Source organism: Pedobacter sp. SG908 (genome assembly GCF_011759615.1).
In the GTDB taxonomy this organism is placed as follows: domain Bacteria; phylum Bacteroidota; class Bacteroidia; order Sphingobacteriales; family Sphingobacteriaceae; genus Pedobacter; species Pedobacter riviphilus.
Genome location: NZ_JAAOYY010000001.1, coordinates 1,831,513 through 1,946,855 on the forward strand (window position 1 = coordinate 1,831,513; position 115,343 = coordinate 1,946,855).

At 37.0% G+C, this 115,343-nt stretch carries 107 protein-coding genes and 1 tRNA gene (1 of these 108 running past the window's edge); 67 read left to right on the top strand and 41 right to left on the bottom strand.

Annotated features, from left to right (window positions below):
- Window positions 1-889, top strand: the 3' portion of a protein-coding gene (gene bioA / locus FHT21_RS07445) for an adenosylmethionine--8-amino-7-oxononanoate transaminase (RefSeq protein WP_243853897.1). It extends 416 nt beyond the left edge of the window; the window shows 889 of its 1,305 coding nt (coding positions 417-1,305); its start codon lies beyond the left edge, outside the window; its stop codon occupies window positions 887-889.
- 177 nt (window positions 890-1,066) lie between these two features.
- Here the strand turns inward: bioA and FHT21_RS07450 are convergent, their stop codons facing one another.
- The 9 genes from FHT21_RS07450 to FHT21_RS07490 form a co-directional block, all read right to left on the bottom strand.
- Complete coding sequence (locus tag FHT21_RS07450) at window positions 1,067-1,498, bottom strand: SRPBCC domain-containing protein (protein ID WP_167294075.1); 432 nt, start codon at window positions 1,496-1,498, stop codon at window positions 1,067-1,069.
- Window positions 1,499-1,500: 2 nt separating this feature from the next.
- On the bottom strand, window positions 1,501-1,818 hold the full coding sequence (locus tag FHT21_RS07455) for a metalloregulator ArsR/SmtB family transcription factor (protein WP_167294076.1): 318 nt from the start codon (window positions 1,816-1,818) through the stop codon (window positions 1,501-1,503).
- Window positions 1,819-1,934: 116 nt separating this feature from the next.
- Window positions 1,935-2,273, bottom strand: a complete 339-nt coding sequence (locus FHT21_RS07460) for an MmcQ/YjbR family DNA-binding protein (protein WP_167294077.1) — start codon at window positions 2,271-2,273, stop codon at window positions 1,935-1,937.
- Window positions 2,274-2,289: 16 nt separating this feature from the next.
- Window positions 2,290-3,663: an exonuclease domain-containing protein gene (locus FHT21_RS07465; RefSeq protein WP_167294078.1), complete on the bottom strand. Its 1,374-nt coding sequence runs from the start codon at window positions 3,661-3,663 to the stop codon at window positions 2,290-2,292.
- 127 nt (window positions 3,664-3,790) lie between these two features.
- Window positions 3,791-4,417, bottom strand: coding sequence for an autotransporter outer membrane beta-barrel domain-containing protein (locus tag FHT21_RS07470; RefSeq protein WP_167294079.1), 627 nt, complete (start codon window positions 4,415-4,417; stop codon window positions 3,791-3,793).
- A 10-nt stretch (window positions 4,418-4,427) separates the two neighbouring features.
- The gene (locus FHT21_RS07475) at window positions 4,428-4,781 is read right to left on the bottom strand and encodes a response regulator (protein WP_317169959.1); all 354 of its coding nucleotides are present in this window, start codon (window positions 4,779-4,781) and stop codon (window positions 4,428-4,430) included.
- 127 nt (window positions 4,782-4,908) lie between these two features.
- Window positions 4,909-5,667, bottom strand: a complete 759-nt coding sequence (locus FHT21_RS07480; RefSeq protein ID WP_167294081.1) for a response regulator — start codon at window positions 5,665-5,667, stop codon at window positions 4,909-4,911.
- 161 nt (window positions 5,668-5,828) lie between these two features.
- Complete coding sequence (locus FHT21_RS07485; protein ID WP_167294082.1) at window positions 5,829-6,737, bottom strand: sensor histidine kinase; 909 nt, start codon at window positions 6,735-6,737, stop codon at window positions 5,829-5,831.
- A gap of 266 nt (window positions 6,738-7,003) precedes the next feature.
- On the bottom strand, window positions 7,004-7,744 hold the full coding sequence (locus tag FHT21_RS07490; protein ID WP_167294083.1) for a LytTR family DNA-binding domain-containing protein: 741 nt from the start codon (window positions 7,742-7,744) through the stop codon (window positions 7,004-7,006).
- 313 nt (window positions 7,745-8,057) lie between these two features.
- On the opposite strand from FHT21_RS07490, the gene FHT21_RS07495 reads away from it, so the two are divergent.
- The 4 genes from FHT21_RS07495 (at window position 8,058) to idi (ending at window position 10,791) form a co-directional block, all read left to right on the top strand.
- Complete coding sequence (locus tag FHT21_RS07495) at window positions 8,058-8,333, top strand: hypothetical protein (protein ID WP_167294084.1); 276 nt, start codon at window positions 8,058-8,060, stop codon at window positions 8,331-8,333.
- A 189-nt stretch (window positions 8,334-8,522) separates the two neighbouring features.
- The gene (locus FHT21_RS07500; protein ID WP_167294085.1) at window positions 8,523-9,428 is read left to right on the top strand and encodes a MerR family transcriptional regulator; all 906 of its coding nucleotides are present in this window, start codon (window positions 8,523-8,525) and stop codon (window positions 9,426-9,428) included.
- The gene (locus tag FHT21_RS07505; RefSeq protein ID WP_167294086.1) at window positions 9,412-10,248 is read left to right on the top strand and encodes a squalene/phytoene synthase family protein; all 837 of its coding nucleotides are present in this window, start codon (window positions 9,412-9,414) and stop codon (window positions 10,246-10,248) included. The genes FHT21_RS07500 and FHT21_RS07505 overlap by 17 nt, the downstream gene beginning before the upstream one ends.
- Window positions 10,249-10,791, top strand: coding sequence for an isopentenyl-diphosphate Delta-isomerase (gene idi, locus FHT21_RS07510; protein WP_167294087.1), 543 nt, complete (start codon window positions 10,249-10,251; stop codon window positions 10,789-10,791).
- A gap of 283 nt (window positions 10,792-11,074) precedes the next feature.
- On the opposite strand, the gene FHT21_RS07515 is transcribed toward idi, so the two are convergent.
- Together FHT21_RS07515 and FHT21_RS07520 are read right to left on the bottom strand one after the other, a co-directional pair.
- Complete coding sequence (locus FHT21_RS07515; protein WP_167294088.1) at window positions 11,075-11,278, bottom strand: KTSC domain-containing protein; 204 nt, start codon at window positions 11,276-11,278, stop codon at window positions 11,075-11,077.
- 50 nt (window positions 11,279-11,328) lie between these two features.
- Window positions 11,329-11,709: a hypothetical protein gene (locus tag FHT21_RS07520; protein WP_167294089.1), complete on the bottom strand. Its 381-nt coding sequence runs from the start codon at window positions 11,707-11,709 to the stop codon at window positions 11,329-11,331.
- A gap of 112 nt (window positions 11,710-11,821) precedes the next feature.
- Here FHT21_RS07520 and FHT21_RS07525 point away from each other — a divergent pair, with 112 nt between their 5' ends.
- The 4 genes from FHT21_RS07525 (at window position 11,822) to FHT21_RS07540 (ending at window position 15,446) form a co-directional block, all read left to right on the top strand.
- Complete coding sequence (locus FHT21_RS07525; RefSeq protein WP_167294090.1) at window positions 11,822-12,010, top strand: hypothetical protein; 189 nt, start codon at window positions 11,822-11,824, stop codon at window positions 12,008-12,010.
- Window positions 12,011-12,271: 261 nt separating this feature from the next.
- Window positions 12,272-13,084 (top strand): HipA family kinase, encoded by an 813-nt coding sequence (locus tag FHT21_RS07530; protein WP_243853899.1) that lies wholly within the window; start codon window positions 12,272-12,274, stop codon window positions 13,082-13,084.
- Window positions 13,062-13,445 (top strand): DUF3037 domain-containing protein, encoded by a 384-nt coding sequence (locus tag FHT21_RS07535; protein ID WP_167294091.1) that lies wholly within the window; start codon window positions 13,062-13,064, stop codon window positions 13,443-13,445. The genes FHT21_RS07530 and FHT21_RS07535 overlap by 23 nt, the downstream gene beginning before the upstream one ends.
- Window positions 13,446-13,532: 87 nt before the next feature.
- Window positions 13,533-15,446 (top strand): AAA domain-containing protein, encoded by a 1,914-nt coding sequence (locus tag FHT21_RS07540; protein WP_167294092.1) that lies wholly within the window; start codon window positions 13,533-13,535, stop codon window positions 15,444-15,446.
- Window positions 15,447-15,499: 53 nt separating this feature from the next.
- On the opposite strand, the gene FHT21_RS07545 is transcribed toward FHT21_RS07540, so the two are convergent.
- Entirely contained in the window at window positions 15,500-17,353 is a 1,854-nt protein-coding gene (locus tag FHT21_RS07545) for a DNA topoisomerase 3 (RefSeq protein ID WP_167294093.1), read from the bottom strand.
- A 203-nt stretch (window positions 17,354-17,556) separates the two neighbouring features.
- Here FHT21_RS07545 and FHT21_RS07550 point away from each other — a divergent pair, with 203 nt between their 5' ends.
- Entirely contained in the window at window positions 17,557-18,000 is a 444-nt protein-coding gene (locus FHT21_RS07550; RefSeq protein ID WP_167294094.1) for a hypothetical protein, read from the top strand.
- Here the strand turns inward: FHT21_RS07550 and FHT21_RS07555 are convergent.
- A complete protein-coding gene (locus tag FHT21_RS07555; protein ID WP_167294095.1) occupies window positions 17,997-18,782 on the bottom strand; it encodes a murein L,D-transpeptidase catalytic domain family protein in 786 nt (261 codons plus the stop codon). The genes FHT21_RS07550 and FHT21_RS07555 overlap by 4 nt on opposite strands.
- 292 nt (window positions 18,783-19,074) lie before the next feature.
- Here FHT21_RS07555 and FHT21_RS25035 point away from each other — a divergent pair, with 292 nt between their 5' ends.
- Entirely contained in the window at window positions 19,075-19,197 is a 123-nt protein-coding gene (locus FHT21_RS25035) for a hypothetical protein (RefSeq protein WP_255524603.1), read from the top strand.
- On the opposite strand, the gene FHT21_RS07560 is transcribed toward FHT21_RS25035, so the two are convergent.
- Together FHT21_RS07560 and FHT21_RS07565 are read right to left on the bottom strand one after the other, a co-directional pair.
- Entirely contained in the window at window positions 19,181-21,088 is a 1,908-nt protein-coding gene (locus tag FHT21_RS07560) for a DUF3857 domain-containing transglutaminase family protein (protein WP_167294096.1), read from the bottom strand. The two genes, FHT21_RS25035 and FHT21_RS07560, sit on opposite strands and share 17 nt — an antisense overlap.
- Window positions 21,089-23,062 carry a DUF3857 domain-containing protein gene (locus FHT21_RS07565; RefSeq protein ID WP_167294097.1) on the bottom strand — a complete coding sequence of 658 codons (1,974 nt, stop codon included), beginning with the start codon at window positions 23,060-23,062 and terminating at the stop codon, window positions 21,089-21,091.
- Between the two features lie 183 nt (window positions 23,063-23,245).
- On the opposite strand from FHT21_RS07565, the gene FHT21_RS07570 reads away from it, so the two are divergent.
- Complete coding sequence (locus FHT21_RS07570) at window positions 23,246-24,202, top strand: exonuclease domain-containing protein (protein WP_167294098.1); 957 nt, start codon at window positions 23,246-23,248, stop codon at window positions 24,200-24,202.
- 158 nt (window positions 24,203-24,360) lie between these two features.
- Window positions 24,361-26,220 carry a M1 family metallopeptidase gene (locus tag FHT21_RS07575; RefSeq protein WP_167294099.1) on the top strand — a complete coding sequence of 620 codons (1,860 nt, stop codon included), beginning with the start codon at window positions 24,361-24,363 and terminating at the stop codon, window positions 26,218-26,220.
- 162 nt (window positions 26,221-26,382) lie between these two features.
- Here the strand turns inward: FHT21_RS07575 and queG are convergent, their stop codons facing one another.
- Window positions 26,383-27,318, bottom strand: a complete 936-nt coding sequence (gene queG / locus FHT21_RS07580) for a tRNA epoxyqueuosine(34) reductase QueG (protein WP_167295514.1) — start codon at window positions 27,316-27,318, stop codon at window positions 26,383-26,385.
- 126 nt (window positions 27,319-27,444) lie between these two features.
- Between queG and FHT21_RS07585 the strand changes: the two genes are divergently transcribed.
- Window positions 27,445-27,651: a hypothetical protein gene (locus FHT21_RS07585; protein ID WP_167294100.1), complete on the top strand. Its 207-nt coding sequence runs from the start codon at window positions 27,445-27,447 to the stop codon at window positions 27,649-27,651.
- Window positions 27,652-27,713: 62 nt separating this feature from the next.
- Here FHT21_RS07585 and FHT21_RS07590 read toward each other — a convergent pair whose 3' ends face one another.
- From FHT21_RS07590 to pdxH, 4 genes are all read right to left on the bottom strand, one after another.
- Window positions 27,714-29,222: a bifunctional GNAT family N-acetyltransferase/carbon-nitrogen hydrolase family protein gene (locus FHT21_RS07590; protein WP_167294101.1), complete on the bottom strand. Its 1,509-nt coding sequence runs from the start codon at window positions 29,220-29,222 to the stop codon at window positions 27,714-27,716.
- 207 nt (window positions 29,223-29,429) lie between these two features.
- Window positions 29,430-30,452 carry a Holliday junction branch migration DNA helicase RuvB gene (gene ruvB, locus FHT21_RS07595; protein WP_167294102.1) on the bottom strand — a complete coding sequence of 341 codons (1,023 nt, stop codon included), beginning with the start codon at window positions 30,450-30,452 and terminating at the stop codon, window positions 29,430-29,432.
- A 31-nt stretch (window positions 30,453-30,483) separates the two neighbouring features.
- Entirely contained in the window at window positions 30,484-31,377 is an 894-nt protein-coding gene (locus tag FHT21_RS07600; protein ID WP_167294103.1) for a 3-hydroxybutyryl-CoA dehydrogenase, read from the bottom strand.
- 101 nt (window positions 31,378-31,478) lie between these two features.
- Window positions 31,479-32,129, bottom strand: coding sequence for a pyridoxamine 5'-phosphate oxidase (gene pdxH / locus FHT21_RS07605; protein WP_167294104.1), 651 nt, complete (start codon window positions 32,127-32,129; stop codon window positions 31,479-31,481).
- Window positions 32,130-32,175: 46 nt separating this feature from the next.
- Here pdxH and FHT21_RS07610 point away from each other — a divergent pair, with 46 nt between their 5' ends.
- From FHT21_RS07610 to FHT21_RS07620, 3 genes are all read left to right on the top strand, one after another.
- On the top strand, window positions 32,176-32,739 hold the full coding sequence (locus tag FHT21_RS07610) for a YqgE/AlgH family protein (protein ID WP_167294105.1): 564 nt from the start codon (window positions 32,176-32,178) through the stop codon (window positions 32,737-32,739).
- Window positions 32,740-32,869: 130 nt separating this feature from the next.
- The gene (locus tag FHT21_RS07615) at window positions 32,870-33,514 is read left to right on the top strand and encodes a DUF2975 domain-containing protein (protein WP_167294106.1); all 645 of its coding nucleotides are present in this window, start codon (window positions 32,870-32,872) and stop codon (window positions 33,512-33,514) included.
- A gap of 9 nt (window positions 33,515-33,523) precedes the next feature.
- Window positions 33,524-33,724 (top strand): helix-turn-helix transcriptional regulator, encoded by a 201-nt coding sequence (locus FHT21_RS07620; RefSeq protein WP_167294107.1) that lies wholly within the window; start codon window positions 33,524-33,526, stop codon window positions 33,722-33,724.
- Between the two features lie 76 nt (window positions 33,725-33,800).
- Here the strand turns inward: FHT21_RS07620 and purE are convergent, their stop codons facing one another.
- Both purE and FHT21_RS07630 read right to left on the bottom strand, forming a co-directional pair.
- Complete coding sequence (gene purE, locus FHT21_RS07625) at window positions 33,801-34,301, bottom strand: 5-(carboxyamino)imidazole ribonucleotide mutase (protein WP_167294108.1); 501 nt, start codon at window positions 34,299-34,301, stop codon at window positions 33,801-33,803.
- Window positions 34,302-34,369: 68 nt separating this feature from the next.
- Window positions 34,370-35,509: a 5-(carboxyamino)imidazole ribonucleotide synthase gene (locus FHT21_RS07630; RefSeq protein ID WP_167294109.1), complete on the bottom strand. Its 1,140-nt coding sequence runs from the start codon at window positions 35,507-35,509 to the stop codon at window positions 34,370-34,372.
- A 54-nt stretch (window positions 35,510-35,563) separates the two neighbouring features.
- Here FHT21_RS07630 and FHT21_RS07635 point away from each other — a divergent pair, with 54 nt between their 5' ends.
- Window positions 35,564-36,754, top strand: coding sequence for an NAD(P)/FAD-dependent oxidoreductase (locus tag FHT21_RS07635; RefSeq protein ID WP_167294110.1), 1,191 nt, complete (start codon window positions 35,564-35,566; stop codon window positions 36,752-36,754).
- 242 nt (window positions 36,755-36,996) lie between these two features.
- Here FHT21_RS07635 and FHT21_RS07640 read toward each other — a convergent pair whose 3' ends face one another.
- Window positions 36,997-37,713: a hypothetical protein gene (locus FHT21_RS07640; RefSeq protein WP_167294111.1), complete on the bottom strand. Its 717-nt coding sequence runs from the start codon at window positions 37,711-37,713 to the stop codon at window positions 36,997-36,999.
- Window positions 37,714-37,913: 200 nt separating this feature from the next.
- Here FHT21_RS07640 and FHT21_RS07645 point away from each other — a divergent pair, with 200 nt between their 5' ends.
- Window positions 37,914-40,115, top strand: coding sequence for a radical SAM protein (locus tag FHT21_RS07645; protein WP_167294112.1), 2,202 nt, complete (start codon window positions 37,914-37,916; stop codon window positions 40,113-40,115).
- Window positions 40,116-40,363: 248 nt separating this feature from the next.
- On the opposite strand, the gene FHT21_RS07650 is transcribed toward FHT21_RS07645, so the two are convergent.
- Together FHT21_RS07650 and FHT21_RS07655 are read right to left on the bottom strand one after the other, a co-directional pair.
- A complete protein-coding gene (locus FHT21_RS07650; RefSeq protein WP_167294113.1) occupies window positions 40,364-40,627 on the bottom strand; it encodes a hypothetical protein in 264 nt (87 codons plus the stop codon).
- A 64-nt stretch (window positions 40,628-40,691) separates the two neighbouring features.
- Window positions 40,692-43,919, bottom strand: a complete 3,228-nt coding sequence (locus FHT21_RS07655) for an amidohydrolase family protein (RefSeq protein ID WP_167294114.1) — start codon at window positions 43,917-43,919, stop codon at window positions 40,692-40,694.
- 72 nt (window positions 43,920-43,991) lie between these two features.
- On the opposite strand from FHT21_RS07655, the gene FHT21_RS07660 reads away from it, so the two are divergent.
- From FHT21_RS07660 to rplT, 10 genes are all read left to right on the top strand, one after another.
- Window positions 43,992-45,884 carry an ATP-dependent DNA helicase RecQ gene (locus tag FHT21_RS07660; protein ID WP_167294115.1) on the top strand — a complete coding sequence of 631 codons (1,893 nt, stop codon included), beginning with the start codon at window positions 43,992-43,994 and terminating at the stop codon, window positions 45,882-45,884.
- A gap of 47 nt (window positions 45,885-45,931) precedes the next feature.
- The gene (locus FHT21_RS07665; protein ID WP_167294116.1) at window positions 45,932-46,459 is read left to right on the top strand and encodes a hypothetical protein; all 528 of its coding nucleotides are present in this window, start codon (window positions 45,932-45,934) and stop codon (window positions 46,457-46,459) included.
- Window positions 46,459-47,766 carry an MFS transporter gene (locus FHT21_RS07670; RefSeq protein WP_167294117.1) on the top strand — a complete coding sequence of 436 codons (1,308 nt, stop codon included), beginning with the start codon at window positions 46,459-46,461 and terminating at the stop codon, window positions 47,764-47,766. Before FHT21_RS07665 ends, FHT21_RS07670 begins: the two co-directional genes overlap by 1 nt.
- A gap of 22 nt (window positions 47,767-47,788) precedes the next feature.
- Window positions 47,789-48,526 (top strand): (Fe-S)-binding protein, encoded by a 738-nt coding sequence (locus tag FHT21_RS07675; protein WP_167295515.1) that lies wholly within the window; start codon window positions 47,789-47,791, stop codon window positions 48,524-48,526.
- Between the two features lie 358 nt (window positions 48,527-48,884).
- Window positions 48,885-49,781 carry a hypothetical protein gene (locus tag FHT21_RS07680; protein WP_167294118.1) on the top strand — a complete coding sequence of 299 codons (897 nt, stop codon included), beginning with the start codon at window positions 48,885-48,887 and terminating at the stop codon, window positions 49,779-49,781.
- 143 nt (window positions 49,782-49,924) lie between these two features.
- A complete protein-coding gene (locus FHT21_RS07685) occupies window positions 49,925-51,007 on the top strand; it encodes an acyltransferase (RefSeq protein WP_167294119.1) in 1,083 nt (360 codons plus the stop codon).
- 238 nt (window positions 51,008-51,245) lie between these two features.
- Window positions 51,246-53,171 (top strand): threonine--tRNA ligase, encoded by a 1,926-nt coding sequence (thrS, locus tag FHT21_RS07690; protein ID WP_167294120.1) that lies wholly within the window; start codon window positions 51,246-51,248, stop codon window positions 53,169-53,171.
- A gap of 16 nt (window positions 53,172-53,187) precedes the next feature.
- Window positions 53,188-53,757: a translation initiation factor IF-3 gene (gene infC / locus FHT21_RS07695; RefSeq protein WP_051691975.1), complete on the top strand. Its 570-nt coding sequence runs from the start codon at window positions 53,188-53,190 to the stop codon at window positions 53,755-53,757.
- 29 nt (window positions 53,758-53,786) lie between these two features.
- Window positions 53,787-53,987, top strand: a complete 201-nt coding sequence (gene rpmI, locus FHT21_RS07700) for a 50S ribosomal protein L35 (RefSeq protein ID WP_010600880.1) — start codon at window positions 53,787-53,789, stop codon at window positions 53,985-53,987.
- A 73-nt stretch (window positions 53,988-54,060) separates the two neighbouring features.
- Window positions 54,061-54,405, top strand: coding sequence for a 50S ribosomal protein L20 (gene rplT / locus FHT21_RS07705; protein ID WP_025144714.1), 345 nt, complete (start codon window positions 54,061-54,063; stop codon window positions 54,403-54,405).
- Window positions 54,406-54,476: 71 nt separating this feature from the next.
- On the opposite strand, the gene FHT21_RS07710 is transcribed toward rplT, so the two are convergent.
- From FHT21_RS07710 to FHT21_RS07725, 4 genes are all read right to left on the bottom strand, one after another.
- The gene (locus FHT21_RS07710) at window positions 54,477-54,806 is read right to left on the bottom strand and encodes a YegP family protein (RefSeq protein ID WP_167294121.1); all 330 of its coding nucleotides are present in this window, start codon (window positions 54,804-54,806) and stop codon (window positions 54,477-54,479) included.
- A 238-nt stretch (window positions 54,807-55,044) separates the two neighbouring features.
- Window positions 55,045-56,658, bottom strand: coding sequence for a discoidin domain-containing protein (locus FHT21_RS07715; RefSeq protein ID WP_167294122.1), 1,614 nt, complete (start codon window positions 56,656-56,658; stop codon window positions 55,045-55,047).
- A gap of 611 nt (window positions 56,659-57,269) precedes the next feature.
- Window positions 57,270-58,721: a DUF294 nucleotidyltransferase-like domain-containing protein gene (locus FHT21_RS07720; protein WP_167294123.1), complete on the bottom strand. Its 1,452-nt coding sequence runs from the start codon at window positions 58,719-58,721 to the stop codon at window positions 57,270-57,272.
- On the bottom strand, window positions 58,711-59,388 hold the full coding sequence (locus tag FHT21_RS07725) for a 3'-5' exonuclease (protein WP_167294124.1): 678 nt from the start codon (window positions 59,386-59,388) through the stop codon (window positions 58,711-58,713). The genes FHT21_RS07720 and FHT21_RS07725 overlap by 11 nt, the downstream gene beginning before the upstream one ends.
- 170 nt (window positions 59,389-59,558) lie before the next feature.
- Here FHT21_RS07725 and FHT21_RS07730 point away from each other — a divergent pair, with 170 nt between their 5' ends.
- Together FHT21_RS07730 and FHT21_RS07735 are read left to right on the top strand one after the other, a co-directional pair.
- Entirely contained in the window at window positions 59,559-60,929 is a 1,371-nt protein-coding gene (locus FHT21_RS07730; RefSeq protein WP_167294125.1) for a pitrilysin family protein, read from the top strand.
- A gap of 11 nt (window positions 60,930-60,940) precedes the next feature.
- On the top strand, window positions 60,941-62,224 hold the full coding sequence (locus FHT21_RS07735) for a pitrilysin family protein (RefSeq protein WP_167294126.1): 1,284 nt from the start codon (window positions 60,941-60,943) through the stop codon (window positions 62,222-62,224).
- A gap of 113 nt (window positions 62,225-62,337) precedes the next feature.
- Here FHT21_RS07735 and FHT21_RS07740 read toward each other — a convergent pair whose 3' ends face one another.
- Genes FHT21_RS07740 through FHT21_RS07750 form a run of 3 tightly spaced genes read right to left on the bottom strand, consistent with a single transcriptional unit; the run spans window position 62,338 to window position 66,212 of the window.
- Window positions 62,338-63,078, bottom strand: coding sequence for an MIP/aquaporin family protein (locus tag FHT21_RS07740; protein ID WP_167294127.1), 741 nt, complete (start codon window positions 63,076-63,078; stop codon window positions 62,338-62,340).
- Window positions 63,079-63,113: 35 nt separating this feature from the next.
- On the bottom strand, window positions 63,114-64,604 hold the full coding sequence (gene glpK / locus FHT21_RS07745; RefSeq protein WP_167294128.1) for a glycerol kinase GlpK: 1,491 nt from the start codon (window positions 64,602-64,604) through the stop codon (window positions 63,114-63,116).
- Between the two features lie 21 nt (window positions 64,605-64,625).
- Complete coding sequence (locus FHT21_RS07750; protein ID WP_167294129.1) at window positions 64,626-66,212, bottom strand: glycerol-3-phosphate dehydrogenase/oxidase; 1,587 nt, start codon at window positions 66,210-66,212, stop codon at window positions 64,626-64,628.
- 159 nt (window positions 66,213-66,371) lie between these two features.
- Between FHT21_RS07750 and FHT21_RS07755 the strand changes: the two genes are divergently transcribed.
- Both FHT21_RS07755 and FHT21_RS07760 read left to right on the top strand, forming a co-directional pair.
- Window positions 66,372-67,136, top strand: coding sequence for a DeoR/GlpR family DNA-binding transcription regulator (locus tag FHT21_RS07755; RefSeq protein WP_057934180.1), 765 nt, complete (start codon window positions 66,372-66,374; stop codon window positions 67,134-67,136).
- A gap of 44 nt (window positions 67,137-67,180) precedes the next feature.
- Window positions 67,181-67,570 (top strand): response regulator transcription factor, encoded by a 390-nt coding sequence (locus FHT21_RS07760; RefSeq protein WP_167294130.1) that lies wholly within the window; start codon window positions 67,181-67,183, stop codon window positions 67,568-67,570.
- Window positions 67,571-67,636: 66 nt separating this feature from the next.
- On the opposite strand, the gene FHT21_RS07765 is transcribed toward FHT21_RS07760, so the two are convergent.
- Window positions 67,637-68,314: a hypothetical protein gene (locus FHT21_RS07765; RefSeq protein WP_167294131.1), complete on the bottom strand. Its 678-nt coding sequence runs from the start codon at window positions 68,312-68,314 to the stop codon at window positions 67,637-67,639.
- A gap of 718 nt (window positions 68,315-69,032) precedes the next feature.
- Between FHT21_RS07765 and FHT21_RS07770 the strand changes: the two genes are divergently transcribed.
- The 27 genes from FHT21_RS07770 to FHT21_RS07900 all read left to right on the top strand — a co-directional run bounded on the left by FHT21_RS07770 (window position 69,033) and on the right by FHT21_RS07900 (window position 99,094).
- Window positions 69,033-69,791, top strand: a complete 759-nt coding sequence (locus tag FHT21_RS07770) for a polysaccharide biosynthesis/export family protein (RefSeq protein WP_167294132.1) — start codon at window positions 69,033-69,035, stop codon at window positions 69,789-69,791.
- Between the two features lie 21 nt (window positions 69,792-69,812).
- Window positions 69,813-72,104, top strand: a complete 2,292-nt coding sequence (locus FHT21_RS07775; RefSeq protein ID WP_167294133.1) for a polysaccharide biosynthesis tyrosine autokinase — start codon at window positions 69,813-69,815, stop codon at window positions 72,102-72,104.
- Between the two features lie 346 nt (window positions 72,105-72,450).
- Complete coding sequence (locus tag FHT21_RS07780) at window positions 72,451-72,999, top strand: UpxY family transcription antiterminator (RefSeq protein ID WP_167294134.1); 549 nt, start codon at window positions 72,451-72,453, stop codon at window positions 72,997-72,999.
- The gene (locus FHT21_RS07785) at window positions 72,992-74,290 is read left to right on the top strand and encodes a nucleotide sugar dehydrogenase (RefSeq protein WP_167294135.1); all 1,299 of its coding nucleotides are present in this window, start codon (window positions 72,992-72,994) and stop codon (window positions 74,288-74,290) included. The genes FHT21_RS07780 and FHT21_RS07785 overlap by 8 nt, the downstream gene beginning before the upstream one ends.
- A gap of 4 nt (window positions 74,291-74,294) precedes the next feature.
- Window positions 74,295-75,737 carry a lipopolysaccharide biosynthesis protein gene (locus tag FHT21_RS07790; protein WP_167294136.1) on the top strand — a complete coding sequence of 481 codons (1,443 nt, stop codon included), beginning with the start codon at window positions 74,295-74,297 and terminating at the stop codon, window positions 75,735-75,737.
- Complete coding sequence (locus tag FHT21_RS07795) at window positions 75,734-76,891, top strand: DegT/DnrJ/EryC1/StrS family aminotransferase (protein WP_167294137.1); 1,158 nt, start codon at window positions 75,734-75,736, stop codon at window positions 76,889-76,891. Before FHT21_RS07790 ends, FHT21_RS07795 begins: the two co-directional genes overlap by 4 nt.
- Window positions 76,892-76,905: 14 nt before the next feature.
- Window positions 76,906-77,775 carry a glycosyltransferase gene (locus FHT21_RS07800; RefSeq protein ID WP_167294138.1) on the top strand — a complete coding sequence of 290 codons (870 nt, stop codon included), beginning with the start codon at window positions 76,906-76,908 and terminating at the stop codon, window positions 77,773-77,775.
- A 6-nt stretch (window positions 77,776-77,781) separates the two neighbouring features.
- On the top strand, window positions 77,782-78,876 hold the full coding sequence (locus tag FHT21_RS07805; protein WP_167294139.1) for a glycosyltransferase family 4 protein: 1,095 nt from the start codon (window positions 77,782-77,784) through the stop codon (window positions 78,874-78,876).
- Window positions 78,873-80,090, top strand: a complete 1,218-nt coding sequence (locus FHT21_RS07810) for an O-antigen ligase family protein (RefSeq protein WP_167294140.1) — start codon at window positions 78,873-78,875, stop codon at window positions 80,088-80,090. Before FHT21_RS07805 ends, FHT21_RS07810 begins: the two co-directional genes overlap by 4 nt.
- A 57-nt stretch (window positions 80,091-80,147) precedes the next feature.
- Window positions 80,148-81,422: a DegT/DnrJ/EryC1/StrS family aminotransferase gene (locus tag FHT21_RS07815; protein ID WP_167294141.1), complete on the top strand. Its 1,275-nt coding sequence runs from the start codon at window positions 80,148-80,150 to the stop codon at window positions 81,420-81,422.
- Entirely contained in the window at window positions 81,419-82,021 is a 603-nt protein-coding gene (locus FHT21_RS07820) for a sugar transferase (RefSeq protein ID WP_167294142.1), read from the top strand. The genes FHT21_RS07815 and FHT21_RS07820 overlap by 4 nt, the downstream gene beginning before the upstream one ends.
- A 6-nt stretch (window positions 82,022-82,027) precedes the next feature.
- Window positions 82,028-83,128: a glycosyltransferase gene (locus FHT21_RS07825; RefSeq protein WP_167294143.1), complete on the top strand. Its 1,101-nt coding sequence runs from the start codon at window positions 82,028-82,030 to the stop codon at window positions 83,126-83,128.
- A gap of 20 nt (window positions 83,129-83,148) precedes the next feature.
- Window positions 83,149-84,990, top strand: coding sequence for an asparagine synthase (glutamine-hydrolyzing) (gene asnB, locus FHT21_RS07830; protein ID WP_167294144.1), 1,842 nt, complete (start codon window positions 83,149-83,151; stop codon window positions 84,988-84,990).
- A 6-nt stretch (window positions 84,991-84,996) separates the two neighbouring features.
- Window positions 84,997-85,890, top strand: coding sequence for a glycoside hydrolase family 43 protein (locus tag FHT21_RS07835; protein WP_167294145.1), 894 nt, complete (start codon window positions 84,997-84,999; stop codon window positions 85,888-85,890).
- The gene (locus FHT21_RS07840) at window positions 85,868-86,989 is read left to right on the top strand and encodes a glycosyltransferase (RefSeq protein WP_167294146.1); all 1,122 of its coding nucleotides are present in this window, start codon (window positions 85,868-85,870) and stop codon (window positions 86,987-86,989) included. Before FHT21_RS07835 ends, FHT21_RS07840 begins: the two co-directional genes overlap by 23 nt.
- Before the next feature lie 119 nt (window positions 86,990-87,108).
- Window positions 87,109-88,200, top strand: a complete 1,092-nt coding sequence (locus FHT21_RS07845) for an NAD-dependent epimerase (protein ID WP_167294147.1) — start codon at window positions 87,109-87,111, stop codon at window positions 88,198-88,200.
- Between the two features lie 221 nt (window positions 88,201-88,421).
- Window positions 88,422-89,813, top strand: a complete 1,392-nt coding sequence (locus tag FHT21_RS07850; RefSeq protein ID WP_167294148.1) for a pectate lyase — start codon at window positions 88,422-88,424, stop codon at window positions 89,811-89,813.
- A 77-nt stretch (window positions 89,814-89,890) separates the two neighbouring features.
- Window positions 89,891-91,045 (top strand): glycosyltransferase family 4 protein, encoded by a 1,155-nt coding sequence (locus tag FHT21_RS07855; protein ID WP_223833654.1) that lies wholly within the window; start codon window positions 89,891-89,893, stop codon window positions 91,043-91,045.
- A 52-nt stretch (window positions 91,046-91,097) separates the two neighbouring features.
- The gene (locus tag FHT21_RS07860) at window positions 91,098-91,901 is read left to right on the top strand and encodes a phytanoyl-CoA dioxygenase family protein (RefSeq protein WP_167294149.1); all 804 of its coding nucleotides are present in this window, start codon (window positions 91,098-91,100) and stop codon (window positions 91,899-91,901) included.
- 11 nt (window positions 91,902-91,912) lie between these two features.
- On the top strand, window positions 91,913-92,884 hold the full coding sequence (locus tag FHT21_RS07865) for a hypothetical protein (RefSeq protein ID WP_167294150.1): 972 nt from the start codon (window positions 91,913-91,915) through the stop codon (window positions 92,882-92,884).
- On the top strand, window positions 92,881-93,375 hold the full coding sequence (locus FHT21_RS07870) for a GNAT family N-acetyltransferase (RefSeq protein ID WP_167294151.1): 495 nt from the start codon (window positions 92,881-92,883) through the stop codon (window positions 93,373-93,375). The genes FHT21_RS07865 and FHT21_RS07870 overlap by 4 nt, the downstream gene beginning before the upstream one ends.
- A gap of 35 nt (window positions 93,376-93,410) precedes the next feature.
- Entirely contained in the window at window positions 93,411-94,448 is a 1,038-nt protein-coding gene (locus tag FHT21_RS07875; RefSeq protein ID WP_167294152.1) for a GNAT family N-acetyltransferase, read from the top strand.
- 24 nt (window positions 94,449-94,472) lie between these two features.
- Window positions 94,473-95,537, top strand: coding sequence for a GNAT family N-acetyltransferase (locus FHT21_RS07880; protein ID WP_243853901.1), 1,065 nt, complete (start codon window positions 94,473-94,475; stop codon window positions 95,535-95,537).
- A 31-nt stretch (window positions 95,538-95,568) separates the two neighbouring features.
- The gene (locus tag FHT21_RS07885) at window positions 95,569-97,497 is read left to right on the top strand and encodes a nucleoside-diphosphate sugar epimerase/dehydratase (RefSeq protein WP_167294153.1); all 1,929 of its coding nucleotides are present in this window, start codon (window positions 95,569-95,571) and stop codon (window positions 97,495-97,497) included.
- A gap of 133 nt (window positions 97,498-97,630) precedes the next feature.
- Window positions 97,631-98,047 (top strand): helix-turn-helix domain-containing protein, encoded by a 417-nt coding sequence (locus FHT21_RS07890; protein ID WP_167294154.1) that lies wholly within the window; start codon window positions 97,631-97,633, stop codon window positions 98,045-98,047.
- A 148-nt stretch (window positions 98,048-98,195) separates the two neighbouring features.
- Window positions 98,196-98,753 (top strand): hypothetical protein, encoded by a 558-nt coding sequence (locus FHT21_RS07895; protein ID WP_167294155.1) that lies wholly within the window; start codon window positions 98,196-98,198, stop codon window positions 98,751-98,753.
- A 41-nt stretch (window positions 98,754-98,794) separates the two neighbouring features.
- A complete protein-coding gene (locus tag FHT21_RS07900; protein WP_167294156.1) occupies window positions 98,795-99,094 on the top strand; it encodes a hypothetical protein in 300 nt (99 codons plus the stop codon).
- Between the two features lie 132 nt (window positions 99,095-99,226).
- On the opposite strand, the gene FHT21_RS07905 is transcribed toward FHT21_RS07900, so the two are convergent.
- Window positions 99,227-100,240, bottom strand: a complete 1,014-nt coding sequence (locus FHT21_RS07905) for a zinc-binding alcohol dehydrogenase family protein (protein ID WP_167294157.1) — start codon at window positions 100,238-100,240, stop codon at window positions 99,227-99,229.
- A 119-nt stretch (window positions 100,241-100,359) separates the two neighbouring features.
- The gene (locus FHT21_RS07910; protein ID WP_167294158.1) at window positions 100,360-102,744 is read right to left on the bottom strand and encodes an outer membrane beta-barrel protein; all 2,385 of its coding nucleotides are present in this window, start codon (window positions 102,742-102,744) and stop codon (window positions 100,360-100,362) included.
- A 109-nt stretch (window positions 102,745-102,853) separates the two neighbouring features.
- On the opposite strand from FHT21_RS07910, the gene FHT21_RS07915 reads away from it, so the two are divergent.
- From FHT21_RS07915 to FHT21_RS07930, 4 genes are all read left to right on the top strand, one after another.
- Complete coding sequence (locus FHT21_RS07915; protein WP_167294159.1) at window positions 102,854-104,308, top strand: HAMP domain-containing sensor histidine kinase; 1,455 nt, start codon at window positions 102,854-102,856, stop codon at window positions 104,306-104,308.
- Complete coding sequence (locus FHT21_RS07920; protein ID WP_167294160.1) at window positions 104,295-104,987, top strand: response regulator transcription factor; 693 nt, start codon at window positions 104,295-104,297, stop codon at window positions 104,985-104,987. Before FHT21_RS07915 ends, FHT21_RS07920 begins: the two co-directional genes overlap by 14 nt.
- 282 nt (window positions 104,988-105,269) lie before the next feature.
- The gene (locus FHT21_RS07925) at window positions 105,270-106,172 is read left to right on the top strand and encodes a pentapeptide repeat-containing protein (RefSeq protein WP_208398888.1); all 903 of its coding nucleotides are present in this window, start codon (window positions 105,270-105,272) and stop codon (window positions 106,170-106,172) included.
- A gap of 214 nt (window positions 106,173-106,386) precedes the next feature.
- A complete protein-coding gene (locus tag FHT21_RS07930; RefSeq protein ID WP_167295518.1) occupies window positions 106,387-107,256 on the top strand; it encodes an AadS family aminoglycoside 6-adenylyltransferase in 870 nt (289 codons plus the stop codon).
- A gap of 71 nt (window positions 107,257-107,327) precedes the next feature.
- On the opposite strand, the gene FHT21_RS07935 is transcribed toward FHT21_RS07930, so the two are convergent.
- Entirely contained in the window at window positions 107,328-108,047 is a 720-nt protein-coding gene (locus FHT21_RS07935; RefSeq protein ID WP_347878495.1) for a tRNA(His) guanylyltransferase Thg1 family protein, read from the bottom strand.
- 917 nt (window positions 108,048-108,964) lie between these two features.
- Here FHT21_RS07935 and FHT21_RS07945 point away from each other — a divergent pair.
- On the top strand, window positions 108,965-109,987 hold the full coding sequence (locus FHT21_RS07945) for a SprT-like domain-containing protein (RefSeq protein ID WP_167294162.1): 1,023 nt from the start codon (window positions 108,965-108,967) through the stop codon (window positions 109,985-109,987).
- 2 nt (window positions 109,988-109,989) lie between these two features.
- Window positions 109,990-110,469, top strand: a complete 480-nt coding sequence (locus FHT21_RS07950; protein ID WP_167294163.1) for a hypothetical protein — start codon at window positions 109,990-109,992, stop codon at window positions 110,467-110,469.
- Window positions 110,470-110,626: 157 nt separating this feature from the next.
- Here FHT21_RS07950 and FHT21_RS07955 read toward each other — a convergent pair.
- The 5 genes from FHT21_RS07955 to FHT21_RS07975 form a co-directional block, all read right to left on the bottom strand.
- Window positions 110,627-110,714, bottom strand: a tRNA-Ser gene (locus FHT21_RS07955).
- A gap of 95 nt (window positions 110,715-110,809) precedes the next feature.
- Complete coding sequence (locus FHT21_RS07960) at window positions 110,810-111,799, bottom strand: YihY/virulence factor BrkB family protein (RefSeq protein WP_167294164.1); 990 nt, start codon at window positions 111,797-111,799, stop codon at window positions 110,810-110,812.
- A gap of 12 nt (window positions 111,800-111,811) precedes the next feature.
- Entirely contained in the window at window positions 111,812-112,216 is a 405-nt protein-coding gene (locus tag FHT21_RS07965) for a thioesterase family protein (RefSeq protein WP_167294165.1), read from the bottom strand.
- A complete protein-coding gene (gene mltG / locus FHT21_RS07970) occupies window positions 112,216-113,271 on the bottom strand; it encodes an endolytic transglycosylase MltG (protein ID WP_167294166.1) in 1,056 nt (351 codons plus the stop codon). The genes FHT21_RS07965 and mltG overlap by 1 nt, the downstream gene beginning before the upstream one ends.
- An 18-nt stretch (window positions 113,272-113,289) precedes the next feature.
- Window positions 113,290-114,060: a PASTA domain-containing protein gene (locus tag FHT21_RS07975; protein WP_167294167.1), complete on the bottom strand. Its 771-nt coding sequence runs from the start codon at window positions 114,058-114,060 to the stop codon at window positions 113,290-113,292.
- Between the two features lie 200 nt (window positions 114,061-114,260).
- Here FHT21_RS07975 and FHT21_RS07980 point away from each other — a divergent pair, with 200 nt between their 5' ends.
- Window positions 114,261-115,247 (top strand): D-alanine--D-alanine ligase, encoded by a 987-nt coding sequence (locus FHT21_RS07980; RefSeq protein ID WP_167294168.1) that lies wholly within the window; start codon window positions 114,261-114,263, stop codon window positions 115,245-115,247.
- Window positions 115,248-115,343: the final 96 nt, after the last annotated feature.

Sequence of the window (115,343 nt, forward strand, 5' to 3'; positions counted from 1 at the left end):
GGATAATAGAGGTGCAGCAAAAACGAAGATATTAGCCTTTAAAAACGCTTATCATGGCGATACTTTTGGCGCTATGTCTGTTAGTGGTCGTAGTATTTTTACTGATGCTTTTAATAGTTTACTGTTTGATGTCGAGTTTATCGATCTGCCTGATGAAGGGAATATCTCAAATCTTACAGCTCATATCTTAAATCTTAAGGATACCGCTTGTTTCATTTTCGAACCACTCATTTTAGGATCTGGTGGGATGCTCATGTATGAAGCTAAATATTTGGATCAACTTTTATCAGCTTGCAAAGAAGCAGGAATATTAACTATTGCGGATGAGGTAATGACAGGTTTTGGTAGAACAGGAACTTACTTTGCCTGCGAGAAACTAACTAATAAGCCCGATATTATTTGTTTAAGTAAAGGTTTAACAGGCGGAACAATGCCACTAGGGGTAACCACCTGTACCAATGAGATTTTTGAAGCTTTTTTAAGTGATGATAAATTAAAAACGCTTTACCATGGGCACTCTTTTACCGCGAACCCGATTGCTTGCGTGGCTTCTTTAGCAAGCTTAGATATTTTGTTAAAAAGCGAAACGCTTCAAAATATCAAGCGGGTAGAAGCCAAACATGCTGTTTTTCTGGAAGAGATTAAGGCACATCCTAAGGTTAAAGCCATTAGGCAAACGGGAACAATTATCGCAGTGGAGTGGGAGACCGGGAATGAAACCTCTTATTTAAGTAATCTCCGTAATTTATTGTATGCCTACTTTTTAGAAAAGGGAATTATATTAAGACCATTGGGCAATATTATCTATCTACTCCCACCATATATAATCAGCAATGAAGATCTGGATTATATTTATGCAGCGATAAAAATGGCTTTAGAAGAAGTATAGGCGCTTTTAGGTCGTAACGAGGCGCTACGACCAGTATTTGAATTTAAAAATCGGGCGTCATTTCGACTGAAAAATAGCGAAACGGAGAAATCTCTGAACTAACACTAAAAGATTTCTCCTCCTAAGAAGTTCCTTTGGAACTAGCAGTCGAAATAACGATTTATCTTAAACCGTAACTCAATTCTTTTCCAGATAATTCTTAAGCGCATCGTTAACAAAATAAGTCCAACCGCCGTTGAAACTTGTTTTGGCGAAGTCAGGTCCGTTTGATGCAAAGCTTTCTACGCCGCTATGTGTTAATTTCAACCTGGTTTGCTCACCTTGCTCAAATAACTCCCAGCTTACTACCGAATTGCCCGGATAGCCATCATATCGCCAGGTATAAGCGAGTTTTCTGCCTGCAACAATTTCTGTTACTTCGCAGAGATGTAAATATTGCGGCCCATCATCCGGTCCGCCAGAAAACTCAAATTTAAAACCTACCTCAGGTTTAAAGTCTTCTAATTGAAAATACCACTGTTTAATTTCATTATTATCGGTTAAAGCTTTCCAAACTTTTTCGATAGGGGCGTTATACACCCGTTCTACAATAACTGGTTCGTTTTCCATCTTTATTTTGATTTAGTATCTTTTGATAAATGTATTTCTAAAGCATCTAATTTACTTGTCCAAAAAGTACGGTATTGTTCTACCCATTTAGATACTTCTGCAAGTTTTTGAAATTGTATGTTACAGTAACGGTCACGGCCTTGTTGTGTAATTTCTACTAAACCGCATTCTGTTAAAAGTTTAATATGCTGTGAAATGGCAGGGCGGCTCATATCGAAATTTTCGGCTATGGCGTTTAGGTTTAAAGTGCGATGAGCAATCAGATTGATAATTTCTCTTCGGGTAGGATCGGCAATGGCCTGAAATACATCTCTTCTCATAAAATTAATTGCGTAAGTAATTGCTTACAAATATAAGTGTAAGTAATCACTTACGCAAAATTTTATTGCATTTTATATTAAGCTACTCGAGGTAAGTAACTGGGGGATAAATAAGATTAATCCCTGCTATATTTTGCTGCCAATTTTGACGGAGCCACGTTACAATAGGAAAGAGTAAGTGCATCGATAAGCATTTCATCAGCGAGATCTGTTATTTCAAAAATAGTCCAGCCCTGTTTACCCCAGGCTCCGGTAGCAGGCCATATTCTGCTTGGATCAAAATCGCAGAAAACAGACTGATCAATTGCTGATAATTTGAATGTTGCCTGTTTTTTCTCAAGATTTAGTGTGGCAAAGATCTTTTTATTTACCCGGAAAGAAGTTTTTTCGAAATGCGGCAATTCTACAGCTTCATCAAAAGACAGGCAATGTGCTATAAAAATTGATGAATCCATGGCGTGTAATTAATAATTACAATTTATACAATTTCTGCGGAAATTGTTCTGCATGGCTTAAAATAAGATTTAAGATGTAACTGTTTGATTGGTATGTAGACAAATCATTTTTAATTGATGCCAGACCATCAGCCAGATAATTCTTATCGGTAAAATAGCCCATCCCATAAAATTTTCCATTTTCAACAACCAAACAGCTAAATTCTTCTTCTTTTCTGCCTTCATCTACCAAAGCAAAACTTGGCTGTTGGTTTCGAACGTCACTTAATGCCGCATTTAGCTTTTTGTTATAAACGGCCACGGTTTCTATTCCGCTGCATGCACCAAAACATTGGCCATTTTCATGAGCATAACATTTGGTTGCTGTTTTTTGCAAATAACAGAGTTTTGCACAAAGCTGGTACTTATCAACCAGTTGATTTAAAAAATTATAACCTTCTAATAGGCTATTAAAACTTTGCAGGGCGTTATTGTTCTTTTTATGTTTATCTATCGCTAAACGCAAATAACCATTTTGATCTTCAAAAACATATAAATCATATTTATGCTCATAGCGTTTCATTGCCCGGTTATTTTCTGGCCAAAGACGTTTAATTTCATTTGCTTCTAAAATTAAGGCCATCAGTTCGGTACCGCAAATTACATGGTCTACATGATGAATAGTACGTAAAAAATCCTGCCGCTGCCGATTGGGTGTATTACCGGTAAAGTGACTGGTTATACGTTTTTTAAGGTCTTTTGCTTTTCCAACATATATAATTTTGCCCTTACTGTCCTTAAAATAGTATACGCCAGGTCGGTTGGGTAACCTTAAAATAGATGCTTTATCTAAGTGAGGAGGTAAAACCTGTTCTTTTGATGTTTTCTTCAGCATTTCTGCTATGATACCTCCCTGATCATATTCTAGCAATAAATTGAATAGGATACTTGTTGCATCTGCATCTCCGGCTGCCCGGTGTCGGTTTTGAATCGGGATCTGCAAGGCTGTACAAAGTTTTCCTAAACTATATGAAGATTTGCCAGGAATTAGTTTTCTGCTCAACCTTACCGTGCACAGCTTTTTGCATTGCAGATCATACCCTGCAGCGGCCAAATGATGCTTCAAAAAGGAATAATCGAAGTTTACATTGTGCGCCACAAAAACCTTATCGTTTAATAACTGATAAATCTGTAAAGCAACATCATCAAATGTCGGGGCATCCAACAACATGTTATCATCAATACCTGTAAGCGCCGTAATGTAAACGGGTATAGGCTGCTTTGGATTAATTAGGGTAGTGTAAGATTCAACTATTTTATTGCCATCATGGATGTTAATGGCAACCTCGGTAATACCATTTGCTGAGGCATGACCACCAGTGGTTTCGATATCTACAACTGCGTATAACATTAAATTAATTTGAAATACAAATCTATGCTAAAATAATTAGTATGAAAATAATTTTGATTATTTCTTTAGCATAAAAAAAGCGGTTATGTATTTAACGTAACCGCTCTGGTATTTTGTATGTAAATATTTAAAGTTTACTTAGTAGCTTGCTTAAATTAGGTTTGATGCCTATAGAAATCGGTACAGTGTTAAAAGCCCTGTTCTGGATTTTACTAAAGCCATACATGTAACTCGCCTCGACAAATAAATTGGCACCTCCAATATTATATTCAATACCGGCCCCACCTTCGGCAATCCCCAAACCATTTGATTTATTATTTTGGGTAACCTGCAGGGTTGTGGTATTAACGCTAGCCTGAGGCGTAAGAATAAAACCGCCACCAGCACCTGCAAAACCATAAAAAGCCCATTTGTTTACAATTTTACGGTACCCTAAAGCAACATTTAGCAAGTAGGTGGTTGCCCTGCCTTTTTGTAAAGTATAGGTGTAGCCTGCATCTGGCGTTATCTGGTTAAAAGTAAAAGCATGTAAACTTGCTTTAGGGTATAAGAACAAACCACCATCACCCAAACCTAAATTTAAACCTAATGATGTTGAAAATTTTGGTTTAAAATAATCCGAAGTTTCGCCCATTGGGAATGCAAAGCCAATTCCACTCATCGAATAGAGTTTATCTTGTCTGCTTTGTGCTTTTACTTTGATTGATACCATTGTAAATAGCAATAAAAGAGGTATTAATAATTTTAATTTCATATCTGATTTTTTAATTTTCGATTAAAGCATCTACTTTTTGCAGTAAATCTGCCATGTTAAAAGGTTTTTCTAAATAATCGTTGGGATGATATTTCTGCGATGTGATATAATTTTCATCATACCTGGCCGATGCCATAATAATGGGTATTTGTGCTGTTTCAGGATTTAACCTTAACTCTTTAAACACAGCGCGCCCATCCATTCCATTCAACATAATGTCTAGAATAATCAGATCTGGATTAAAATCTTTTATCGTTTTAAAAATATATCTTGGCGATAGTAGCGGATAAACTTTATAATGTTTAGTTTCTAATACATCCTGGAAAACTTCTAATACATCTGGATCATCATCCACAATCAACACTCTTTTCAAAACAGATAAATCAATTAATTTAATAATAAATAGACTATCCTAAATACAAAGTTTTAGATGTAATGTTTTGATTATAGATTAAAATGGATTGGAAAAGCAGATGTTGAGCGATAAAAGACTACATGGCAGTACCTGGGTGTGGTTTTTCCTGCAGCAAATTGTTTTTAATAAAATTTGCGAAAAGTTCTATATATGTACCTGAAACTGTAAAGGATGTTTCACCAGAAAGCAGTATTTTATTACCAAGCACGCTCTTGATGTGCTGTTTTGCTATAAAAACAGTAGGGTTAACCTGAATAAATGCAGAATGTTCTTTTAGCATTTTCAAGGTCTTGATAAAATTAGATTTCGGGCTTAAAAAAGCATTTTTTGTGGTTTTAAACTGAATATCTTCTCCCATTTCTTCAACCGCAATCAACTCATTCAGATCTATTCTTACCAGGTCGCTATTTTCTCCTTGTAACGGGATGTAAAAGAAATGATCGTCGAAAATGGAAAAAGGATGTTGTGTTTTTTTTCCAGTTGGGTAAAGGTTGTTTATCGCTTTTGCAAAATGTAAAATAGAGTAGGGCTTAAGCAAATAAGCATCCGCGTCAACCTTAAAGGCATCGATGGCATATCTTGGGTGTGCGGTAGTAAAAACCAGGTGTTTTGTTTTTTGCCGTAACAGGCTCGCCAGTTCAATCCCGGAAAGCGAAGGCATTTCGATATCCATAAAAATAATGTCGACAGGGTTAGATACCGATATTTCTGCTAGGGCTTGGAGCGGTTCAGTAAAAGTTTGGATAAGCTTTAAATCAGGCAGCTTGTCCATATACGCTATCAAGCTCTCTAGGGAATGAGGATCATCATCAATAACAATACAATTTATTGACATTTTTTATAGGTTTAGTTAATGCAAATTACAATTTCAACCAATAAAATGAAAAAAAAATACATTCGAAACGGATTTTTATGTATTCGGCAAGGAAATTCAGCTTTTTTTAGAGATTATTGTGTGATTTGAAGTTTTTGGCTAAAATTATTAAAATGGCTTTCTCATCTAATTTTAATAACTAGCGTTACTTTGAAGTACTGGTTTGAATCAGCAAAGTAATCAAATTTGGCATTTTTGCCATAGGTGTAGGCTAAACGCTTTTTTATGTTTTCCATACCAGAACTTAAACCTGAGTTATCTTTAACTGCTTTTATTAAGTTTGAAGTTTCTATTATAAGTTGATTATTTTCGATTCTCAAACTCACTTCGGCAGGATGTGATGGTGTAAGCAGTTCGCCATGCTTAAACATGTTTTCTACCAAAGTGGTTAATACTAAAGGAATGATTTTAGTGTTGCGTATTTCGTCATCGTACCAAAAACGGAGCTGTATATGGTGATCTTTACGGAGTTGGTGTAAGTTAATGAGGTTTTCTACCTGATTAATCTCCTCGTCAAGCAAAATAAATTCTTTATCCTTATTGCTATCAACCGAATAGCGCATCATCTCTGCAAGAGAATGAATGGCCTCTGCTGCAACTGGAGAAGAATCTTTGGCATTTTGGTAAATAAAATCCAGGGTATTAAATAACAAATGTGGCTGTATCTGGGCTTTTAGAAAAGCATTCTCTGATTTTGCGATTTGAATGATGTTATTTAAACGTTGCTTTTCTAAATCTTCGATTTTTTTTCGCTCTTCCAGGAAATTAAGCAGAAAATAATAACTGGTAGAGAAACTCATAAAATAGATAGCACGATAAATTGGACCAGCAAAAAACGATGCTGTAAACTCAATCTTAAACGGGCCACTATAGGATGTGTAGTTGATAACGATATAATCTAAAATTACAATTAATATCAGGTACGCAACCAGCTCCAGTAAGATAAATAATGGCAATCTCCACCATCGGCCACTTAGCGTTTTTAATGCAGACGGCAATATAACGTGGGCATGAAAATAAAAGGTTGCCACGTTGAAACTATAAAAAATAATGTAATTACTGATTGGTTGAAATTTCCCTATAAAAATACCAATGATAACAGCCTCGTAAAATATAAATATGGTCCAACATAAAATGTGGAGTCTTTTATCTGATATCCAGCTTAGAATTTTGTGAAATTTATTTTTCCTACTTATTAAGTTCATCGAGCAAGTTAATTTGGGAGCGGCTACATAGGGTTAATAAAGAAACTTTGGTAGTTTGCTTCTTTTGATAACTAAAATACTAAAAAATTAGTTTAAGATCGGTTTGTTTTAATTGTTTTCTCCTTAATATAGTCGTGTATACTTTCACGGTAACTATTTCCTACATTAATAGTTAGATTATTAATCATTTTTAAGGTATTGCCCTCTACCTTTTCAATATAATTCTTGGCTATGATAAATGAGCGATGTGCCTGGGCAAAATTCTGATAGTCTTTTAAAATGATTTTTATCTCTGATAGCGCAATGTATGATACAATCGTTTCGTTTAAGGTAAAAATGCGTACATAGTTTTGAAGACTTTCTACGGCTACAATGTCGGTGTACCTTACTTTAATTAAGTTGTTTTTTTCGCTTTTATTCCTGACAAAAAAATAATCATCATCTTGCTTAACTGTTAGGTTTGGTACACTAGGGCTATGTGGGAATAATCTATTTATGGTTTCAGCAAAACGGGCAAAAGTGTATGGTTTTAATAAATAAGCACTAGCATACATTTCAAAAGCCTCGTAAGCGTATTTAGAGTGGGAGGTGGTAAATATTAATTTATCTGTTTTATGTCTAATTGCTTTTGATAATTCTAAGCCCGATATCATAGGCATATCAACATCTATAAAAACAATATCAACATGATCTCCAGCTGTAATTTCGTTTAATGCCTGTAACGGATCTGTATAGGATTTTATTAAATGAATATTTGTGAGATTGTTGATGTATGATTTTATACCGTTGACGGCGTGAATCTCGTCATCAATTACGATACATGTTAATTTCATTAGACGTGTTTTAAGGTAATGCGAAATTATAGCATGCTTTTTATATATGGAAATTATTTTAGTCCTGTAACGATGTTTGGTTCGTTTTTGTAGTAAATATGATACGCATATGTTTTTTTTATGCAAGAAACATGACTGAGTAAAAATCTGGAATGTAGATTTTTATAAATAAACAAAACAAATTGATTTAATTGCTTGTATAACAATATATTGTATTTGGAAACGTAGTTATTAATAGATATATTTAAGTAGTTATTAATAGATATATTTAATAAGCATAATAATTATCATTAATTATCTAAAACAATACCCCATGAAAAATAGAATCCGCACCACCAACAGATTAAACGTGTCTATTACAAAAAAGGTTATTGAGCTGCAAGAACAAGGTTACGACTGTGATTTTCTTCTGTTGGCTAACGGAAGTTTGCAGTGCATGCAAACTAACTTAAATTATCCGGTGAGTACGGTAGCTATTAAAGAGAGAGAACATGGCTACGACTTCTTCAGTCATTCGTACAAACATGTGCATACCATAGAAACTGGGAATGGAGAACGGGGAGTATTACTTACTGAAAAGATATTTTAACTAACCAACTTCATGCTCTTCTAATTTAATCGTGTTCTACGGTTCAGGTTTACTGTATTTTAATAGGACCATTTATTTACATGGTCTAAATTAAACTATCAATATCGACGTTACATTTTGTTGATCTTGGCAAAAACCTTTCTTTCTTCTTTTTGTTTAGATTTTATTAGATATATTTAAACAAAAATAATGACTTACGCTATTTCAGATCTTGAACAGCTTTCTGGCATTCGTTCTCATACCATTAGGATCTGGGAGCAAAGGTACAATGCGCTGAGTCCGATGCGATCTCAAGGCAATACCCGTTTATATGATGATAAGCAGCTTAGAAGACTATTAAACATTGTAAGTTTAAATAAAAGTGGTTTAAAAATTTCTAAACTTTGCCGTCTCTCAGATGAGGCGATTGATAAACTTCTTGATCAACAGTTTTCTTACCCCGCTGATGATGAGCAGGCAGATTATTATGTTTCTCAACTGATTAGGCATGGTTTGGCTTTTGATGAGCGCTCTTTTAATCAGTTAATTGATCAGGGCATTGATCAGTTGGGGCTTTCTGACTGTTACCGGAAAATTATATATCCATTGCTGGTCCGTTTGGGATTAATGTGGCGAAAAGACGATATTTGTCCGGCTCACGAGCATTTTTTATCAAATATTATCCGTCAAAAAATATTTACGCATATCGATAGTCTTCCACCAACAAGGCATTCAGACAAAAGCTGGCTGCTTTTTTTACCGGAGGATGAGGATCATGATATTGGGCTGCTTTTTGCCAGTTATATGCTGAGGATGCATCATCATCAGGTTATTTTTTTAGGTAGCAAAGTTCCATTGGATTCAATTAAGCGCATATTTTCCACATTGAATGTAGGTCATGTTTTGCTTTTTATGATAAAATCGAGACTGGCGGCTGCAGCCCAAAAATACATCGATCAATTGTCTGAAATATGTTCATCCACTAAAATCCATCTTGCCGGAAATAGCCAGGTTATCGGTAAACTAAACAACATCGATCACATCAACTGGATTAAAACACTTGATGAATTTGAAAAAATAATACATTACCCTGTTTTACATGAAAGAAATTTTTGATCAACTATCTGCCGATTGTAGCCGGCTTACCACTAAGTTGTATAGTACCAGCTTTTCTTATGGTATTTATTTTCTTGGAAAAGAACTACGCCAACCTATACACGCTATTTACGGGTTTGTACGTTTAGCGGATGAAATTGTGGATAGCTTTCATCATTATAACAAGAAATTTTTATTAGAGAAATTTAAGGAGGATACTTTCGAAGCTATTAAGTTGGGCATTAGTTTAAACCCTATTTTAAATTCATTTCAGAAAGTTGTAAATAAATATCGGATAGATCAGGAACTGATTGTTCTTTTTCTTCGCAGCATGGAAATGGATCTTTCAATACAAAAATATACTTCCGAACTTTACAACGAATACATTTTAGGCTCTGCAGAAGTAGTAGGATTGATGTGCTTAAGAGTTTTTACCTATGGTAACGATGCAGATTACGAGCAATTGAAACCCTATGCCATGAAATTGGGCGCTGTATTTCAAAAGGTTAATTTTTTGAGAGATGTTAAGGCTGATCATCAAATACTTAGCCGAAACTATTTTCCGAATGTTAATTTGGCCTTATTCTGCGATCGTCAAAAAAAAGAAATAGAAGCAGAAATCGAGGCAGAATTTGATATTGCTTTAGCCGGTATTAAGCTATTGCCTACAGCTTCCAGAAATGGCGTATATTTGTCCTATATCTATTATAAAAAATTATTCACAAAGATAAAGCGCTTAAGTGCTGAAAAAATTATGACTGAACGGATAAGAATTTCGAACACCCATAAAATTGGTTTAATGTTTGATTCGATTATCCGCAATAAGTTAAATGTAATTTAAATGGAAGAGCAAGTTATTCTGGTTGATCAGGAGGATGTGCCGAAAGGGCAGATGGATAAAATGGAAGCACACGAAAAGGGTATATTACACCGTGCTTTTTCCGTTTTCATTTTTAATTCCAAGCGCGAATTGTTACTACAACAAAGAGCAATAAGCAAATATCATTCTGGGGGCTTATGGACAAATACCTGCTGCAGTCATCCTCGGATTGGAGAAAGTAATATCCACGCAGCTAAAAGGAGATTAATGGAAGAAATGGGGATGGAGTGCGAATTAAACTATCTCTTTAAATTTACCTATAAAGCAATATTTGAAGATGGCTTAACGGAACACGAGATAGACCATGTTTTTTTTGGTATGAGCGATAAATTACCTGTTATCAATCCTGATGAAGTAGAAACCTTTAAGTATATGGATTTGGAAACGTTGGCGCAGGATATTGCAGTTAATCCGGGTGCCTATACGCCGTGGTTAAGAATCTGTTTAGATAAGGTTGTTATGCATGCATCAACCGCTAGAACAAAAAACGGGCATACAGCCTAAGCCGTATACCCGTATCTAAATTAACGCTCTCGAGGACAAATATAGGACTTGTTTAGAAAATTCCTAAAAGTTTAACATTTCTTTTACTTTAAGATTATAGTTTGAACTTTGAGATTATGTTGGTCTTTAAAGTAAGATATTAGTATATAGGTATTTATATGTTTTTGGCAGAAATAAACACCAAGAATATTTTTTTTCTCAATCATATCGTTTTATGATATTTGTTACAGTTTTATGTTTATCAAGTTGTTTTTCGATGGCAAAAGTTGATGGAGCGAGCTTATTAGTCTTCCTCTAGTTTCTGGAATTCAAATTTATCTTTAATGTATCGGTTAAAGTATCTTCCTTTCGATCCGGAAGCCTTTAACATCTTATACATCTTTTCAGGAACATTTTTGTACAGGTAAATCATATTGGTTACGAAAATGATTTTCAATACTTTAGCTGCTACATCATAACTGAAATATTTAATTACCGATGATGGCATAATCTTCAAGTTTGTGTCTTAAAAAAAAACACCTGCTGCCTAAAATAGTTTTAATCATTTTTTAGTTCCGATTCTTCTCTGGCTACCTTAATCTTTTCTTTTTTAAGATCAATCCTGATGATATTGTACAAACTCATGTAAACATTAGCAATCCACACCACGGAAAAGAAAGAAATAATGTAACCACGCCAGTCTGGATAAATTAAAGTAAATTTGGTAATGAAAAGCAGCAGTGCGGTTACATAATGGCTGAAACAATATTCGCAGGTGAAAACATAGAAAAACTTACGCTTAACCAGCTTATTACAATTCTTCGAACGGTCAATACAGAATTCGCGCGCCTCTCTAAATATTTCCTCTTTTGTAACAGTCCATGCAATACAGGCTACTGGCAGTGCCATAATGAAGAGATAATAAATATGTACTTCCATTTTAATCAAATTCTGGTATAAGTACAACCTTAAAGCCTTGAAAATGTTTAAGTAAGCAATAAACATTTTGATTATATTTATGTTAGTTAAAGTATAGGTAATTATTTGTTTTATGGAAAGATCAGAAATCATATCTCTACTTGAGGTAATCAATCAACAGGTTAGTTCTTCGGTTTTAGGTGGGATGGAAGAAGAGTACGAAGAATTAGAAAGTATGGGCCTAATTAAAATTAACCGCGATTCGGTACAATGGTCATCATCTATGACTCCTGCCGGAAATGCTTATTTGGGGCACGATTAGTTGAGTTATCATTAGCAATAAAACACTATTGTTATTTGGAAAGCAGTTAGGGTAGTCCCGCCCGTTTCTGCCCGATGCATTTCACTATGGTCGGTACTATGTCAGTTTACTGTCCCATCGTACAATCCATTCTGTGTTTCCGTGGCAAGAAATGCTCCAACCAATTTGATTACATTTACCCTTAAGACTAAATTGGACCAATTTATTGTTGGAATTCTGCTAAATTTGCAGCAAGTTTGGAATTGTGCCTAAATAAAATAAATGGCCATTCTTGCCACAGATATGAACAATTTACAACTTAGAACGGTAAATGTAACCAGATATGTTACGCCTTTGCGCGAAGGTGGCTCTATGCCCGCCATTGCAGAGGCTGATGATAACTTTTTATATGTACTAAAATTTAGAGGAGCAGGACAGGGCACCCGGGCTTTAATTGCCGAGCTAATTGGTGGTGAAATAGCCCGATATTTAGGTTTACGTGTACCCGAGTTGGTTTTTGCCAATTTGGATGAAGCTTTTGGGAGAACAGAGCCCGATGAAGAAATTCAAGATCTGCTAAAAGCCAGCGTAGGTTTAAATTTGGCACTACATTATTTATCAGGGGCGATAACATTCGATCCAACAGTAACTACTGTAGATGCTAAACTTGCGTCGCAGATTGTATGGCTTGATTGTTTTTTAACCAATATGGACCGTACCTGCAGAAATACCAATATGTTACTGTGGCATAAAGAACTTTGGTTAATAGATCATGGTGCTGCATTATATTTTCATCATTCCTGGCAAAATTGGGAAGAGCAGGCTGTTAAGCCTTTCTTTTTGGTGAAAGACCATGTATTATTGCCATGGGCCTCTGAACTGGAAAGTGTAAATGAAGAATTCAGCAGATTACTCAGTCCCGAAAAGATAGCAGCGGTAATTAATTTAATTCCTGATGACTGGCTGGAAGGCGAAACAAACTTTGAAAGCAAAACGGAGCACCGCAATGCCTATACACATTTCCTTACTACCAGGTTAACTCATTCAACTATATTTTTAAAAGAAGCGCAGCATGCAAGGGAAATTCTTATTTGAGTACGCTGTGATTCGCGTAATGCCCAGGGTAGAACGTGAGGAATTTATTAATGTGGGCATAATTTTGTTTTGCGCCAAGCAAAAGTTTTTAAAAAGTGTTTTTGCACTGGATGAGAAAAGAATAAAGGCTTTTTCTACTGAAGTAGATTTAGCTGAGTTAAAAGAAAACTTATGCGCTTTTGAAAGAATAAGTACGGCCGCAAAAGGATCTGGTCCCATTGGTCAATACGATCAGGCTTCTCGGTTTAGGTGGCTTACAGCAACAAGAAGTACTGTAGTGCAATGCTCAAAAGTACACCCTGGTTTTTGTGATGATGCCGAAGAGACTATGTTGAGGTTGCACCAAGAGCTCGTTTTGTAGCGCTATTTGCAGGTGCATAGCGTTTGATTTACTTTAAACACTCCATCAATTTAACAATCAAGCAATACAACAATTAACCACCTAACCTTGCCAAAAGAATATTTTAAAAAACTTCAAGATCTGCTCGATACCGAGCGCAACGAAGATTTACAATCGTACTTAAAACTTACTGAAAATACTTCAGCTGCCGATAGGAGGGCATTGGGTTTAACCTGGTACCCGATTGCCATCAGGAATACTGAAATAGGCCGTGGCGATTATTTAACGATAGAGTTAGAAAGGACTACCCACCAGGATTTTTCTCATCAGTTCCGTTTTGGTTCTGCCGTGGTATTATTTTCCAATCACGATGCCAAAGAAGACCGCGTAGAAGGGATCATAAACCATCAAAGTGGTAGCAGGATGAAAATCAGCTTCCGTGTTGATGAATTGCCCGATTGGACAAGAGACGGTAAACTCGGCGTAGATTTACTTTTTGATAATAACAGCTATGATGAGATGCAGAATGCGCTTAAGCAGGCCTCATATTTAGCTGAAAATGAATCAGAAAATAAACTGATCCGTATTTTAACAAAAGGAGAAAAACCATCATTTCAAGGTGAAGAGAAATTTATCATTCCCAATACACTAAACGATTCACAGCAATTAGCGGTGAATAAAATTATAGCAGCTGATGATCTGGCTGTGGTTCATGGTCCTCCGGGCACCGGAAAAACAACAACGCTTGTGCACGCTATAAAATCGTTAGTTAAACACAGCGATCAAAAAATCCTGGTGGTGGCGCCGAGTAATACCGCTGTTGATTTACTTACGGAGAAGCTAGCTGCCGAAGGGCTAAAAGTAATCCGCGTGGGCAACCCAGCAAGGGTTTCTGAAAAGTTGCTTGCGGCAACTCTTGATCATCAAATGGCGGATCATCCGGAGATGAAAACAATTAAAGCTTTAAAAAAACAGGCCAGTGAATATAAAAATATGGCCCACAAATACAAGCGAAGTTTTGGTAAAGCAGAACGCGAGCAACGTAAGGCCTTGTTTGATGAAGCGCATAAAATTGGAAAGGAAGTAGAAAAAACGGAGCAGTATATTATGGATAATCTGTTTACCAAAGCACAGATTATTACCGCCACCTTAGTAGGAGCCAACCACTATACTGTTCGGAATTTAAAATATAATACCATTGTAATTGATGAGGCGGGCCAGGCTTTGGAACCAGCTTGCTGGATACCGATTTTAAAAGCACAGAAAGTAATATTGGCTGGCGATCATTTTCAACTTTCGCCAACCATAAAATCAAATGAAGCAGCAAGAAATGGGTTAAGTAATACTTTACTGGAGAAAACAGTAAATCTTCATCCAGAGTCGGTTGTGTTGTTAAAAGAGCAATACAGAATGAATAAAGATATTATGGGTTACTCATCTCGGGTATTTTATAAAAATGAGCTGCAGGCCCATGATTCTGTTGCTGATCATTTATTGTTTACTGGCGATCAACCGATTCAATTTATCGATACGGCAGGCTGTAGTTTCGACGAAAAATTAGACGGGACCAGTACAACCAATCCTGATGAAGCTGCATTTTTGGTCAAACATTTAACGCATTTGGTTGCTTGTTTGGCAGATCAGACCTTAACGGAAAACTTTCCTTCTATTGCTATTGTTTCGCCATATAAACAACAGGTTCAGATCTTAAATGCCCTAGTTCAGGAAAATGAAATTTTAACACCTTATCGCAATAAAATTGCAGTAAATACCATTGATAGCTTTCAAGGTCAGGAACGCGATGTGGTATATATTAGCCTCACCAGGAGTAATGGGGATGGAAGTATCGGGTTTTTATCAGATACGAGGAGAATGAATGTGGCCATGACGAGGGCAAGGAAAAAGCTGGTTGTTATTGGCGATAGCGCTACATTATCGAAATCTAATTTTTATGCTGAATTTATCCAGTATGCAGAACAATTGAATGCCTACCACAGCGCCTGGGAATTTATGGAGCTGTAACCACAAATGGTTACTTTTTATATCTGCTTCACATTATATGACGCAAGTTGATGCTAAACTTTTTCCAGTTTCTTTTCTTCTTCAAGCTTACCCGATATACTTGCCCCTGCAATTAATAGTTCGTGCGTAATGGTTTTGGTATATTCTGTAATTTCGGATTTAAAATCTTTTACTGATGAACCTGAACGGATTTCTTCCAATCTTTTCTCCCACTGTCCGGTAAGCTCAGCCTGCGCAATCTGTTTATCCTTAACCACTTCGTAAACAGCCAAACCTTTATTGGTAGGTACAAGATTCCGCTTTTCTCTTGTAATATATTCCCTGGTAATTAAGGTTTCGATAATGGATGCACGTGTTGCTGGTGTACCTAAACCGCTATCTTTCATGGCATAACGTAATTCTTCGTCTTCAATCTCTTTACCACAGGTTTCGAGTGCTTTTAATAGCGAAGCCTCGTTGTACATTGGCTTAGGTTTAGTTTGTTTTTCTAAAAGAGATTTTTCTGTTATAGGTAATTGTTCTCCAACCGCAACCTTTGGTAGAGCTGCGTTGTCTTCATCTTTTTTATCGTCTTCAGGGTCGTTAAAAACAGCACGCCAGCCTGCAGAGCGGATTACCGTTCCATTGGCCACAAAAGTAACTCCCGATTGAATGGTTATTTTGGTTAACTCCTTAATACATTCTTGGTGAAATGCCTCAATCATTCGCCCAACAACCATATCATACACGGCTTGTTTATCCGGACTTAATCCATAAGCCTGTTCGCCCGTAGGTAAAACCGCATGGTGATCGGTTACTTTTTTAGCGTTAACACTTCGCTTATTTAAAGTAATGGTTTGCAAAAACTGTGCTTGCTTTCCAAAATCAGCATGATCGGTAAATTTTGCAATCAAATCTGGAACGCCAGCAAAAATATCATCACCAATATAGCGCGATCCGGTACGGGGATAAGAAACCAATTTACTCTCGTATAGGTTCTGCAAGATGTTAAGTGTTTGATCGGCAGTATACCCTTTTTTCTTATTGGCTTCTTGCTGCAAACTGCTTAAGTCATGCAATAACGGAGGTGGTTCTTTTCTTGGTTTAGCTTCTACAGCTGTGATGTTCCCGCCCGTTGGAAAGCCAGAAGCCACGTCCTCAACAAGTGCAAATAACTTTTCTACCTCTTCTTTTTCTTTATAATTAGCGGTTGATATAGCTTTAAAAACCTGTTCATCTTTAGAAAGTAAGATACTGATCTGATAATAGGTTTGAGGAACGAAATTTTTAATCTCCAAAAAACGGGCGCAGATCATGGCCAGGGTAGGTGTTTGTACGCGACCTAACGAAAGAACTGTTCTGTTACCTGCCGAAATACTGAGAGCCTGTGTGGCGTTCATTCCCACCAGCCAATCTGATTCTGAGCGGCAATGGGCCGAATTGAACAAAGTATCGTAATCTGTTCCGGGTTTTAAGTTTCTGAATCCATCTTTTATAGCTTCATCTGTTTGTGAGGAGATCCAGAGGCGTTTAAATGGTTTTTTGCATTTCAGGTAATAATAAATGTACCTGAAAATTAATTCACCCTCACGCCCCGCATCCGTTGCCACAATAATTTCGCTCGCTTCATCAAAAAGTTTTTTTATGGTGTCTAATTGTTTGCGCACAGCCGGATCTTCTACAAAACCATCTTTTGTTTTAATCTTTCTAACGGCAAGTTTAAACTTTTGCGGAAGCATGGGTAAATGTTGCTTCCTCCAGCCAATAAAGCCATAATCCTGAGGTGGAGCCAATTGTAATAAATGCCCGAATGCCCAGGTAAAAGAATATCCTTTACCTTCAATGTATCCATCTTTTCTGGTGGTTGCTCCGAAAACTTTAGCAAGTTCACGACCAACAGAGGGCTTTTCTGCAATTACAATCTTCATGAATGGGCTTATCTTTTCAACCCCAAAGATGATTAAAATATTGGCAACCGATTAAAAAAATTACTCACAATGCTACTTAACATTCGTTTTGGCAAACAATTATCAGATAACTTTGTCCATCATTTGTATCTGGAATTTTTATATCGGATTGATTAACAATTCGGTAATCTCTCTATCTAATGGCTACACCTGATTTTTAATGAATGGATAAAATTTATGAACTGGAAGGCAATAAAATTAAAGTAGGACTCGAACCGCAATTAATCCGCGTATATAGTAATGCCCAACTTTGGGCTTATCTTGATGGAAAAGCTGAGGCAAGGTTTGAGCTGATGGTAAATACAATTAAAACCGATTATGAACAGCATTTTGGCAAAGAACTGGCTATTTCTAACGCTTCGCTTATGGTAGAAATTCTGGCACATGTGTACTGCGATTACCTGGGACTATCTTTCAATCGCATTGTACGGATAAAATGGATTCAGGCTTTGGTTAAAAAACTGCTTAAACGTGCCGAAGTCGTAGATTGTGGCGAAAAAGAGGTAGATAGTAACCGTTGGGTTTGGGATTTACTGGCCAGTAGCAAATCAATCTTTATCTGGATCTTACCTAAAAACCTAAATGCCAAAAATATTAAGCACCATTAATCCATTTGTGCTACCAAAATCTGTTCCTGATTTAATACGACACTTGCGGCGAGTGTTTCATTTAAAAAAGATGAACTGTATTGTTGCTCTGAATTATTGATAAATAGCACCGTCCGATCTGAAATGGTATTGATCACTTGATCTGCCAACTTAGCTGGAACGGCAGGGCATCCCTGGCTTCTGCCCAGTCTACCCAATTCATCTATACTTTTCTGACTTACATAACTTGCTCCATGAACCACAATTGATCTTTCTCTGGCATTGCTGTTAAAACCTTGGTCCATGCCATCTAATTTAAGCGAACGACCATGTTTACCATTATAAATTTCGCCGGTTAAATAGAAGCCCAAACTGCTCTTGTTTGAGTTTATATTATTCGAGAATGATGAAGGTTTATCGCCACCACTGTTTTGTCCATGTGCTACCCAAGTATTTAAGAGTAGCTTTTTATTGGCTATATCGATTATATACAGTCGTTTTTTAGTGCTTTCCTGATCGAAATCTGCAATTGTTAAAATAGGCTTAGCATGTAATAAACCAGAATATTTCATGTTATAAAATCCAGTTAATGCCTTTTCGAAAACCCGTTCATTTAATCCTGCAGAATCTAAATGAACTTCGTGATATATATTTAAGATGTATTGATTGTATAGACTGTCTGCTGCTATGTTTTTAATCGTATCTTGTTGTGTTTGGGGGCGATCTATCGCTTTCCAACTTGTTCCGACAATGCTCATACCCACTAAAAAAATCGTAGCAATGTCCAGGATGTATTTCTTCATTCAGTATGGTTTGATTTGATATTGAGTTATTTATACGGTTGTTTAGCCCAGATGTTGCCCAAATCGTATTATTGCCTTCGGATATGCAGTTGGTTTTACACTCCCGTGACTTAAAACAGAATAATATAGCCTTTGAGAATTAAAAGAGGCAACTTAATTATTTTGCAATAGGTTTATGAATGCAACAAGCCTCTTAAATATAATCAGCCATATTGATTTTAATTTTGCGATCACAAATTATCGATTTTTCTTTAAATCTATTTGCCTATTTTTGTCACAAAAATTAGATAAAATGCCAAACGACGAAAATGATTATTCTTTCTGGACCAAATATAAGAAATTTGCCTCAACAGAAATTTTGATGTACCTGATCATGATTATCGGCATTGGCCTCGGGATTATTTTTTTAAGCTAAGGGCTAATTTTAGATAATCTGCTGAGTTTACATCGTTTATAAATTTCGAAAATTCGGAGTATTGTTCTGCTGGGAACGTACCGTCATTTAAAACAAATTTTCGGTGATAGGTTAATTTGTTCCCTTCTAAACTTGCTTTACAAGTGTACTCACCAAATACACTTTTAAAAGTTTTATTTTGCCCGATAATTAATTCTGAATTTACATTATCTGGAAGGGTATAAATAATTGTATCTTCATCGGTATAACCACGGTTAATGTAAACTGGTAGTGTTCTGTTTTTTATTTCGGGGATTGATCGTTTTACGTTAAAAGCATTGAGCTGTAAAAACATCTTATTCCCGTTAACTGGTGCATAATTTCTGATGTTTACAGTTATATCTTCGATTAATTTAGGATTAATGTCTTTTTTTTGTGCGAAGGAAACCGCTTCAAAATTGATATTATCGATATTATATGTTTCTTTTAATAATTTATGCTGCTCGGTTATTGATTTACCAATCAAGAATTCCTGATTTTCATATTGTGAACCAGCATAAACGGTATTCATTTTTCCGGATACACTGCCGTCTAACTGAAGAGTTAAATTGGCCTTACGTATCTGCAGGTTCTCAGCAGTTGTTAGTTTTGGTGTATGCAATAGTTTTCCGCCATCGGCAGTGCAGGCCAGAACCAGTCTATCATCAGTAAAATCGCTTAAAAAACCAAATGGGATTTTTTGGCTGGTGCATTCTAACCAGGTTGTATCACCCTTTAATGGCATACACAGGATAATATGATTGCCTTGCACCATACTGGCGTATTTTGGATCCATACTTTTCTTTTCAGAACCAGCTGATACTACACAGTAATAAGAATCTATATTTGCTGCACTGAGCAGGCTTTGCATATAGTTTACCAAGGCTTTACAGTCGCCATAGCCCAATCGGTCTACTTCGCTTGCTGCAATGGGCTGAAAACCACCAATACCGATCTGGACGCTAATATACCGTGTTTTATCCTGTAGGTACTGATAGATTTTTCTGGCTTTCTCCTTATCTGTTTTTTCATTTTTTACAAGATCTTTAACCATTTCAATAGTGCTGGTTGGCAAGGCTTTACGTTCTGCTAACAAATCGTCGTATATCCATTTGCCCAATTCTTGCCAATTGGTATAATTACCTTTATGGTTGTAATAATAAAACTCCTGGGGAGCTATCTGGATGTTAGTGGCATAAGTTTGGTGTGCAGGGCTGTAAGGCTCAGTTCTAACCGCTAAAATATTGTCGACTTTCCATATGGTTTTTTTCTGCTTTTCATCAGTTAGTACTTCAGGAGCGCCCTTGTAATTCTGGCTTTTTATCCTCACCTGATCGGTAGGTTTACAAATAAAGGTATAAGTACTTTTTTCCACCGAGACATCATCTGCTGGTTTCGGGTTCCAATCGGGGATGATCAGGTTTTGTTTATTTCTGATTTCGTAATTATAAACCAAGGTGTAAGGATACTGGTTTACCGAGGGTAGATAATGTTTTACGCGGCTATCAACAAAAAGCGAAAATCCATCGGCAGCGCTCACATCGGCAAAATCATTTTGAGAGAATTTATTGATCAGTTTGCCTACACTATTGTAAACTTCTCCCTTTATGCTTTTAATTGAAATGTTTTTATCGTAGTAGATTACCAAACGAGCCTCATCTTCTCCATTCTGATTAAAAACTGTAATGGCCTTTTTTACATTGAGCATCACATTGTCAGGGGAGCGCATATCAATGGTTGTTTCCTCATTACGGATACATGCATTGGCCCGGTTGCGCAGGTTAGCTGAAATTAAATCGACATCATAGTTGGTTTGCGCAAAGGCAGAAACTGAAACTAAAAACCAGGAAACGACGGTGAATAAGCGTCTCATTTAATTCGCCTTTTTTAATAAAAACTCTGTCTTTTGGTTCTGGATGATCTTACTATAGAATTCCTTTAAATAAAGATATTCTTCTGGCGGATAAATAGCATTATTAAATTGTAAAATCTGACTCATTGAAATGGTATTTTCATCTAAATTAGTTTGCAACAGGTACTTTCCACCGGCATTAGGTAAAGCAATGGCCATATCTTTCGGTTTTTCCAGCAATTGGTATTTTTCGGGTAAAAGTACATTGATGATGATACGCTCGTCGGACGCTGCACCTAAATCAACAGGGTAGGTACGCTCGTTTAAATTAAATGGGTTTTTCGAAATGTTATTAATAAAAAACGGACTAAAATAAAACTGATCTTTATTGGTGTCATCGTTTATTGTAAACTCTACCTCGTATTTTTCTATTAAAGAATTTTCTATACTATCCAAATTTGAAATTTGATGATCCAATATCTTAATCCTTGTTAAGCGCTCATCGAGTTTCTCTACATACTCATCCGGAGAATTGTATCGAAGGATTTCTTTGCGTTTACCGTATGCTGCATAACCCATGGTATTGGTAGTTAAAGTACCGATAATTTTTCCATCAGTGGTCATTTTTCCGGTCAGGATATAACTGGTCGTATTTTTTTGGCTGGCTTTTAAATCGATCCAGTAAGATGGTTTTTTTAAATTGATTACCCTTCCTTGGTCGTTAATACAGCGTAACGGTAACAATCCGAAGGGTAGAAGTGGTTCTGTAGCATCCAATAAATAACTTTTATCGGCAATATTTACTTTGGCAATCAAGTAATTAAAATCACTCATTACCGGGTAGAGCTTATTTACAGTGCCATTATCGCGGGTAGAGAGTATAACAGCCTCTGCATCTAAACCAGCTGCAGAAAGCGCTGCAATTAAGCTTAGGTTAACATCGGCCACATTACCAGATCTATTTTCTAGTGCCTTTTTAATGTTGTCTTCTGAATATTTTCCGTAATAATTATTCCATTTGATCTGTTTTTTGATGTAATTATAAATAGATCTTGCTTTGTCTAAATCTGTTGTGCTTCCTTTTGTAATTTCCGGAATGAAGTCTTTAAAAACATCTTTCCTTTTCATCTGATCGCCCAATGTTTTATAAGACGACAGCTCATAATCAATATCTTTCCAGGTTTTGGTATAAGATGTTTTAGCACCATTTAAATTCTGAACATCAGAAAGTTCAAAATAGATGGCCGATTTGAAGTTACTGGGTGCAGTCATGTTATCTTCCTCAATAAATGCCGGAATATCTTTCATCATGTAGTTGATTTTGGAGCAATCGATAGCTACACCCGAAAGCCTTAAACATTCTTTACTCAGTTCTACTTTTTGGTCGGTAAGCTTTTGAAAGCCACGTAACGAAACATTATAATTGTAAATGCCCGGAATATAAACTAAATATTCACTAATCACTTTTGGAATGTTACTTTGAAATTCCCACGTTTTGAAATTAAATAAGTTGGGCGATTTTAACCTATAACTATATTCTATTACAGCGCCTTCTTTGAGATTTGGAAGCGTAAATTTGGTCAGTCTGGTATATTTTGACCGGTTTTCGGTGAAAATTGCTTTTTTATCCATAACTGTTTCTACAAAATTATTGTTGATATAATTAAAAGTAGAAGCTTTTAAATCATCGATTGTTTCTTCCCGAGATTCGTCTTTATAGGTTGGAATAATAATATTCGCTTCCTTAAAGCCTTCTTTATTATAGATTTTGATTTTTACATGATGCTCAAAAATCAGTTCTAAACTACCTGTATTATCATCTCGTTGAATAGATGCTGTACCAAATTCTTTTAAAACAATGGCATTAGCATTACTGTCTAATTTTTTTCTGTCGAATTGGTAATCGTCATAGGTAATTGCACCAAATTTAAAGTCTTGAGCATGAGTAGTTAATGATAAAAATAGAAGGGATAATATGGCTAACGTTTTATTCATTTGAGCGTATGTAAATTGTTGCAATTTAATCCTACAAACTAACATTTTAAAATAATTTGACAATTAAATTTATAAATTAATAAAGCTGTTTTACAGAACTAATGAAACCTTTTTAGCACTTTTGAAAAAAAGAATTTGACATTCCGATTCAAATCTAATGTCGCCAATCTCACATCATAAGAAATGAAATTAAATTTAAAGCGCCCTTTAGCATTTTTTGATTTAGAAGCTACTGGAGTTAATGTTGGAGCTGACAGGATCGTTGAAATAGCGATTTTAAAGGCTATGCCAGATGGTTCTGAACTTGTTAAAACTTGGCGCGTAAATCCAGAAATGCCGATTCCTTTGCAAACCTCGTTAATACACGGTATTTACGACGAAGACATTGCTAATGCGCCAACCTTTAAAACTTTAGCGGCAGAAATTGCTGAATTTATTGGTGAAAGCGATCTGGCAGGATACAATTCAAACAAATTTGATATCCCAATGCTTTTGGAAGAATTTTTAAGGGCAGAAGTTGATTTCGACATGAACAACCGCAAATTTGTTGATGTACAGAATATATTCCACCAAATGGAGCAACGTACCTTAAAAGCGGCGTATAAATTCTATTGTCAGGAAGATTTAATTAATGCACACGCTGCAGAGGCAGATGTAATTGCTACTTACAAGGTTTTACTTGGTCAGTTGGAAATGTACAAAGAAACCGAGTTTGAGAATAAACAGGGTGTAAAAAGCATTCCTGTTGTAAATGATGTGGATGCACTGCATATCTTTACCAACATTAATAAACCTGTAGATTTTGCTGGTCGTTTGGTTTACAATGATAACGGTGAGGTATGTTTTAACTTTGGTAAACACAAAGGTAAAACCACTGATCAGGTATTTTCGGTAGAGCCTAGCTATTATGCCTGGATGAAAAATGGCGATTTCCCATTGTACACGAAGAAGAAATTAGACGAGGAGTGGGCAAAGTTCAATGCTAAGAAAAATGAGAACAGGGCACCACGTCCTCAGCATAATAATACGCCAGCAAGTAAACCTCAATATCAACAGAAGCCTCAGCCGAAGCCAGAAAAACCTGCACAGCCCATCAATACAGAGATGTTGGAGCAATTGAAAATGAAGTTTGGTAAGTAGATGCAACTTAACCACAGATAAAAAGGATAAACACAGATAGTTAAGTAATTGGAAGAACTTAATTCTATATCTATAACTGAGAAGATTATTGGAGCTGCTTACACAGTTTCAAATACACTTGGTTGTGGTTTTTTGAAGAAAGGTTAAAAAAATACGTTATGAAATCTATAAAAATATTTTGCCTTTTATTGTGCGCTTCAATTTATGTAAACGCACAAACTATTTTGCCGTTAGAACCAGTATTTCAGAAAACCTATCAAAAGGAAACGAGAAATACAAATGGGAAACCCGGAAAGAATTATTGGCAAAATACTTCCAAATATGATTTGAATGTAGATTTTAATCCTACCAGCAGGCTGTTAAAAGGTAAGGTTCAGGTAACTTACACCAATAACAGTCCTGATACTTTGAAGGAAATATGGTTTAAGCTTTATCCAAATCTGTATAAAAAGGGGACACCAAGAAAATCAAAATTGGCAGAGTCTGATCTTGGTGATGGAGTTGCAATAGAAAAAATGGTAGCGAATGGAAAATCAATCGCCGATTTTAAAATTGACGGAACAAATATGACCGTTAATGTCCCTGCAGTTGCGCCGGGCAAAACCATTAGTTTTTCTATCAATTATAGCTACACTTTAAATAAAGGATCGCATGTACGTACTGGTCAGGTAGATGAAGGTTCATATTTTGTGGCTTATTTTTTTCCGCGAATTGCGGTTTATGATGATGTGGATGGCTGGAATAAATATCCATACACTGGTGCTGAGGAGTTTTATAATGACTTTGATCAGTTTAATGTTTCGATTACGGTGCCAGGTGCTTATGGTGTTTGGGCAACGGGTGATCTGAAAAACGCTTCCGAAGTTTTCCAAAAAGATATTGTTTCCAGAATGTTATCTGCAGAAAAAAACGATGCTATAACTGATGTGATTACGGCTAAAGATTTGACTGATAAAAAAGTAACGCAACCTAACGCCTATAACACTTTTAAATTCGAAGCGAAAAATGTAACCGATTTTGTATTTGCGTTGAGTGATCATTATTTATGGAAATCGAGTAGTTTGGTGGTTGATCCTAAAACGAAAAGAAGAACCCGTGTGGATGCCGTTTTTAACCCAAAACATAAAGATTATTATGAAGTAATAGATTTTGCGCGTAAAACGGTAGAAGCGATGAGTTATACTTTTCCCAAATGGCCTTTCCCTTATAACCATGAAACGATATTTGATGGTTTAGACCAGATGGAATATCCAATGATGGTAAACGACAATCCTGTGGACAATAGGACTGATGCCATTACCTTAACGGATCATGAAATTTTCCATACGATGTTCCCATTTTACATGGGAATAAACGAAACCAAATATGGCTGGATGGACGAAGGTTGGGCAACTATTGGTGAGTGGCTAATATCGCCAATGATTGATTCTACCATTGTAAATGAATATGGTGTTCAGCCTACAGCTTCATCTTCCGGTGGGAAAGACGATACTCCTATTATGACTTTAACACCCGATTTAAAAGGTTCAGGCTCTTTTACTAACTCTTATCCTAAACCTGGTTTAGCTTATTTGTACGTAAAAGATTATTTGGGAGATGAATTGTTTACAAAAGCTCTACACACCTATATTCAAAACTGGAATGGTAAACACCCAATGCCCTACGATTTCTTCAATAGTATGAATGAGGGTAGTGGTAAAAATTTAAACTGGTTTTGGAAAGCCTGGTTTTTTGATGATGGTGTTACCGACATGGCCATAAAGGCTGTGGATAAAACTTCAGGAGGATACACAATTGTTATTGAGAATAAAAGTGTTAAAGCTATGCCAATTGATTTAACATTAACTTATGATGATGATTCTGTTGAAAAGAACCACAGTACAATCGGCATTTGGGAAAAAGGAGATAAGCAGGTTAAAATAAATGTAACAACTACTAAAAAGTTATCTAAAGTAGTGATGGGTAACCCACATACACCAGATAAGGTTAAAAGTGATAATAGTTTTTCTGTGAATTAGCCGAGTCTCAAGGAAGCCAAGTTTTTTTGCTTAAATAGGTGAATTTTATAGCAATCGTCATCCTGAACTTGTTTCAGGATCTATTTAACTTAATTCTTGATGATGGATACTGAAATAAATTCAGCAAGACGCCCGTATTAATTCATGAGCCTATAAATACATTTATTCAGGCTTCAAAAAATCGATATTTCTTTTCAATCCCGTAAATTTAGTGCGCTTAACTGCCGAGCCCTTAAAAACCTTTTTAAAAACATCATCCGTAATTTCGGTCAAGTCTTTTGCATTCAAATCCAGCAATCCATTCTCTGGCTTAAAAGCTTCCTCATTGTGGGCTTTAGAGAAACGGTTCCAAGGGCAAACATCCTGGCAGATATCACAGCCAAACATCCAATTGCTCATTTTATTTTTAAACTCATTTGGGATTTCGTTTTTGAGCTCGATAGTGAGATAAGAAATACATTTCGTTCCATCTACTACCTGTGGTGCTATAATGGCATCAGTAGGACAGGCATCTAAACAGCGGGTGCAGCTACCGCAATAATCGGCCTGGTAAGGATGATCGTAATCCAGCTCCAGATCGACAATCAATTCTGCAAGAAAGAAAAAGGAGCCATCGGTTTTACTGATCAGGTTGGAATTTTTACCGATCCAGCCAATTCCTGATTTTTTCGCCCAGGCACGGTCTAAAACAGGGGCAGAATCTACAAATGCCCTTCCAGAAACTTCTCCGATGTTTTCTTCTATAAAATGAGTGAGTTCCTTTAGTTTCTCTTTAATTACGGTGTGATAATCCTGTCCGTAAGCGTACTTAGAAATTTTTGGCGCATTGGGGTCTGATTGTTTTTCTTCTGTATAATAATTTAGCGACAAAGAGATTACCGATTTAGCACCATCAACCAGTAATCTGGGATCAAGGCGTTTATCAAAATAATTTTCCATGTATTTCATTTCGCCATGACGGTTCTGGTTGAGCCAATTTTCCAGTCTGGGCGCTTCCTCTTCAAGAAATTCAGCTTTTGAAATACCACATGCCATGAAACCCAAACGCATGGCTTCACCTTTGATCAGCTGACTATATTTTGCTTCATTATTGTACACCGATTTGCAAAGATAAGGCTTAAGATTTAAAACATTTTCATTAATCACTTGTTCTAAATATAAAACTAAATTAATTAGGGTTCATCCTTTATTATTGAAGTAACACCAGAAGGGAGAGTATTAGCTATGGAAAATATAGATCCACAACATACGGAATCAGGAGCAGCTCCGAAACCGATTGAAAAAGATTACGAAAGTCATAAAGCAGATCCAGGACCGGCAAAACCAGCGGTAACAGAAAAAGACGAAAACGGAGGGGGGCAAGCTTTGAAATGGGTACTACCCCTAGCTATAATTATTGGCCTGATTATATGGTTTGTGATGAGAAAATAATTAGCTTTAGATTAAAATGAAATGCCGGTATATTAATACGTACCGGCATTTTTTATAGGTGTTTATTTTAAAAGTTTAACCTGGTAAAGGTCTTTCCGCCTGTCTTTTAGCACCTTTACTGTTCCATAATGATGCAGCTCGTCTAATAAATGTAGATCAACATCTACCACTAAAACCATCTCCGTATTTGGCGTAGCCTCAGCTTTTATGGCATTGGTTGGGAATGCGAAGTCAGAAGGTGTAAAAACCGCCGATTGCGCAAACTGGATATCCATATTATTTACTTTAGGTAAATTGCCCACACAGCCTGCAATAGCCACATAACATTCGTTTTCTATGGCCCTAGCTTGTGCGCAATGACGAACGCGTGTATAACCGTTTTGGGTATCGGTTAGAAATGGTACAAATAAGATCTGCATACCTTGCTCAGCATAAATGCGGCTCAATTCAGGGAATTCTACATCATAACAAATCAAAATGCCTACTTTACCACAATCGGTATCGAAAACCTGCACTTTATCGCCACCAATCATGCCGTAATATTTTTGTTCATTTGGGGTAATGTGGATTTTCCTATACTCATCTATTTTGCCAGTACGGTGGCAAAGGTAAGTGGCATTGTAAAGTTTACCATCTTCAATGAGTGGCATACTGCCGGTAATGATGTTTGTATTGTAGCTCAACGAATATTCGTGCATTTTTTGTACAATCTCTTGTGTTTTTTCAGCAAGCTTGCGCATAGCCTCAATTTCTGGCAAGTGATTGTATGGCTGCAATAGAGGCGTATTAAATAGTTCAGGGAACATCACGAAATCTGATTTGTAACCGCTCAAAGCATCTACAAAAAATTCTACCTGTTCGTAAAATGCATCCATATTTGGGAACAAACGCATTTCCCATTGCACTAAACCTAAACGGATGGTCATCGCTGAACGTGCAGAAGCATCAATACCCTGGTAATAAATATTATTCCACTCAATTAAGGTGGCATATTCTTTCGATTCTTTATCACCCGGTAAATAATTCTTTAATACTTTTCTGACGTGAAAATCATTCGAAATCTGAAAAGTAAGGGTAGGGTCGTAAATTTCTTTTGCTTTTACCTTGTCTATATACTGCCTCGGACTCAGTTGCTCTGCATATTCATGGTAACCAGGAATTCTGCCACCAGCAATAATACTTTTTAGGTTTAGGCTTTCGCAGAGTTCTTTCCTGGCTTCGTATAACCTTCTTCCTAAGCGTAAACCTCGGTAATCGGGGTGAACAAAAATTTCTATGCCGTATAGTGTATCGCCATTTGGGTCGTGTGTTGTAAAAGAATAATCTCCTGTGATCAATTTATAGGTATGCCGGTCTCCATACTCGTCGTAATCTACAATAATGGCTAACGAACAAGCCACAACTTTATCATCAACCGCGATACAGAGCTGTCCTTCTGGAAAAATATTCAATAGTTTTGCAATACTGGATTTTGGCCAGATGGAACCGCCCATACTATCGTATGCCTGTAGCATTGATTCTTTAAGATCTGCGTAATCTTCGAGCGTTAGTTTACGTAATTCAATATTCATACTGTTTGATTTGTATTTAATGAACACAGAAAGATCTTAAATGTTCAGATAGACTGTATATTTCTTTGAAGATCCTGAAACAAATTCAGGAGAATGCGACGTTTAATTTGATACAATAGTAACCCGAGTAATGCCAACCCTGACCTGTAGCACAGCGGAAAGTTACGCCGTAATTTATTTCAGGGTTTTAATGTGTGTGTAAAGATATTAAAACAACTTCCCGGTTTGCCCAGGATAATTTTTCTTTAAGTGTTTGTAAGCCGCTTCGGTAACTTCTCTACCCCTTGAAGTACGCATAATATAACCTTCCTGGATTAAAAACGGTTCATAAACTTCTTCAATAGTACCTTCATCTTCTCCAACAGCCGTGGCTATGGTTTTTAAACCCACCGGGCCACCTTTAAATTTATCAATGATGGTAACCAGAATCCTGTTGTCCATTTCATCTAAGCCGTGTTCATCTACGTTGAGTGCATTTAAAGCATAGCGGGCTATTTCGGTATCGATATTTCCGTTTCCTTTAATTTGTGCGAAATCTCTTGTTCTGCGTAAAAGTGCATTGGCGATACGGGGCGTGCCACGGCTACGGCGGGCAATTTCATAAGCACCTTCATCACTGATCGGTGTTTTTAGTATATCAGAAGAGCGTAGCACAATTGTAGTGAGCAATTTAGCATCGTAGTAAGCCAAACGGGCATTAATTCCGAAGCGTGCTCTTAAAGGTGCTGTTAACAAACCGGAACGTGTAGTGGCGCCAACCAGCGTAAAAGGATTAAGCGATATCTGTACCGAACGGGCATTGGGGCCGGTTTCGAGCATAATATCGATTTTGAAATCCTCCATGGCAGAATATAAATATTCTTCTACAAGGGGCGATAAACGATGGATCTCATCAATAAAAAGAATATCGCCTTCATCCAAGCCAGTTAATAAGCCAGCCAAATCGCCAGGTTTATCTAATACCGGACCAGAGGTTACTTTAATACCGGTGGCCATTTCATTGGCAATAATATGAGAAAGTGTGGTTTTGCCTAATCCAGGAGGGCCATGTAAAAGAACATGATCTAAAGCCTCGCCACGGAGTTTTGCTGCCTGAACAAAAATCTTCAGGTTTTCCATCACTTTTTCCTGTCCTGTAAAATCTTCAAAAGCCTGTGGCCTTAAAACCCTTTCAATATCGCGATCGGTAGGATTTAGGTTACTTGCTTCAGGGTCCAGATGCTCATTCATACAGCAAATATAAAATTAAATGCTAAAAAAATTAGGATTTTTTAAATTTATCCGAAACGATGAGATCTTTTGATCCTGCAGTATATTTATAAAAACCTTCACCAGTTTTAGCACCTTTTTTTCCTGCAGCCACCATATTTACCAATAATGGACATGGGGCGTATTTCGGATTTCCAAAACCATCGTTCAATACTTTTAATATTGCCAAACAGACATCCAGGCCAATAAAATCGGCTAATTGCAAGGGACCCATCGGGTGTGCCATTCCAAGTTTCATTACCGTATCGATTTCGTGAACGCCTGCAACGCCTTCATACAGGGTATAAATGGCTTCATTAATCATTGGCATTAAAATGCGGTTAGCCACAAAACCCGGATAATCATTTACCTCAACAGGAACTTTCTCCAAACTTTGAGAGAGTAACATAATAGTATTGGTTGTTTCATCACTGGTAGCATAACCACGGATTACTTCAACGAGCTTCATTACCGGAACGGGGTTCATAAAGTGCATCCCGATCACCTTATCACCTCTCCCGGTTACAGCAGCAATCTGCGTAATCGAAATAGATGAGGTATTAGAAGCGAGAATAGCATGTGCAGGCGCATACTCATCTAAATCCTTAAAAATCTTCAATTTTAAGTCTAAATTTTCGATAGCGGCTTCTACAATCAAATCGGAACTTTGAACACCATCCTTTATTGAAGTATATGTGGTAATGTTGTTAAGAGTGGCCGCTTTCTGATCGTCTGTCAAGATTCCTTTCGCAACCTGTCTGTCTAAATTTTTGGTAATGGTTTGTATGGCCCTATCTAATGCAGGTTGATTGATATCAATCAGATTAACGCTATAATTGAATTGTGCAAAGATATGGGCTATACCATTTCCCATTGTGCCAGATCCTATAACTGCAATTTGTTTCATTTTTAAGTTTAAGAAATTAAAAAAGAGAATTTACTAATAGATGATTAAGTTAAAAAAAGATCTTGCTTTATAGCTGATACTCTATTATTTGCATTAACACCTTATGGCGCCAGCCTGGTTTTGGTCCAGATTCCCTTAACTTTTTCGAAATTTATCCTGTCGTGCAATCGGCTACTTCTTCCTTGCCAAAATTCAATCCGCGTAGGTTTTACAATATATCCACCCCAGTGTGCAGGTTTAGCTATGCCTTTATTGGCACTTTTGGCTTTTAATTCTTCAACTTTCTCTTCCAGAAATGCCCTGTTTGGAATAACCTGACTCTGTGGTGAGGCTACTGCGCCAATCTGACTGTCAACAGGTCTCGTATTAAAATATTCTTCCGAAGTTTCTTTGTCCAGTTTTTCTACCGTTCCTTCAATTCTCACTTGTCTTTCCAGTTCTGGCCAGAAAAATACTAACGCTGCATAAGGGTTTCGTTTCAGCTCTTTTCCCTTGGCACTTAAGTAATTCGTAAAGAACCTAAATCCATCTGTATCAACGCCTTTAAGTAAAACGATACGGGCATCAGGTCTACCGGCTTTATCAGCGGTAGCCAAAGTCATTACATTGGGTTCATATATCTGCGCATCAATCGCATGTTGAAACCAGTTTTTAAATTGGATAATTGGATCTTGATCAACGTCAGATTCGTCTAGCGAAGCGCTTTTGTAATCTTGGCGCAGGTTTTGTAGAAATTCATTTGTAACTTGCATTTAACAAAAATAGACATCTTTTACGGTGTAACAAATGATTATCATCATGCTGAATAATATAAAACCAAAAACAGGCCGCTTGCTCATCTCGGAGCCTTTTATGGCCGATCCGAATTTTAAAAGATCTGTGGTGTTGTTAACAGAACATGGAGAAGATGGCACCGTGGGTTACATTCTTAACCAAGTGGGAAACCTGATCCTAAATGATGTGATCCAGGATTTGTGGGATGCAAAAAACTACATTTATTTTGGTGGACCGGTTGCAGCGGATACCTTACATTTCATTCATCGAAGTTATGATAAACTGCAGAGCGGTGAGCCAATCGGGAATGGATTGTACTGGGGTGGGAATTTCGAAACACTTAAAATCCTGTTAAATACAAATGCCATAAGCCAGGACGAAGTGAAATTTTTTATGGGTTACTCGGGTTGGGACCATGGACAGCTCGATCGCGAAATAGAGCAGAATGCATGGATGGTGAGCGATATCTTTAACCCTGATCTGATTTTTAGTAATGACGATGAAAAACTTTGGCGGGATGTAATCGTAAACTTAGGTCCGAAGTATGCACATATTAGTAATTTTCCGGCTGATCCGAGTTTGAACTGATCAGTTAACAGCTGCCAGTTTTCAGTTAATAGTTTTAAGTAGATTAGTTAATTTAAAATAAAACGATAAATGTTTATTGTTTTATTTTAAATATTACGCTATGTTTGTTTCATAATTAAATTTACGGTTTATGAAACTCTCAGAAAGTAAGGTGATTAAAAATATAAATAGACTGGCAACCATCGTGCTCGTTTTTTATTTTATATTTTTACTGCAACAATTTTTTACATCGTCTTCGCCTGCAATTAGTAAGGCAGTTAAAAGTTATGAAGTATACAATGTAAAACTCAATTATTTCACAAATAAGGCTGAAGACCCTTTGAAATCCTGGTTTAATGATACTGTTGTGGTACAAAAAACCGATCGGGCTTTGGTTCATTTGAGATTTAGGAGTTATGATCAATTATTTTTATTACCAGCTCTCTTGTTTCAGTTTTCAATTGTTGTTTATTGGTTACTTATTGGGGCTATCATAATTCTAATAAAAATGTTTTTCCAATCGTTAACAAAGGACAAAGTATTTACCATAAGAAATGCATCGATTATAATATGGGGAAGCTTATTGTTAATATGTTTGCCAATAGCAAGGTGGTTTTCTCAAGAGTTATTTGTTTCCTGCATAAATCAGTTACATTTAAACGATTCTAAGTATGCTTTAAGCAATGGAGAAGGTATTATAGCTTCTGAAACTGTCATGGGCTTGATAACATTGGCATTTGGCCTTGCTTTTAAAGTGGGCGTAGATATTAAACAAGAAAACGAATCATTTGTATAAAGCTGAATTATGCCTATAATTATAAATTTAGACGTGATGTTGGCCAAACGAAAGATGTCGCTAACCGAACTCTCAGAAAAAGTAGGCCTTACCATTGTAAACCTTTCCATATTGAAAACAGGGAAGGCAAAAGGAGTAAGGTTTGATACGCTGGAGGCGATTTGCAAAGTTTTAGATTGCAAGCCAGGCGATATTATTGACATTGAATAAAAACGGGCGGTGTAAAATCTATTTACATCGCCCGTTTATTTTATAGTTGAAAACACTAAAGACTCCTGACTTAGTACTAAAGACTATCTGCACTTTCTTCAACTTTCCTTCTCAGTTCATCTTTATACGCCTGCATTTTAACCGTTAAAGACTCATTAGCTGTAGCTAAAATCTGAGTGGCTAATAAACCTGCATTTTTAGCAGCGTTTAAAGCTACTGTGGCAACCGGGATGCCATTTGGCATTTGTAAGATCGATAAAATACTATCCCAGCCATCAATAGAATTTGATGATTTAACTGGAACACCGATAACAGGTAATGTAGTAATAGAAGCTACCATTCCTGGTAAATGGGCCGCACCACCTGCACCGGCAATAATTACCTTTAGACCACGGCCTTGCGCTTCTTTAGCGTAATTGAACATACGTTCTGGTGTTCTGTGGGCAGAAACAACCGTAATTTCATAGTTTATTCCAAATTCTTTTAGTACATCAGCTGCATCTTGCATCACAGGCAGATCTGATTTGCTACCCATTATAATTCCAACTAATGCCGAATTTGAATTTCCTTGACTCATATTTATTTTATTTCTTAAAACTTTACATTTTTATCCTGCTTTTAGCGCCCATTTCGAGGGACTTAGGCCTAAGCAATTACCTTTAATGTCTTTTGCACAAACCGTGCTTTTTCAATCGCTTTTTCCCTGTCGATATCAACGATAGTTACGTGGCCCATCTTGCGGAAAGGTTTAGTATATTTTTTACCATATAAGTGAACATAAACACCATCGATAGCTAATATTTTTTCCAGGTTTTCATATTTAGCCACACCTTCAAAACCTTTTTCACCGAGTAAATTAATCATGATGGCATTGGTAATGCTACTAGTATCGCCAAGCGGCAAATTATAAATAGAACGTAAATGCTGTTCAAATTGAGAAACATAATTGCCCTCGATAGTTTGGTGGCCACTATTGTGTGGGCGAGGAGCAACCTCATTAACCAATAATTCTCCATCTTTACAAACAAACATCTCAACCGCTAAAATCCCGGTGATATTCATTGCCGAAGCAATATTTTTGGCAATGTTCTCTGCCTTTTGTTGCAAACTTTCAGCAAAAGTTGAAGGAGAAATTAAAAACTCAACCAAATTGGCTTCCGGATTAAATTCCATTTCTACCATTGGGAAGGTTTTCATATCGCCATTGGCATTGCGGGCAACAATTACCGCAACTTCTTTTTCAAAATCAACCAGTTTTTCGATAATACAAGGCGAATCAAAAGCTTTATCCAGATCGGCAGCACTGTTGATTTTCATCACACCTTTGCCATCATAACCGTCTTTTCGCAGTTTTAAAATATACGGAAAAGGGATATTACTGTTCTCCATATCTTCCTTCGTATTTACAATCTGGAAAGGAGAGGTTGGGATATCGTTTTCTTTAAAAAACTGTTTTTGTACACCTTTATCTTGGATTAAACGGATTACCCTCGATTGAGGAAATACCTTTTTACCTTCTTTTTCGAGCTGTTCAAGCGCATCGATATTTACTTTTTCAATTTCGATGGTAATGATGTCGGCTTTTTTTCCAAAGCTGTAAACGGTATCAAAATCGGTAATCGAGCCATTTTCGAAGTAATTTGAAATGTGTTTGCAGGGAGCATCTGGATCTGGATCTAAAACTAATGTAGTTACATTATAATTGATTGCTTGTTGAATGAGCATTCTGCCCAATTGTCCGCCCCCTAAAATACCTAATTTTAATTCGCTAATCTGTTTTGCCATGCGCTTGAAAATAATGCTACTTTTGTGCAAAAGTAACCATAATAAATTTTATTGATGAATGCTGATGCAATAATTATTGGGGCAGGTGCCTGCGGATTGATGTGTGCGGCGCAAGCAGGCTATCTGGGTAAGAAAGTAATTGTGCTCGAGAAAAACGAAAAACCCGGTGCCAAAATTTTAATTTCCGGAGGAGGGCGCTGCAATTACACGAACCAATTCGCATCAGCTGAGCAGTTTATATCTGCTAATCCACATTTTATAAAATCGGCTTTTACGCAGTGGACGGTTGATGATACCATTAGCTTTTTTGAAACATATGGCATAACTGGAAAAGAAAAAACTTTAGGTCAATTATTTCCTGATGATAAAAATGCAAAAGATGTTGTTGAGGTTTTTACATCCATCTGCGAAGATTTCGGACAGGAAATTAGGTGTAATGCCGATGTAAAGGATATTGAGATATTACCTGAAGGTTTTAAAGTAAATTATGAGAAAAACGGTAAAACCGTAGTTTTAACTGCAGAGAAGCTGGTAATTACTACTGGAGGTTTACCCATCCCAAAAATGGGTGCTACCGATTTTGCCTTACGCTTTGCGAGGAAGCAAAACTTAAAAATTATCGAAACTGCACCCGCCTTGGTTCCATTAACTATCACCGGAAAAGACGAAGAGTGGTTTGCGCAGCTTTCGGGTAATTCCGTTTTTTGCGAAGTAAGCAATGATGAAATTTCTTTCGAGGAAAATATTCTTTTTACCCACTGGGGATTAAGTGGGCCAGCCATTTTACAGATTTCTTCTTTTTGGAGGAGAGGAGAGATTGTTAACCTCAATCTGTTGCCACATCAGGATATTGTTTCGTTATTAGATATCGAAAGAAAGAATAACGGCAAAACTTTATTATCAACCTTGTTGAATCGTTTTTACACCAAAAAGTTTACAGATGCTTTAGGTAAGTTTTTACCTTTAAATAAACCTGTTGCAGCATTGACCAAAGCAGAAATTGATTTAATTGAACAAACGATCCACCATTTTAAAGTGAAGCCGGCAGGCGATAAAGGTTATGATAAAGCCGAGGTAATGCGGGGTGGAATTGACACCAACGAAATTTCCTCTAAAACGCTGGAATGTAAAAAAATCCCGAACCTGTTTTTTGGTGGCGAATGTTTGGATGTTACCGGTTGGCTGGGTGGTTATAATTTTCAATGGGCCTGGGCGAGTGGTTTTGTTATTGCGCAGAATATCTAATGAATAAACATCCCAAACAGGTTCTTTTAAGGCGTTGGACATTTCGCAAAAGAACCACATGCCTAAGTTAAATAAACCTGATAAAGTGGAAAGCCCGGAGTGAGGTACGAACGAGGACTTGAAACGATAGCAGGACTACACTATCCGAAGTGTACTAGCCCACGATTTCAAAAAAATGTTGATCAACATCTAAGCAAAGAGTACAGCCTGTCAGCTTTCGAAAATTTGATAGGTTTGTTCGACTACAGATAAACATTTGGCATAATTTCCCAGGCCCAGGGCTTTTTAAAGGTTTTAAATGTTCTGAGCTGCGAAAAATAAAGAACTTCACTTGTTTTTCGGTTAGCAATATCCCTTCTGTGCAGGTTACCAACAGTAGTAAATAATTCACGGGTTTTGAAATCGTACACCCTTTCGGTCATATCGCCGCTATTTTGGTTAAAATAAAGATTGATCGCACTCGTTAAAAACCAGTCTTTATTTTCGAATTTAAAAGTATAGCCCAGTTCCCAGCGCCACTCCGAGCCGCCCTGAAAGCGGAGATAGAGTTGCTGATCTTTAATCGCAATCTGTTGTAAGGGATCACCCAATTTACCACCTTCTTCTGAACGCAGAATGAAGTCATTGTTTTGGGTTGATAAGCTAAAAGCCCCAGTTGATTTATCTTTGAAAAATATAGCCAATATTCTTGGTTTCTGGGTTTCTTTAATGATATCTGTATTATTGTCTCCATAAACACGGGTTTCATCAATAGACCTGTTAAACTCAAAAACTACTGCTAAATCATCTGAAGCATCATTGTTGAGGTCGCCATAAACCTGGTCTATAACCGTCCAGTTAGCGGGGGTAAATTGTTCAACAGAAGATCCTTGTGTTTTAATTTTTGGAAATATAAATGTTTTTTGCGCAGAGCTGATTTGCGCACAGAGCATCAGGATGTAAAAACAAAAAACTTTCATTCAGGTAGAAAAAGTGTTGATGTAGGGTTAAAACGTTTAGATTGGTGTTTTAGTTTAATTGAATTATATCTCACAACTTATTATGCCATCACAGATATTACATTGGGATTAGCATTTCTTCCGAAAAATAGACCCTGAAATAAATTCAGGGTGACGACTGTATAAAAATTCCCGTACTTTTGCAGAAAAAACAATTCCATTTGAAAACCGAAATCTTTGCCATTACACCGCCATTTACCCAACTGAATACCCCATATCCAGCAACGGCGTATATAAAAGGTTTTCTGAATACTAAAAATATAAGCACCACTCAAGCCGATTTGGGTATTGAAGTTATTTTAGAACTGTTTTCTAAAAAAGGATTGCAGGATTTATTCAGTTTAAGTATTGATGATCAAAATCCAAAAAGTGACAATGCTAAACGTATTTTCGCCTTACAAGACGAATATTTAAAAACCATCGATGCTGTAATTGCATTTTTACAGGGCAAGAATCCAACTTTGGCATTACAGATCTGTAGTGATGATTTTCTGCCCCAAGCTTCGCGTTTTTCACAGTTAGAAGAATTGGATTGGGCTTTTGGGGCAATGGGTACGCAGGATAAGGCAAAACATTTGGCTACACTTTATCTTGAAGATATATCTGATTACATAGTAGAGTGTGTTGATGAAAATTTTGGCTTTAGCCGTTATGCAGAACGTTTAGGCAGAAGCGCTAATTCCTTTGATGAGCTGTACGATGCTTTGCATAAAAAACCAACCTACATTGATGAGATACTGATTTCAGTTTTAAAAGAGAAAATAGAAATAGTTCAACCTAAACTGTTCCTGATTTCGGTTCCTTTTCCAGGTAACTTGTATAGTGCTTTTCGTTGTGCACAATGGATCAAGGCCAATCACCCTGAAATCAAAATTTCGATGGGCGGTGGTTTTCCAAATACCGAATTAAGATCTTTATCAGATGCCCGTGTTTTTGAATTTTTCGATTATATCACTTTGGATGATGGCGAGCTCCCGATCGAATTGTTATACCATAATATTACGCATCCCATTCCTACAGAAGCCCACTTTTATAAAAGGACTTTTCTGTTTGAAAATGGCAAAGTAGTTTACCGTAACGATGCCTTCAGAAATGATTATAAACAAGCCGATGTAGGCACACCAGATTATACAGGTTTGCTTTTAGATAAATATATTTCGGTAATCGAAATTGTTAACCCGATGCACCGCATGTGGAGCGATGGGCGTTGGAACAAACTCACCATGGCACATGGTTGCTATTGGGGAAAATGTACTTTTTGTGATATTTCACTGGATTATATTAAAGTTTACGAGCCCGTTGCTGCTAAATTGATTGTTGACCGCATTGAGGATTTATATGCTAAAACCGGACAGAATGGGTTCCATTTTGTAGATGAGGCAGCACCACCAGCGTTAATGCGCGAAGTGGCTCTTGAAATTATCAGAAGGAAATTAGCGGTTACCTGGTGGACAAATATCCGGTTTGAGAAAAGCTTTACACAGGATTTGTGTTTGTTGTTAAAGGCGTCAGGTTGTATTGCTGTTTCAGGTGGACTGGAAGTCGCATCCGATCGTTTATTGAAACTTATTGATAAAGGTGTAACGGTAGAACAAGTGGCAAAGGTTACCCGTAACTTTACCGAAGCAGGGATTATGGTGCATGCTTATTTAATGTATGGTTATCCTACTCAAACGGTACAAGAAACGGTTGATAGTTTAGAGATGGTGCGTCAGCTGTTTGAAGTTGGGATATTACAATCTGGCTTTTGGCACCAGTTTGCGATGACCGCACATAGCCCTGTAGGCATGTATCCAAAAAAATTTGGTGTGATAAAGGACACGGAAGTGATTGGAACTTTTGCCAATAACGATATCAATTATACCGATAAAACAGGGATTGATCATAATAAATTCAGCTATGGGTTGAAAAAATCTCTTTTCAATTTTATGCATGGTATCTGTTTTGATTACGAACTGCAGGATTGGTTCGATTTTAAGATCCCGCGAACTAAAATCCCCGCTGATTTTATTGAGAAGGCTTTAAATAATACGGATCATTTTAATACCAAACCAACAGCAAAAGTAGTTTGGATAGGAGGGAAACCATCAACCGATTATTTTACCAAATCGAAAAAAGGAATTACCTGGGAAATGGCTTCACTTACTTTCCATGATAAAAAAGAAACTGTTACCGTTCAAACGAACAAAAAAGAAGGTGAATGGTTAACAGCCATTTTGAATAAAATTTCGATCTCAAATGAAAAAGTATATACTTTTCAAGAGATTAAGTCCGATTTTGAGACGGAATTGGAGAACTTTGAACTTTTCTGGTATTCGAAACCTATCAATACGTTAAGAGCATACGGTTTGATGGTTTTATAAGAGCTCATCACAATAATCGTCATTTCAACCGCAATGGAGAAATCTAACGAATATAGTCTCTGCCCAGCATATATGGGCAAACATTTCGCTACATTGCAATCTAGAAGATAGACTTTATCTCACGGTCCGTCCACCCTGAACTTGATTCAGGGTCTTTAATGCACGGAGAAATTCATTAGCTATAAATAGCTCTCTCTATTTCGCTATGCTTCAATCGGTCGAATCCCTATTAAAAACGAACGTAAGTGCTACATTTTCATTTTAAAATGCGTCAGGAAATAAATGATGCAAATGAGTACAATTGAATTTAATATTAAAAGCAACCACGAAATAACCGATTTTCTATCTTTCATAACCGCTATAAAAGCAGTAATGTAAGCCATTGTGATCAGCGCTAAGAATAGGTTTACAGTTTGGATACCCAAGATATAATATCCACTGTATGAAAAAACTAGTGCACTGAGCACTAAGAATACAACAGAGGCGGTAGTATAGAGTTTATTCGGTTTCATGTTGATTTAATTTACCATGTAAAGAGCATCAATCGCACCCTTTACATGGCTCAAATTTTACAGTTTAATCACAATGTGGAACAGTAAATGTCCAGGTTTCTGATTCTCCGTTTGGAATAATATAGCCATTTCCTTTAGCATTCTCGAACCACAATTTCCCGCGCAGTTTTTCTCTCGTTCCCACTTCGTTTAAGGTGGCACTATCATAAAGCCGTCCGTTGATCATCACATATTTGATTTTCTCCGAATTGCGGATATCATCTAAAGGATTAGCGTCCATGATCACCATATCAGCCAGTTTGCCCACTTCAAGCGAGCCAATTTCTTTGTTCATGCCTAAATAACTTGCACCATTTAATGTTGCTGCCCTAATGGCCTGCAGCGGACTAAAACCACCCTGCACCAACATCCATAACTCCCAATGTGCTCCCAGGCCTTGAATCTGTCCATGCGCACCAAGGTTTACCTTAGTGCCACCGTCAGCAATTTGTTTGGTTGCTTTGGCAATATCAATGTGGTTATAATCACTGTATTCTGAAGTTGTTCTACGTCTTGCTCGCGCGTCAACGATAGAGCGAGGGGTGTAAGTCATCAATTTTTCGTTTTCCCAAACATTAGTTCTATCATACCAATAATTTTCGCCCCATTGGCCGCCATAAGCCACGATTAAAGTAGGGGTGTAGCCCACTTCAGTATTGTTCCACAGCGTGGTTACATCTTTATAAACTGGTAAGACAGGAATGCTGTGTTCGATTCCGGTATGCCCATCTGCAACCATATTCATGTTGGTGAAAAAAGTTGAGCCACCTTCGGGTACAACTTCCATATTTAACTGACGGGCTGCTTCTAAAATCTGTTGACGCTGCTCCCTGCGTGGTTGATTATAAGATTTAACTGAAAATGCACCAACGGCTTTTAACCTGCGCAGATTAGCTAGTGCATCATCCAAACTATTAATCACCACTTTAAAGTCGCCATCTGCACCATATAGAATCGATCCTGTAGAATAAACCCTTGGACCAACCATTCTACCAGCTTTAAGCATTTCACTCTGGCTAAAAACCATTTCGGTATTGCTAGATGGATCATGTGAAGTGGTAACACCAAAAGCCAGATTAGCCATATAACTCCAATCGTTCTGTGGTGTTATTCCATCAGGACTGGTACGCAAGTGAGCATGAACATCAACAATGCCAGGCATAATGGTTTTGCCATTAACATCTATTACTTTAGCATTGGCTGGAATGCTTACTGCATCTGCTTTTCCTATTGCGGTAATTTTATTTCCATCGGTAATGATGGTTCCATTTTCAATTACTTCGTCGCCTTTCATAGAAATAATCCTGGCTCCTTTGAGTGCCACTATTCCAGTAGGCACGTCAGACTTTAATACCAGATTAATGTTTATAGCAGATGCTTCTGTTTTAGGTGTTGTTCCGTCAAAATTGAAGGCACTGTTTACATCAATGGTGAAATATTTTGGGCCTAATGTCCAATGCAGACTTTTACTATCTGCACTCCATTGAATGTATGTTCCGCCATCGGTAGTCACTTTTGTAACTGGTATGGCCTTATTGCCTGCTGATGCATCTTGTGCTGCACCAATATTGATCATTGGTGTAATATAAACGTTAAATAATTCGTTAAATGCTACCCATTTATTATCTGGACTGATAACGAACTGATTAGCATATTGAGAAGTAAAATGTGTTCTTTCGTTGGCACCATTTAAATCGATACTTTTTAGTGCCTTTTTACCATCAGCATAACTTTGAAAATAAATGCGCGTATCGGTATTGTTAAACTGTGGACGGATTCCATTATCTAAAATCAAGGTTTTAGCGCCACCATTGGCTGGCATTATAAAAATACCTGTTCCGCGGCCATAGTTATAACCTAAAACATCGTTGCCACTTCCTTTTCTGAAAACGATTTTATCCCCTTTTGTTGAATATTGAGGAGAATAATAAAAACCTTTCTCATCGCTGAGCATAATGGTTTTTCCCGATTTTACGTCTGTCCGTTTTATTGCTCCACGTAATTCATCACTCCAGGTGGTATAAACAACGTATTTTCCATCAGGGCTAAAGGCTGGTTCAAATTCGAAATCCAGTCCATTGGTTAACCTTTCTGGCGTTCCAGCGGGCAACTCCTGTTTGTATAAGTACCCAGCTGCATTAAAAACAATTATTTTTCCATCAGGCGAAGTGGTTAACTGTCTTAACATTTTGGCAGAAAATTCGTTATTGAAAACCTGCTGTTCAAAATGTAAGGCTTTTTGTACCGTTTGAATGGTATTCGCTTGAAAAGGAATGGTGCTGTTGATCAACGTGCCGATTTCCGTTTTTCTAATTTTTCCTTTTGCATAAAAAACAATGCTTTTACTATCAGGAGTCCATGCAAAATTTGGGTATACACCGAAAATAGCCCAGGTTTCCTGCTGATCATGAGATAAATCTTCATTTACCGGCCATTCTTCGCCAGTCTTCAGGTTCTGCACATATAAGGTAGATTTTAACCTAACACGCTTTACAAAAGCTATTAAATTCCCATCCGGAGAAACTTGTGGCCTACAGGCACCACCTTGCTCATTAATTAAGGTGTTTAATTTTCCTGTTGTCAAATCCAGTTGACGGATGGCATAAATGGTTCCGTTAGGATCTTTGCTGTACTCAAAATTAGGGCCTGGACTCACATCTTCACTAAAGTAAACATATCTGCCATCTGGCGAAACATTGGGCTCACCTGCATCTTGCTGATCGTTTTTGCGTTTAGTTAACTGTACACCATCACCGCCGTTTATGCTATACATCCACATTTCTCCGGCACCTAAAGAACGGCTTGCTGTAAAGTGTTTTCTTGCAACTACGTACTCGCTGTTTGGCATCCAGGTGGCATTATTCAATAACCTAAAGCTCTCTTTAGTAATCTGTTTTTTACCAGAACCATCACGGTTCATGATCCATATGTTATCTCCTCCACTTTTATCGCTCGTGTAGGAAATATATTTTCCGTTAGGACTAAACCTGGGCTGAACATCCCATGCAGCACCTCCGCTAATCAGCTTTGCCACACCACCAGTAATTGGCATCACGTAGATATCGCCAAGTAGATCAAAAGCAATTTCCTGTCCATCGGCACTTACATCAAGGTTCATCCAGGTACCTTCATCAGTATTTAAAGTGAAGCTTTTGGTTGTTCCGAGATATTTTTCAATATCCCATTTCTTTTCCTGGGCGTTAGCGCTGAAAAATAACAAGGAAAGAGCGGATAGAAAATAGAGGTGTTTCATCAAATTTTTGATTAATTGTGGCGCAATTTAGCAATATCAATAGCTTTTTTATAGTTTTGATACCGCCGATTTATGACAGCAATAGAGATTTTACAAAAATATTGGGGACACCAGGCTTTTAGACCCTTACAGGAAGATATTATTGCTTCCGTTTTAGAAGGGAAAGATAGTTTAGCACTTTTGCCAACTGGCGGTGGTAAATCGATTTGTTTTCAGGTTCCTGCTTTGGTTAAAGAGGGGATTTGTATAGTAGTTTCGCCGCTAATTGCCTTGATGAAAGATCAGGTAGAAAATCTGAAATCGAAGGGGATTGAAGCCATTGCCATTTATGCCGGAATGGGTAAACGTGAAATCGATATCTTACTGGATAACTGTATTTACGGAAAAATTAAGTTTCTTTATTTATCACCAGAGCGTTTATTGTCTGATTTGGTACGGGTTCGCATTTCTTACATGAACGTGAACCTGATTGCGGTTGATGAGGCGCATTGTATTTCTCAATGGGGTTACGATTTCCGACCGCCATACCAACAGATTTCCAAACTCCGCGAAATTCTACCGAATGTTCCTGTTTTAGCGCTAACTGCAACAGCTACCGAATTTGTTAGAAAAGATATTATAGAAAAACTGGAAATGAAAGACCCACAGGTTTTTGTTAAAAGTTTTGCAAGGGATAATCTAAGCTATGTGGTTTTTGGTAATGAAGATAAATATAAAAAGCTGATCGATATTTGTAATAATGTTAAGGGTACAGGTTTGGTATATGTTCGCAATCGCAGGGAAACCGCAGAAGTGGCCAATTTTATTAACCGAAATGGAATTAAAGCCGATTTTTACCACGCTGGGTTGGAACGCGATATACGCTTTTTAAAGCAAGAGGCGTGGAAGAGCAACAAAACCCGGATCATGGTGGCTACTAATGCCTTTGGAATGGGGATAGATAAGGCAGACGTTCGTTTTGTGGTGCATTTAGACTTACCAGAAAGTTTGGAAGCCTATTACCAGGAAGCAGGCAGGGCAGGGCGCGACGAAAAGCGAAGTTACGCCGTTCTTTTAGCCCATCAGTCTGATATTTTGGGCCTGGAATCCAGATACTTGGATAGTTTTCCGTCTCCAGAAGAAATCAGAAAAACCTATCATCATCTAGGTAATTATTTTCAGCTGGCATTTGGTGCTGGCGAAGGTTTAACCTTTACTTTTGATATCGCTGATTTCTGTAAGCGATTTAATATTAGCGTTTTAAAAACAATTTCTGCGATGAAGTTTTTAGAACACGACGGTTATCTTACCTTATCCGAAAGTGTTTTCCTCCCATCAAGAATGATGTTTATTGCCAGCCATGAAGATATTTACCGTTTTCAGATCGAAAATAAAGCCTACGATGGGATTATAAAGACGATTTTGCGTTCGTACGGTGGAGCTTTTGACGGTTTTGTTAAGATTAACGAAGCCGATTTAGCAAAAAAAACAGGGTTGTCTTATAAAGAGATTCTTGCTTTATTGAATAAGTTACAGGCCATCGAATTGCTTACGTATATTCAACAGACGGATCAGCCACAGTTACAATATATTAGGCCAAGGGTGGATATGGATCATTTTGACCTGGATGTAAAATACCTGGAACTGAGAAAAGAAATCTTACACAAACAGATCAACGCGGTGGTGGGGTACGCTTCGTCTAATTTATGCAGAAGCATTCAGCTACTCAATTATTTTGACGAACACAACGCTACGAAATGTGGGGTTTGCGATGTTTGCTTAGCTGAAAAAAGAGCCGAAAATAACAGCCAAATGAGCGAAGAAATTGAATATGAAATTGTTTCTTTACTTCAACAACAACCCTTAAGCCTTGACGATCTGGTGATTAGTATTAAAAATGGTGCAGAAGCAGAAAGAATTGATGCGATAAGAGAATTATTAGATGCAGGTAAGATTAAAACAGATGGAAAGAAGTATTATCTTTAGCGAGTACAAACAAAATTGTATTTATGATTAGTCGTGAAACGGAGCTAATGGAAAAGATAGATTTACATTATGGAAGACGTGATTTTTCTGAAAATAAGAATTATGTTGAGTTCTCATTTTATGCATGCTTTTACGAGCTGCTGAACATTGAAAACTCATCTTGGGAAACAAATCTTAATGGAAATGAAATTTTTGAAATTTTAACATCATTGAATGTAGATGTGAGTAGAGATTTTTTGATCAAACGATATAATGATCGAATTAATAACGATGTAGAAGTATTTCATTCCAATTGCGATGAGCAAGTATTTGCTTTTTTTGATTTAGATAAAGAAGAAACGGATCAGAATGATATGTTTTTTTTCGGCTTAAGATGTCTTAAAAAGGATGAGCCTATAGTAATTCAAAAACTTTTAAAGATTTATAGGGAATTAATGACCTCATCTCCGTTTGAATTTGATATTTTGAATCATAGACTTTATAATAAGACTTTTCGGAGCTATTTCTATTTTTATGATCGAAATTATAATCAATACAGGAGACAAATTCACCACCATAACCTTACTTCTAGTTAATGATAACAAAAAACAATAAGAAAACCATCCGTTCGTGGGCATTCTTCGATTGGGCAAACTCTGCCTATAACTTAGTCATCACTTCTACCATTTTTCCGGCTTATTATACCATTATTACCACTACTAAAGAGCATGGTGATAAAGTGCAGTTTTTCGGCAGGACTTATATCAATACCTCACTTTCTAATTATGCCTTGTCATTTGCCTATCTGATTATGGCTTTTGCTTTGCCAATGCTTTCATCCATTGCCGATAGAAGGGGTAATAAAAAATCCTTTATGAAATTCTTCACCTATATGGGTGGAGCGGCCTGTATCGGTTTATATTTCTTTAAGTTAGATACGCTCGAAATGAGTATCATTTTGTTTGCATTAGCCGCCATGGGATATATCGGGGGGGTATTGTTCAGCAACTCTTATCTGCCAGAAATTGCAACTGAAGAACATCAGGATCGTGTGAGTGCACAAGGTTTTTCATATGGGTATATTGGTTCGGTTTTACTTCAACTGATCTGTTTTCTATTTGTGCTAAAACCAGAATGGTTTGGTATTACCGATGCCTCATTCCCACCTAGGTTATCCTTTTTATTGGTTGGGGTTTGGTGGATAGGTTTCTCCCAGATTCCTTTTTCGGTACTTCCAAACGGAACACCTCAGCACGATAAAGTAAAAACGGATATCCTTAAAGATGGCTTTAGTGAGTTATCGAAAGTTTGGGCGCAGGTAAAACAAATGAAAGTTTTAAAAGGATTTTTAGTTTCGTTTTTTTTCTACTCTATGGGTGTGCAGACCATTATGCTTGCTGCTGCTGGTTTCGCTGAAAAAACATTAAAACTAGGAACCGCAAAACTTATTGCAGTGATATTGATTATTCAATTGGTCGCCATTCCTGGAGCAATGTTGATGTCGTTTCTCGCAAAAAAAATAGGTAATATAAACGTACTGATTATGGTCGTTTTAGTGTGGATAGGCTGTTGTGTTTATGGTTATTACATCACAAACGAATACCAGTTTTATTCATTGGCGGCAATTGTGGGTTTAATTATGGGCGGAATTCAATCTTTATCGCGTTCCACTTACTCTAAATATCTACCGGTTGATACAAAGGATAGCACTTCATTTTTCAGTTTTTATGATGTAACGGAGAAATTGGCAATTGTAATTGGCCTTTTCAGTTTTGCATACATTGAAGATTTAACTGGAAATATTCGCTACTCTATTATCGCTTTGGCATCATTTTTTATTGTTGGATTAGTTCTTTTAGTGCTTCTAAGAAAAAACGAACAGAAAGAATCGCTAAAATTGTAAGTTTGCAGTCGTTAAGAATATGATGAAAGTAGAATTATTTGTGCCTTGTTTTGTAGATCAGCTCTATCCTGAAACCGCTTTTAATACTTTAAGGTTATTAGAAAAATCGGGATGTGATGTAACCTACAATTCAAAACAGACCTGTTGTGGGCAACCAGCATATAATGCGGGTTATTGGGATGAAGCTAAAGAAGTAGGCACGAAGTTTTTGAGCGATTTTACTGAAAACACTTATGTAGTAGCACCGTCGGCATCGTGTGTAGGCATGGTGAAAGGTGGATTTAATGATCTGTTTACCAATACCATTGTGCACAACAAATGCCGCAGTCTGCAATCGAATATATGGGAGCTTTCTGATTTTCTGGTAAACGTGGCCAAAAAGGATTATTTTGGTGCTGAACTGGAAGGAAAAGCCGTTTATCACGATTCTTGCAGTGCTTTACGCGAGTGTAAAATCAAAGATGAGCCCCGCCTCTTACTTTCAAAAGTACATGGTTTGGAAATGATTGAGATGGAAGATACAGATATGTGCTGTGGTTTCGGTGGAACATTTGCAGTTAAGTTCGATGCCATTTCATCAGCAATGGCCGAGCAGAAAGTTAATCACGCGCTGGCACAGCAGGCAGATTATATCATTTCGACCGATTTATCCTGTCTTTTACACCTTCAAGGTTATATCGATAAAAATAATCTGGCCATTAAAACCATGCATATTGCCGATGTGCTTTGTAATGGTTGGCTAGAGAGTACGGAATATTAGGTTAAACCTCGCAGGTTTCAAAAATCTGCGAGGTTTTCTTTTGAAAGAACCACTGTTTTGTGTAAAATAAACCTGACCGTCAGCGTTATCCCGATTTAAAGATCAATTTTAAATTAGCGCGTATGTTCAATCGGGATTAAGCAGAGGGCAGGATTACCGCAACCAAAGAACCATTGCAATTGCTTTTCAAAAAACAAGCTCTATTGTAAAAAATAAATTACATCTGCCTTTAAACAGCTTGCTCAGTCAATCCAGCTGTTGATTTTAACACAATTTAACATGTTTTACGTTACAATCTACAATATCTTTGTTAAACCTTTTTAAGGCTTTCGTATCTAACAGACAAAACAAAATCGTAATGAAAAAAATAATCTTCGCTTTACTGGGCGTTTTATCAATGGCATCAATTGCAAATGCGCAGCAGAAAAAAACCTCGGGAGCAATACAATTCGAAAATACTATCGATCCGGCGGCAATGGCTTCGGCAAGTGGCATACAGTTAACGGATCAAATGAAAGCAAGGATGCCTTCTACAAGTAAAAGTAATTTCGAATTATTGTTTACAGCTACCAATGCCAGTTACATGCCGGTTGAAGAAACTGAAGATAGCAACGGTGCAGGCGGCGGTGGCGGTGGAATGGGCCGTATGATGATGCGTTTTGGTGGTGCAGGTGGCAACCGCGAGTACTATTATGTTTTTGCCGACAAAAGCTTAACAGAAGTTTTTGACCTAAACGACACTACTTATTATATGCCCAGTAAATTAACCCTGTCTACTTCTGGTCCAATCGGCTCATTCAGAATGGGAGGTGGTAATCCTAACGATACCACTAAGGCAAAGCCTGCCCCGGCACCAAAAATAGAAGTGGTGAAAACAGATTCTACTAAACAGATTTTAGGTTTTACCTGTCACCAGGCAATTGTAAGATCAACAAGGGCGATCAAAATTTTAGACATGGATAAAAACGTGGTAGAAGAAACTAAAATCTGGTACACAAAAGATTTGGGCTTCGATTTTTCTCCAAACCCAAATATGTGGACTGAAGGTGCGGTTTTAGCGATCGAAGGTAGAGGTAATAGCACAATTGCCAAAAGCATCGAATATAGAAATGTAAGTGCAAAAGATGTAACTGCACCTAAAAAAGCAAAACTGATCACTGCCGAAGAGTATAAAACTAAAATGGAGAACATGATGAAACGTTTTAGACAGAACAGACCTGGTGGTGGACAAGTAAGAGCATTTGGAATAAATTAATTAAGACCACCATAATTGTTTTATTTAGCCCTGAATTTCAAGCATTCAGGGCTTTTTTTGTATCATTTTTGAAAAGGTTGGCTTTAGTTTTTGCATATAAATTGAGAATAACTAATATTGGGGTTAATATAACCTAGCCAAAAGTGATTACAGCCGAGAACAAAACAAATTTATTAGCAACCAAACAACATTTCGAAATTTTAGATGGATTAAGGGGAGTAGCGGCTATTGTGGTGGTAATTTATCACTTTATGGAAATCGCGATTACTAATTATAATAAAAATTTTCTTTCGCATGGTTTCCTTGCTGTAGACTTTTTTTTCTGTTTGTCGGGTTTTGTAATTGCCTATGCTTATGATAGCCGTGCGCCACATATTGGGATTATACAGTTCTTTAAATTAAGGCTTATCCGTTTGCATCCGCTGGTGCTTATCGGTTCCGTTTTAGGACTGATCACATTTCTGATCGATCCATACAGCGATCTTTATGAGGTTTATGGATTTGGGAAAACCTTTCTTTTGTTTTTATCCTCAGCTTTTTTAATCCCTTATCCGGCCATGCCCGAGCGGTATACCAATTTATTCTGTTTAAATGCGCCGGCCTGGTCGTTATTTTGGGAATATATTGCCAATATCTTTTACATTTTTCTGCTTTATCGTTTAGGTAAAAAATCATTGATCGCGCTGGTTGTGGTAGGTGCAGTATGCCTCTGTTATGTTGCAGTTCGTGCTACCAATGTAGGCGGAGGCTGGGGCGGACAGAACTTTTGGGATGGTGGGGCGCGCGTGCTGTATTCATTTACGGCAGGCATGTTGGTTTACCGTTTCAATTGGATCATCAAAAATAAACTTGGCTTTTTTGGTATGATTTTGCTTTTGCTCGCCGCCTTTTTAGTTCCTTTTAATGATAAATACAATTGGATTACCGAACCGATACTTGTACTATTTTACTTTCCACTTTTAGTAGCTTTGGGCGCAGGTACAGCATTAAATCCATCGTTTAAAAAACTTTGTAATCTATCGGGCGAAATATCATACCCGCTTTATATGGTACATTATCCATTTGTATGGATATTTTTAACCTATGTAGCCGAAGTTCAGCCACCAGCTTCCTCACTTTGGGTGATTATCCCGGTTTCGGTGTTGACTTTAATTCTTTTCTCTTACCTGGTGATGAAGTTTGTAGATGTTCCTTTACGTAAATATTTGAAGGCTAAATTTTTATAGGAGATATTTGCAAATATTTAAGTTTTACAGCCGTCGCCCTGAACCGAGCCTTAGCGAGCTCAGCGAAGGTAATTCATTTCAGGGGCCATTTCGTAGGTAAGATGACCGTGTTAATGTAGGTGCCTTTAAAAACTTTACCTTGTTTTTTAGCCGAAAATCCGTATCTTTGCACAAAATAGAATCACATTGTAAGTGATCTTTAAAGCTTTTTTATTTAAAATTTAAATCATAGTTGTAGATGATTAACATTACTTTACCTGACGGTTCTGTCCGTCAGTATGAAAAGGGCACTTCTGCCCACCAAATTGCATTGTCAATTTCTGAGGGCTTAGCCCGTAACGTATTAGCCGCTGAGGTTAATGGCGAAGTTTGGGATTCAACAAGACCAATCGAATCTGATGCATCAGTAAAATTATTGACCTGGAATGATACTGCCGGAAAATCAACTTTTTGGCATTCCTCAGCTCACTTAATGGCTGAAGCTTTAGAGGCACTTTATCCGGGTACAAAATTCGGTATCGGTCCGGCAATCGAAACTGGTTTTTATTATGATGTAGACTTTGGCGACCGCGAATTTTCGTCGGATGATTTCAAAGCCATTGAAACCAAAATGATCGAACTGGCTAAACAAAAGGAAACTTTTGTGCGCGAAAGTGTAAGCAAGGCAGATGCGGTAAAATATTTTACAGCAAAAGGCGATGAGTATAAATTGGATTTAATTGACGGCCTTGAGGATGGTAAAATTACTTTCTATACCCAAGGTTCATTTACCGATTTATGCCGTGGTCCACATATTCCGAATACTGGTTTTGTAAAAGCAGTAAAACTGATGAATGTGGCCGGTGCTTATTGGCGTGGCGATGAAACTAAGAAACAGTTAACCCGTATTTATGGTGTAACTTTCCCTAAGGCGAGCGAGCTTACTGAGTATCTTTTAATGATTGAGGAAGCCAAAAAACGCGATCACCGTAAATTAGGGAAAGAGTTAGAACTATTTACTTTCTCAGAAAAAGTAGGAATGGGTTTACCTTTATGGTTGCCTAAAGGAACTGCTTTGCGTGAGCGTTTAGTGAACTTTTTAACCAAAGCACAAGCAAAAGCAGGTTATGAACAAGTAGTAACGCCACATATTGGCCATAAAAACTTATATGTAACTTCAGGCCACTGGGAGAAATATGGTAAAGATTCTTTCCAGCCGATTAAAACTCCGCAGGAGGGGGAGGAGTTCTTCTTAAAACCGATGAACTGCCCGCACCACTGTGAGATTTACAAAACAAAACCACGTTCTTACAAGGATCTTCCGGTTCGTTTTGCTGAGTTTGGTACGGTTTATCGTTACGAGCAAAGTGGCGAATTACATGGTTTAACCCGCGTACGTGGCTTTACTCAGGATGATGCGCACTTGTTCTGTATGCCAGAGCAGGTTAAAGACGAGTTTAAAAAAGTAATCGATTTAGTGCTTTACGTATTTAAATCGTTAGGTTTTGATAACTATACTGCCCAGGTATCACTAAGAGATCCGGAGAATAAAGCAAAATACATTGGTTCTGATGAAAATTGGAGACTATCTGAAAATGCAATTATCGAAGCTGCTGCAGAAAAAGGCTTAAATACTGTTGTAGAATATGGTGAAGCTGCTTTCTATGGCCCTAAGCTCGATTTTATGGTGAAAGATGCTTTAGGTAGAAAATGGCAATTAGGTACTATTCAGGTTGATTATAATTTACCGGAGCGTTTCGAATTGGAATACACCGGTAGCGATAACCAGAAGCACAGACCAGTAATGATCCACCGTGCACCATTTGGTTCATTAGAAAGATTTATTGCCGTTTTAATCGAGCATTGTGCCGGAAACTTCCCGTTATGGTTAAGCCCGGAGCAATTTATTGTTCTTCCTATTTCAGAAAAATATGAAGATTATGCAAAAAAAGTTTTAGATGAACTAAATAATTCCGATATTCGCGGGCTGATTGACTTTCGTGATGAGAAAATCGGTCGCAAAATACGCGATTCGGAAGTTAAAAAGATCCCATACATGCTCATTATCGGTGATAAAGAAATGGCAGAAGGAAAAGTTTCTGTCCGCAAACATGGTGAGGGAGATTTAGGCGAAATGACGTTGGAAGAGTTCAACAATTTATTAAGAAAAGAAATAACAGTTTAAATTAAATAGTACAAATTTGGCATTAGGAAGACCAGGATTTAACAGGGGACCACGTCCACCTTTTAAGAAAAAAGAAGCAGAGCATAACATTAATCAGTATATTAAATCGCCCGAAGTGCGTTTAGCTGGCGATAATGTTGAACCGGGGATTTATCCTTTGGCAAAAGCTTTGGCACTTGCTGATGAACTGGAATTGGATTTGGTAGAAATATCGCCAAATGCCGTACCGCCAGTTTGTAGAATTATTGATTACAGTAAATTTGTTTACGAGCAGAAGAAAAAGCAGAAAGAAATTAAAGCTAATGCGAAACAAACTGTAATTAAGGAAATCCGTTTTGGTCCTAACACCAACGATCACGATTTCCAGTTTAAACTGAAGCATGCAGTAAGCTTTTTAGAGAACGGAGAGAAAGTTAGGGCTTACGTGCATTTTAAAGGTAGAGCAATTGTTTACAAAGAGCAGGGAGAGATTTTGTTATTAAAGTTTGCCCAGGCTTTAGAAGATGTAGGAAAAGTAGAGTTGTTACCTAAGTTAGAAGGTAAACGTATGTTCCTTACAGTTGCACCTAAAGTAGCAAAAAAATAAAAACAATTTTATAAATTAAATAACAGGTTATGCCAAAAATGAAAACCAATTCCAGTGCTAAAAAGCGTTTTTCGCTTACTGGAACAGGTAAAATCAAAAGAAACAAAGCATACAAAAGTCACATCTTAACTAAGATGAGTACTAAACGTAAGCGTGCGCTTGGAAATGCAGGAATTGTAACAGATGCAGATTCAGGTAACGTAAAACGTATGCTTTGCATCGGAAAGTAATTCATTAATTTCACCAGGTATCAGGCATTAAAGTTCCTTAATTGGACGCCGCTTACCAAAAAACAACAACAACATGCCACGTTCGGTAAACGCAGTAGCTTCGAGAAGAAGAAGAAAAAAGATCCTTAATTTAGCCAAAGGTTATTGGGGAGCAAGAAGTAAGGTTTATACTGTTGCTAAAAACACAGTAGAAAAAGGTTTGCAATATGCATACCGTGACCGTAAAGTTAAGAAAAGAGAATTCCGCGGATTATGGATCCAACGTATCAACGCTGGTGCACGTCAACACGGTATTTCTTACTCTCAATTGATCGGTAAATTAGCTTCTAAAGAAATCGGTTTAAACCGTAAAGTATTGGCTGATTTAGCAATGAATCACCCAGAAGCTTTCAAAGCTGTAATTGATGCAGTAAAATAGAAATTTTCGCTCAGGCGATAATCATATTTAAAAAAGGTTCCGATTTTACATCGGAACCTTTTTTTATACAATTAACTTTGATCATCTGTTTCAGCATCCGGTGCGTTCTTCTTAACAGATTCTATTCCGTTATCTCTGGCCGAGGCACTTTCGTACATTTCGCTCGAACCTATAATTTGCCCGTTTGTAGCTTTTAGGTTAAAATATTGTTTGCCATTGCTCGAGGTTTTTCTTTCAAATTTCGAGTCGTCCTGTGAATTCTTTTTAACAGATTCTATCCCGTTTTCACAGCTCGATTTCGCAGCATAACCTTCGCTGGCTAAAATAACCTGACCATTACCGGCTTTCAGATTAAACTGATACTCACCGTTAGTTCTTTTAGTAATCACAAATTTTCCCATAGTGCTGATTTTAATTATTTTGGTTTTAAAATGCTATATACTTAAAGTTATAAAAGTTTATAAGTAAAATCAATATTAGTGTAAGAATTAAAAATAAGTTAACGCAGAATGTTATAGCGCTAAAAAAGGGATCGTCATTGCGAGGAGGAACGGCGAAGCAATCTTTACAGCAAGGATCACTGACATAAAAGATTGCTTTGTCGGCTGAAAAACCCTTCTCGAAATGACGATAATTTTATTAGTATAATCCCAGTTCTGCTAAGCTGGCAAACTGAAGGCCATCTTGTGCCGAATTGGCAATAATTTTAAAGTACTGGAAAGTTTTGGCACTCCCAAAATCAAAATATTGCGGTCCGTTTACGTTTTGGGCTACATAATTATTTACCGACGTAAAATTAATCCCATCTGTACTGGTTAACAGCTCGAAATTCTTAATGGCCCTACTTAAACCACTTCTTTGCGTTAAGCTTAAACCTGTAGCTGTTTTCGAAGAACCTAAATTGATGACCACATTATGCGGATAGGTTGCAGCAGTACCGGTCCAGCGTGAGTGCCAGTATGTACTTGCGTTTCCATCAATTAATCTAATTGCCCGGCCGTTTGTTGCACCTTCGCCACTGGTTTCTTCTGAACTGAATGAGGCAATGCTCCACCCAGTTTTACTTAGCTCGTTTTTAGTTGAGAAACCTAACACCGGCAAACCTCCCGAAAAAGTATAAGCATAAATCTGTTCGGTTACCGTACCATTATCGTGTACCAGTTTCACTTTCAGCTCGTAAGGAATACCATCGGCTTTTTCCTGCAGATCGGCAATTGGCATGACTACCCTAAAACTATCTGTACCAATTTTTTTCGACTCCCAGGTGATGGCATTGTAATCTTTGTTTACACCTGTACCTTCGTTATTTACATTTGGATCGTTGTAATATAATATACTGGTTACATTACCGGTTGAGGTAAATTTTCCAGATACGACGATCGAAGCCAGGCCACTATCGTAACTGGCATAAATTTTCGGGATAGTGGTGGTAACGGAACCGTAGTAGGTATTAGAGTTGTTGTTAAAAACCTGGTTAGCGTTTAAAATAGCGGCATCGGCAGCAGTTAAAAATGTAGGACTTTTACCTAACGTACCATTACCTGCCCACATTAATGCCATACCCAGTGTAGAATTTTCTGAAACTTTTTGCCTGTTGTGTGGTAAATTTAAGCCATGGCCCAACTCATGCACCATTCCCCCAAACCAAACACTGAAACGATTACCTACAGTTGTATTTAAACCAAGGTTGGCAATGTCCATTTCTTCATAATCAAGGGCATAACACCATCGGCCAGTACCGTAAAACGGACCACCACTTGGCGTGCCATTTGAGCCTATAGAGTATCTTGGTATAATAATTAGTGTATGATCGCTGGTTTTATCGGCAGGGTGTGCAGCAAAATAAGCATTTACTTCGCTGGCTACAGCACCAGAACCGCCTGAGTAAGGATAACTGCTTTTCGGTAAGTTTCCTCTAATAGTAAGAATTTTTACACCGCCTGAACCATCATCGGCCAAACCGAAAGTTTTGTTGCCATAACCATTTCGGTTCATTTCCTGTTTATACCAGTCCTGGGTCCACAATAAAAGATCACTTAGTCTTTTACGATAACCAGCTAAGGTATCCAGGTCGTTAGGCACAAAATACACTACATTTACATTACGGGTTTGTGTAATAATGTTTACTGTAGCCATTTTATGGCTTAGGGTAGGCGTTTTTTCCTCAGGTTGTAAGGTTTCGGCTTTTTTACAAGATAGCACAAATAGACAGGCGGAGACAAGGCCTGCAAAAAGTAGACTGTTTTTTTTCATTAGATAATTTTTAGTTTAGGAATTGATAATATGAATTGGTTAATAATGTTTTGTTTAACGTGCTTAACTCAGCCACATGTACTGACCTTCATAAAATAGAAGGCTACATCATCAATATTTGCCAAACCTGGCCGCTATCCCTCAATATTCAATTAAAAATGAAGCGTAATCAGTTAGTTCTCTTTGCTTTGTAATCCTTAAGTTACAAACAGTAATTATACTTTGTTAAAATAAATCAGCGCAAACGTTTGTGTTGTAATTGTCAGAAATACATTTATTAGCTTAACTTTAAAAACATAAACAGCGCGTTTCATGCCTCTTTTTTTTGGGATTGCAAGAAATGTAAAGATTACAACACGCAAACGTTTGATTATCTGAGAAATCATCCTGACAGGATCTTTTTCTTTACTATTATTCTCTGTATGTAGTATTTATCAGACTTATTGGCTAAATTTTATGAAATATAAATGACTGAGCCGGATTTGCAGAATTTTTACAACAAAAATTAGAAATAATGATACCGGAAATTGAATTAAGGAGGGAAGATGACAGACATAATCCTCAGTTAACTGATATGCCTGTTAGTTCAATGTATCGAAAAACAGCTACAATTAACCCAAAGTATTGGTAAACTTCATCCTAATTCCACTTTGAAAGTTCTGGATGATTTTGAAAATTTCGATCAGTGTTACCTTTTCAATTTTAGTTAAACTATCAATTTCGATAAAGTTATTGGGAGCAGCTTGATCATTGATAATGAGATTGGCCTGATGTTTTAGTCTTAAACCCATCAGGTAATAATACGATTGCGAAAGTTCGTTAAATTGCTCTTCGCTAAAAACACCTATTTCTCTTAAGGCCTTTAAACGTTCGCCGGTATTTTCTTTTTGAAAAATCCTGTTCTGTAATGCGTAAACCCTTGCCAGGTCCACAATAGGGGTCATGGCTGTTTTAATATCGAATACCTCTTTTTTATGGATTTTTTGCGTTCTAATATTCCTAAAATAAGTGAGCGGTGGCTCATAGAGTAGGGCATTTTTGGCTAGGTATACGTAGAATTTTTCAATTGGTTTTTGGAGTTCCTCATCAACAAAAGACCTTAAACTTTCCATAATAGCTAAATCGCCATAAATAGCCCGGCAATCGAAAAATGCGGCAAATTTTACAGCAGCTTCGGGTAAAGCTTCTTCTATCCAGTTTTTATAATTGTACTTCCAGTGCGATAGTGAATGTGTCCAGTTTGGATTGGTGGCCATATAATCACCATCACAGTATACAAAGCCCACAAAATTTAGTTTATCAGAAACCTGGGTAGCCAGATCGAGAAAATAAGAGCGTACAGCTGCTCTTTTATCCTCTCCGGTATCTTCGTAAATAATGGCATTATCCTGATCGGTTTTTAGGCTAAGCTCTTTTCTCCCTTCACTACCCAAAACCATAAATACAAATTTTGCAGGTGGTGGACCTAATTTGGCAATTACATCTTCAATAATTTTAAAAGAAATGGTATCGGCAATAGTAGTAATCACCTCGTTTACAATTTTCGAGTGTACACCTCTAGCCAGAAGCTGAGATACAATGCCTGGTACTTTCTGCCATTTTAGTTTTAAATCGCTGGTATTTACAGCCGATTTTACAGATTGGATAAAAACTAATGGAGATTCGGCCTGCTCGCTTAAAAGGCGGTTCCTGCTTAGAAAACCAACATAATTACCATTGTCGTTTACCAATAAATAACGCGATTTTTTACTGAACATCATCAATATTGCTTCATACACATAAGCATCTGGAGTTATGGTAACAATATGAGTATCCATAACTTCGTCAATCGGCAAATTCGAATTCAGCTGTTTGGCAATTACATTATCCCTTAAGGTAATATCGGTTACAAAGCCAAGATAAACATCCTGCTCATTTTTTATAAAGAGACAGCTGGTTTTCTGCTCCGACATTTTAATTGCAGCTTCAAAAATAGGCGTGCCTGGGCTGCAACTCACAATTTTTTTGAAAGTAATGTCTCCAATACGGGCAGTATAAATTTGATCTGCTAGTTTATCTTCCATTAAAAAGTCCCTGTAAAATTCTTTTAAACGAAAATTCTTTTGTCTCTTTCTTTTTCAAGTTAAAAGTATGCTCCTGGCGAAGAGCTGAAGTTAAGCTAATTTTGCCTGTTTTTAAAAGATGAAAGAAAATCTTTGCTGTATTTAATGTATCAGATAAAGCATTGTGCGTATTTTCGGGTACTTCATTAAATAAAATGGTGTAAAATTTATCTAGCTTTAAATGACTGATTACTGTATTGGTAATATATGGTGCGCTTGCTTTCATCGTACAGAAAAAAGCCAGATTTTTAAATATGTTTTCTCTTCCGATACGGTATAACTCTACATTCACCATGTGATAATCGAGCTCAATAAAATGGCCGATAACCAAAGGCTTGTATTTTTCTATATCATTAGAAAACTGCAACATTACTTTTTCTTTATTTTCGCCATGGATATGCAGATATTCAGGGGTGATTTTGTGAATTTTTAATGCAGCCTTATCAATGGTGAAATCGGTATTTTTAATGTAGTGATTCTCTCGCTTAATTTCCTGATAAGACTGATCATAAATAATCCAGGCAATCTGGACAATATAAGGCCAGTTCTTTTCTTTAGAATAAGGTGCTGTCCAATTTTTAGGTAGACCTGAAGTTTCGGTATCAACAACGAGGAAGTATTCTTGCAATTTTAAATGGTTAGCGTATAAGATTGTTCTACTTCAAAGATACTTATTTAAGAACATAAACTATAATTATTCATATATCTGCTAGATAAAGACAATTTATAAATAAAGCGTTTTTTATTTGTTAAAGTGAAAGATTAACCCTTATTTGGTGACAAAATTTAATTAAAAATATGCGCTCTCTATTATTTAGCTCCTTAGCCTATATTTTGTGTCTTGGTTCTGCTGTTGCTCAGGAAAAGCCCGGAGAAAACATGCACTTTAAAAAACTTGATAACGGTTTGGAAGTGCTGGTTGTTGTAGATCGGACTGTGCCGCTGGTGACCATCGAAATGGCCTGTAGAAATGGTTCTTTTACCGAAACTGACGAATTTAATGGCCTAAGCCACCTTTACGAACACTTGTTTTTTAAGGCTAATAAAGATTATCCCGATTTCGAACGTCTAAATTCGAGAATGAACGATCTGGATATCAGTTCGAATGCGACCACCAGAGAAGAAGTGGTAAATTATTTTTTCACACTTCCTGCCGCTAATTTAAAGCCTGGTTTAAATTTAATGAATTCCTCAATCCGTTATCCAAAATTCATAAAGGAAGATATGGCTTTGGAAAATGAAGTCGTAAATGCCGAGTTTACAAGGCATGAATCGAGTCCGATATTTGCTTTGATAGAGGCCAATTCGCGACATATGTGGGGGACAAATTATTCCCGTAAAAATGTAATCGGCAGCCACGAGGTAATTTTATCTGCTACTCCATCAAAAATGGATTCCATTAAAAATAAATACTATTGGCCAAATAATTCTGTTTTGGTAATAGCAGGCGATGTTAATGTTGATGAAGCTTTTGGTTATGTAAACTCCGTTTTTGGAAGCTGGAAACGTTCGCCTTTTGATCCTTTTGTAAAATGGCCCATTCCAGAGTTTAAACCACTTCAAAAAAAGGATTATTATTTTGTAGAATCGAATAAGAGCCCTGTTCCATTTATGCTTTTTAGCTGGCATGGCCCCGATACCAGAAACGATATTCCTGCCACTTATGCTGCCGATGTTTTTTCGTTTATTGTGAATCAAAATGGCTCTAAGATGAAGCAGGCGCTTATTAATTCCGGATTGGCCCAACAGGCAGATGTAAATTATTATACGCAAAAATATACTGGTCCGATTAGTTTGATGGTAAGCCCTAATCCGGCAAAAATAAAAGAATGTTATCAGGAAGTGCTTAAGCAAATCTCGCTTTGGGCCAATGATGATTATTTGTCTGATCTACAGATTGAAAGAGCCAAAAGGCTATTGTCTATCGAACAAGTGGAAAGGAGAGAGGTTACCTCCGACTACGCACATTTACTTTCGTTTTGGTGGGCTTCAGCATCGATTGATTATTATACCCATTATGAAGAAAATGTAAATAAGGTAACAAGGAAGGATTTGCTAGATTATGTACGCAAGTATATTAAAGATAAACCTTATTGTGCTGGCCTGATGATGGATAAAGCAGGTATGAACGAAGTGAAGCCAGAAACATTTTTTAAATCACCAAACTAACTTTACGCTCCATGAAAAGATTCATATTTTTAATAAACTTAATCTTAGTTTTCCATATTGCCAGTGCGCAAACTAAAGCCATTTCATTTGATGTGAATGGCTTAAAGGTAATTTTAAAACCAACCCAGAAAGAAACGGTTAGTATGAGCATGTTTTTTAAAGGTGGTGTAATGAATTATAACGCTGAAAGAGCTGGAATTGAGAACCTGGCCTTGGCATCTGCAGCAACCTGCGGTACTAAAAATTACAGCGTTGTCGATTATCAGGAGTTAGCTGATGAATACGGGATTGATATTTCTGGTTCATCAACAACTGACTATGGCACAATTAGCATGAATTGTATTTCTAAGTATCTTGATCAGGGCTGGAAACTTTTTTCAGATGCAGTAATTAATCCTGCCTTTGATAAAACCGAGTTCCAAACTACGAAAGAGCGTATGATTACAGGTATTTATCATAGTCAATCTGATCCTGAAACAAGGATTGAACAATTAACTATGGAAAGTATGTTTAAGGATACGCCTTACAGCATTAATCCTTTAGGTACAAGTAAAACCGTAGGTGGCTTTACCGCCGAAATAGTTAGCAATTATTACCATAGCGAATTGCTGAACAAGAATAAAATGTTTTTGGTAGTTGCTGCAAATATTACAAAAGAAGAACTGGAGAAGAAGATTCAAGCCTCTTTTAGTGCACTTAAAGGAAAAGACTATACACCGCCAATTTACGATCGGAAGATTTTAACAGGAGAGCATTTGGTAATAGAGCAAAGAGATATTGCAACCAATTACATGAGTTGCATTATGAATGCCCCCACTATGACCAATGCCGATTATTATGCTTTTGTGTTAACAATTAATGCCCTAAGTGGCAGCATGAATTATGAGCTGAGAACTAAACTTGGCTTGTCATATGCGCCTGGTGCAACCGTTAAAGTGCAACAGATTCCATATACTTCTATGTTTGTAAGTACCACACAGCCTAAAAAAGCTTTTAAAGCAATGGTTTCAGTTTATAACAATATTAAAGAAGGGAAGTACAGTGAACGTTATCTTGAGGCATTAAAAAAAGATCATCGCGATAGGTATTACAGGCATCAGGAAAGTGCAAGTTCGATTGTGAAAGATTTAGGTGAAGCAGAAGTTCTTGGCGACTATAGTATAACTGAAAATATGGTTGCAAATTTTAACAAAGTAAGCTTACAGGACATGAAAGATTCTTTTGGAAAATATTTAAAAGGTGCCATTTGGATATACTTAGGTGATGAACAAGTAGGAAGAGCTGCTTTTCAGTAATGCTTTAGGGGCACCATCGCACACGAACGACTAAGCAATCTTATAAGATAAATTTAAAAGATTGCTTAGTCAACTGAAAAAGCTTTCTCGCAATGACGATAAAGGGATGTTTTCTATTTGCTAATCAACAAAAATGCAACTGCAGCTAATACTGATCCGACTATCGGACCAACAATTGGTACCCAGGCATAACCCCAGTCGCTACTTCCTTTTCCTTTCATCGGGATTAAAAAGTGAATAATCCGGGGGCCCAAATCTCTTGCCGGATTAATGGCATACCCGGTTGTTCCGCCCAAAGCCAAGCCAATTACCCATACTAAAAATGCTACCGGGATTGCGCCAATTGAGCCCAGGCCAATAGGCGTGGTAACTGTTTCTTTAGTGCCCATACTGGCATCGGTAAAATAAAAGATCACAAATATTAAAACGAAAGTGCCAATAATTTCTGACAATAAATTTGACGACATGTTTCTGATGGCTGGAGCAGTTGCAAAAGGCGCGGCTTTTAAACCCTGATCATCAGTAGCGTCGAAATGATCTTTGTAAATAAGCCAAACCAGAAAAGATCCTGTCATTGCGCCAGCCAGTTGTGCAATGATGTAGAATGGAACCAAGGCCCAACTGAAGCCTTTTCCTATGGCAAGTGCGAGGGTTACAGCCGGATTTAAGTGTGCCCCACTATAGGGGGCAGCAACAACAACCCCTACAAATACAGCAAGTGCCCAAGCAGTTGTAATTACAATCCATCCACTATTATTCCCTTTAGTGCCTTTAAGCACTACGTTAGCTACTACGCCATTTCCTAAAAGAATCAATAGTGCTGTACCAATAAACTCTGCGAGATATACATTCATATAATTAAATTCTTATCCGATTAAAATTTGTCCAATTAGTCTTCTGCGTTTACACGAGCAGCTTTTATTGCTCTATTCCAGCCTTTTATTCTTTCCGTATTATCAATTCCTTCTTCAGCAACAAAAGTTCTGTTAATTTTCCATTGCGAACGAATCTGATCTATACTTTTCCAGAAACCGGTAGCTAATCCGGCCAGATATGCAGCGCCAATGGCGGTAACTTCTGTTACATCTGGTCTGATTACCTTACAATTTAACAGATCGGCCTGAAACTGCATCAGTAAATCGTTAGCTGTAGCACCACCATCTACCCTTAATTCGGTAATATTTACACCTGCATCTGCTTCCATAGCTTTCAAAACATCCATGGTTTGGTAGGCAATGCTTTCTAAGGCTGCCCTGGCGATGTGCGATTTGTTTGTACCACGGGTTAACCCTGTTATGGTGCCTCGCGCATGTTGATCCCAATGTGGAGCGCCTAAGCCTGCAAAAGCTGGAACAACATAAACGCCATCGGTATCTTTTACTTTTTTAGCTAAGGTTTCAACATCGGCCGATTTAGAAATGAGTCCCATTTCATCGCGAAGCCACTGTACAACAGCACCTCCAATAAAAATACTTCCTTCTAAAGCATAATTTACTTCGCCATTTATCTGCCAGGCGACAGTGGTTAATAAATTATTGGCAGAAATTTTTGGCTTTGAGCCGATATTCATCAACATAAAACAGCCAGTACCGTAAGTGTTTTTTACCATCCCGATTTCGGTACACATTTGTCCGAATAAGGCTGACTGCTGATCGCCAGCTATACCAGCAATAGGAATTTTTGCGGCCAATATACGGCCAGCGGTTTCACCATAAACCTCACTTGATGATTTTACCTCTGGAAGCATTGCTTTCGGTATAGAAAAAAGTTTAAGCAATTCTTCATCCCAGCTTAAAGTGTGGATGTTGTAAAGCATCGTTCGCGATGCATTACTTACGTCGGTTACATGTTTTTCGCCAGCTGTTAATTTCCAGATTAACCAGGTGTCTATGGTTCCGAAGGCAAGTTTTCCTGCTTCAGCTTTTTCCCTGGCACCAGCAACATTTTCTAAGATCCATCTGGCCTTAGTAGCAGAGAAATAAGAATCTATAATCAATCCCGTTTTTTCCTGTATTTTATTGGCTAACCCTTGCGCTTTAATTTCATCGCAATAGGCAGAAGTACGCCTGTCTTGCCACACAATAGCATTATAAATGGGCTGCCCGGTTTCTTTATCCCAAACCACAGTGGTTTCGCGTTGATTGGTAATGCCGATAGAATCAATATCGCCCACGGTTAATCCTGCTTTAACAATCACTTCTGTTACAACAGCCAATTGTGTCGACCAGATTTCCATTGGATCGTGTTCTACCCAGCCGGCTTTAGGATAAATCTGTGTGAATTCTCGTTGCGCAATGGCAACAATTTCACCATTGTAATTAAAAATAATTGCTCTCGAACTTGTGGTTCCCTGATCGATAGACAAGATGTATTTACTCATAATTAGGTATTTGGTTATTGGCTAAAGAGCCGGTTCGGTTATTTTAGGTGTTGAATGATAAATATAACCATCGGCTAATTTATTAAAAGTTTCGATTTGGTTAATTTCCCAGTTTTTATCAGCAGCTAATTCTTTAGCTAGGAGCGAAGCTACTCTAGGTGCCATATCCTTAGCAGCTTGTGCATTAATAAACAGTATCCTAAGTCGTCTGCTTAAAATGTCTTCTACTGTTTCGGCCATTTCGTTCCGCGCAGACCAAAGTACTTCGGCTTCTGTATAAGGGAATGCATGATGTAATTTGTTGCCAAGACTTGGATCTTGTGCAATTAACGCTTCAATTTTACTGCGATCGGATCCATATATAGCTAAATGATCACCTGCAATATTGGCAGAATTGCCATGTATGCTTAAATTTTGGGTTACGCATGCTTTCGATTCTAAATTTGCATGAGTAATGGCCAAATCAACCGTTTCTTCCGCCATTCGGCGGTAGGTGGTCCATTTACCACCTGTAATAGTAATTAACCCCTTTGCCGAAACAATCAATTTATGGTCTCTGCTAATTTCCTTCGTGCTATTTACATCGCCATTGGTAGGTGCGGCTAAAGGGCGTAAACCTGAGAATACGCTTAAGATATCTTCTTCCATAGGCTTGCGGTTAAAATAACTTGCGGCAGTACTCATAATAAAATCTACCTCTTCTTTTAGTGCTCTGGGTTCTAAACTATGTTCGTCTAAAGGCGTATCTGTTGTGCCTACCAATAAATGGTCGTGCCATGGAACAGCAAATAAAACACGGCCATCAGAGGTTTTGGGTATCATTAAAGCCGATTCGCTATTTAAAAAACTTTTATCAAGTACCACATGTACGCCCTGACTCGGACGTACCATTTTTTTTGAATTCGGGTTATTCATTTGCAGGATGTCATCTACAAACACCCCCGTTGCATTAATTATTATTTTACCATTATATTTAGCCTTTAAGCCAGTTATAGTATCTTCTGTTTCTATACCAGTAATTGTATCGCCGCTTTTTAATAAACCAATAACCTTTGTATAGTTCAATAATGACGCACCCTTTTCGATAGCGGTTTGTGCAATGTTTATTGCTAAACGGGCATCATCAAACTTTCCGTCGTAATACCTGATGCTTCCTTTTAAACCCTTCGCTTTAATACCGGGCATCATATTTAAGGTTTCTTTTTTCGAGAAGAATTTAGATTTGCCGAAGCTATATCTGCCCGCTAGCCAATCGTACAGTGTAAGCCCGGTTAAATATTTTATAACAGAGAACCAATCGTAGCAGGGAATCAGAAATTCTTCTTTATTTACGAGGTGTTTTGCATTTTGTTGTAATAGACCACGTTCTTTTAATGCATGTTTAACTAAACCGATATCTCCCTGTGCAAGATAACGGACGCCGCCATGCACCAATTTGGTACTCCGGCTGGATGTTCCTTTGGCAAAATCAGATTGTTCTACCAGCAAAGTCTTAAAGCCCCTGCTCGCAGCATCTAATGCGGTGCCTAATCCGGTAGCACCCCCACCAATAATAATAAAGTCCCAGTTTATGTTTTCTGTTATATGATGTGGATGTAATCTTTCCATTTAGATTTATAAAAATAATAAAACGAAACAATACGCAATTATAAGAAATCATAATCGAAATAATATAATATGCGTGTTAAAAATTTATTAAATATTTGCCTAAAATATTTTAAAGAATGTTTTTATTATTAATTTGCAGGCACGCTAATTAAATATACTATGATGAATTTGGCTGAGAGGCACCAGTTTATTTTAAGTCGCCTGCAACGTGATCAATACATAAATGTAGTAGATTTATGTAAGGAATTGAAAGTGTCGTCTGTAACAATAAGAAAGGACTTAAAACTACTGGAAGATAAGAGCCTCCTGTTTAGAACACATGGAGGTGCAACCGTAAACAATCCATATACGGTAGATCGCCCAGTTAATGAGAAAGAGAAAATACAATCGACCGAAAAGAATAAAATAGGTATTGCTGCTGCTGCGCTGTTAAATGATAACGATTCAATTGTTATTGCATCGGGTACCACAGTATTATATTTTGCGAAGAACATTGTACCTGCAACAAATTTAACAGTGGTTACTTCTGCATTAAATGTAGCGCTTGAATTAATGCGAGAGCCTAGTATTGAAGTAATACAACTGGGTGGCTTACTTAGAAAAAGTTCTTCATCTGTAATGGGCGCTTATGCGGAACAGGTTTTGCAGGATTTTTATTTTAACAAACTGTTTTTAGGCGTTGATGGAATTGATCTTGATTTTGGATTAACCACTACAAATGCAATGGAGGCGCATTTAAACCGCAAAATGATCGGTGCATCGCAAAAAACAATTGTACTGGCCGATTCTACAAAATTTGGAAAAAGAGGATTCGGAAAGATATGTGGATTAGAAGAAATTGATCATATAATTACCGACAAAGGAATTTCTGAACAAATTGTTAAACATTTAGAGAGTTTAGGTGTTACTGTTACTATTGTATAGCGAATTCCACGCAAACAGTATATCCCAAACATTATAATTTGAACATGGAAAGAAAACGAATACACATTTTAGAGGATGATCAGGAGATCAGAAACGTTATTGAAATTCTATTAAAGGACGAGGGCTTTGAACTACAGCTTTCATCATCATTTGCTGAGTTAAAGAAAAATATCCAGGATGCCATGCCTGATCTTTTCTTGCTTGATGTAATGTTGCCGGATGGAAACGGAGCAGAAATCTGCGAAGATTTAAAAACCGATATTTTCACTAAACACATCCCGATTATTGTAATGTCTGCACAGAATAACAGCGAACAGAAAGCTATAGCTGCATTTGCTGATGATTATATCAGTAAACCTTTCGATCTTTACGATGTTTTAGGCCGCATTAATGCACAGCTGAAAAGAAGTGCCGAAAACAGAGCAAAAGTTTAATTACGGTTAGGCTAAATAAAAAAGGGAAGTTAATAATAGCTTCCCTTTTTATGTATAAAACATTTTCTAAGTTTGTTTAACTTGCTGAGCTTTGTTAAACATAACAAAACGCTTCGAGTCTCCTATACGTTGCGGTACTGAGCCGTTAGAAACAATAGCATAATCTTCAGTATTTTTGTTGATAAAAACACCTGCACCAATAATGTTATGACTGCCAATGGTAATATCTTCTTTAACGGCGGAGTTTATACCTAAAAAAGAGTTATTTCCAATATTTACATTACCCGCTAATATATTACCAGATAGCAAAACATTGTTTCCTATGGTAGAGTGATGGCCAATTCTGGCGCCAATAAGCATGCAATTATTGCCTATGGTTACAAAAGGTTGTATATCGCAGCATTGATCGATAAAAGTATTGTGCCCAAACATTAATTCAGGCCATATATTTGCTTTAGAGGAAACGTAATTTGCAAAACTATAGCCCGCTTGGCTTACCCTATGGTATACACTTTCTCTCGCACTATTTCTACCAATAGCAATATGTATTTTATGGGATTCTGGCGAAAAATCTTTAATTACCTGTTCGAAGCTTAAGATGGGTAATCCTTGTAGCGTATTGCCCGCTGGGGGCGCATAAACATCATCAACACAAAAGGCAACAACATTATAATCACTGTCATTCATGAAAGAATAACAGATAAATTCAGCCATTTTTCCAATTCCGTAAATAATAACTTTCATATTTCATTTTTCTTTTAGGTTTTTTACGAATTTATGCATAAAACAAGCTTTTAATACCTTTGAAAGCATACTGTACATGTTTTGCTAATGCATGTTTACAGCTTTCACAGTTGTCAACTTTTTTAGTTTTTTGCACTACGTTAAAGGGATATGCCCCTTATATTAATCGTTTTACCTGGATCGATTGCAACGAACATATCGCAATTAAGGAAAGCTCAATCATGCTGATTAGAATGTAATTTTTAGGCAATTATAAATGTACTGTAAAACAACTTACACAGAAATATGCATATCGCGACTTATCCAGAGCCTGGCTAAGAAAAAGGAATGTATTAAATAGTAAATCTTGGCCTAGTAATCGGCAGTTTTTTGCTAAAATTTTATAAAAGTCATTTTATACGCCTTATAAAATGTAGTATTAAATAGCTTTTTTAAATGTTAAAACATTTTCTGATGTTTTTTGAGCTTTACCGATTAAGATCTCACCCAAAAACAGGTTTGTTTGAGTAAAAATACAGCCCGAATATTATACAAGTTACGCGTTGTAAAATTTACAAATGTTGTGCAATTTATGAGCACAGTATTTAAAATGCTGTGCATGCAGGCTATATTTTATACAATTTAAATACAACCCTGTTTTGCCTATAAAACATTGATGCTTAATTGCATAGCTTAGTTCTCAATAAACTGAAACAAAAAACTAAACATTACTTAAGCTATGAAGAAAGTAATATTATTTATCGCAATATATACAAGCATTATCAGCGGATGCGCTCCCAGAAGAGATCTTGTATACTTTAGTAACCTGGCTAAACAAACCAGCGAAGTTAAGCTTCAAGGGCAGGAAGTTAAAATTCAGCAAAACGACCTTTTAAGTGTAAGTATAAACAGTTTAAACCAAGAGTCGAATGTTTTATTTGCCGTTAATACACGAAACGCAAGTTCCGAAAACAATTATAAAGTAGATGGTTATCGGGTAAGTAAGGACGGGATGATTAATCTTCCTGTTGTAGGCAATGTTCGCTTGGAAGGTTTAACCATTGAGCAGGCACAGGCTACAATATCGAAAGAATTAGATAAATATGTTAAAAAACCGGTAGTTGATGTTCAGTTGGTCAATTTTAAAGTAACAGTAATTGGCGAGGTAAACAAACCATCAACTTTTACCGTGCAGGGCGATAATATTAATCTCCTGGAAGCACTAGGTATGGCAGGCGATATGACTGTTTATGGCAAAAGAGAGAATATTTTGGTGATCAGGCAACAAGATGGCCAACGAGTAATGAAAAGACTTAATCTAAACAATCAGGATGTGATGGATTCTCCGTTTTTTTATCTGAAACAAAACGATGTGGTGTATGTAGAACCAGATAAGTCTAAAGCGATTGAATACAGTCCGAATACGCGCATTATGCCAGTAGTAATTGCTTCAATATCTGCTGTAGCAGTATTGATTACAGCTGTTCTCCGTCGATAACGTTTCTTAAAACACTATATCATGCTTAAACAAAGTTCAATAGGCGGCGCAAATGATTTTGCAGAAACTATGACCAGATTTGCCAGAAACTGGCACTATTTCTTAATCAGTATCATTATTTCTATGGCTGCCGTATATGCATTTTTATACGTTACTCCACCAAAATATAAAGTGAGTAGCACACTACTAATCTCTGATGATAAAAATGGCGCAGCAATGTCAAACAGCACCGCTTTCAGCGATCTTAATATGTTTCAAACGGTTAAAACGGTTGATAATGAAATTGAGATCTTAAGGTCGAGAGACTTGATTTTTAAAGTATTGAAAAAACTAAACCTAGAAACAGCTTACTTTAAAAAAGAAGGAATTAGAGAGAAAGAACTTTATGGAAAAACTTCGCCACTTGTAGTTACAGCTATAAGTTTAAAAAATGGTGCTTACGGAAGAAAAATTAACGTTTCTTACCTGGATGAAATCTCTTATATCATTCAGGATAGCCTAAAGACAAATATAGTGAAGTATGGCGATACCATTAATACTAAAGACTATGCGATTAAGATAGATAAGGGACCTGCGTATAAAACTGAATTTGGCAAAATTAGACTTCAGTTTAAAAACTTATATAAAATGACAGAAGCTTATAATCTGACCTCATTAAAGATAGTTCCGGTAGTTAAAGATGCCAATACCATTACCATAAGTTTGAACGATGTGGTTCCACAGCGAGGAATTGATATTCTTAACGATCTGATTGAAACCTATAACATCAATAACGTTAATAATAAAAATACAATTGCAAGAAATACCATTAAATTTATTGATAACCGCTTAAAATACCTCGTTGCAGATCTTTCTGGTACTGAGGAGGATGTGGAGAGCTACAAGCAGCAAAACCGTGTTACCGATGTTAATATGGATGCGCAGATGAATGCTGCGCGCTCAGGAGAGTATAACCAGTTATTGGAAGCATCATCTGTGCAGTTGAGGTTATTGCAGTCTATCGAAAATTATTTCAAGAGTAAACAAAGTCAGTTTAATCTCGCTCCAAGTGCAATGGGCTTAAAAGATCCGATTTTGAATTCATTGATTTCAAAATTTAACGATCTGCAATTGGAAAGAAATAGAATGTTACGTACCGCTAATGCTGAAAACCCTTTGGTACTAAACCTTAACGAGCAAATAGCAACCCTAAAAACCAATATTTTAGAGAACTTATCTAGCATAAAACAGGGTTTTGTTATTGAAAGAAACAACCTGAGCGCCAACTACTCTCAATTCGACAATAAAATTAAATCTGTACCCACCATTGAGCGTGGCTTATTAGAAAGAAGCCGTGAACAAAGCGTAAAATCGGGTTTATATAAGTATTTACTACAAAAAAGAGAAGAAACTGCTTTGTCGCTTTCTGCAACTGTTCCAACTTCGCAGGTGGTAGATAAACCAGCTTACAATACTACACCCGATAGCCCTAAGCAACCACTTTTGTATCTATGTGGATTTATTTTTGGGTTTTTTGTACCTGCAGGAGCAATTTATGCCAAAGGATTTTTAAACAATAAAGTACAAGATGCCAGTACTATTGAGTTAACAGGTGCAAAAATGCTGGGTGAACTTTCTCATAACCAAGATAAAAGCACAATCGTTTTTCAAAAAGATAACCGGTCTACTATATCAGAGTTGTTCAGGTACATCAGAATGAATTTAGGCCTGATGTCTAACAATATCGAAAATAAAGTAATGCTGGTTACCTCCAGTATGAAAGGAGAGGGGAAAACATTCTTTAGTGTAAATCTGGCTACTACATTAGGTATGCTTGATAAAAAAGTTGTTATACTGGAGTTCGATTTAAGAAAACCCGATCTCCTAAATAAAGTTGGTTTAAAACAAACTAGTGGTTTAACAAACTATTTAATTGGTGAATCTGTGTTTTTAGAAGATATTATTATGCCAACCAACGTTTCTGATAATATTTGGGTTATTGGATGTGGTCAATCGCCTGAAAATCCAGCCGAAGTAATGATGAGCCCTAAAATGGATCTATTGTTTGATGAACTGAAAGAAAGATTCGATTACATTATCATTGATACTTCGCCGGTGGGGCAGGTGGCCGATGCCTTTAGCCTGGCCGAATATGCTGATGTAAGCATTTATCTGGTGCGCTATAACTATACCAACAAATACCAGTTGGCCATATTAAAAGACATTTGCGAAAACAATAAACTTAAAAATCCGATGGTCGTTTTTAACGACGCCAAAAGAGAAAAGAGCCAAAAATACAGCTATGGTGGTTATGGTTATGCCATGGCAAACTAAAGCTAACATGTTTTAAAAGAGAATACTTTGCCCTTTACCAAATAAACGTCCCCAAACGATTTAATTCTGTTTACAAACAGTAAGGCCGAGGTGCTTAAACTGAGCATCATTTAAGGCATTAGCAGCTTGCAAACAACTCTTAATTAGATTGCCCATTTGCCCAAAAAGCAAAACAAGATTTGAATATAAAATTGTCATGTAAGTGATATAGCGAAGCTGTATCCAACAGACTGAATAAAGCCTTTTAGCATACAGTGAAAAAGGAATAACCGATAGCTATCATGTAAGTGATATAGCGAAGCTGTATCAAATCGCCTAAAAAACCAAACTATAACCTCATCAAAAAATGGAATCTACATTTAACATTAAGCCCTCGTTCACAAAAAAATGGTTTGTGATCTATACCCGTCCCCGTTGGGAGAAAAAAGTTGACCGTTTGCTGCAAGAGCAAGGTTTCGAATCTTTTTGTCCAGTGCGTAATGTAGAAAATCAATGGGCCGATAGAAAGAAAATAGTTAGTCTTCCACTTTTTGCCGGATATGTATTTGTGAAAATAGATGAACGGGAGGGTTACAAAATCAGGTATACACTCGGCGTTTTAAACTTTATTAATTACATGGGTAAACCTGCAGTAGTTCGGGATAGTGAGATTGAAAAGTTGAAACACATTATGGATGCCTACAATGATGTAGATGTGGTGAGTTTAACTGGTGTTTCCAAAGGAGACCGGGTTCGGATCAGTAATGGTCTTTTCCATAATCAGGAAGGAGAGGTGATTCAGATTCAAGGCAAGTATGTTTTAATGTCATTCGATCATTTAGACTGTGCCTTAGTTACCAGAGTGCCAATAAGCAACTTAACATTAACCGTAAATACGCAACAACATTATGTATAACGCTGAAGATAATCTGAAAATGACGGTAATTGGCCTTGGCTACGTTGGCTTACCGTTGGCAGTAGAATTTGCGAAAAAATACAAGGTATTTGGCTTTGATATTAACCAGAGCAGGATTGCAGAATTAAAAGCCGGATATGATAATACATTGGAAGTTAATGAATCTGAATTGAATGAGGTTTTAACATTCGAATGCACAACTTTAAAAGGCCTGTACTGTACCAATGAAATCGAAAAATTACGCAGCTCGTCGGTTTACATTGTTACAGTGCCAACGCCTGTTGATAAAAACAACAGACCGGACTTAACACCTTTAATTAAAGCGAGTGCAGTTGTGGCTAAGGTTTTAAAAAAAGGAGATATAGTAGTTTATGAATCAACCGTATATCCTGGTGTAACTGAAGATGAATGTGTACCTATTTTAGAAAAAGGATCAGGATTGGTTTTTAATAAAGATTTTTTTGCTGGTTATTCCCCAGAGCGTATTAATCCTGGAGATAAACAACATACCGTTGCCAATATCTTAAAAATCACATCAGGTTCTACCCCAGAAGCAGCCGAAAAAATAGACGAACTGTACCGCTCGGTAATTACCGCCGGAACTTATAAAGCTTCATCTATTAAAGTGGCCGAAGCCGCAAAAGTGATTGAAAATGCCCAGCGTGATATCAATATTGCTTTTGTAAACGAACTGGCCATGATTTTTAATCAGATCGGTATCGATACTGCTGAGGTTTTAGCCGCGGCCGGAACCAAATGGAATTTTCTAAACTTTAAACCAGGCTTAGTTGGCGGACATTGTATTGGTGTAGATCCGTATTATTTAGCTCAAAAGGCACAGGAAGCTGGTTATCATCCTGAAATTATTTTGGCAGGACGGCGTGTAAATGATGGAATGGGTAAATATGTGGCCGATCAGATTATCAAAAAAATGATCGCTAAAAACATCCACATTGTAGGGGCAGAAGTACTGGTGTTGGGCTTTACCTTTAAAGAAAACTGCCCTGATGTACGCAATACTAAGGTAATTGATATTGTCAGGCGGTTAGAAGAATACAAAGTTAAAGTAACCATTCACGATCCCTGGGCAAATGCCGATCAGGCTAATCATAACTATGGTATTATCTGCGAAAATGGCTCGTCAAAAACTAGAAAGTATGATGGGATCATACTGGCAGTAGCGCATGAGGCTTTCAATAGTTTAAACATCACGGCATTGCGTAAACCAGCATGTGTGGTATACGATATAAAAGCAGTATTGCCACAATCATTAGAAACGGTTCGATTGTAAGGTCATGAGTTTAACATATAAAGCGCGATCGGGCATTATATGGTCGATTGGACAACAGTTTAGTGTTAAATTCATAAACCTGTTCGTTACCGTTATATTGGCCCGCTTATTAAGTCCTGCAGAATTTGGCTTAATTGCAATGCTCTCTATTTTTATCGCTGTTGGTAACTCCTTAATGGATAGCGGCTTAACATCGTCGCTAATCCGGACAAGGATGGCGGGACAAAAAGATTTTTCTACTATCTTTTTTTTTAATCTGGGTGGGAGCATCATAGTGTATGGTGTTTTGTTCTTTGCAGCACCACTAATTGCCAGTTTTTACAGACAGCCCCTGCTTACCGATATTGTTAGGGTTTACGGATTAACCTTTTTAATTAATGCCTTTTTCAGTATTCAGAGTACTTTATTAACTAAGGAAATGAAATTTAAACTGCAAACGGTCATTCAAATACCTGCAGTAATATTGGGTGGTTGTTTAGGTATTTACCTGGCAAAAAATGGTTACGGCCCGTGGAGTTTGGTTTGGATGAGCTTGCTGAGTGCGAGTGTTTCTACCGCATTGCATTGGTTTTACTCAGATTGGCGGCCGCGACTGATTTTTAATAAAAAAAGCTTCAGGAAGCACTTTCACTTTGGCTACAAGATGACGCTTTCTGGACTGTTGGATACCATTTATCAAAATTTATATACTGTTATTATAGGTCGCTTTTATGCGGCAGCCCAATTGGGTTTTTATGCCAGGGCAGATAGTTTAAGTCAGTTGCCCATTGGGATTATTTCCACAGCCATTAGTAAAGTAACCTATCCCATGTTTTCGAACATCAGCAATGATGATGTAAAGCTCAAAATGGTTTACAGAAGGCTAATGCAACAAGTGTTATTCTGGAATGCACCTATCCTGATTTTTTTAGCACTTATTGCTCAACCTTTAATCTCCTTGCTTTTAACCGATAAATGGCTGCCTTCTGTGCCTTATTTTCAGATTTTATGTATTGCCGGTATTTTATATCCCTTGCACGCATACAACCTGAATATTTTAAAAGTTAAAGGTCATAGCGGTCAGTTTTTGAAATTAGAAATTTTAAAAAAGGTGCTGAGTGTAATCGGAATTATCTGTGCAATTCCATTTGGCATTATGGGGCTTCTATATTTTCAGCTCTTCTTTACAGTTTTTGCTTACTATATCAATTCAATATATAGCGGTAAATTAATCAATTACCCACTTAAAGAACAACTTTATGATGTTGTGCCTATTTTATTGTTATCTAGTATTTTAGGTGTTTCATGTTATTACCTCGATAGTTGGTATTTATCACATTATCACATCAATAATATTTTACGCATAGTTGGTATAAGCATCATCTATGGCAGTTTTTACTTCGGCATAAGTAGCAGTATCAAACTGGCTGCACTCGTTGATTTTAAACAATTAATCCTCAAACAATGATACCTGTAACCAAACCCTTTTTGCCGAAACAGGCAGATTTTAAAAGCTACGTAAGTAGTATTTGGGCCAGACAGTGGCTCACCAATAATGGTCCCTTAGTAAATGAGCTGGAGCTAAAGTTACAGCAATATTTAGGGCTGCCACATTTGTTATACGTAACTAATGGCACTATTGCATTACAACTGGCTATACAAGCTTTAGAAGTAAAAGGTGAAATTATTACCACACCGTTTTCTTTTGTAGCAACCACCAGCAGTATTGTTTGGCAAGGCTGTAAACCCGTTTTTGTTGATATAGACGAAAATACGCTTAATATAGACCCCAATAAAATTGAAGCGGCCATTACGTCTAATACCTCTGCAATTTTAGCTACACACGTTTTCGGAAATCCTTGTGATATTGAAGCGATAGACCGCATTGCAAAAAAGCACAGACTAAAAGTAATTTATGATGCCGCTCATTGTTTTGGTACAAAATATAAAGGTAAATCTATCTTCGCTTATGGAGATGTAAGCACAACAAGCTTCCATGCTACTAAACTCTTTCATACCATTGAAGGTGGTGCTGTTTTTACTCAAAATCCTGAAATTTTAAAGAGAATGGCGCTGATGCGTAATTTCGGTTATAGTGGAGTAGATACTTTTTCGGAGATCGGTATCAATGCTAAAAACTCAGAATTTCATGCCGCAATGGGCCTCTGTAATTTAAAACATATCGATCAGATTTTAAGTAAACGCAAAGAACTATCGCTTCATTACGAGATGCGGCTGAATAAAATTGAAGCCCAGTTTCAGGTTATCCAGGCCGACACTGAATTTAATTATGCATACTATCCTGTAATTTTTAAATCAGAAGAAGTTATGCTCGATTGTATGAAGCAGTTAGAACTAGTTCAGGTGTATTGCAGACGGTACTTTTATCCATCGTTATCTGCTTTACCTTACATCATTAAGGTAAATATGCCGATCTGTGATTCTATTTCTAAACGCATTATGTGTTTACCACTTTACCACACCTTAACCAGTGCTGATCAGGATTTAGTGGCCAGGATTATTTTGAGAACGCAGAATTACCGCAAAAAACAAGTGCTTAAACTTGCCGATTATGATACATTGGTTAATGGTAGAATAGGAATGGCAGTTAATGGCCATTAATAACGGCTTCTATTATGAAACAAGACGATACTGATATAATGGTTAGCATTTTTTGCATCACTTATAACCACCGTAAATTTATTGCAAAAGCGCTGGATGGATTTTTGATGCAGCAATGCAATTTTAATACAGAAATTATTATAGGCGACGATTGCTCTACCGATGGGACCACAGAGATTATTGATGAATACATCGCAAAACATCCTGGTAAAATTAAACGCTTAATAGCCCCTCAGAACATCGGTGCCGTTAAAAACGTTATTCGCGTGGCCTTAGAAACCAGAGGGAAATATGTAGCCACTTGCGATGGTGACGATTATTGGACTGACCCTAACAAGTTGCAAAAACAGGTTGATTTTTTGGAGAACAATCCTGATTACGTGATGTGCTGCCACTATACCCGTGAAGTTAATTTTGATGATACTGAATTGATTTACATGGATTTTAACCCTATTCCGTTGCAGTATAGCTTTAACGATCTGGTAGTGAATAAACAGGCAGAAACATGTACTGCAACTATTGTTTATCGCAATATAGATCCCATTAAGAATCTTTATAAAAACGACTGGCTTTTAAAATGTTATGCCTGCGATAAGTTATTGAAACTTTATAGCACTTGGGTAACGGGTAAAAAAGTATACGTTTTGCCGGAAGTAATGAGCTGCTACAGACGTCATCCTGGCGGTATCTGGAGCCCTGTATCTTATGTTCCATTAAAGAAAATGCAACTGAGCGATTTCTATATCATTACTAAGATTTTTACTTATACGGGTTTGCAGAAAGCCAGGCTTTTGTACTTCTACCTTAGAAAATATTTCTTCTTTGAAGTGAAATATAAAACATTCAGAAACGCTTTCCAGACTATTAAAACGATTGTAAACTAATTCGAAATGGCTACTAAATTATGTTTCGTGATCAACAGTTTAGAGGGGGGCGGTGCTGAAAGGGTAATCACTAATCTGGCTAATCACTTTAGCGATAAAGATTGTAGTGTTACCATGATTTGTCTCAACACAGCAGGAGTCAGGTATGAAATAAATAAAAAAGTTAAAATTATAAACCTGGTTAAACGAAATGACCATCAAAGTCTTTTCAACAGACTTAGGTATGCTTATTTAACTTTTTACCGGTTACTCGCTGTACTAAAGAAAGAAAAGCCACTTTGTACCATCTGTTTTATGACATCTGCCAATGTTTGGGCGGGTTTATGCTGCTTAATTTTAGGTTTGCCCTATCTGGTTTCAGAAAGAACAGCACCAGCGTATACTTTACATCAATACAATAAATTGCTACAGTGGGTTGCATTTCACATTTATAGAAAATCGAAAGCAATTGTACTACCTGCATTTGAGATGTTTAAAGGATTTAAAAGAATTAAACAGTTCGAAACACTGAATAATTTTAAAACAATACATAATCCAATCCATCACTTTTCTCATTTAAACGCAGGTACTGTTCACAGCAAACGATTTATACTCTCTGTTGGCAGATTATGTCACGAAAAAGGCTTCGACCACCTTATTGAAGCCTACAGCAATCTGGACTTGGCTGATGTGGATCTTTTAATCTCAGGAGAAGGACCAGAAAGGGCAAGTCTCGAACGACAGATCGCCGATTTAAATCTAAAAGATAAAGTCAAGTTGATTGGCTTTAAATCTAATCTCCAAGACTATTATACACAGGCTGAGGTTTTTGTGCTTTCTTCCAGAAGTGAAGGTTATCCAAATGTACTGGTAGAGGCTATGGGGATGGGTTGTGCCTGTGTTGCAATGGATTGCGAGTTTGGCCCTTCAGAAATTATTGAACACGGCGTTAATGGTCTTCTGGTTACCAAAGGAGATATAGTAGAACTTTCATTATCTATTGGTAAAATGCTTAATAATAAATATTTAAGAAGAAAATTTTCAGAAAAAGCAAAATCGATCAATGAAACAAATTCCATTGAACGTATTTCGGCCAACTGGGAACAACTCATCATGTCATGATTAAAAAAATAATGTTTCTCTTTTTGTTGTTTGCCTACGTTTACGTAACAACATTTAACATCTTCATGACTGGGGTTTTTAGGATTCCGGCACCAATGGTTTTCCTGGCACCGTTAATCTATTTCTATCGAACAGAAGAAACAGGCTTTCATTATGGCAAAGAATTATTTGTTTTCTTTATTGCTGCCCTGTTTTTTTATCTTATAGGCCAGTCAGATGTTACCGGTTTTTTTGCGCTATTAATTGTTGCGGGCTGTTTTGCCTTGTTATTCAATTACGTTATCGGTACCAATTTAAAGCGAATGAACATCGCAGTCGGATTTTTCTTTGGTGTATTGCTGCTTTCGGGAATCATCATGTTTATCGATCACCGGTACAATATGGCAGCCATCCGTTCGCTTTTGGTGCAGGAGGATGTATTGCAGGCACCAGCGGGAATATCGACCACCATTTTTACTTTCGGTTACCAAATGGCTGCTTTAACACCATTTCTAGTTATTAATGCCATACTGTTTAAAAGAAGCTGGCTAATTAATCTGCTCTTATTCGGCTTAGCGCTATGCCTTATTTTCTTTGGCATGCAACGGTCGGTTTTAGTAGCTTTTGCAGTTGTAACGGGGTTATTTTTCTTAAGTTATTACAAAGCCAAGTCTATTTTAATATTTGGTATGTTTTGCGCGATATTCTTTATTGCGCAAAGCTCAATTGAACAATTTTCAGAAGGTAAGAAGCAACAGAATATTTTAAATAAAAGCACCGAAAATGCGAAGACCAAAGAAGAACGTGGCGATTTGATGGGCGAGAACATTCAAATTATAACCGATTATCCATTTGGACTATTGTTTTATGGAAAAACCTGGAACGATGTAGTACAGCACAACTTTGTTTATAAAAAAGGACCAGTTGTAATTACATCCCATAATGCCTATTTAATGTTTATTACTTATTTAGGGCCTTTGCTGGGTTTTATTTTACTCATTTTATTATATCGAAAAGTAGGGAAGATTATTTTTTATGCCTTTCTGCATATCAAAGATAAGAAGAATGCACTCCTTGTATGTTTAAGCTGCTCTTTTCTGGCCATATCCATTAATTCATTTTTCCATAACGAGTGGCTTTTGGCCACCAGTGGTCCTACGTTGTTCCTCTATTTTGCCATTTTACAACTCTCCAAAATCAAAACAGAAGATCCTATTCTACTTCAATACAATTAACCGTTCGGGTTATCCTAATTATGCAGATTTTGAATTACCAAAATTAAATTAACGAATATGAACATTCCATTTTCACCTCCGTTTATCGATCAATCTGTGATCGATCAGGTATTAGATACCCTTAATAATAAATGGATTACAACCGGACCTAAAGTGAAAGCTCTTGAGCAAGAAATTAAAAGTATCACCGGAACGAAAGAAGTGATATGTGTTAACTCCTGGACATCTGGCGCTATTTTAATGTTAAAATGGTTTGGTGTTAAAGCTGGCGATGAAGTAATTATCCCAGCTTATACTTATAGTGCTACAGCTTTAGCCGTTCTTCATTGTGGGGCTATACCCGTTATGGTTGATATATTGGATGATTTTAACATCGATCCGGATAAAGTAAAAGCAGCCATTACTACTAAAACAAAAGCCATAATTGCAGTAGATATTGCAGGCTGGCCATGTGATTATACGACTTTAAAAGAGCTGATTACAAACCATAGAGTGCAGAAAAAATTTAGGTGTGAATCAGAAAAACAATCGCTGTTAAAAAGAATCCTGTTAATTTCAGATGCGGCCCATTCGATTGGTAGTTTATTTCATGATAAACCGGCCGCTCAAAAATGTGATGTAACTATATTTTCTTTTCATGCAGTTAAAAACATAACTACAGCAGAAGGTGGTGCAATATGCCTAAATCTTCCATATCCGTTTGATTCAGAGGCAGAATACCACTACTTAAAAATGTATACACTTAATGGACAAAATAAAGATGCACTTTCTAAATCGAGAGGCGGAGGTTGGCGTTACGATATTTTATTTCAGGGACTAAAGATCAATATGCCCGATATCTGTGCGGCCATTGGTCTTGCACAGATCAGAAAGTATAACCAAGAACTTTTGCCGCAACGAAAAAAAATTGCCCAGCGTTATTGTGATGGTTTTCAGGATGAAGATTGGTTTATCGCTCCACCTTTGGTAAGTACACAAAGAGAATCATGCTACCATCTTTTTCCGATGCGCGTTAACGGTCTTACAGAAGAACAAAGGGATCAGGTTATTGATGACCTTGCATCGTTGGGCATTGCCAGTAATGTTCACTTCATTCCAATGCCGATGCTCACCCTGTTTAAAAATCTGGGTTATAAAATTGAAGATTACCCAATGGCTTATCAGAACTATGCAAATGAAATTTCACTGCCTATTTACCCGCAATTAACGGTAACAGAGATCGAGTTCATTATCAATTCGGTTATCAGCTGTGTGAATATACAATTGAATAACCGCATTAAAACTTCTGAAGAAGCTTTTACCCCACATAAACAAATGGCAATTGCATTATGAAAAAGAATAAAAAAAGAGTATTCGATGTGGTATTCGCAAGCTTATTCCTAATCCTTTTTAGTCCGCTTTTAATCCTGATTGCAATTTTGATTAAGCTTGATTCCAAGGGCCCTATCATCTTTAAACAGATCAGGGTGGGGCGAAATATGAAAGATTTTCACGTGGTAAAATTTAGAACCATGCATATTGTACAGAGTAACCATAGTTTACTCACTATTGGGAACCACGATACCCGCATTACCAGACTGGGTTATTGGTTAAGAAAATATAAACTTGATGAATTGCCACAACTATTTAACGTTTTAAAAGGGCAGATGAGTCTTGTTGGTCCGAGGCCAGAAGTTAGAAAATATGTAAACCTCTATAATGACGAACAGCGTTATGTTTTATCGGTTAAGCCTGGTATTACCGATTGGGCTTCGGTAGAGTTTTGCAACGAAAATGAACTGCTTAAGCATGCCGAAGACCCTGAAACTTATTATGTGGAACGCATTATTCCCGCAAAAATAAAACAGAATATGAGGTATATCAATCATAACGATATCCTAACCGATTTCAAAATTATTTTGTTAACGATTAATAGAATTGTCATCAACTAAAATAGTATGTGCGCTCCTCAAAAAACTATTAACGAAGAAGTTATCCTGAAGAAGAAAGTTTTCTTTATACTCAGCTCGTTAACCTCAGGTGGATCAGAACGGGTGTTCTGGAACTTGGCCCAAGGATTTAACAAAGATAAGTTTGATGTAACCATTGTGATTTTAGATTCGACCGTGAATTGTTTTTCGATGGATTTAGATGATGTACGTTTTATTGATTTAAAAACCAAAAAAGCATCTAAATCTTTTTTTGCACTTTATAACCTGTTAAAAAAAGAAGAACCTTATGCGGTTTTTTCCACTACCGATCACATCAATATCTTGGTATCACTGGTTGGGCGGTTTTTAAAAATTCCGATGCTTATTGCAAGGGCTTCGAATATTCCGCACGAACAAAGATTGTTCGAAGGATTTAAGTCGAGGTTTTACGAACTTTTTGCCAGTGCAAGTTATCGCGGGTACAAACAGATCGTCTGCCAGTCTGAAGAAATGAAACAATCCTTGATCGATACTTATAATGTTAATCAAGAACTGATCAAGGTAATTGCCAATCCGGTATTGAAAACTAATACGGTAAAGAAGGTGAAAACACCTGATAAAATCTATAAATTATTAGTTGTGGCTCGTTTTGCATTGGAAAAAGGCTTAGAGCGGCTGGTTGATATCATGGCGCATTTGCCCGAAAATTATCATCTCGATTTCGTTGGGACTGGAGTATTGAAAGAACAGATTAGCACCAAAATTAAGAACCTTCAGCTCGATCACAGACTTAAAATTTTAGGAGAGATTAAAAACATTCACGAAGTAATGGTTCAGCACGATTTAATGGTGTTAAGTTCTTATACAGAAGGTTTCCCGAATGTGGTTTTAGAAGCGCTTACCGTAGGCTTGCCAGTGGTAACCTTTAAGGTGAGCGGAATCCCAGGGTTAATTATTGATGGCTTTAACGGTTTTGTTTTAGAACAGGATGATTTGGTAGGCTTTAGGCAGCGAATTATCCAGGCCTGCACCCAAGGCCAATGGAACCCAGTCGAGATTAGGCGAAATGTATATCAGAAATGCGCATTGGATAAAATCAGCGCACAATATGAAGAATTAATCAGTTAACAATCTAAAATATTATCGCTATGTGTGGAATATACGGCACAACCATACCTTATTCAAACGGTACTATCCGTGAAAAAATGGCAAGAATCAGTTTTCGAGGTCCAGATTATACTGGCATCCAACATTACGATCAAGTTATTTTTGCGCACAATAGACTGGCTATTATCGATCTTGATGCCCGCTCCAATCAACCCTTTTCGTATATGCACCTTCATATTGTTTTTAACGGAGAAATATACAACTTCAAAGACATTAAAAAAGATCTGGAACGGAAAAACTACCAGTTTAACACCAGCTCAGATACCGAAGTAATATGCGCCGCTTATCTGGAATATGGTACCGATTGCCTAACCCATTTTAACGGGATGTTTGCTTTTGTAATTTATGATAGCCATAAAAATGAACTGTTTGGTGCCAGAGACCGCTTTGGCAAAAAACCTTTTTATTATGCCCACGATCACCTATCGTTCGAATTTGCAAGCCAATCCTCACAAATTAATATAAATAGAAACCTAACTGTTAACGAAGAGGCCATTAATCAATATTTAATTTGGGGATATCTACCAGAGCCTCAATCTATTTACACAGAGGTAAAGCAATTACCTGCGGCTAATTATTTTAAATATGACCTTAAATCTCATAAGCTTAAAATTACTGAATACTGGACTTTAGATTATGGCTGGAAGAACAAATTTGATGGAAGTTATGAAGCAGCTAAAGAAGCTTTAGCGCTTATTTTGGCCGATGCGGTTAAAATCAGGATGAATGCTGATGTGCCATTGGGTGTGTTTTTATCAGGTGGGATAGATTCATCGTTAATTGCAGCTTTAGCAACAAAAGAAATCGACCATGTTAAAACATTCTCTATAAAATTTAATGAAAAAGGCTTCGATGAAAGTGCTTATGCCAATCAGGTTGCTAAACATTTGGGTACTGATCATTATACTATTGAGTGTAATTACAATGATGGTATTGAATTAATTGAAAACTTTAACCGTTTTTATGATGAGCCTTTTGCTGATTCGAGTGCCATACCCACCATGTTGCTCAGTAAAAATACCAGGAAACATGTAACTGTTGCATTGAGCGGTGATGCTGGAGATGAGGCTTTTTTAGGATATCATCGTTATAAATGGATAAAACAGATAAACAGCCTGTTTTATGCGCCACACGGCATCAGAAAAGCATTGGCAGGCATAATTAACCAATCGCCAAGTTACCGCCATAAATTAATTGCCATGGGCATTTCTATGGAAGACGTAGAAAAATTATACGTAAAGATGTTTGGCAACATGGAAAATTCATGGGTAAAACAACCTGATCTGGCCAAGTATAATCCATTGATGCATATTTTAACCAATCCATCTAAACCTTTGTTAGAACGTATTTCTGATTTTGATATTAAAACCTATTTGAATGGAGATATTAATACGAAAGTAGACCGCGCATCAATGGCCTTTTCGCTAGAGTCTAGGTCCCCTTTAATGGATTATCGGGTAATCGAGTTTTCAAGAACTCTGCCCACAGCATTCAAATACACCAATGGAAACCAAAAACGGATATTAAAAGATTTATTGTTCGATCGTGTCCCTGCTCATATGTTCGATCGGCCAAAAGCTGGCTTTACTATGCCATTCCAGCACTGGTTCAAAAATGAATTAAAAGATTATGTGATGGATAATTTATCAGCCGATAATTTGAAGAACATTCCTGGCATTCATTTGAAAAGGACACAAGAAATTATCAATGAGCATATGACAGGAAAATGGAACAGGTATCCACAGATATGGAAATTGCTTGTACTCTCTCAATGGTTAATTAAAAATAAATCAGGCGCTGATAAAGTTTCATTATTAGTATAACATAACATGATGAATGCAACAGTTAACCTCTTTAATAAAATATTCACCGCCGACAAATGGAATATTGGTTTTGTTTATCAAACGCCAGAAGAGCTGATCAGCACAAAAAAGCTTGGCACAGCAATAAACTGGTTACAGGAAGATAACATCGATTATGCTGCTGATCCTTTTGTGGTGAATATAAATAACACACCAAGGATCTATTACGAAGAACTGGATTTTTGGAAAGGAAAGGGCGAGATTATGATGATTGATGGATTCGACTTCAAAAACAAGAAAAAAGTACAGGGCATTAAGCCAAAGGCAATACATTTATCTTATCCTTATCTTATTGAAGAAAATGGATGCTTATACTGTATCCCGGAAACATCAGAAGCAAAAGAAATAGCACTCTATCAGGTTGATCTGGAGCATCCAAACCAGTTAACCAAAATAAAAGTGTTGATTAGTGGAAAAGCTTTTGTAGATAGTTCGATTATTTATCATGAAAATAAATATTGGCTTTTTACTAGTGTATCCGGAGATCAAAATCACTTGTACATTTATCATTCAAAAACTTTAAACGGTCAATACACTGGGCATTATCAAAATCCCATCCCTGTAGAAAAAGAACTTTGCAGGGCTGCTGGGAGTTTATTTAAAGTTGGTAAATCGCTATACCGACCCACACAAAACCCAATTAACCGTTACGGAGGTTCAATTATCATTAACGAAATTGAAGCACTGAGCGAAAAAACGTTTACAACCACCCATAAATTCGAAATATTACCCGATAAACCTTATAACAAAGGACTTCATAACATCAGTTTCGCTAACAACATTATTGTAATAGACGGAAAGCGGAAAGTGTTAAGCTTGATGATGCCCTTCAAAAAAATTGTTCGGAATCTTAAAAAATGATAAATCGCCATTCGAAATGACCACACGTGAAAAAAGAATGATTTTCATTTCGTTAACTGATGCACCCAACGGGGCGGAAAATGTGCTATTGACAATGGCTACCCAAGTTAACGGCGAAATGTACTTTTTAAAAAAACATGCTTTTACAGGGCTTAAAATTTCTGACGGGATTTTCAAAAGATATTTATCTGAAAAGACAATTTTTTGGGGTTTTGTAAAAATGATACCACTGCTCCGAAAATATAAGAAGGACGATGTGATAATGAGCACGCACCCGTATTTAAATGCTTTTTTGGGTTTTTTAAAACGTATAGGTTATTTCAGGTCGAAATTAATTGTACGCGAATGCACCTCTATTTTTACCCGTTTTACCGGAATTAAAAAACGCATTTATCAGATCATTTATCGCATGGGTTATCCGGCTGTAGATTTAGTGGTTTGCCAGACCACATTAATGAAAATGCAGCTGCTTGATCATAATAAATTTTTATCGAAGCAAAATATATTGGTACAACCCAATCCCATCGATTTTAATAAGATCATTGCTAAATCTGAACAGCCTCTAATTAATGGCGATGCCAAACTCGATTTTATCTGCTCTGCAGGAAGGTTGATCCCGGAAAAAGGTTTTTCGATTTTGATCAAAGCTTTTAAACTGATTCAGCAGGAGCACCCTAAACTTAAATTGCTCGTACTGGGAGAGGGAAAAGAAAGAGCATCATTAATCAATATTATCCAGGAGAATAACTTAAGCGATTCGGTTTTTTTAAAGGGACAGATAGATAATCCGGCCCCTTATTTTAAACAGGCCAAACTTTGCGTGGTGTCTTCCATCAAAGAGGGTTTTCCGAATGTGCTCTTAGAAATGATGTCGGTAAACAGCGCAGTAGTTTCTACACTTTGCGCAGGAGGCATCAGCGAAATTCCAGCTATTGCCAAAGTAGAAGTAAACAATGTAGAAGCCCTTGCCGAAGCAATGGGCAAAAAATTAAAGCAAAACCAACCTCAGAATACTGAAACTGCGATGCAGTATTTGTACAGCCGTAGACCAGAAATATTTGCTCAATCTATTTTAAACGCGCTGCAGCACCAAAACTAAGACCAAAACATAAACAAACCATTGCCCCATTTTCTGATGGGATGCTTTGCTGTATCCTAAAAACAAACAATCATGCCTTTTTCGAGGCCATTTTTAACTGTTTCTCAAACTTAAATTTTATGAAAATTTTAATTACCGGTACAGCCGGATTTATTGGTTTCCATTTAGCAAAACGCTTGTTGGAAAGAGGAGATGTTGTTGTGGGCATTGATAACATTAACGATTATTATGATGTAAACCTGAAACATGCCCGTTTAGCCCAAACTGGTATTAACCACACCGATTTGGTTTATGGTGTTCCTCAGGTAAGTGATAGATATGAAAATTACACTTTCATAAAGTTGGATATCTGCGATAAAGAAAGTTTGGAAAATTGTTTTAAAAGCTATCAATTCGATGCGGTTTGTAATTTGGCGGCTCAGGCAGGTGTGCGATATAGCTTAACCAATCCAGATGCCTATATAGAAGCAAATATTAAAGGTTTTTTAAATATACTGGAATGTAGCCGTCATTTCAAAATTGGCCATTTATTGTATGCCAGCTCTTCCAGTGTTTATGGATTAAATAAAAAAATGCCATTTTCTGCGCACGATAATGTAGACCATCCGGTTTCATTATATGCGGCTTCGAAAAAAAGTAACGAATTAATGGCGCATGCATATAGCCATTTATTTAATTTACCAACCACTGGTTTACGCTTCTTTACAGTTTATGGTCCTTGGGGGCGCCCAGATATGGCCTTGTTCTTGTTTACAAAAGCAATTTTGGAAGGTAAGCCCATCGAAGTTTTTAATAATGGCGAAATGAAAAGAGATTTTACCTATGTGGATGATATTATTGAAGGCATTGTAAGAGTCTTTGATCAACCAGCACAGGCCAATCCAAACTGGAATAACCAAAACCCTGATCCAGCTACATCAGCAGCACCTTTTGCCGTATTTAATATTGGGAGAGGAGCACCAGTTAACCTGTTAGATTTTGTTGAAGAAATTGAAAAAGAAACCGGATTAACCGCGCAAAAAATATTTATGCCCATTCAAGATGGCGATGTGGCAGAAACATCAGCAGATATTGACGATTTAAAAAACCTATTAAATTATGAACCATCTGTTTCTGTGCAAAAAGGTGTAAAGAATTTTGTAAACTGGTTTACAGCGTTTTATCACCCAAATTTACAGTTGATTCCTAAAACAGCTATTGTTACAATTTAATTTGTCATAGTTGTGTAAACTAAGTGTATAATAAATTTTATTAAACTGAATTATTAAACTGTCATTTTACAATCTGTAAGCAATTGGTTTACAGTATAAGTAATGCCAAATATTAAGCCTATTATTTAATTATCAGCGTTTTAACTGCATTTTCTTAAACGTACTCATTTATCGCATATAGCGTTAAGTGGTAAATTTAAAAAAAATAAAAAATGCAGAGAATGACAAAATTGTTTAAAAAAGTGAGTTTAATTGGTTTAGTATTAACGACAATTATTTTCTTTAGTAATTGTAAAAAAAGTGTGAATGCCGATGATAAATTGGCCAACAGTACAGAATTGTTTTCAAGCGATTCTACATCAGTATTAGCAGCTACCAGTGGCAGCACAGGTAAATTAAGCCTTACAGGTGTAAAATCTGACGGAGGTTATGCATATAAAATTTCAGAATCAATTCCTGGTGGCGACAATTCTACTTCAAAAGAACAATCGATTTTAAGATTATTTGAAAACGGAGTAGAACTGGGTCCTGCCCATAGTGTACACGATGATATCAGAAATTTAGGTAAAGGCAGGTTCAGCCATTGGGGTACTACGGTAATATTTTCGGCATCAGACAATACCGATCCAAGAACTAATGGCCGTTCTTATACTTATGTAATGGGCGCCACAAGCGCTGTTTTACCACCAACAGAAACTGTAACCCCGCCTGCTAATACTACCATTAATTCTGCTTTAGTAGGTTATGCTTTGGTAAATGGTAAAACAACCGGCGGTCAGGGTGGTGTTGAAACTACGGTAACCACACTCGATCAATTAAAAGCTGCAGTTGGCGATAATGTTACACGTACTATTTATGTGAGCGGTACCATTAAAGGTGCTGGTAAAGATATTGTTTATGTAAAATCAAACAAATCTATTATTGGCAAATCTGGAGCTGTTATAGAAGGGGTTAATCTATTTATTTACACAGTAAGCAACATTATAGTTCAGAATATTACTTTTAAAAACTACGTAGAACAGGCAGCTGTACAAATTAAAGAAGCTGCTCACCATGTTTGGGTAGATCATTGCGATTTCTCTACAGACCGTACCCATGGCTGGGATTATTGGGGTAAAGATATTTGTATTACAAGAGAATCGGATTACGTAACTGTTTCCTGGAGTAAATTCCATGATACCAACCTATCAGTGCTAATTAGTGGTGGTATTGTGGGGCACGAAGCTGATAAAGGCAAACTGCACGTAACCATGCACCACAATATGTGGTATAATGTTACCGAAAGAGAACCATCAATGAACTATGGTAGTGTACATATGTTTAACAACTATCACCTTAACAACTCTGGTTACTCTATCGGTACAAGAGCGGGTGGTATAGTAAGAACAGATAATGAGTATTTCTCAAATTGTGTTAAACCATTAACCACAAAAGTAGCAAGCGATCCGGAAGGATATTTTAGCGGTATTACCACCAACATTTACGATAAATGTGGTCCAAACAATATAACGACGGCAGTTTCTACCTGGGTTCCAGAGTATGATTACAAATCATTCCTTAACGATGCAGCGAGTGTTCCTGCAATTGTTACGGCAAATGCTGGTGCCAAGTAGGTAAGCAAAACCTTCATATTTTTTCTGCAATAAGCCACCTGGATAGGTGGCTTTGCAATTTAAATTAAAATTTTGACATGATGAATATAACCAGGAAAAAGATTTTTATCGTCTGCGACTCATCCAGATCCCTGCTAGATTTTAGAGGGAAATTGATCGAAAAGATGCAGCAACATAACCAGGTTTATGTGTTTACGCCAAAAATTGAACAAGAATCGGTTCGAAGTAAACTGAAAGAACTCAATGTAATTACCTACGAGAGTAAATTAGACGGTAGTAACGTTTCCATCTTATCCGATTTAAGGTTTATCTTTTCGTTGTATAAACTCATCAGACAGATAAAGCCAGATATTTTTTTCCCCTACACCTTTAAACCTGTTATTTATGGTTCTTTCTTAGCTAAAATTTGCAAGGTTAAATTAATTGCTCCCATGCTTACCGGTTTGGGGTATAACTTTACCGATAATTCTTCCAGTAATAAACTAATTGTTAAAATAACGAGGTTATTACTAAAGTTGAGTCTGAAACCCAACCCACATTTAAGTATTATTTTTCAGAACAAAGACGATTCTCAACGTTTAATCGACCTAAAGATCCTGAATAAAAAACACCAAGTTTATGTGGTAAACGGCTCGGGAGTAGACTTAAGCCATTATCACTATTCCAAACCGAGCGCCTCGCCCGTAACATTTTTAATGGTATCGAGGCTCATCAATGCAAAAGGCATTAAAGAGTATTACGATGCCGCTAAATTAACCAAACAACGATTTCCACAAACCGTTTTTAAACTGATTGGACCATACGATCCTAATATAGATGCCATTGCACCTGAATTGTATCAAAAAATTATCAGTGGAGACACCATCCAATACATAGGACAGGTTGATGATGTGCGCCCGGATATTGAGCGCTCATCGGTAATGGTGCTTCCTTCTTATTATGGTGAAGGTGTTCCACGCTGTATACTTGAAGGAATGGCTATAGGCAGGGCGGTAATTACCTGCGACTCTGTAGGCTGCCGGGAAACGGTTAATAATGATCCTGAACAGGCTAACGGATTTCTTATTCCTGTTAAAGATGCAGGTGCACTAGCTAGTAAAATGGAGTATTTTATTACAAACAGTGATGATATTATTGCCTTTGGAAACAAAGCGCATGAATTTGCAAAAACAAAATTTGATGTAAATATCGTTAATGCAGCGCTTTTTAAGATTATGCGTTTACAAGCTTAACTACCTTTTACACATTGATAACTAACCAAATAAATAAACTAAACCTAAAATTGTGAACAATACATTTATTTATAAACGAGCAACTTTAGCCGACTTTAGGGAAGCTATTGATGAGTATGGATGGGTTGTGTATGAAAAGGCAATCAATCAGAAATTAATTTCAGAAATAACCACAGGTTTCGAAACTTCTTACCTGTTAAGAAGAGAGATACAGGTTTTAAATGGAATTGAGGAGAATATGGAAGGAACGTTACATCATTTGCTTGAGAAAGATAATTTCGCGATTGAGCTTTTGAGTAAGTTGTACTGCCACAGAGAAATCCGTGATTTTTTAGGCGGAAACTACATTCTTAATGGGATAAACGGAGTAATTAATACAAAAAAAAGCAAGTCCTATATCCAGAATATCCATCGCGATGTACGTACATTTTCGTCTGAATTTAAGTTTATGATCCAGATGATTATTGTACTCGATGATTTTACCATATTTAATGGTGCCACGCACTTTTTGTCGGGCTCTCATAAACTGGATATCAAACCAGAAGAGAAGCACTTTAAAGCTTTTGCTAAACAAGCTATCGCCAAAAAAGGAAGTATTATACTATTCGATTCCAATATCTGGCACGCAGGGGGCATTAATTTCACCCGCAAACAGCGAAGAGCCTTAACCTTAGGTTTCACTAAACCTTATATTAAACAACAATTCGATTATCCTAGATTTTTAGGATATGAGTTTGGCGAAAAAATAAATAGCGATTTAAGGCAGATTATCGGTTATAATGCAAGGGTGCCAGCTAGTTTACAGGAATATTATAGGCCTGTAGAAAACAGGATGTATAAAGCAGATCAAGGATAGAGGATAATACTATGGGAACAGAAATCCATTCACCCAAAACTATAGGTGGTTATATTCCACTCGAATTGTCAAAAGGAGAGGGGTATTACCCTGATTTAATTGCACTTAATACAGGCAGAAATGCACTGGAGTATGTATTAAGGATAAGAAAATACTCCACCATATATCTTCCATACTATACCTGTGAAGTTTTGCTTGAACCACTCAAAAAATTAAATGTACAATATCACTTTTACCATATAGATGAAGATTTAGATCCGGTTATAGATTTTGAGATAGGCGAACGTTGCTGCTTGCTTTATACCAATTACTTCGGACTTAAAACGGAAACTGTTAAAAGGTTAACCAAAGAAATCAAGAACCTGATAATAGATAATGCGCAAGCTTTTTTTTGCAAACCGGTAAACGATTGCGACACTTTTTACTCATGCCGCAAGTTTTTCGGCGTACCGGATGGGGCCTATCTCAATATCTCGAGTACATTAGGTTTAAATTTAAAACAAGATCAATCAATAGATCGGTTTTCTCACCTGATTAAAAGCATCGATATCAACATTGAAGAGGGTTATGCCGATTACATAGAAAACAACAAGCAGTTATGCAATAACGAAATCAAAAGGATGTCGGTTTTAACAGAAACCATTCTTTCAAGTATTGATTATGGTAAGTACGCCGAGATCAGAAGAAAGAACTTTGCCTACCTCAACGAACATTTGGGGCAGGAAAATATCTTGAGACTAAACTTTTCAGGGGAAGATATTCCGATGGTTTACCCATTATTGTTAGAAAACCCATCCGTAAAACAGCAGCTCATTGATCAAAAAATATTTGTGGCCACCTATTGGCCTAACGTTTACGAATGGGCACATGTTGATAGTTATGAATACTTTTTAGCCAAACATCTTGTTTCGTTGCCAATTGATCACCGTTACAGCATAGCCGATATGAAAGTAATTGTTAAAACTTTAAAATCGCTCATATGAACACGCAAATATACTTAAGGCCACTAGAATTAAAAGATGCTGATGTGTCGTACAAGTGGAGAAACGATCCTGAAGTATGGTCGTACACCAAATTTGTGTTAAAAGATCCCATTACGGCCGAGGTTGAAAAACAGTGGCTATTAAATAAACTAAATCTGGCTAATGAAAAACGCTTTGCCATCTGCGTAAAAAATACGAACGAATATATAGGCAATATTCAGCTGCTCGATATTGAAAACGAGACTGCAGTGTTTCACCTCTTTATTGGCGAAAAGAAATACTGGGGAAAAGGCATAGGTTATAGCGCTTCTTTAATGTTGCTAAAATATGCCTTTTATAACCTTAATCTTAAACGCATCTTTTTAGAAGTACACGCTGATAATCTGGCTGCTTATGCCATTTACAAAAAAGTAGGCTTTCTGCCTGTTTCACAACAGGAACATTTTATAAAAATGGTAATTAATTCTTCTGTTTTACTTGCCGCAAATTGATCTATTTACAATCTACCCAAATTTAATAGCTCAAAATGAGAAAGATTCTTACAATTGATGATAAACAAGAATGGTCTACATATGTAAAGCGCGCTTTGCATTACGATTTTTATCACACCTGGTATTACCACTCCTTAGATAAAAGTGGTTTTCCCATACTGTTTGTATATGAGGAAGGCGAAAATTACATTGCTTTTCCGCTTTTAAAGAGGAATATTCCCTGTTCCGATTTTTTCGATTTTACATCGGTTTATGGATATACTGGCCCCATTTCAAACATGGATTTCAATGCACTTGATGATGATTTTATGGAACGTTTTAAAAATACATTCATAGCGTTTCTTAAAACTGGCCAAAATGTAACTGTTTTTTCAAGATTACATCCGTTTTTTCATCAGGAAAGGTTAATGGAGAAGTTTTCAGGGGTATACGCCAATGGGAAAACGGTTGTGATTGATTTAACCACCACCATTGAAAGTCAGCGGGCAGGCTACCGAAAAAGTGTAAAAGAAAAAATCCGACGCCTGCGAAAGCGGGATTATGAAGTCAGAATTTCTACCGATATTAATGATGCAAGCATATTTTCTGAAATATATACCGAAAATATGATTAGAATAGGCGCCAAAGATCATTATCTTTTTAATAATGCTTATTTCGTTGCACTACTTTCTTCTGACGAATTTGATAGCAAGCTTTTTTTGGTGTATAAGGATGGAATAGCCATATCGGGGGCCATTGTAGTTTGTACCAAAGAAATTATGCAAGTGCACCTTTTAGCTACCAGAACTATTTATCTGTTCGAATCTCCAGCTAAGTTATTAACCGATGAAATTACAGTAATTGGTAGGCAATTGGGCTATAAATATTTTAATCTGGGTGGTGGTGTTAATTTTAAAGAAGACACCCTATTCGGCTGGAAGATGGGTTTCTCTAATCTATGCTTCGAATTTAATAGTTGGCGGTATATTGCCAATAACGAATTATACAATACACTCCTCAGCGAGAGATCGCTTGATCCCTTTTCGACTGTTGATTTTTTTCCACTCTACCGTAGTCCTGTAATTGCTTCATAATTAATTATTAAACTCTCTTAATAAATGGATATGCTAATTGAAAATAACGCGAGTGGCACTACTTTACAATTAACTTTAACACAAAAGGATGATTGGGTAAAGTATATTAGCTTGGCTGCCGATTATGATTTTTATCATACCTGGCACTACCATGCTATGGCAAGCAACGGAAGACCCATTTTATTTGTGTATTGCGAAGCTAATAATTTTATCGCCATACCTTTATTAGAACGCGCAATTCAAGACACACCATATTACGATTTACATTGCGTTTATGGTTATTCCGGTCCGATTTCCAACCTTAAATTTAGCGATACAAGTGAGCGCTTGAAAAGAAATTTTCTAAAAGCTTTTTCAGCATTTTTATATAAAGGTAGCTATGTTTCTGTTTTCTCTAGACTTCATCCTTTTTTTGATCAAAATATTCTGTTACAAGAAACGGATAGCATATATGAAAATGGAAAAACGGTTGTTATTAACTTACAACAAAGTATTGAAGAGCAACGGAAACAGTATAGGCAAACAACAAGAGATAGCATTAAGAAGTGTAGAAAGTTTGGTTATGTTTCTGTAGAGACTACCGCTCAGGAAGATATTGCTGCTTTCACAAAGCTCTATCAATCTAATATGAACCGTATTAGTGCTACTGATTTTTATCTTTTTACTGAAGAATACTTTACGAAGCTTGTTCGGGCCAAAGAATTCGACTGTAAGTTAATCTTGGTTTATTCAAACGATGATTTAGTTTGTGGCAGTATCATTATGTGTACTAATGGTATTATACAGGGGCACTTAATTGCCACTAATGCGCATTATCTTAAAAATTCTCCGGCTAAATTTTTGGTTGATGAAATTAGTGAGTTAGGTCGTAAATGGAAGATGAAATACTACCATTTAGGTGGTGGGCTTGGTTATAAAGAAGATTCGCTCTTAGAATGGAAACTGGGCTTTTCGAATATGGTTTTAGATTATTACAGTTGGCGTTTTATTGCCAATAAAGCTGTTTATAACCAGTTAGTAGAAAAATCGGGTAACCAAATACATACAAATGCTGACTTTTTTCCCCTTTATAGAATGATACCTCAATAAATTTTAAACAAACATTTAATGATTCTCAATTATGAAAAAGTTCTTCTTTCCAGATAAAGCACACTCAAGGTGGTTAATTTTATTGATTGATCAGATGATCGTTGTATGGACATTGTTTATATCCATTGTATTAACGAATACATTAAACTATACCGAGGTTTTTAACTCAGGCAATGCTATTTATGTGGCCCTTTATTGTTCCATCGCGGCAGGTGTTTTTATTTCTTTAAGAATACACACCGGTATTATCCGTTATTCCAATACCGAAGATATTTTAAGGGTTTTCCTTGCAGTTTTTGTAACCAGCTTACTCTTTGTTGGTGTAAATAAAATACTTTCGCAACGCTTTCAGTTGCTTTGGCATCTAATGGATAAAGCATTGATATTGAATTTTTTTATCTCCTCATCGCTGCTGATTCTTATGCGTATTTTAGTAAAAGGAGTATTTTTCTTTTTTAAAGAACTCAAATCGGAAGCTAAAGAGAATATTCTGATCTACGGATCGGAAAAAAAAGCAATCTTGATCAAGAACGCAATAGAACAGAATGAAGATTCTAATCTGAATATTATCGGCTTTATTGACGATAACCGAGACCGCGTTGATAAATACCTTGAGCAGAAAAAAGTATACCATTCTTGTTCTGTTGAGCTATTAAAAGAGAAACACAATATAAAAAAGATACTTTTTGCGGAAGATGCGCTAAACACTTTAAACAAAAAGAAAATTATCGATATCTGTGTTAATAAGGGGATTAAAGTAATTATGGTGCCACCATCAGATAAATGGCTGTATGGTAAGTTAGATTCGCACCAATTACGCGATCTGAAAATTGAAGATCTGTTGGAACGTGAACCAATTAAGCTCAATAACAAGAATATCCTGAAAGATTTAAGTGGTAAATGTATTTTGGTTACAGGCGCTGCAGGTTCCATCGGATCGGAGATTGTTCGGCAGGCCTTACAGTATAATCCTAAATCGGTAATCCTTTGCGATCAGGCAGAAACACCGCTTCACGATTTAAAACTCGAACTGGAAGATAACTTCCAGAACTTAAATGTAAAGATATTTATGGCCAATGTGCAGAATATAAACCGGATCAGAACGTTATTTGAACTTTATAAACCTGAAATTGTTTTCCATGCTGCGGCTTATAAACATGTTCCTATGATGGAGAATAATCCAGCTGAGGCTATTTTAACCAATGTACTGGGCACTAAAAACATGGCCGATATATCAGTAGAATTTGGCGTAGAAAAGTTTGTAATGATCTCTACCGATAAAGCTGTTAAGCCAACAAATGTAATGGGTGCATCCAAACGTTTGGCCGAAATTTATATTCAATCGCTAAACAGTCCGGAAGTTATTTCAACAGACGAAATTACCACCCAAGCTTCACGAACCCGCTTTGTAACTACCCGTTTCGGAAATGTTTTGGGTTCAAATGGCTCTGTAATCCCAAGATTTAAAAGCCAGATAGAAAAACGAGGACCTATTACAGTAACCGATCCGGAGATTACCCGCTACTTTATGACTATTCCAGAAGCAGTTCAGTTGGTAATGGAAGCTGGGGCAATGGGCAAAGGAGGAGAAATATATCTTTTCGATATGGGAAAACCGGTTAAGATTGTCGATTTGGCCGTAAATATGATCAGATTAGCCGGTTTAACACCTTATGTAGATATAGATATTGTATATACAGGTTTAAGGCCAGGGGAGAAGTTATATGAAGAACTTTTGCTTATAGATGAAGAAATTATACCTACCCATCATCCAAAAATTAAAATATCGAAGAAAGTAGCTTATAACTATTTGTACGTTAATCAGATTATTAAAGACTTGATTGTGTTGAATAACGATGGCAACGATCTGAATATGGTAAAGAAAATGAAAGAAATTATACCCGATTATGTCAGTAATAACTCAAGGTTTGAAGAATTAGATCTGTTGGTTGCCAATTAATTACCGTAAAAACACCCTATTAAAATTATTATATTTTTTTTCGATAAATAATTATTAGATTGCATTAATAGTAATAGTCGTCCCTGATTGTTGATGGAATTTAAAGGTTTTATTTTAAATTAAATTAACTGCTATGAGTTTAAATATAGGCCAAGTTCTTGAGCGTGTTGTACGCAGAGACAGAATGGGAATAAGTGAATTATCCCGAAAATTAAATGTAAGTAGAAGAACTATTTACAATTGGTTTGATCAGAAAAGTCTAAATCCTGAAATTATTTGGAAAGTAGGTACTGTAATCGGTCACGATTTTTCTGTTGAGTTACCCGAAACTTTTTCTAAAAATAGTCATTACCTTCATGAGGCTTTTGATGCACATACGGAGGATCAAACCAAAGGTGATGCAAATTCTGTGTACTTCTGGATGAATAAATACATTAAGCTGCTCGAAAAATACAACGAAATATTAAGCCATAATAACATAGAAAAAAATGTTTCTGAAACTGTAGCGCATCACACTATGCCAAGAAATAACAATCGGTCTATTTCTTAAGCTGCTGCAGGTATTTTAATTTATCTTAAACCAATATCTCCTTAAGGTTTACCATTCAGTAAACCCTTTTTTTTATAGTACTTCTTTAAACAATCCGCCGTAAACATGTTTTATGGTGATGGATTTCTATTCACAAAATTTTGAAATCATGAAAACAATTAACGCATTAACTCTACTGTTGCCATTGTTTGCTTTTCAAAGCGCCAAAGCACAATCGCAGGTTTATAGTGGTACTGGTATCCGGTATTCTGTAGGTATCGAAACAGGTTTAGCCACTGGTTATTTGGCCAAAAAGTACGAGGCACCGCTTGGTGTTTCCGTTCAGGCAGAATTTCCTATTACTGAAAGCATTTTATATGCCTCGGTAAATACCGGATTCAACAACATTTTTGTAACGGGCAATTACTCCCATCTGGTAGATGATTTACAGTTAGTACCAGTTAAAGCAGGTTTAAAATATTTTTACAGAAGTAATCTTTACCTGCAGTCGGAAATAGGTTTTTCCTTCCTTTTAAATAAAACAAATTGTGTTGAGGGAAAAAAGGCTGCATTTGTATACGCACCGCAGGCAGGAATGATATTTTATCTGCACAACAATAATTACATCGATGCAGGGTTACGCTATGAAAGCAACGGCAAATTCTATCACTGCGACCATACGAACAACTTTGTTGGCTTCAGAATTGCCTGGGGCTTTAGTTTATAAAACGGGTATTCCTAAGTAGTCATCTTTAATAAGCTTCATAAATGAAAGCAAGTATACAATACAATACGATGAACGGATTGTGGATTCTCTTTATTGATTGTAAATATGAGGATTCTCCCAAATACATTAGGATAATTACGAAAATTATAATCAAAATGTTATCTGGAACAGTAATTTCCGGCAATCGGCGAAGGGTAAGATCTGGCAGGCATTACCTGATTCACGAGCATGTAGTAGAATTGCATACCGACGAATGGTTTCCACTGGTGCTGGCAAGCGAGAGAAAAGAACTTCTTGAAGGCATCAGATCTATTTTTATGGATATGAGCGGAAAAAAATAATCCGCTCACTTTATTTTATCAAAGATACGGGAAGGTTGCTCCGAAAGGAGTAGCCTTTTCTTGTTTCTGGCTTAGTGCAGGCCATTAAGGTTATATAACATAACGTTAAAATCGTGCGTCATTTGATAATCCCTAATATTCAATTACAACCTTACCAATTGTTTTTCCACTTTCTAATAAGCGGTGCGCTTCTTTTAAGTTATTTACAGTAAATTCTTTCAATGTAGTATTCAAGGTAGTTTTAAGCGTACCATTATCAAAAAGCTCGGTAAGTTTATTTAAAATATGGTGTTGTTCGTCCATATCATCGGTTTGATACATCGAACGGGTGTACATCAATTCCCACGAAAAAGTAACACTTTTATTTTTTAACTTATTCAGCGCAATAGGAGCGGCAGAGCCAGTAATGGAAACAATATGTCCCTGAGGTTTAATCAGTTCTACTATGGCATCCCAATAACTGTTCAGGTCTACAAAATCGAGAATAAAATCCACTTCCTTAAAACCTGCCACACGTACTTCTTCAACCAGATTATTGTGGTTAACCACCACATCGGCGCCCATCGTTTTGCACCATTCCTTGGTTTCTGTACGCGAAGCCGTGGTAATTACCTTTAAGCCGCTTACTTTTTTGGCAATTTGTATCGCAATTGAACCCACACCACCAGCACCTCCAATAATGAGTATACTTTTGCCCTTATCTTTTTGCTCGTTAATGCGGATGCGGTCGTATAACGATTCCCAGGCTGTAAGTGCGGTTAAAGGCATAGCGGCAGCTTCGGCATTGCTAAGTGTACTTGGCTTTAAGCCTACGATTCGTTCATCTATCAATTGATATTCTGCATTACTCCCGCTGCGGGTAAGGTCGCCAGCATAATAAACTGCATCACCAGGCTTAAAAAAAGTAACTGCCTCTCCAACTGCTTCTACTATTCCGGTCGCATCCCAGCCAATTATTTTCGGCGTTTCCAATACAGTATCTTTAGCACTGTTCTGGCGTACCTTATAATCTACCGGATTTACACTGATTGCGTTTATCTTAACCAATATATCGCGTCCGCTAGGTTGTGGAACAGCTGTTTCAAATTCGATAAAACTTTCATTTTCTATTATGGGCAGTGATGTTTTAAATCCAATTGCTTTCATGCTTTCTTTTTTATAAATGTACTATCCGTTTTTGTCGATCTACAATTTCAATTGACCAAATATAACCTGATTTTATCGCCTTTTTTGGAAAAAAAATGCAATTATAGAAAACGATATCTCTACTGGGTACGCTTTTTTTCCTCTTCACTTGCCGAGGTTCTTTTTCTAACGGCAGCTGGGTTACCACCCAATCGGTATGAGAAGCTTAAAGTAACACTGCGTGTGTCACTTTTTTCAGTAAAACCATTTTTTTGGTTCTGGTAATCAACGTCAATCCGATAGGCATTACCATAAAAAATGTCGTTTACAGCAAGCCTGAGGGTTCCCTGACCTTTTAGTAATGTTTTACGTAGCCCTGCACTTACATCATACAGCCGGGCAATATGGTAAATACCTTGTATGGTTGGGGAAGAATACCATGCACTTATTTCGGCCTTCAGTCCTTGTGCCTTGTTAATGGTAAAGGCATGGTTAGAACTTAAATAGATACCCCAAACACGGTAATCGTAACGGGCCTGTAAATATCCCGATTTTTCCAGGCGATAAGAACCTTGAACATAATTGTTGATTTCCCACCAGGCAGCCGGCTTGTTGGGAAAGGAGGCTGAAAAACCTATTTCCTGACTCAGATCCAGGTTTCTCTGGGTATCGTAAAAGAATTTTGAGGTATTATCCTGAACTGTAATATTGCTAAAATAATCAGCCGTCCGCCTTAAATAGAATGAAATATTATATTCTTGTTTATAGGTATAACCCAGTTCGCTATTATAAATAAAGGCAGGTTGTAATGCCGGGTTACCCTCCAAATAAGAGTACGGGCTTGTATAGGATTTAAAAGGGTTAAGCCTCCAGTATTCGGGCCGACTGATTCTTGAATTATAATTGAAATTGATTTCATTGTCTTTATTCATTTTATAAACCACGAAAAGTGTTGGGAAAAGCTTAAAATAGTTATTCTGATTGTTGGTATTCAATACGATCGATCTGCCATTTGTACGTGTATATTCACCACGCAAACCACCTTCAACACTCCAATTGCCAAAATCTCCGGCAAGACTGGCGTAAATGGCCGATACATTTTCTGCATATTCAAACCGGTCGCTGCGATTCGGTATCAATTCGCGACCGCCAGCCGGATTGTTATAAAAATCAAAATTGTTGCGCGTACGGATACTGCTGTATTTCAGGCCCGATTCAAATGTCCATTTCTTCCAGAACTTATCGGTATAATCCAGTTTTCCGGAATAGATATCAATATTCTGATTGGAAGGTGTAAAGATATGATAACTATCGGGTAGCAAACTACCACTACCTAGTGTTCCATATGTGTCTACCTGCTGGCTATTTTTGTTCTGATAAGGTACATAATCAATATCTACATTAATATTCCTGCCATTCGTATCCAATTTAATTTTATAGTTGACATTAAAGCTATACTGATATGCTTTTCCATTAGAAAAGTTTTGGGTATGTAAGATAGAATCAGGCATAACTGCATGATTATTAATAACAGTAGTTAATATATTGTTCGGCCTGCTGTTGCTGCCGTTGTAACCATTTATCAAAACACCGATCACCTGTTTATCGTTAAGGTTGTAATCGGCGCCAATTTTATAACTATTAGCATTTCCCTGGCGCAAGCCTGATTTTTCATTCCTCCAATCAGAATAACTACCCAGAGCATTATAAATGATGTATTCACTTTCGGTATGGTCTTTTTTACGTCGGTTATACCCATAACTGCCATAAACATTCAATTTGTTTTTGCGGTAGTTGAATACCATACTCGGGCTATAGCTGCCATACGTTGATTGTGTGTAAGCACTTGAAAGTACGATGTTAAACCCGTCGCCTTTTGGTTTTTTGGAAATAATATTGATTACTGCACCACCCTGAGCATCATACCGGGCGGTGGGGTTAGCAATAATTTCTATTTTTGCAATATTATCCGAAGGTAAGCTACGAAGATAAGTAGCCAGATCTTCGCCAGATAATCTGATTGGCTTATCGTCCATATAAATTACCACGTTTTTATTATTTGCCGTTACTCCGCCATCAAAACGTGTTTGTACGCCAGGTGCTTTACTAAGCGCATCCCATACTGTTGCTCCACTTGCCACGATGCTATTTTCGACATTAAATATTACCCTGTCTATTTTTCTTACAATAAGCGGTTTTGAAGCCGATACCGTTACCTGATCCAGGGTCTTATCGTCACTGATCATCATTAGGGTGACTGAATCCATCGGTAAATTTATCAGTTTGCTTATATCCTTATATCCAACGGCTTTCAACATTAAAATATAATTGCCTTTTAAAGACTGCTGGAAACTAAACAAACCATTTTTTGAAATTTGGACCGCTAACGTCGAGTCTGCACGACGCAGGTTAATGCTTACCCCATCAATCGGTTCGCCGTTTTTATCGGTTACCAAACCTTTACGTAATTGCGCCAAAGTAATAAGGGGGAAAAGGGAAAGAAGGACAAGGATTAACTTTTTCATGTTTCAAAACTAAACGTCCAGCATGTAAAGCAAGGTTAATCTCAGTTAAATATGGTTAAATTTTGCGCTCATTCTTCCATTGATAAAATGATTTGTTCAATTTAGAGGGATGAAATGGCTTACGTCCAGATATGTTCTTCCTTTGGCGGTAATTACACTGATCATTAGTCTTTGCCTCCAATGTGCATGGATACGGCAACTGTATATGGCGCAAAAGAAATCCGTTGCCACGGTACTCGAATCCATCGTTAGTGATGCTTCGAGGCAGATAACCTATCAGAGTATTGCCAAAGGGCACGAGAAAAGCATCCGTTTTCAGCAGTTTTTCCTTTCGCCGGAGTGGCTAGCGCTCAGGCAGGCTTTTGATGACCTAAAGGTGGATAACCTGCGTAGCCAGTTCCATTATGGAATTACCAATGATAGCTCTGTGGTGGAAATGAAAATGTCGTTCCTGAACGATCTCAAAAAGAAAATGAGCCATCGCTCTACCACCATTACCAATGGCAAATCACAACGGGAAGTTTTGTTGCAAGATCAGCGCGACCTGAAAGTGATGGACAGTTTGGTGAACCATCGCCTGGATTTATTGGGGTTTCATATCGATAGAAGTTATGCACTTTACGATTATTCTGTCGGGAAATTGGTAAAAGGCAAGGCGATTTCTAATGCTTCATCTGCTTTCGTTAGTGGGAAATATACTTATAATCTTAAGTTTCAGAACAGGTACCAGCTAGTGGTTCCAACCATAACCTGGTTGGTCATTTATCAGATGAAGTATTACCTTATTTCGTCGTTTATGATGCTGGTGCTTACGGCAGCAGCCTTTTACCTGCTGATCAGGCTGATGAAAAACCAGCAGCTTTATGCGCAGGCGAAAATGAGTTTTACCAGTAACATGACGCATGAGCTCCAAACCCCGATCTCAACGATTGCTGTTGCACTTGAATCGATCAGCAAATATCATTTAATTGATGAACCCGGAAAGCTGGAGAATTACATCAATATAAGTCGTCACGAATTGCAGCGTTTACAGGCCATGATCGAAAAGGTGCTTAAACAGGAGCAGATGGATATAGGAAGAACAAAACTGCAATTCAGTCTGATCGATATTCAATCTTTACTTAAACAGGTAATGCTTTCTATGGATATCCAGGTGCGCGAGAAAAATATGGAGCTTATACTTGTGCCTGCTGATGAACCCTATTTTATTAAAGGTGATGCTATGCATATTGCTAATGTATGTTATAACCTGATCGATAATGCATTGAAATATTCACCTGCACAATCCAGAATTGAGGTGTCTTGCAGTGTTGCTGATCATGAATTAACCATTAGCTTTAAAGATAATGGTCCGGGGATTAAAGAAATTTATCATCAGCAGGTTTTTGAACGCTTTTTCAGGATTTTTAACCAGGATAATATACATAATGTGAAGGGTTCCGGCCTGGGGCTTCACTATGTAAAACAGGTGGTATCGCTCCACGGCGGACGTGTTGCATTGCAGAGCAAGATAGCAAAAGGAAGTAATTTTATGATCATTTTACCATTGTATGAAGAAAATTAAGGTTTTATATGCTGAAGATGAGCCTTTTTTGGCGCGGATAGTACTCGATGGTTTAACCAGCAGTGGTTACGAGGTAAAACTTGCTGCCGATGGAGCACTTGCCTGGAAGCAATTTTTAGCAGAAAAACCCGATATCTGTGTGTTCGATATTATGATGCCTCAAAAGGATGGTTATACACTGGCAGCTGAAATCAGAAAATCAGATCCCAATGTTCCAATTATCTTTTTGAGTGCCAAAGCCCTTACCGAAGATGTGGTAATGGGGTTTAAAAACGGAGGTAACGACTACCTTAAAAAACCCTTTAGTATTGATGAACTGCTGGTGCGGATGGAATCGCTTTTAAAGAGATTTGGCCCCGTGAATAAGGATGAAAACGACGCGAATAAAAAATACCAGTTCAGAAACTGTGAACTCGATCCCATCGCCCAAAAATTAAAAACATCTGTAGACGAATATTCACTTTCTTATAAAGAAACCGTTCTGCTCGAATTACTATTGAAAAACCGCAATAACATTTTGGAACGGGAGGATGCTTTGATCAAAATATGGGGCGAAGATAGTTTTTACAACGGCCGCAGTATGGATGTTTTTATGGCACACCTTCGGAAGCTGCTGAAAAGTGAGCCAGAAATCCAGATCATCAGTTTAAGGGGAGTGGGCTATAAGCTTATCTGTTGATTGTACAAAGTATGTTTGAGGTATGAACGTTCTTAATGTTATGTTCCATACATTAGGTGTTTATCTTCGTCCTAAAATTTTCTTTCTGATTACGTCAGAATTTTGGATTAAGCCTTTTAGGAGTTCACTTGTGAGTTAAATACAACTAATTGTTGCTTAAAAGTAACAATAAGTAGTGTAATTACAACTAAAATGAGCGGGTGATTTATTGAATCCAATTATTTGACCAACTACCTTTGTCATGTCGAAAGATAAAAAAAGACAGTATCTATGGATTCAAAAATGATAGGCAATAAAATTGCCGGAGCACGAAAAAAAATAAACATGTCTCAAGCAGCATTGGCTGGACATGTATTTGTAAGCCCGCAGGCCGTTGGAAAATGGGAGCGGGGAGAGTCAATGCCAGATATTATTACACTGAACCAACTCACTAAGATTCTGAATGTTGATCTTAACTATTTTTCAGAAAACCTCTCATCTCCAAATGCCATCATTACGGTTGAAGAGACAATACCAGAGGTAAACGGTTTAACAGATTCACATCAACCTCAGCTGCTGACCAATTTTAGCGGGAACGATCTTGCCAAAACCGATTTTGCTGGTGTTATTGCGCATAAGTTGAAATTTAACGGGAGTAATTTACGTGGCTCAGATTTTACCGGCGCTGACCTGACTGGCAGTTCGTTTCTAGGTAGCGACGCACGTGAAACTAGTTTTCAAGCTGCAAACCTTACCGATTGTAGCCTGTCGGCTACTGATCTTACAGCTGCTAATTTTGATCAGGCCATTTTGGTGCGTACAAAATTCTATGCTTTAGAACTGGCTGGGGCAAAAATAAGCAATACCAAACTTACCGATGTAAAACTAAGCAAGACCGATTTGAGGAAAACAATTTTTGAAAATTGCGTGTTTGACGGGGTAGATTTTGACTATTCCGATCTGCGCGGACTTAGCTTAGATGGTCAGACTTTTACAGGGGTATTGTTCCACAACGCAGCACTTAATGAAGCTACATTTAAAGGTGCAACACTTAAAAACGTATCTTTCCGCTCTACCTTTGCCCTTACCAATAAATATTACAAAGCCATCAAAACGATTTGCTTTGAAGGTGCAACAATGGATAAGCTAACTTATGCTTCACTCAAAGGTTTGGGGGCAAAGCTTTCAAAGGTTAATCTTTTATAATAAGATCAAAAGAAAGACAAAAGTTGCTCCGGTACTTAAGGTATTTAAAATAGAATGACTGTTCGGTTTAATGCACGAACCGCTAATATACCATTATCACAATCGGTGCGTTGAACATTTTTGCTAAGTTTGAACCATGGCATTCTATTGAGTAGTAGTTTATAAACTCTAGGCCTGAATGCAATATCCAAAACATTATACCGCCTTGCATAAAATGGAAATCAGAGCGCAAAAATTAAAGGCCATCATTGAGTGGTCTGAAAAAAACGAAGATGTAAGAGCACTCTTATTAACTAGTTCACTAGTAAATCCATCAGCTCCTGTTGACGAATTCAGTGATTTAGATATTGAATTTATTTTTAAGAGTAATGTAAGCTACGTTTCAAATAAAAATTGGACACTTGATTTCGGAAATCCAATAGCGATGGTTGAAGAAGATGAAAGTTGTTTCGACAATAAACACGCCATGAAAATGGTCTTGTATGATGATGGTGTTAAAGTAGATTTTAAACTATACAGTATATCAAAATTTGTAGAAGAAACCCAGCAAAAAGAACTACCTGAAGATTGGGATATCGGCTATAAAATTCTTCTTGATAAAGATGGTGTTACAAAGAAAATGTTAAAACCAACTTATCGGGTTTCCATTATAAGCAGACCATCTGAAAAAGAGTTTAAGGTTATTCTTAACGATTTTTGGTGGGATACAACCTATGTAGCTAAATGTCTTGCAAGAGAGGACATATTTTATGCGAAATTTATGTCGGAGACCATTATACGTACAGAATATCTGATTCCTTTAATCGAATGGTATATTTCGAGTGAGCATAATTGGAATATCACAACTAATAAATACGGAAGACTCTTTAAAAAGTATCTAACCTCAGAAATATGGGCAAAAATAGAAGAAACATTTTCAGGAAGCAATTTAGGCGATAATTGGAAGGCTTTATTGGCAATGGCAGACCTCGTATCTCAAATTGGAACTGATTTATCAAAAAAACTAGGTTATCCATACCCCGATAAATTGGAAAAAGATATTCGAAAATATTTAGCTGGAATAAAAACTAAATGTCAACTTTAAAGAGTAATGATATTTCTTTTGCCAGACAAATATGATTTTTTTGCTAGGCTTGAATAAGAAAATGATGCTAACTATTTAGTAATAAAAATTGAACTAGAAAGTGGTTCCTGTTCTAAAAAATCAAATATGAATTTGTTGTATTCTTCCCATATCGGCAATTCGAGATCAGTGTACAGAACTCTTTTATCAGCGAATACATATTCATTGGTTTCAGGATTAAATCCTTCTTTTTTTATATTTTTCCAATAAAACCCTATTCCTCTTTTTTGCCAAGCAGGCAGGTTATTGAAATTGATACCATATTGAAATAATAATTCGTTTTTGGCAGCAATACTCATGCCTTTAATTTTAGAAGAAGCCTGATTTCTGCTATGATTATCTTTTCTCAATTGCCAATAGCAATATGCATTCAAAGCATTTCTGTGCGCATCTTCACTACGCCACCTGAAATAATCCTCAACTAGTCTTCTGTTTGGCAGTTCAGAAATACGACAGTCAAACGCACCTACGTCCCCAAAAATGGAAGAAAATTTAGCACTTGCTTCACCAGCCAGTACTGAAATATATTTTCTTGTCTTTCGCCCAAAAAGATTTTCATTAGGATGAAAAAGCAACGATATTTCATCACTTTGTGTATAATCGTAAATGATACTGAAACCACAATTCATCAGGTGTTTTACAGTTTCAATCATCAGATTCCGAAATTTTTCATCAAAAGGCGTTTCAAACTGATGTACTTCCTTGGTAAGCCTGGTAAAACCTCGACCATAAATTCTGGCAATCATATACATCTACGGTAAAACACAATAATCTTGAGCGGTTTCATAAACCCTCATCTTCGCATCCAAACTATTAAATTTCACCTGACCAAGGTTTTATTGTGAATGAGTTATTCTCAGCTATCACATATATAGTTCGTCGAAGCTCTCATTGATAGAGGGTAAGGACAACTTTTTAAATGTCCCCCTTATACCAATTTCAGGAACTTTTTCTTTGCCTGACCGTTGATTATTACGGTCAACAGCATCCCTAACCAATACAATAATAGCCAAAGCCATAATGATAACAAAACACATAAGACGTTTTTTTAGAGGGGTAAGTTGTTTCTTTTAATTATTAAATCTATAAAGAGTTGCTATTAAAGATAGCGCAAATACAATTACTAACAGCGGTAATATCTTGTATTCCTTCTTTTTAAGATGAATCATAAAAGCGACAAACATGATCAAAGCAAAACCAACCGCCGCTAGTGGTGTAAGAACAGGTAGGATAACGGTAATAAAAATCCATGACGAAATTTTACCTATCTATCACGGATTTAGGCCTATATATATAAACAAAGGTGACACAATATGTTATTATTTCTAAAAAAATTATATTTATAAATAGTAAGTTTTGTTCTCATATCTTATTAACTATTAAATCTCCATTTAAATGTTATCTAAACAAACATCAAAGCTCTCTTTAATTAGCTTGTGCCTTATTCTTGGGATATTAGCTATTTTTAATTCCTGCAAAAAAAAACCAAAAACCAGAAGATCCGATAGAGAGTGCAAAAGACTGGTACTTAAATGACAATGTAAATGGCAATACCGTACTTCAATCAAGTAAGGGCACTAGACAACTAATCAAGCAAGAAGTAGACTGGAGTACCGCAAGGACATTCAAGCTTGATGACGGAAGCGATGTGGTAAGTGTTCCTGTAAAAATGGTTTTAGGCGAAGGAGCGCTTGGAGGCAGCTATATGCTCCTAATCGACAAATTTAAAAGTAACTATAGGGTGCAAGTAGCTTTTAGCCCTGAAAAAGAGTACTTTAATGATCGTATTAGTGATAATGGGATGATAGCTGTCTATAAACAGACGATCAACAATAATCTTATGGATGTTCCGCGTAAAAGTAACAAAGATAAACTGATGGCCATTACCTGCACTAGCTGGTATCTGACAACAACTTATTATGATTATAATGGATCAGTACTTGGCAGCACATCAAGATACCTCTTTCAGTCTTGTAGCGGTGATCTGGGAGACTATCCAGAACCAGACCACGGCGGGCCAACAGATTGCCAGGGAGTAGTGGCCGGAGGAGCTTATCCGACGGATTGTGGCTGCATTGGAGGAGCTACTGGAATAACTGAATGTCCCTTGAGGGAAATTATAGATAGTGTCACCAATCCTTGCATTAAAACCCAGGTTGCTTTGGCAGGTTCTGCTCAGACAACTATCAGAAATATGATGAGAGAAGTTTTTGGTGGGCCAAGTGAGGTTGAAAGTTTAAATTTAACATTCAAAGATGTTACCAATTTACCTAATACCACTTCTGGAGATGCCAAAAGATGGAGTGCCACCAATAATGATTTTGAGATTCGATTGAATCAGAACACACTAAAGCTTTCTTCAAAGGAATATATTTTAAGCACAGTTTACCACGAGATTTTGCATGCGTATATGTTCAGTAAATTAACTCCCGGTCCAGATGGAAGATACAATATTACCTCCCAGCATGAAGATATGGCAAATAAATATGTAATTTTAATGACGGGTGCATTGAAAATTGCTTTTCCGGGCATCAGTGATCAGGAAGCGTGGGGGCTTAGCTGGGGAGGTTTAGAAGAGACTAATCTTTTTACAACAAAATTAACACAGGGACAAAGGGATGCAATACATGAAACCAACAGACGGCATACCCACAGTTCAGCTACTGACAAACAGGGAACATATTGCAACTAACTATGAAATATTTATTATTTATTTTTATTATGCTACAGGGTAGTGTAACATTTGGGCAAAAAACACCTAAGTTGTCCGTACTTATCAGCAACTGTATAGTTAAAGGTACAAAAGGAGAAGCTTATGAGAATACAAAAAAGAATTTTGCACACTTTTTTGCATTGGCGCTATCTTTTGATGCAACAGGAAAAATTGACACCCTGTACTACTCAAGCAAATTGAATCCCGAAACAAAAAAAATATATGCGCTGGACAGCTCTTTATTAAAGAGAATTAAAACTTACAACTTTAACTTTAAAGAATATGCATCTAAGCTAGTGCTTTTTTCTTATTATTGTTACAATTCAACAGATGATTCCGTAGATTATAAAAACGGTTTTTTAAACAGCATAAAGAATTTAGTTCCTGATGCGGTTTCCGGAAAACCTCTAATTATATTGGAACCTATTGTTGACGCCAATCTTCCGGCAGAGATTAATTAGATTTTTAATAAGTCTTTTTATGAAAACGATAAAATAAGGACATGTTATGTCTAGGCTGGTGCACTTTTTTTTATGACTCAAATTAAAATAGCAAATGAATTAGCCATTTTTTTAGACATAAAAAAATGGGGCTTAAATAAGCCCCATTTTTTCTATCTGGCGGAAAGCGAGGGATTCGAACCCCCGGACCTGTTACAGTCAACAGTTTTCAAGACTGCCGCATTCGACCACTCTGCCAGCTTTCCGGAGGCAAAAGTACGAACTCCGGTTAAATCTGCAAACTATGAATGCTTTTTTTTTATATAAACTTGATAATTCCTTAACACAGAGGGAGAAAAAATTATTTCTTCTGTATATTTTCTTCAATTGGCTCCGATTTTTTGAACAAATTAAAGGTAGGACGGATGATCTTCACACTTCTTTTACTCACATCAACACTTGCATTGAGCTCAAAACCGATCAATAAAATCAAAGAATTGAGGTAAAGCCAGATCATCACCACGATTAATGTTCCGATAGAGCCATATACTTTGTTATACGACGCAAAATGGTTGATATAGAAAGAAAAGCCCCAGATGGTAAGGAAGGCCAGTATAGTAGCCAGCCATGAGCCTGCACTGAACAAGCGCCATTTTTTGGTATGCGATGGCCCGTAACGGTACAGAATTGAAATGGTAATGAAATACAGAATCGCCAATAATGCCCAACGCGTAAATTTGATCGTATAAATCAAAAAACTATCTTTTAGGTGTAGTTCGTCGTTGATCTTGTTCAGCAGAACCTCTCCCAAAGCCATCGCACTGATGCAGATGATGATCGAAAAGCAGATAATGATGGTTAGTATAAGCGCTATTAAACGTTGTTTTATCCAGCCTCTGGTTTCGATAATCAACGATGATTTATTAAAAGCCTTCATTAGGTTTTTAACTCCATTGGTAGCAAAAAACAGCGCCGAAAAAAAACCGAAAGACAACAAGCCAGTATTCTGCTTTTTGATGATGTCTTTCAATGTCGTTTCAAAGGCATCAAAAGCATTGTGTGGCAATACTAGCTGGATTAAATTTAAAAGCTGATCCTGGAACCCCTTAATTGGTATAAAAGGAATCAAAGTAAACAAGAATATGATCCCAGGAAAAATGGCCAGCATGAAACTGTATGCTAAAGATGATGACTTGTTTACCAAAGCATCTTTTCCGATTTCGCGAAAGAAAAATGTAGCTACAGTATACAAGGGGAGTGGGCTAAAACCAGGCAAAATACATCCTTTCGTCCATTCTATAAATCTAGAATAGAGTTTAAGATGTAATAATTGCCTATGTAACCATTCCATTGTATTTGTTAATTAAAAAAACACCGATAGTTTTTCCATAAAATTTTCGGGCGGATTTGTAGGTTTGTTTTTCTTCATGTCAACAAAAACCAGTGTGGTTGCCCCAATGTTTATGAGTTCTTCTTTTTCATTGTATAGCTCATACTCAAAAAAGATCCTGATACCTGGCAAGGTTTTGATGATCGTTTTTACGGTAATTTCCTGGTCGTAAAGGGCAGGTTTAATGTATTTGCACTTTAATTCTAAAACAGGCATCATAATCCCGTCAGCTTCCATCGAACTATAGCTCATACCCAAACTGCGCAACATTTCTACCCGGCCTACTTCGTAGTACTGCGCATAATTGCCATAATACATATAGCCCATTTGGTCGGTTTCACCATACCGAACCCTGATTTTTGTACTGTGGCTATACATTACTTAAATATATTTCTTTTGTTTAAAGCCTCACGGTATTTCTTGGCATTTATTTCGTGTTCTGCCTTGGTTTCGGCAAAGTTATGGTAGCCAGAAAAATCTTCTTTGGCACACATATAAATATAATTGTTGTTGTCGCGGTTTAGTACAGCATCAATGGCATTAATACTAGGCATCATAATTGGTCCGGGAGGTAAACCCGCATATTTATAAGTGTTATAAAGCGACTGTACCTGTAGTAATTTCCCGGTTACCCTTTTAACCGTAAAATCGTTGTTTGCAAAAATTACTGTTGGATCGGCCTGCAGCAATATGCCTTTATTTAAGCGGTTTAAGTACAAGCCTGCTATAATGGGCATTTCTTTGTCGTAAAGCGCCTCTGCATCAACAATAGAAGCCAAAGTGTATACTTGTGCTGGTGTAAGGTTTAAACTCGCTGCTTTTTGCTTGCGGTCTGCTGTCCAGAATTTATCGTACTCCTTGTGCATACGCTCAAAGAAGTCAACAGGAGAAATATTCCAGTACATTTCGTAAGTATTCGGGATAAACATGGCATACACATTATCCTGGTTAAAACCATATTTGCTAATCAGCGCTGTAGAATCTAACACCTTGATAAAGCTTAACGAATCGGCTTCCAGATTACTGGCCAGATATGCGGCAAAGTTTTCTTTCTTACGGATGTTATGGAATTTCAATTTAACCGGATCCTGATTTCCGGCTTTGATCAGGTTAATCAGCGTACGATTGGTCATTCCTTTGGTTAAACGGTAACGTCCCGGTTTAACGCTTGTAGCTAAGTTCATTTTTCCGGCAGCTGCAGTAAAAGAAGAGATATTTTTTACCAGATCTTTCTTTTTAATTTCTGCAATCAAATCATCGTAGCTGCTTCCGGTTTTGATATATAAATATTTTTGATTTTCGGTAACGTTGGGGGCAAAGTAAAGCCTGTAAATATTTAACGCAAAGTAACCAGCAATTAAAATAACCACAAGCGCAATAACTATTGCCGCTTTTTTGCCTGTACTCATGTTCTTTTTTTCTACTTCAGTCATCTGTAATATGATACTTGTTTATTGTTGTTTATTAGATAGGGTAATGTTAATCTTGGTACCTATAGCTACTTTAGTTAACGAATCAACCAGCATAGGATCTTGTTTGATAATAATAGCAGCAGCACTATCGGTAATAGGACCATCGTAAGTGATGTTACCTAAACTCAGGTTTGAACCTCTTAAGCTAAATTTAGCTTCATCCATGGTTAAGCCCATTAACTGTGGAATATCTACTTCTTCGTTTCCACGTCCATCGCCTAAAACCAGGTTAATCCTCGAGCCAACAGGCACAATCTGCCCAGCCGCAATCGGCTGACCGCCAAAAGATGCTTCTAAAACCACATCGCGACTTACATCAGGTTTATAGGTCGTATCTCCAAGTTTTAATCGCGAGCTCTCTATAATTGCCTGCGCTTCTCTTAAGGTCTTAAACGCTATATCTGGGAATTTTGTATTTGGTGTTTTACCTGCATTAATGGTTAAGTAAATGGTGCGGTTATCTTTTACAAAGGTATTAGGATCTGGATCCTGATCAATTACAATTCCCGCAGGTTGATCCATTATAAAAACAGAATCTACCTCATATTTTAGTCCGGCATCCTCAAGTTTCTTAACTGCCTGTTCAAATGGTAAACCTTTCACCATAGGCACATTTAGGCCTTGTCCGTGTTTGGTGTAATATCTTAAACTAAAAAAAGCGACCAGTAGAAGCACAACAACAGTTACTATTGCAGCTAAAATGTTGTTTCTAAACGATTTGGTTTTTAAATAATCTATAAATTTAGACATGAATCTTAATTTGGGTTATGCGTACAAGCTCAAATGTAACTATTTTAATGATTGATTGAATTATTGAATACTTTTCCCCGTTCAATCCTTCATTAAACCATTCAATAAATTCTCTCCTTCAATATTACTAAAGCACAAAGATATTTATATTTTTGAGGATATATTTATATTCAATTTCTATTTATAAAAGGATTTTTAACATGAAGAAAACTATAGCATTGTTAACAGGCGGTACCACAGGCGAATGGGTTGTTTCGGTGAAAAGCGCGGCCACTATTGCTCAAAATATCGACCCCGATTTATACGATGTGTATAAGATTATGCTGAACGAAAAGGGCTGGTTTTATGAGCCTGCTGATTCTGTTAAAATTGAAATTGATAAAAATGATTTTTCCTTAATGCTTGAAGGAAGAAAAATTAAGTTCGACGGCGTTTTTATTGCCATACACGGCTCTCCTGGCGAGGACGGAAAATTGCAGGGTTATTTTGATATGTTAGGCATTCCATATACCGCATGCGATGCATTAACTTCGTCAATTACGATGAATAAGGGTTATACTAAGGCTGTTGTAGCAGGTATTGATAACCTGTATACCGCAAAATCCGTTCAGATATTTAAAGGTGGAAACTATAGCTTAAACCAAATTAAACAAGATTTGAGATTACCTTATTTTGTTAAGCCGAATAGCGGAGGCAGTAGCATCGGCATGAGTAAGGTAAAACATGCCGACGACCTGGAAGAAGCCATTGAAAAAGCATTTAAAGAAGATACTCAGATTTTAATCGAAGAGTTTGTGAGCGGCAGGGAGTTTTCGATCGGTGTTTTTGGAGCTGAAGGCAAAATCATTGTTTTACCTGCAACAGAAGTGATTCCGCAAAATGAGTTTTTCGATTTTGAAGCAAAGTATACACCTGGAGCAACAGAAGAAATCACTCCTGGTAGAATGAATGCCGAAGAGGTAGGGCGTGTGCAACAAGTGGTAAAAGATGTATATAAGAAACTAAATTGCAGGGGAGTGGTACGCATTGATTACTTTCTTGAAGAAGGAACCGGTAAGTTTTATTTTATCGAAATCAATACCATTCCCGGACAAACGGCAACCAGTTTTATTCCGCAACAGGTAGCAGCAATGGGTATTACATTGAAAGAGTTTTATACCCGTTTAATGAAAGAAACATTAGGATAGTTTTCATAAATCTTGTCATTACCCTTATTCTCAGCCATATCCATCTGATTGAGAATAAGGGTAATGCAATAGGCTTTAAGATTCACGCCTGCGCGG

Bases quoted from the DNA above. Each gene is read 5' to 3' on its own strand.
- FHT21_RS07785 (WP_167294135.1), top strand. From the start codon at position 72,992: ATGTATAACGCTGAAGATAATCTGAAAATGACGGTAATTGGCCTTGGC.
- FHT21_RS07505 (WP_167294086.1), top strand. From the start codon at position 9,412: ATGAAAGAAATTTTTGATCAACTATCTGCCGATTGTAGCCGGCTTACC.
- FHT21_RS07470 (WP_167294079.1), bottom strand. From the start codon at position 4,417: ATGAAATTAAAATTATTAATACCTCTTTTATTGCTATTTACAATGGTA.
- FHT21_RS07800 (WP_167294138.1), top strand. From the start codon at position 76,906: ATGAAACAAGACGATACTGATATAATGGTTAGCATTTTTTGCATCACT.
- FHT21_RS07480 (WP_167294081.1), bottom strand. From the start codon at position 5,667: ATGTCAATAAATTGTATTGTTATTGATGATGATCCTCATTCCCTAGAG.
- FHT21_RS07610 (WP_167294105.1), top strand. From the start codon at position 32,176: ATGCTGAATAATATAAAACCAAAAACAGGCCGCTTGCTCATCTCGGAG.
- glpK (WP_167294128.1), bottom strand. From the start codon at position 64,604: ATGAGTAAATACATCTTGTCTATCGATCAGGGAACCACAAGTTCGAGA.
- FHT21_RS07890 (WP_167294154.1), top strand. From the start codon at position 97,631: ATGAGTTTAAATATAGGCCAAGTTCTTGAGCGTGTTGTACGCAGAGAC.
- FHT21_RS07740 (WP_167294127.1), bottom strand. From the start codon at position 63,078: ATGAATGTATATCTCGCAGAGTTTATTGGTACAGCACTATTGATTCTT.
- FHT21_RS07585 (WP_167294100.1), top strand. From the start codon at position 27,445: ATGGAAAATATAGATCCACAACATACGGAATCAGGAGCAGCTCCGAAA.
- FHT21_RS07905 (WP_167294157.1), bottom strand. From the start codon at position 100,240: ATGAAAGCAATTGGATTTAAAACATCACTGCCCATAATAGAAAATGAA.
- FHT21_RS07455 (WP_167294076.1), bottom strand. From the start codon at position 1,818: ATGAGAAGAGATGTATTTCAGGCCATTGCCGATCCTACCCGAAGAGAA.
- FHT21_RS07825 (WP_167294143.1), top strand. From the start codon at position 82,028: ATGTGCGCTCCTCAAAAAACTATTAACGAAGAAGTTATCCTGAAGAAG.
- FHT21_RS07630 (WP_167294109.1), bottom strand. From the start codon at position 35,509: ATGGCAAAACAGATTAGCGAATTAAAATTAGGTATTTTAGGGGGCGGA.
- FHT21_RS07520 (WP_167294089.1), bottom strand. From the start codon at position 11,709: ATGGAAGTACATATTTATTATCTCTTCATTATGGCACTGCCAGTAGCC.
- FHT21_RS07900 (WP_167294156.1), top strand. From the start codon at position 98,795: ATGAAAGCAAGTATACAATACAATACGATGAACGGATTGTGGATTCTC.
- FHT21_RS07965 (WP_167294165.1), bottom strand. From the start codon at position 112,216: ATGTATAGCCACAGTACAAAAATCAGGGTTCGGTATGGTGAAACCGAC.
- FHT21_RS07780 (WP_167294134.1), top strand. From the start codon at position 72,451: ATGGAATCTACATTTAACATTAAGCCCTCGTTCACAAAAAAATGGTTT.
- FHT21_RS07950 (WP_167294163.1), top strand. From the start codon at position 109,990: ATGAAATATTTATTATTTATTTTTATTATGCTACAGGGTAGTGTAACA.
- idi (WP_167294087.1), top strand. From the start codon at position 10,249: ATGGAAGAGCAAGTTATTCTGGTTGATCAGGAGGATGTGCCGAAAGGG.
- FHT21_RS07565 (WP_167294097.1), bottom strand. From the start codon at position 23,062: ATGAATAAAACGTTAGCCATATTATCCCTTCTATTTTTATCATTAACT.
- FHT21_RS07895 (WP_167294155.1), top strand. From the start codon at position 98,196: ATGAAAACAATTAACGCATTAACTCTACTGTTGCCATTGTTTGCTTTT.
- FHT21_RS07975 (WP_167294167.1), bottom strand. From the start codon at position 114,060: ATGTCTAAATTTATAGATTATTTAAAAACCAAATCGTTTAGAAACAAC.
- FHT21_RS07815 (WP_167294141.1), top strand. From the start codon at position 80,148: ATGAACATTCCATTTTCACCTCCGTTTATCGATCAATCTGTGATCGAT.
- FHT21_RS07640 (WP_167294111.1), bottom strand. From the start codon at position 37,713: ATGAAAGTTTTTTGTTTTTACATCCTGATGCTCTGTGCGCAAATCAGC.
- FHT21_RS07650 (WP_167294113.1), bottom strand. From the start codon at position 40,627: ATGAAACCGAATAAACTCTATACTACCGCCTCTGTTGTATTCTTAGTG.
- FHT21_RS07555 (WP_167294095.1), bottom strand. From the start codon at position 18,782: ATGAAGAAATACATCCTGGACATTGCTACGATTTTTTTAGTGGGTATG.
- FHT21_RS07910 (WP_167294158.1), bottom strand. From the start codon at position 102,744: ATGAAAAAGTTAATCCTTGTCCTTCTTTCCCTTTTCCCCCTTATTACT.
- rpmI (WP_010600880.1), top strand. From the start codon at position 53,787: ATGCCAAAAATGAAAACCAATTCCAGTGCTAAAAAGCGTTTTTCGCTT.
- FHT21_RS07635 (WP_167294110.1), top strand. From the start codon at position 35,564: ATGAATGCTGATGCAATAATTATTGGGGCAGGTGCCTGCGGATTGATG.
- FHT21_RS07730 (WP_167294125.1), top strand. From the start codon at position 59,559: ATGCGCTCTCTATTATTTAGCTCCTTAGCCTATATTTTGTGTCTTGGT.
- FHT21_RS07720 (WP_167294123.1), bottom strand. From the start codon at position 58,721: ATGGAAGATAAACTAGCAGATCAAATTTATACTGCCCGTATTGGAGAC.
- FHT21_RS07670 (WP_167294117.1), top strand. From the start codon at position 46,459: ATGATAACAAAAAACAATAAGAAAACCATCCGTTCGTGGGCATTCTTC.
- FHT21_RS07795 (WP_167294137.1), top strand. From the start codon at position 75,734: ATGATACCTGTAACCAAACCCTTTTTGCCGAAACAGGCAGATTTTAAA.
- FHT21_RS07755 (WP_057934180.1), top strand. From the start codon at position 66,372: ATGATGAATTTGGCTGAGAGGCACCAGTTTATTTTAAGTCGCCTGCAA.
- FHT21_RS07935 (WP_347878495.1), bottom strand. From the start codon at position 108,047: ATGTATATGATTGCCAGAATTTATGGTCGAGGTTTTACCAGGCTTACC.
- FHT21_RS07835 (WP_167294145.1), top strand. From the start codon at position 84,997: ATGATGAATGCAACAGTTAACCTCTTTAATAAAATATTCACCGCCGAC.
- FHT21_RS07590 (WP_167294101.1), bottom strand. From the start codon at position 29,222: ATGAATATTGAATTACGTAAACTAACGCTCGAAGATTACGCAGATCTT.
- FHT21_RS07525 (WP_167294090.1), top strand. From the start codon at position 11,822: ATGGAAAGATCAGAAATCATATCTCTACTTGAGGTAATCAATCAACAG.
- FHT21_RS07770 (WP_167294132.1), top strand. From the start codon at position 69,033: ATGAAGAAAGTAATATTATTTATCGCAATATATACAAGCATTATCAGC.
- FHT21_RS07945 (WP_167294162.1), top strand. From the start codon at position 108,965: ATGGTTTTAGGCGAAGGAGCGCTTGGAGGCAGCTATATGCTCCTAATC.
- FHT21_RS07870 (WP_167294151.1), top strand. From the start codon at position 92,881: ATGAACACGCAAATATACTTAAGGCCACTAGAATTAAAAGATGCTGAT.
- FHT21_RS07925 (WP_208398888.1), top strand. From the start codon at position 105,270: ATGATAGGCAATAAAATTGCCGGAGCACGAAAAAAAATAAACATGTCT.
- FHT21_RS07545 (WP_167294093.1), bottom strand. From the start codon at position 17,353: ATGAAGATTGTAATTGCAGAAAAGCCCTCTGTTGGTCGTGAACTTGCT.
- asnB (WP_167294144.1), top strand. From the start codon at position 83,149: ATGTGTGGAATATACGGCACAACCATACCTTATTCAAACGGTACTATC.
- FHT21_RS07570 (WP_167294098.1), top strand. From the start codon at position 23,246: ATGAAATTAAATTTAAAGCGCCCTTTAGCATTTTTTGATTTAGAAGCT.
- FHT21_RS07960 (WP_167294164.1), bottom strand. From the start codon at position 111,799: ATGGAATGGTTACATAGGCAATTATTACATCTTAAACTCTATTCTAGA.
- FHT21_RS07880 (WP_243853901.1), top strand. From the start codon at position 94,473: ATGGATATGCTAATTGAAAATAACGCGAGTGGCACTACTTTACAATTA.
- FHT21_RS07875 (WP_167294152.1), top strand. From the start codon at position 93,411: ATGAGAAAGATTCTTACAATTGATGATAAACAAGAATGGTCTACATAT.
- FHT21_RS07710 (WP_167294121.1), bottom strand. From the start codon at position 54,806: ATGGGAAAATTTGTGATTACTAAAAGAACTAACGGTGAGTATCAGTTT.
- FHT21_RS07810 (WP_167294140.1), top strand. From the start codon at position 78,873: ATGATTAAAAAAATAATGTTTCTCTTTTTGTTGTTTGCCTACGTTTAC.
- rplT (WP_025144714.1), top strand. From the start codon at position 54,061: ATGCCACGTTCGGTAAACGCAGTAGCTTCGAGAAGAAGAAGAAAAAAG.
- FHT21_RS07535 (WP_167294091.1), top strand. From the start codon at position 13,062: ATGCAAGGGAAATTCTTATTTGAGTACGCTGTGATTCGCGTAATGCCC.
- FHT21_RS07450 (WP_167294075.1), bottom strand. From the start codon at position 1,498: ATGGAAAACGAACCAGTTATTGTAGAACGGGTGTATAACGCCCCTATC.
- FHT21_RS07760 (WP_167294130.1), top strand. From the start codon at position 67,181: ATGGAAAGAAAACGAATACACATTTTAGAGGATGATCAGGAGATCAGA.
- FHT21_RS07765 (WP_167294131.1), bottom strand. From the start codon at position 68,314: ATGAAAGTTATTATTTACGGAATTGGAAAAATGGCTGAATTTATCTGT.
- FHT21_RS07850 (WP_167294148.1), top strand. From the start codon at position 88,422: ATGACAAAATTGTTTAAAAAAGTGAGTTTAATTGGTTTAGTATTAACG.
- FHT21_RS07655 (WP_167294114.1), bottom strand. From the start codon at position 43,919: ATGAAACACCTCTATTTTCTATCCGCTCTTTCCTTGTTATTTTTCAGC.
- FHT21_RS07980 (WP_167294168.1), top strand. From the start codon at position 114,261: ATGAAGAAAACTATAGCATTGTTAACAGGCGGTACCACAGGCGAATGG.
- FHT21_RS07805 (WP_167294139.1), top strand. From the start codon at position 77,782: ATGGCTACTAAATTATGTTTCGTGATCAACAGTTTAGAGGGGGGCGGT.
- FHT21_RS07680 (WP_167294118.1), top strand. From the start codon at position 48,885: ATGAAAAAAATAATCTTCGCTTTACTGGGCGTTTTATCAATGGCATCA.
- FHT21_RS07550 (WP_167294094.1), top strand. From the start codon at position 17,557: ATGGATAAAATTTATGAACTGGAAGGCAATAAAATTAAAGTAGGACTC.
- FHT21_RS07820 (WP_167294142.1), top strand. From the start codon at position 81,419: ATGAAAAAGAATAAAAAAAGAGTATTCGATGTGGTATTCGCAAGCTTA.
- FHT21_RS07750 (WP_167294129.1), bottom strand. From the start codon at position 66,212: ATGGAAAGATTACATCCACATCATATAACAGAAAACATAAACTGGGAC.
- FHT21_RS07775 (WP_167294133.1), top strand. From the start codon at position 69,813: ATGCTTAAACAAAGTTCAATAGGCGGCGCAAATGATTTTGCAGAAACT.
- FHT21_RS07620 (WP_167294107.1), top strand. From the start codon at position 33,524: ATGCCTATAATTATAAATTTAGACGTGATGTTGGCCAAACGAAAGATG.
- FHT21_RS07530 (WP_243853899.1), top strand. From the start codon at position 12,272: ATGGCCATTCTTGCCACAGATATGAACAATTTACAACTTAGAACGGTA.
- FHT21_RS07675 (WP_167295515.1), top strand. From the start codon at position 47,789: ATGAAAGTAGAATTATTTGTGCCTTGTTTTGTAGATCAGCTCTATCCT.
- FHT21_RS07460 (WP_167294077.1), bottom strand. From the start codon at position 2,273: ATGGATTCATCAATTTTTATAGCACATTGCCTGTCTTTTGATGAAGCT.
- FHT21_RS07930 (WP_167295518.1), top strand. From the start codon at position 106,387: ATGGAAATCAGAGCGCAAAAATTAAAGGCCATCATTGAGTGGTCTGAA.
- FHT21_RS07865 (WP_167294150.1), top strand. From the start codon at position 91,913: ATGGGAACAGAAATCCATTCACCCAAAACTATAGGTGGTTATATTCCA.
- purE (WP_167294108.1), bottom strand. From the start codon at position 34,301: ATGAGTCAAGGAAATTCAAATTCGGCATTAGTTGGAATTATAATGGGT.
- FHT21_RS07735 (WP_167294126.1), top strand. From the start codon at position 60,941: ATGAAAAGATTCATATTTTTAATAAACTTAATCTTAGTTTTCCATATT.
- FHT21_RS07915 (WP_167294159.1), top strand. From the start codon at position 102,854: ATGAAATGGCTTACGTCCAGATATGTTCTTCCTTTGGCGGTAATTACA.
- FHT21_RS07615 (WP_167294106.1), top strand. From the start codon at position 32,870: ATGAAACTCTCAGAAAGTAAGGTGATTAAAAATATAAATAGACTGGCA.
- FHT21_RS07665 (WP_167294116.1), top strand. From the start codon at position 45,932: ATGGAAAAGATAGATTTACATTATGGAAGACGTGATTTTTCTGAAAAT.
- FHT21_RS07515 (WP_167294088.1), bottom strand. From the start codon at position 11,278: ATGCCATCATCGGTAATTAAATATTTCAGTTATGATGTAGCAGCTAAA.
- FHT21_RS07490 (WP_167294083.1), bottom strand. From the start codon at position 7,744: ATGAAATTAACATGTATCGTAATTGATGACGAGATTCACGCCGTCAAC.
- FHT21_RS07885 (WP_167294153.1), top strand. From the start codon at position 95,569: ATGAAAAAGTTCTTCTTTCCAGATAAAGCACACTCAAGGTGGTTAATT.
- FHT21_RS07790 (WP_167294136.1), top strand. From the start codon at position 74,295: ATGAGTTTAACATATAAAGCGCGATCGGGCATTATATGGTCGATTGGA.
- FHT21_RS25035 (WP_255524603.1), top strand. From the start codon at position 19,075: ATGCCAAACGACGAAAATGATTATTCTTTCTGGACCAAATATAAGAAA.
- mltG (WP_167294166.1), bottom strand. From the start codon at position 113,271: ATGACTGAAGTAGAAAAAAAGAACATGAGTACAGGCAAAAAAGCGGCA.
- thrS (WP_167294120.1), top strand. From the start codon at position 51,246: ATGATTAACATTACTTTACCTGACGGTTCTGTCCGTCAGTATGAAAAG.
- FHT21_RS07600 (WP_167294103.1), bottom strand. From the start codon at position 31,377: ATGAAACAAATTGCAGTTATAGGATCTGGCACAATGGGAAATGGTATA.
- FHT21_RS07465 (WP_167294078.1), bottom strand. From the start codon at position 3,663: ATGTTATACGCAGTTGTAGATATCGAAACCACTGGTGGTCATGCCTCA.
- FHT21_RS07845 (WP_167294147.1), top strand. From the start codon at position 87,109: ATGAAAATTTTAATTACCGGTACAGCCGGATTTATTGGTTTCCATTTA.
- FHT21_RS07920 (WP_167294160.1), top strand. From the start codon at position 104,295: ATGAAGAAAATTAAGGTTTTATATGCTGAAGATGAGCCTTTTTTGGCG.
- FHT21_RS07560 (WP_167294096.1), bottom strand. From the start codon at position 21,088: ATGAGACGCTTATTCACCGTCGTTTCCTGGTTTTTAGTTTCAGTTTCT.
- FHT21_RS07855 (WP_223833654.1), top strand. From the start codon at position 89,891: ATGATGAATATAACCAGGAAAAAGATTTTTATCGTCTGCGACTCATCC.
- FHT21_RS07715 (WP_167294122.1), bottom strand. From the start codon at position 56,658: ATGAAAAAAAACAGTCTACTTTTTGCAGGCCTTGTCTCCGCCTGTCTA.
- pdxH (WP_167294104.1), bottom strand. From the start codon at position 32,129: ATGCAAGTTACAAATGAATTTCTACAAAACCTGCGCCAAGATTACAAA.
- FHT21_RS07575 (WP_167294099.1), top strand. From the start codon at position 24,361: ATGAAATCTATAAAAATATTTTGCCTTTTATTGTGCGCTTCAATTTAT.
- FHT21_RS07500 (WP_167294085.1), top strand. From the start codon at position 8,523: ATGACTTACGCTATTTCAGATCTTGAACAGCTTTCTGGCATTCGTTCT.
- FHT21_RS07660 (WP_167294115.1), top strand. From the start codon at position 43,992: ATGACAGCAATAGAGATTTTACAAAAATATTGGGGACACCAGGCTTTT.
- FHT21_RS07495 (WP_167294084.1), top strand. From the start codon at position 8,058: ATGAAAAATAGAATCCGCACCACCAACAGATTAAACGTGTCTATTACA.
- ruvB (WP_167294102.1), bottom strand. From the start codon at position 30,452: ATGAATGAGCATCTGGACCCTGAAGCAAGTAACCTAAATCCTACCGAT.